Raw genomic sequence first — 114654 nt, 5'->3', positions numbered from 1 at the left:
ACCACCTATTGAGCGGATCTTTGGCGGGTATGACCGGATAGTAGCCAGCGGTCAGTGGTCGGTAAAGAGGCCCGTCCGCCGCCAGCTTAGATGAGAGACGGTGGCTCGAGTCTTAGCGGTCCATCACTGGTTACACGGTAAAGAGAAAGAGCGCTCCCGCCCCGCCTGGATAGGCAGGGATGGGAGCGCTCCTTTTTATTAAATAGCGACGACCAGAGACGTGTACTAGTGGCTGTAGGTAAGCACCTGGATGTCGTCGCCGACTCTTTTTTTAATGGCATAGATCATCTGTTCGGCGTTGGGGCATGGAAATGCCAGCGGCGAGCCTTTGGTGATACAGGAGGATAACACGATGGTATCACACCCACACTTGACCATATTTTCGGCCCGTGTTACCGCCTTTTTGCCGGGACAGCCGCCACAGGTGCTGATATTTACCAGCTCTACCTCATCTGCGCCCTGAAAGGCGCCGTGCTTATTCTTGATGGCCTTGAGGCAGACCGTAGCGCCGCAGATATCCTCGGTCTGCATACATCTGATCAGTCCAACTTTCATGGTGTTCCCCCCGTATTTGCTGTTTTTTATCTATACTATAACACGTGCGCAAAAAGGGGTAAAGAGCAGAAACTTAGGGATAACAGAAAAGATGCTACAGGCCGAACAAATTTTTAAGGGGTTATAGCAGGGACTGAAGCTTCCCTATAGAGTGCACCGGCGGCAAGACAGGGACGGGGCCGCTGTGCAAATAGCGAATACAAGTAAAATGAGCGGTGGGTAGCGAATAAAGGGGATCTGGTACGCCGGTGTATCGGAGAAGAGAACACGGGATGTGGACGGTCAAAAGACGGCTATTACCCGCGCTACGGCTTTACATAGGCCCAGCCCTCTTCTTGGCGGTCCACCAGCTCGGCGATGCCGGCGGGGACTGTGTGCACAAAACCCGGCAGCGCCTGGGTGCTGATCCCGTTTGCCCGCAGCGCGTTTTGGCAGGCGGTGAATACCACCCCGCGCACGGCCAGCGCTTGCATGCGGGCAATCTGGCTGTCGGGAGCGGTATAGGCCTACACCGCCGGGCCGTTGGCCACGATCTCTACCTGGTAGTGGCGGCCGCCCGGGGGCGGGGCCGCCTGCAGCAGATTTTCGATATTGCCCAGCGCCAGCGGCCATTTTGGGAGTTCGTCTATGTGGATGAGTACCTTTGACAGAGCGATCGCCTTCTTTTCTTGTTATCATATGTCCAGTGTACTGCGGCCGGAGCGGTCTGACAACTGCCGGCTGGTGGCCAAATTGTAAACATTTTGTGCCGGGTCTTGACCTGGAGCGGGCTCCAGGTGTTAGGCTTTGAGTAGATGAGCGATGGCCGCCAGGCGACACAGCATGTAAAAATTCGACAGGCTTTCATAGTAATAATGCGAATTGCCGCTAAAAAGGAGATAGAGTATACTGGTGAAAACGCGATCTCGGTGTGGAAATACGGGGGAAATGCAGATGAAAAGGCAGGAATTGAGCGGCGCCAGACAGGTGCTGCGGCAGGTGGAGACGGTCATTCAGGGCAAACGGGAAGTGGTGCGCAAGGTGTTTTTGGCCATGCTGGCCGGCGGCCATATTTTAATAGAGGATGTGCCCGGTACCGGCAAGACGACGTTGGCGCTGGCCTTTTCGCGGGCGCTGTCGCTGGAGTTTGGCCGTATCCAGTTCACCCCGGATGTGCTGCCCTCAGATGTGACCGGCTTTACCATGTACCAGCAGCAGACCGGGAAGTTCGTCTTTAAGCGGGGCGCGGCTTTTTGCAATCTGCTACTGGCCGACGAGATCAACCGCGCCAGCCCCAAGACCCAGTCGGCGCTGCTGGAGGTGATGGAAGAGGGGCAGATCACCGTTGATGGGGTGAGCCACCCGCTGCCACAGCCCCACATCGTTATCGCCACCCAAAACCCGGCCGGCTCGGGGGGGACCCACCCGCTGCCCGAGAGCCAGATGGACCGGTTTTTGATGCGCATCTCCATCGGTTACCCGGATATGGACAGCGAGATCGAGATGCTGCGCCAGCGCCGCACCGCCGCGCCGCTGGAGGTGGTGGAACCGGTGCTCGATGCCGGCGGACTGTTGGCGCTGCGCCAGGCGGTGACTCAGGTCGAGATCCACCCCAGCATTTACCGCTACACCGTAAAGCTGGCGGCAGCCACCCGCGATCACCCGGATATCGCCGTGGGGGTGAGCCCCCGCGGTACCTTGGCCCTGACCAGGGTGGCCCAGGCGGTGGCGATGGCCGCGGGGCGGAGCTTTGTGCTGCCCGACGACGTAGACCTGTGCTTTTTAGATGTGTGCGCCCACCGCGTGTCGCTGCAGCCGCGGGCGGCCGCCCAGGGCAAAACGGCAGAACAGGTGTTGCAGGGCGTACTGCAGGAGGTACCCACCCCGGCGGTGGCCGCCGCCCAATGAGGGGGCAAAAGCCGGGCAGTGGATTGGGCGCGCGGCTGTTTTACGCACTGCTCTTGGTGGCGGCACTGGGCTTTTTTGCCCTGTACCGGTGGTACTTCTCGTTTTGGTGCCTGCTGGTGCTGTTGGCGCTGCCGCCGGTTTTGCTATTGGGCCAGTTTCTAAGTGCCCGGCAGCTGCAGCTGCGGCTGCCGACCGAGCGGCAGCTGTTCACTGTGGGCGGCACCTATGCGCTGCCTGTCGTGGTGTCGTGCGGGCTTTTGGCGCCGGCCCAGTGCTTTTTGCAGCTGGCGTACGAGAGCGTACACACCGGTCACCGCCAGGTGTTTTGGGCGCGGCTGCCGGTACGGCGGGGCCGGCAGCAGATCGAGCTGCCGCTGGAAGCAGACCACGCCGGCCACTACCGGGTGTGGCTGCGGCGCTGCCGGGTGCGGGACGTGTTTGGCCTGACTGGCTGGCGGGTGGCCGTACAGGGCAGCTGCGACCTGTTGGTGCTGCCGCCGGACGACTTGGAGCCGCTGCTGCTCGACCTCGACATGCGGGGAGAAAACGGCGCGATAGACGGCGAGCGGGAGGGGGATGAGCTGCTCAACCCCCTGTATATCCGCGAGTACCGGCCGGGTGAGGACCTGCGCACGGTACACTGGAAGTTGACGGCTGCCCGGCAACAGCTGCTGGTGCGCCAGCCCGGCGACCAGATACAGCGCCGGACCCTGCTGTGCCCACTGCTGCCGGCGAAGGCGCTGACTTTTGCCCAGCAGGACTGGCTTTGCGCGACTACCTACCGGTTGGCCCGGGCGCTGGCCCTCGAGAGCTGCCCGGCGGCGCTGGCTTTTGCCGACGCCAGCGGCAGCTGGCACTACCGCGAGCTGGAACTGGGGGCGGTGGATGTGGCGATCGCGGACTGGCTACAGCTGATGGTGCAGCCCGAGTCGCTGCCGACGGCGCTGAGCCAGCTGCCAACTGCGCAGGCGGGGGCCCTGCTGCTGCCGTCGCTGCTGCCGGCCGAGGAGGTGCGGGCGGGGCTGCCGCTGCGCCTGCGCCGGTGGAGCACGCTGTACCGCCCCGACACCCAGTACGCGCAGGTGCTGCCCCAGCCGGTGGGCGAGCCATCGGCACCGGTGCGGCCGCCGCAGCAGTAGAGACGCAGACTTGAAACATCACCGAGAGGAGGCCCGACCGTGGCTGCAAAGACCACCCCTTTACGGGGAAAAGAGCCCCCGTTTATCAGGCAGGGGGCAGCAGTGGTACCGCCGCCCAACCGGCGCTGGATCGACCTGCTGCCGGCTGGCCTGTTGGGGCTGGCGGTGGCGGTGCTGGTGGCATTTTGTGCCGGCAACATGTACGACCAGCCTGCCAATACCTGCCTGGGCGCGGCACTGCTGGGCGGGCTGCTGGGGCTGGCGATATGCCTGCCCCGCGGGCGGCGTTGGCCGCGGGTACTGCTCTCGGTGTTGGGGTGGGGCGCGTATTTTTGGCTGCGCCGACAACAGCTGGCCCAAGGTGTGGCCCAGCTCACCGGACTGGCCCTGCAAGAGGTCAGCGGCGCTGCTGTGGCGGCCCCAGGGGCGGTACAGAGCGGCGAGCAGGTAGTGGCGCTGAGCATGCTGTTTGGCCTGGTCGGCTTTTGGCTGACGCTGTACACCTGCTGGCGGCCATCGGTTTGGCCGGCGGTGTTATATACTGCAGCGGTGCTGGGGCCGGGGCTGTTTTTTAGCTATGGGGCCCCGTCGGCGGCGCTGGCACTGCTGTTTTGTGCGCTGGGGGGCCTAGTGGCGCTGTCCGCCAGTCGCCGGCGCGCCAAAAAGTCGGGTGTGGGGGCCGGTCGGGCGCCACTGCTCGGCCTGCGGGCGCTGGCGCTTTTGCTGCTGTGTACCGGGCTGGTGGCGGCGCTGGCGCCGGAGCGGGTATACCAGTCGCCCCGGGTGCTCTCTCTGCGCGACGGGATGAAAGCCCGGCTAGAGTCGCTGCTGTTCGTAGAGGAAGAAGAGCGCGCGAGTAACCAGGCCGTGAGTCAGGGAAGGCTGGGGCGGCTGGACCAGCTCAAGGCCAGCGGTCGGGTAGATATGACGGTCCATCTGCCGGTGAGCAGGTACCCGCTGTATCTGCGCGCCTACACCGGCAGCGTGTACACTGGCGACAGCTGGGAGGCGCTGTCGTCCAGCCAGACCCGCGCCGCCCGCCGGCAGCTGGAGGAGGCATTTGGCAGCGACCACCCTCAGGACCTGCCGCAAAAGCTGGTGACACTGCGCTACCGGTTGGGCCAGCCGCTGCCGGGCAGCGCGCTGATGGGGGCCACGGTGACCAACCTGCGGGCCGACCCCGCCTACGCCTACCTGCCGTATTACACCCAGTTTCCCCAAAGGGACCCGGCGGGGAAAAAGACCGAGTTTGACCTGGACAGCTCGCTCGTCATCCGACAAGAAAACTGGGATACCCCCTATACGCTGTACTACGCGACGGCGCCGGACATCTTGTCGCAGGAGCAGCCGGAGGCACCGCTGGTGGCCGTGCAGGGCCAAAATAGCGAGGTGGACCGATTTTTAGAGCAGGAGCAGGCCTATCGCAGGTTTGTGTACCAGACCTATACCCAGCTGCCAAAAGAGGGCACCGAGCAGATACGCACAGACTTTACCCCCGCCTGGGCGCAGCAGTTTGAGACCCGGGACGAACTGGTCGAGGCGGTGTGCAGCTACCTGCGCATGAGCCACAGCTACACCCGTTCGCCCGGCCGCATGCCGGCCGGCAGCGATTTTGTCTCCTGGTTTTTGTACGAAAATCAGCGGGGCTACTGCGCCCATTTCGCCAGTGCAGCCGCGGTGATCTTTCGCGCCTGCGGGGTGCCGGCGCGCTATGTGAGCGGCTATGTGGTGCCCGCCAGCCGGCAGGAGACCGGCAGCGACCCCGACCACACCGAACAGGCCCAGGAGATCTTTGACTGCACCAGCGGGGAGATACAGAAGGTGCGCAGCACCCAGCAGCAGGTGCTGGACAGCAGTGCCCACGCCTGGTGCGAGATCTATGTAGACGGTTTTGGCTGGGTGCCGGTAGACGCTACGCCCGGCTACTCGACCTGGCGGCAGGGGGGATTTTCGCGCCTGCCGGAGACGCTGGCCGGAGAGGCGCTGATCCAGCGGCTGCCGCAGGAAATGATCCCCGAAAAGCTGCAGTTGCAACCGCCGTCTGAAAATAGCTCGGCGCCGTCGGACGATCGACCAGACCAGCAGCAGAGCCAACCGGACGGCGCTACCGCTGCTACCGGCAACAGCGGGCACAGCGGCTGGGTACTGCCGGGCTGGCTGCGCGCGGTGCTGACGGCGGTGGGTGGCCTGCTGGCACTGGCGGCGCTGTATGGCGCGTGCCGCTGGGCAGTGCTGTTTTGGCGGCTGGGGCCGACTTGCCGCGGGCCGGAAGCCGGGCGGGTGCGGGCGGTGTACGAGCTGTTGCTGCCGGCCCTGACTGCGGCCGGACTCTGCAGCGGCCCCCACTTTGACTACCAGCAGTACGGCCGGCAGCTGGGCGAGGTCTTTGGCGAGATCGAGCCCGATGTGTGGGATGCGTTTTGGCAGGTGGTGTTGGCGGCGGGCTTTTCACAGGCGGCGGTGAGCCGGGCAGATCGCGTGCAGGTTATGGCCACTGCCGACCGGCTGTTGGGGCTGTGTTTGGCGCGGATGGGCCGCGCACGCCGGTTTTGGTACCGCTTTGTGCAGTGCCGGCCGGCCAGATTGCGCCGCGACCACTGCCGGGTACGCGGGCGTTAGCGGCGGATGTTCGGCCCACACTCTGCTATATAGCTGGCCCTGATCCGCCGCCCAAAAGATGCAGGCGCTGGCGGCGCGGTGTGTTTTTTGGTGCATATCCGTTGGCCGCGACACAGCAGTTTTCCACCGTTAGCGGATGGATGGTGGAAAACTGGGCGGTCTGCCCGAAAATATCGGTGCGGCCAAAAAGAGCCGGTCCACGAGCGCTCGTGGACCGGCTCTTTTTATGAAATACTGCTCGGGGCCCAGCAGCCCTCAAAGCTGGCAGTGGCGGTAACGGTATCGATGAGCAGCGCGCGGCCGTTATAAAAGCGGACCCGAGCCCGACAGCAGGCCCCTTCGCGGATCGTGCGGGCCATTTTTCCACCCTGAGGCGCCAGCAGCGGCTGACTGTCGCCGCCCAGGTGCTCGATGGCCAGCCACCACCGCCCCTGGCTGAGCAGCAGGCCATCGTCGCCTACATAGAGCGGCCGGGCCCCCAGATAGCTGGCCAGCCGGTACTCGGCACCGCCGGTGCGGATGCTGGTGATACAGCCGGTAAACTGGCCGGGACCCAGCGGCACCGAGGCCACCGAGACCATGACGCTGGCCCCCGGCAACAGACACTGTGCCCAGACATAGCGCTGGGGAAAGGCGCCGCCGCGGTCGCCCTCGATATAGCCGACGCCGCGGTCAAAGCAGTAGCGCTGGCTGCCGATCTGCAGCCAGCCCTCTACCCGGTGAGCCAAACTGATGACCCGGTGGCGGCACTGCATGCCCGGCAGGTGGGTAAAGGGACCCATGATGTCGTACCCCGGCGGGGTGAGCGGACCGTAGCGCAACCGGCCCAACACCGGCACCCCCGCGGCCCGACAGTAGATGTTGGCCCCGCCCGGTCCCAGGCGATTTTGCCCCAGGTGGATCTGACCGTGCTGCTCGTCGACCGCAAAAGCGGTGGCCGGGTAGGGGATAAAGGCACTGTAGCCGGGGGCGATGACCTGCAGCGAGGCCCAGTCGCGTCCGCCGTCGCGGTGAAAGGCGGGGATGAGCGCCACCACCGCTCCGCCTTTTTGCTGTTTAAAATACCAGCCCTCAAAGTAATTTGGCCGCCGACCCGGCCCGTAGAATAGTTGCATGGCGTGCTCCTCTCGGTGTACTGTGTACTGTGTACCGCCTTTTATCACAGAGTATGGGCCGCCGCGGGCTTCAATAAGCGCCGCCGACCGAGTGACTGTGCCACCAGTAACAGGCAGTGGCGGCACGCGGGGCCTGACGGGGAAAAGATAAAGCGGGACGACGAGCCGACAGCGGCGCTTTTTTATGCCCTCGATGGGGCAAAATAGTGGCGACACAGCTGCACTGGGGCGCGGGAAAAAGTGCAAAAAGAGCAGTTTGCAGCTTGCAGGTCGGGCCTGCCCATCCTGCAGCGATAAAACAGCCCCAAAAGGGCTCTGAACAAAAAATAGCCCGCTATTTTGCAAGGCAGAAAAGTAAAATTTGCACAAATAAAATGAGTAAATTTTGTTGATTTTGCGGCATATTGTGCTATAATAGCCAATGGCAGAGATGGGTGGCCGACGGGCGGCCCAAACACGGTTTTGATGGAGACCGGGCGGTGGTCGTCCGGTACAGGGGGGCACAGACAGATGAATAAAAAGCTGCGGGACTTTTTGCTGCTGAACCTGGGTGTTTTGCTGGTTTCGGTAGGGGTGTACTTTTTCAAGTTCCCCAACCATTTTTCCACCGGCGGGGTGAGCGGCCTTTCGATCTTGCTGGCCAAGCTGCTGCCGGCGGTATCGCCGGGAACGCTGGTACTGGTATTCAACTGCCTGTTTCTGGTGCTGGGGTTCGTGCTTTTAAACCGCAGTTTTGGCCTGAAAACTGTGTATTGCAGCCTGCTGTTCTCGGGGCTGACCAAGGGGTTTGAGGTGCTGTTTCCGCTGGCGGCGCCGCTGACCGGCGAGCGCATGCTGGAGCTGGTGTTTGCCATGGCTCTGCCGGCGGTGGGCTCGGCCATTTTGTTTAACCTCGATGCCTCGACCGGCGGTACCGACATTTTGGCGATGATCCTCAAAAAATTTACCCGGCTGGATATCGGCAAGGCGCTGATGGCCAGCGACGCGCTGATCGCATGCAGCACGTTTTTCCTCTTTGACGTGCAGACCGGCCTGTTTTCGGTGCTGGGACTGCTGATGAAATCGCTGCTGGTGGACTCGGTCATCGAGAACATCAACTTGAAAAAACAGTTTCTCATCATCACTACCGCCCCCAGACAGGTGTGTGGCTATATCAATAAAAACATGCACCGGGGCGCTACCGTGTGGCAGGCCCACGGCGCCTATACCGACGGCGAGCGCTGGGTGATCTTGGCGGCCATGAACCGCACCCAGGCCAACATGGTGCGCAAATTCGTCAAGACAGTCGACAGCCATGCGTTCGTGCTGATCTCCAACACCAGCGACATCATCGGCAAAGGTTTTCGCGGGATGTAGAAAACTGCTGTTACAGATAAAAAAGAAGCGAGACGGCCCGCGGGCTGTCTCGCTTCTTTCTATTTAGTCTGTCGGTAGTAGGGAGGGCATCCCTTATTTTTATATAGGCTACATGTGCGGCGTACTGCTGTACCCAGCAGTGCCGGACTGTCCCTGCTGGTCTGCCCATTGCGATAAGGATAGCGGCAGCATCAATAAACAGGCCGAGTGACGGCGTCCCAAGAGCAGCTTTGGCACTTTTTGCGCCGCTTGGTGGGGAGTAGAGACGACCGGTATGTAGCCAGCTGGACTGACCTATTTGCGCAAAAAAGAGGAAATAAGCACCCCCAGACCGTAAGAAATGCGGTACCGCCAAAAGCGACCGAGGGGCAGTGCCCCGAAGAGCAGTTCTTACACTTTTTGCGCCGCTTGGTGGGGAGTAGAGACGACCGGCGTGTAGTAACTGGACTGACCTATTGCGCAAAAAAGAGGAAATGAGCGCCCCAAGACCGTAAGAAATGCGGTGCCGCCAAAAGCGGCCGAGGGGCAGTGCCCCGAGAGCAGTTCTTACACTTTTTGCGCCGCTTGGTGGGGTGTATGGATCTGTGTGCGCTGAGATGGGGAGGACCTATTGCGCAAAAAGCTCTATTTGCAGAAATTGTCCATCCACAGCTCCTGCAGCGGGGGGATATCGTCTTTCATGCCGGGTGCCAACATGCTCCACAGCACGCCACCGGTGGGTTTGGGGAACTCGTTGCGGGTGCGGATGACCTGGGTGGGGGTGACGATGTAGTCGATAGCGGTGTCGTAGGGGCGCACATCCACCTCTACATCCACTACCTGGCAGTCGTGGCCCACAGCAACTACCGGGGTATTTACGTCGACGACGCCTTTGGTATAGAACATGGCCCACTCCAGATCAAAGTAGCCGTGGCCCTTACCAAAGCGGATGCCGCTGGGGGTGATGGCCGAGGCACCGGTGACCAGCAGGTCGATATGGCCGATCTCCTCGGCGATCTGCTTGAGCGACCGGTACTGCCAGAAGCGCTGGATGCCGTCGAGGGTGGAGGCCAGTTCTTCTTTGCCCTCGGGCACCCACTCGGGCCGCAGCAGAAACACGCCGCGGCGGATGCCGTAGGTGGTGATGAGCATGATCTTTTTGTCGCGGATGACCTGTTCGCGCAGCACCTCCAGATTGTTGTCGGGGGTGATGAACACGACTTCGGCGTTTTTGTAGATATCCTCTTTACAGAGGTTCTCGGCGCATTTATCGCTGCCCTCGTAATCGGTGATGAACTCGGCAAAATCCCAGCTGAAACGGGAGTCGGGGCGGGCCACCTTGCGCAGTTGTTCCCAGATCATTACCCGGGCGGTCTTGGCATCCATTTTCGACATGTTCTCTGTCTCCTTTTTTAAACTTTTCCGGCGCATGAGCCGCCGGAGCGCAAAATAAGGGCGCTCTAACCAGATCAGTCGAGCACCCCGCTTTAGACCAAAGCAAATAGTGGCGGCAGCCCCACAACCTGGGACCGCCCCCGCAAAGGTGCCCATAGCGCAGGTGATTTGCGGTCACCGCGTAGAGACTTCTGCGCCCTATTCGCAGACTTATATGGGCCATATGAATCTTACACGCCCATCATAGCACAGCCCGCCGCAGCCGCACAATGGGACAGTATACTAAAAAAGCGACGCGGTACGACAAAAAATATGGCGCAGTTGTAAAAGTGGCCGCACAGTAAAAACCGCCGCCGGCCCGGTGGGGGCCAGCGGCGGCAAAGGCGCGGCAGTGCGGGCTCAGCTGTCGAGCCCGATGAACTGCGACTGCCACAGCCGGGCGTACAGACCGCCGGCGGCCACCAGCTGGCGGTGACTGCCGGTCTCGGCGATGCCCTGCGGGGTGAGCACCACGATGCTGTCGGCGTTTTTGATGGTGGAGAGCCGGTGGGCCACCACCAGCGTGGTGCGGCCGTGGGAGAGATCGTTTAGGGCCTCCTGGATCAGGCGCTCGGTCTCGTTATCCAAAGCCGAGGTAGCCTCGTCCAGAATGAGGATCGGCGGATCTTTTAAGAATACCCGGGCGATGGATATGCGCTGTTTTTGCCCGCCCGAGAGGCGCGCGCCCCGCTCGCCGATATAGGTGTCGTAGCCGTCGTCCAGCCCCATGATAAAGTCATGGATGTTGGCCCGGCGGGCCGCCTGGTAGATCTCCTCGTCGGTGGCGTCGGGTTTGGCATAGGCGATGTTGTCGCGGATGGTGCCGGTGAAGAGAAATACATCCTGCTGCACGATGCCGATATTTTGCCGCAACGAGTGCAGCGTGTAGCTGCGGATATCCTGACAGTCTATCTCGATGGTGCCTTCGGTGGGGTCGTAAAAGCGGGGCAGCAGGTGGCACAGAGTCGTTTTGCCACCGCCGGAGGGGCCCACCAGCGCCACTGTCTGGCCGGCGCCGATGTGCAGATCAAGGCCCGAGAGCACCTCGGTATCGTCGTCGTAGGTAAAGCCCACACCGCGAAAGTCGATCTGGCCTTGGGCGCTCTGCAGCGGCTTGGCGCCGGGGCTATCCTGCTCGATGGGCTCCTCCATGATCTCGACAAAGCGCTTAAAGCCGGTCGCCCCCTGCTGGAACTGCTCTACAAACGAGATCAGCCGCTTGATGGGGTTTAAAAACATCGAGACGTACAGCAGATAAGCCACAAAGTCGCCGGTGGTGATTTTGCCGGCAAAGAGGAAGCAGGCGGCGGCGATGAGCACTACCACGTTGAGCACGTCGGTGAAAAAGCCGGTGCTGGCTGAAAATTGGCCCATCACGCGAAATGCCTCTGAACGGGCGGTGACGAACTCGCGGTTGCGGCGCTCAAATTTGCGCCTTTCGTTCTTTTCGCCGGTAAAGGCCTTGGCTACCCGAATGCCGGAGATGCTGTTTTCCAGCTCGGCGTTCACCTCGCCGGTCTTGATGCGGGTCTCGCGGAAGGCGGCGTTCATCCGCCGCCGCAGCTTGGCCACGATGTACACCGCCACCGGCAGCAGGGCAAAGGCGATAACGGTGAGCGGCACGTTGATGGTGCAGAGGATGGCAAACGAGCCGATGAGCATGATCAGCGAGATGAACAGGTCTTCCGGCCCGTGGTGGGCGAGCTCGGTGACGTCCATCAGGTCGTTGACGATGCGCGACATGACCACGCCGGTCTTGTTCTGATCGAAGTAGGAAAAAGACAGCTTTTGCAGGTGGTCAAACACCTCGCGGCGCATATCGGCCTGCATGCGAACGCCCATCACGTGGCCGTAGTACTGGATGATGTAGTTGAGCAGCGCCTTGAGTATGTACAGGCCAAGCAGCACCAGCACCCACACGATCATCAGCCGCAGCTGGCGATTTGGCACGTAGTCCTGAATGATGTTGCGGGTGATCATGGGGTAAAACAGGTCGCACACCGCCACGATCAGGGCGCAAAACATATCAAAATAAAAAAGTTTGCGGTGGGGTTTGTAATAGCCGATAAATCTCTTGATCATTCATCCATCCTCCGGGTCTGCACGATTCGTCAAAATACAGTACACATATGACCACCATTATAGGCGCTCTGGCGGTAAAAAGCAACGCCTGCGACCGGCAGGGGAAAAAGAACATGCGCCCCACTTGCCGGCACTGATGGCAAACGGAGCGCATGCTCTTTGGAAGTATATGAAAAAGTGTGGCGATGAAAAGAGATACTCTTTATCGCTGTCTATATACTAAAGGGGCTGTGTGAAAGCTGGGTGAAGAAACCGTGAAAAATCCGTGTTTTTTTGTCGGCGCCGGCCCACGGGGCGTATTGGCGGGGCCGCTGGCCGGTTTTACCGCCACCGACATAAAAGGGCCCCGTCTGCCACACAGTGGCAGGCGGGGCACGGGGGTGCTGTTTTTAGCTGGCGATGGATGTGCCGGGCGGGTAGAGGGTGGCCCCAGACACGCCCATCGAGCGGTCGAGTGCGCGCTCAAAACCGGTGTGCTTTTTGACCGGGCGCAAAAGCAGCACCAGCTCGGTGCGGCCACCATAGACGACCCGGCTCTCGACGCGGTGCCAGCGGCTAAAGCGCCGCACCAGCTCCAGTACGGCACACTCGGCGTCGGGGGTGTCGAGCTCCAGCACCAGCGTGTGGGGGGCACGGGGATAAGAGAACATACGGGCAAGAGTCATGGTGAAAGCCTCCTTTAAAAAGTGCGCTGCCGCAGCTTTGGTGTTTGACTTGACTACAGATTATAGCGTACTGCCGGCAGGTGACAGTTTTTTGAACGGTGAGAGAAGACTTTGTGAGCGCGCTGTTTTTTATAGGTAGTGGGCTGTACAGCGCCGCCGCCACCTGCTATACTGGTAAAAACTGCGGCGGGGCTGCCTGCTGCCGCCGCACAGCGTGCCGGCACAGCACCGGCGGGCAGGAGGAGAGGCCAATGAAAGAACACAGTGGACGGATACTTTTGAGTGTGGCGGCACTGCTTTTTAGCGTGCTGTCGGCGGCGCTGGGCTTTGGGCTGCTAGGCAGCATGACCGGCAGCCGCTGGTTTGAGATACTGTGCGGCTTTTGCTTTATTGCCGCCCCACTGCTGGTCATCCAGCTGGTGCTGGAGCTGTTTAAAAAAGAGCGGTGAGAGCCCCGCGTTTTAAAGAGGAGGAGAGGATATGACCCATCTGGGCACCGTGACGATCTATACCGACCGGCTCTGTCTGCGCCGGTTTACCGCTGCCGACAGTGGCGCCATGTATAAAAATTGGGCCAGCGACGAGCGGGTGATCCGCTTTCTGACTTGGCCGGCCCATGCCAGCAGCCAGGTGACAGCGCAGGTGGTGGCCGGGTGGCTGCCCAGTTATGACCGGGCGGATTTTTACCAGTGGGCCATTTGTCTGCGGGATGGCGGCGAGCCCATCGGCAGCATTTCGGCGGTAGACCAGCAGCCGGTGGTGTGCGGGGTGGAGATCGGCTACTGCCTGGGACACCGCTGGTGGGGGCAGGGGCTGATGACCGAGGCGCTGGCGGCGATCATCGACTTCTTTTTTACCCGGGTGGGCTTTTTGCGCATTGCCGCCGGCCACGACCTGCAAAACCCGGCCTCGGGGCGGGTGATGGTAAAGTGCGGCATGCAGCGTGAGGGAACGCTGCGGCAGGCGGGGCGCAACAACACCGGTATCGTAGATATGGCGGTATACAGCATATTGGCAGCAGAGCACCAAAAACACAGCGGCCAAAGCGGCGCCGATACGGCAGAGTAAGCTGCTGCTGTGGCCGCCCGGGCAGAAATAAAATGAGAGACAGACAGCGCGCCCAGCAGATGCTGGGCGCGCTGTCTATCTTATAGAAGGAGGACGACAAAGACACCGACCGGCGCCTACAGCCGCTTGAGTGAAAACCAGAAGCAGCTGCCCAGCCCGGGCTCGCTCTTGACCCCGTACGGGGTGTGGTGCAGTTCGAGACAGCCCTTGACGATAGAGAGCCCCAGGCCGGTACCGGCGGTGGGCCGCTTGTGGGCGCTCTCCCCTTTGTAGTAGCGCTCCCAGATGTGGGGCAGCATCTGCGGCTCTATTCCCTCACCGGTGTCGAGCACCTCGATGGTGACCATGTCCCCCTGCACCCGCTGGCGCACCAGCACCTGCTTGTCCGCGCCGGTGTAGGTGACGGCGTTGCCCACCAGGTTATACACCACCTGGTAGATCTTGTTCTCGTCGGCCTCTACCCACTGGTCCTCATCGCTGCCGCCCCGATCAAACTGCAGCTGATAGCCCTGCTCTTTGAGCATGGCTCCGTAGCGGGTGACCACGTTTTGCACCAGCTGGGTGAGATCGAAAGGCGAGGTGCTCAGCGTCTGCACCCCGGCCTGCAGCTGCGAGAGGTCCAGTGTGTCGGTGACCAGACTGCTCAGGCGGCGGGCCTCGTCGATGATGACCTGCAGGTTCTCCGGCGTGTTCTCGCCGGGCAGGTCGCGCATCACCTCGCCGTAACCGGTGATCAGGGTCAGCGGGGTGCGCAGATCGTGGGAGATGTTGGCGATGAGCTCCCGTCGCAGCCGCTCGATCTTCTGCAGCTCGCTGGCGGTGTGCTCCAGCGTTTGGCTGAGCTCGGCGATCTCGCGGTAGCCGGTCTGGTAAAACGAGGCCGAGTAGTCGGCGGCGGCCAGCTTTTTGGCCGCACTGTTGAGCAAGACGATGGGGGAAGTGATCTTTTTCGAGAGCAGCCAGGCCAGCAGGATCGAGAGCGCCACCAGCACTAAGCTGATGTACACCAGTTCGGTCTGGATGGCCTCACGAGTGCTGCTGACCGGGGTGATGACCGCGCTGGCCAGCAGCATATAGCTTTTATTCTGCTGTTGTACGGTGCCGCCCCACAGCATGGTCTGTACCCCGCCTTTGCCCGAGAGGCTGTCTTGCTGGGTGGGACCGACGACGCGCTCCTGCAGCTGGGGCAGACCGCCGTCTTCGCCCAGCTGCTCCTCCAGCCTGGGGGTGAGGTCCTGTACCGGCTGGTGCTCTTTTTGCCAGCTCTTGCCCGCCGCCGACCACATGGCCCACTCGTCGGTGAGGTCTACCAGCGGGTCCTCTGCCGAGAGCACTTTATGCCGCAGTGCCTGGGCACTTTGGGCACTGAGCTTGCCCAGGCTGTTTTGGGGCCCGGTGCCGGCGCAGCTGATGAGCACCCCGTCGGCGTTATACAGCGCAAAGCTCACCCCTTCCTGGGCGGCGATCTTCTCGAGCGTGTCGTCGATGTCGCTGCTGTCCTGTATCTGGCTGATGGCGCTGAGCGCGCCCGCGCGCAGGTGTTTTTCTTTGATAGAGCGGTAAAAGCTCTCTAAAAACACCACCTGAAACAGCCACAGCAGCGCCAGCGATACCACCACGAACCCCAAAAGATACAGCGACAGCTTGGCCCGAATACTGATCTGGCGCCTGGGTCTACTGGTCTTCAAAGCGATACCCCACTCCCCGCAGTGTAGTGATGAGCCCGGCGTGCTCCCGCAGCCGCTTGCGCAGCAGCTTGATATGGGTGTCCAGCGTGCGCTCGTCGCCGTAGAAGTCGTATCCCCACACGGCGGTGATGAGCTTTTCGCGGGTCAGGGCGATACCGCGGTTGCGCACCATGTAAAACAGCAGGTCGTACTCCTTGGGGGACATGTCCACCACCTCGCCGTCCACCTTGACCATGCGGGCGGTGAAGTCGACCACCAGGCCGGTGGTGGTGTAGATCTCTTTGCCGTCCTCCATGCCGGGCACGGCGCCGGCGGCCCGCTTGATGATGGCCGCCACCCGCATCATCAGCTCTTTGGGCGAAAACGGCTTGGTGACGTAGTCGTCCACCCCCAGCTCAAAACCGTGGATGCGGTCGAACTCCTCGCCCCTGGCCGAGAGCATGAGCACCGGAGTGGCGCAGAATTTGCGCAGCTCGCGGCAGGTGGAGAACCCGTCGAGCTGGGGCATCATGATGTCTAAGATGATGAGATCGAAGTGCTGGTCGCGGCAGAGCTCGATTGCTTCCAGCCCGTCGCCGGCCTCGGCCACCTCGTACCCCTCGAAGACCGCGTATTTGGCGATCAGCTGGCGGATCTTGGCCTCGTCGTCTACGATCAACAGCCGCATGAAAAATGCGCCTCCTCACACTGCCCGCCGCCGACAACGTGGCCGGCGGCAGCGCTTTTTTTGCTTATTGTACCACAGCATACAGTGCCTTTGTGAACAGTGGATGAAAAACAGCCGCTCGCGCCCGTATTTTGCCCGCGGCAAAGCCCCCCGCGGGGAGCCGTGGCCGACCCGAGACCACAGAACTGCCGCATGCCCTTCACCGCGCCCAAAATTTTCTTTTTCCCCGCTGTGTTGACATTTGCCGCAGATGGGCATATACTAGCTACTAGAAAGTAGTGACGCGCAGCGGCACTTCAAATTTGGCCCGGTAAGGCCAACTTCGAGGAACTCCGAAGAGAAACACGACCAACACCTTGTTGGTCGTCTTTTTTTGTGAGGGGTCCGCTGCGCTGGCAAAGGAGGATTAAAATTTATGTCTGAAAACAAAAAGGTCTCGGCGCCCGCCGCCGAACAACAGCAGAAAAACAAGATGGGCCATGCGCCTATGATGAAGCTTATCGTCAGCATGAGTTTGCCGGCCATTTTTTCCATGCTCATCCAGGCGCTGTACAACATCGTCGACAGCATGTATGTGGCCCAGATCGGCGAGAAGGCGCTGACGGCGGTATCGCTGGCTTTCCCGGTGCAGCAGCTGCTCATCGCCGTGGGTGTAGGTACCGGCGTGGGCCTCAACTCGCTGATCTCGCGCCGGCTGGGCGAGAAGCGCTTTGACGAGGCCGACAAGGCCGCCAGCCACGGCATGTTTCTGGGGCTGGCCAGCGGTATCGTGTTCGCCATTTTGGGGGCGCTGTTCATAAAGCCCTTTTTTGGGGCTTTTACCGGCGACGCCGAGGTCATTAAGATGGGTTGCGACTACGGGTACGTGGTGACCATCCTGTCGTTTGGCTCTTTCGTGCAGATCAGCTGCGAGAAGATACTGCAGGCTACCGGCAACATGATCTGGCCCATGATGTTCCAGCTCACCGGCGCCATCACCAATATCATCCTAGACCCCATCTTCATCTTCGGCTGGTTCGGCATGCCCAAAATGGGCGTGCTGGGGGCGGCGATCGCCACCGTGGCCGGCCAGATACTGGGCATGCTGCTGGGCATCTTCGTGCTGTTTAAAAAGGAGCACGAAGTGAAGGTGCACTTTAAGGGCTTTCGACCCGACGGCAAGATCCTCAAAGACATCTACCGGGTGGGCTTTCCCTCCATCATCATGCAGTCTATCGGCTCGTTTATGACCATGGGCCTCAACGCCATCCTCATCGGCTTCTCGCAGGCGGCGGTGGCGGTGATGGGCGTGTACAACAAGCTGCAGTCGTTCGTATTCATGCCGGTGTTCGGTCTCACCCAGGGCCTCATGCCCATCATGGGGTACAACTTCGGCGCCAAGAACAAAAAGCGGCTCATCAGCGCCATCAAGATCGGCGAGTGTATCGCCGTGGGCATCATGGTGCTGGGCACGCTGCTGTTTAACCTCTTCCCCCGGCAGCTGCTGCAGATGTTCAACGCCTCGGCAGATATGATGTCTACCGGTATCCCGGCCATGCACATCCTCAGCGCCTGCTTTATCACCGCCGCGGTGAGCATCGTGTTCTCCACCTCGTTTCAGGCCACCGGCCACGGCACGGCCAGCCTGTTCACCTCCATCCTGCGGCAGCTGGTGGTGATCCTGCCGGTCGCCTTCCTGCTCAGCCGCACCGGTCTGGGCGCCACCGGCGTGTGGCTGGCATTCCCCATCGCCGAGCTGGTGTGTATCGTCTTCTCGGTAGGGCTGTTCCGCCGCATCTACGACCAGGAGATCCGCTACCTGGGGGATGTGGACTAGCCTGCCATCGGCGCGCTGTCTGTCAGCTGCGATCAACCGGTCATCTAGCCGTGTGATCGTGATATAGAGAAGAGAGCCGGCCGAACGCCTATAGCGTTCGGCCGGCTCTCTTTATATTTTGGCGGGGCGACAGGCGCATGACAGCGGTTAACGCGCACACCCGTCAATAATAAAAGCGGTATATCAGCGAGAAACAGCGCGCGGGCGCTCGGCCGGGGGCAGCACCAACAGCCCGCCCCGGTAGCACAACCGCCCCTCGGCCACCAGCTCTTTTATGGTGCGGTTGAGGCTGCGCAGGCTGGTGCCCAACTGTTCGGCCAGCAGCTGCTTTTCAAAGCGCAGCACCCCGTCGGCCCCGCACTGCTCCTGCACCAGGCAGTACAGCCGGTCCCGCAGCGGCAGGGTCACCTGGGTCACTGCATTCTCGGTGAAGTAGCCCAGTTTTTGCGCCAAGCTGCCCACCAGATATTTGGCGAACTCAAAGTCCAGCTGCATCCATGAAAAAAAGGTATCGCGGTCCATGACCAGCAGCTCGCAGTCGCCCAGCGCGGTGATATCGCACAGGGCCGGCGTGTCGTCCACCACCTCCGCCTCGCCGATCAGGTCCCAGGGGCGGTAGATGGTGACCGCCATCAGCGAGCCGGAGGGCCCCACTGCCGACACCTTGCACATGCCCTGCAGCAGCACGTATACCGGGCCGCCGGTCTGGCCCATGTGCACCAGCTTTTTGCCGTGGCGCAGCCGGATGCGGGTAAACTTCTCCTGTACGCTGGCCGGGGCGCCGGCGAGCAGCGCCTCCATCGATCTTCGCGCCAATTTGTCACCCCCTGATGTGTGCGGGCCGGACCGCTGCCCGGTCTTGTGCTGCGCCTGTCGCCGCTGCGCAGATGTACTCTACCGCTTTAAGAGCGGCGGCCGCATGCGGGCCCTGGTCTTCTAAAAAAATGGTAGCACAGCCCACCCAAAAAAGCAACCGGACGGCGCGCCGTAAAAGTTGGGGACATCCGTCCTACCGGCGCCGGCAAAAAGGCTGGTATGATAGAGACAACGACCGGCGCCGGGGCATCCCCGGCGCGCCCAGACATAAGGAGGCAGAAAAGTGGCAAAGTACATTATCGACACCGATACCGCCAGCGACGACGCCGTAGCGCTGGCCATGGCCCTGAAAGACCCCAGCTGCAAGGTGGCCGCCATCACCGTGGTGGCCGGCAACGTGCCGCTGCAAACGGCGGTGCGCAACGCGCTGATCACCCTGGATATGGTGGGCGGCGACGACCTGCCGCCGGTGTACGTGGGCGCCGAAAAACCGCTCATCGGCCAGCGGCTCGACGCCTCGCACATCCACGGCCAAGACGGCCTGGGCGATATCGGCTACCCCGACCCGGTGCACCAGCCCGAAAAAGAAGGTGCGGTACAGGCCATGTTGCGCATCATCGATACCTGCGACGAGGATATCGAGCTCATCACCCTGGGGCCGCTGACCAACGTGGCCATCGCCATCACCCTGGAGCCGGCCATCATGAAAAAGCTGCGCCGCATCACCGTGATGGGCGGCAGCCAGCTGGGTTACGGCAGCCCTCGTGGTGTGTCGGAGTTTAACATCCTCTCCGACCCGGAGGCGGCGCAGATCGTCTGCCGCTTTGGCGTGCCCATCACCATGGTGCCGCTGGAGGTGTGTAAGCGCGCCGCCAGCCCCGATGACGACTGCCGCCTGAGCGCCGCCGAAATGGCCGCCATCAAAGATATCGGCACCGACCTGGCGCGCTTTTGCATCGACTGCAACAAAACGCTTATCGACTACAACAAAAAAGCCTATAAAAACGAGGTCCTGGGTCTGGCCGACCCCACCGCCGTGGCTGCTGCCCTGCGCCCGGGCCTTATAAAAGAGAGCTTTGCCTGCAACATCCAGGTGGATACTTCCGGCAGCCGCACCCACGGCCAGACCAACGCGACCCGCTTAAAAAAGACCATTATGGAGGGCATGGCCGAGCACCTGACCCACATGGTGGTCAAGACCATGGATGGGCCGGGCTTTAAGACCTACCTCTACGACATGCTCAAACGGTAAGGCCGCGTAGCCGGCAGAGACTTTGCAGAAAGGCTGAGTGCAATGAGAAGATTTATCATCGATACCGATACAGCCAGCGACGACGCTGTCGCGCTGGTCATGGCGCTGCGCGCCCAGAATATCCACGTGGAGGCCATCACCTGCGTGCACGGCAACGTGCCGCTGCAGGTGGCCTCCCGCAACGCCCGCATCTCGGTGCAAAAGGCGGCTACCTACCAGCCGCCGGTCTATCAGGGCCTGGCGATACCGCTGCTGCGGGTGCTGGAGCACCGGGCGGAGAGCGCTCACGGCGCCGACGGTCTGGGCAACATGAACTACCCCGAGCCGAATGTGCCGCTGGCCGACGGCAATGCGGTGCAGAAGATCGTGGACATCGTGGCCGCCGACGACAGCGGCGAGCTGGAGCTGTGCGCCATCGGGCCCATGACCAACATCGCCGCCGCCATCCTGCTGGCGCCCCGGGTGATGAAAAAGGTGAAAAACCTCACGGTGATGGGCGGCCAGTGGCGGATGATCGACGCCTTTACCCCCAACGCCGAGTTCAATATCGCCCTCGACGCCGAGGCGGTGAAGATCGTGCTGGAGAGCGGCATGCACACCACCTTCGTGCCCATCGATGTGTGCTACGGCCACACCGAGATCGACGCCGCCGACCGGGCGGTGCTGCGCAGCTACCACACCGAGGTGGGGGACTTCTTTATCGACTCCAACCGCTGCCTGCTGGAGATGAACCGTAACGCCTACGGCAAAGATATCATCTCCATGCCCGACCCCACCGCTATCGCGGTGCTCATCGACCCCTCCATCGTCACCGGCTCTTTCGAGGCCCGGGCCGATATCGAGCTGCGCAGCCCCGACGGCTACGGCCAGCTGCTCTACGACCTGGAAGCCGATGACAAAAACTGCACCGTCATCACCGAGATCGACGCGGCGAAGTTCAAAGAGCTGGTATTCGCCACCGCCAAGTACTAGTGTTTCGCCCGGCGGCACCGACCGCCGTTTACATCCCTCGTCTTATGCGCCTGTGCGCAAAAAGGGACCGGCCCCCACTGTGGGGCCGGTCCCTTTTTTAGCTGTCGCCCGGGTCTTGCTGCTGTCAGCGGGTAAATTAGCGACGGCGGCGCTTGCCGGCGGTGACGCCGACAGCCACCAGCGATACGGTGGCCAGCGCCAGCAGCGGCAGCGTGTGCTCGCCGGTGTCAGCCGCCTCGTCTGTCGGCGTCTGCTCGGCCGGCGGCTGAGTATCGTCTTTGTCGGGCTGCTCAGGGGCCGGGTCTTTTTCGTCGGGCTTTTGGTCTGGCTGCTCGGGCTCGGTGGCCGGGGCGGTGACCACAACGGCACAGCTGGCCGAGAGCTCGCCCACGGTGGCGGTAATGGTGGTCTCACCGGTACCGGTGGTGGTGATCAGACCGTCTTTTACCGTGGCGACCTGCTCGTTCGAGCTCGACCAGCAGAGCGGCAGCGTGGTGTTCGCGGGCTCTACCACAGCGCCGAGCCGGGCGGTGGCGCCCATCTCTAGTTTCAGTTCGGTCAGGTCCAGCTTTATCTCCAGCGCCCGGATCTCTACGATCTGGGGCTCATCGCTGGTGGCGGTAAATTTGTAGGTGATGTTGTCCTCCACCACCGTGATGGCCGCCTCGTCGCCGGCGGCATAGGTGTTGTCCACTCCTTTTAGCACCACATCGTCAGCGGCTACCTGGGCGCCGCCCAGCGCGTACACGCCCACGCTGCCGTGCGACCACTCGTTGTCGGCCTCATAAACGAGCTCCGAGATGGCTGTATTTTGTATCTGGGCACTGCCTTGGCGCACCACGATGCCGTTTTGGGCGATGATGCCCTGCTTGCCGGCCCCGCGGATTTCGCAGCCGGATACCGTGAGATGACCGCTGGTGTTTACGTCGATAGCCTGTTTTTGGAAGTCGGTGATGGCGGTATCCAGCACCGTCACGTCGCCGCTGCCCGCGGCCAATATGGCTTTGCCGCACTGTACGCCGCAGATCTTTTGGCCGTCTCCCTCACAGCGGATATCGGTGATGGCCACATCCTCGATGTGCAGATCGCCGCGGCCATACACCCCGTCGATGCCGCCGTGTTGGGCTGCGGGTCCGGCCACCGTCAGGTGGCACAGGGTCAGGTCACCGGCGCCGTACACCACCGGGTTGACGGTGCTGCTGCCGTAATTCTGGGGGTTTCTGGCCTGCTCGTCAAAGAGCAGGATGGTCCCATTGCGGGAGGAGCCCACCACCGTCAGGTCGCCTGCCGCCGACAGGTTGGCGCAGTAGGTGCCGTCATCCAGTTCCAGGCGGGTGCCGTCGGGCAGGCGGCTGACTACCTGCTGCTGCAGGTCGGCCACGCTGTCATCTACCTTGACGGTAAGACCGCCCCGCACCGCGAAACAGCTGTTTTGTGAGATGGGGCCATAGCCGCTGGCGGCGTACTCGTCGAGGCCGGTAAAATCGACGGTGACCCCGTCGAGGGCGATCGTGCCGCCGGCTACCGTGTCGCTGCGGGCGCTGATCCAGGAATGCAGCGACACGTTCTGCAGCACGGCGCTGCCCACGCTCCGGGCGCCGTTTTGCGGGTTAAAGTAGATCGAGCCGCTGTTGCCATCGCTGGTAGGCAGCAGCTCCAGGTCGCGCAGCGACACGTCTTGCCCCAGTACCTCAATGGTCTTGTTTACCTCCTGCTTGCTGTGCAGGTCGAGCCCCTGCAGGGTGACTCCGTCACCTTCCACCGTAATAAAGTTTTGGGTGGCCCAGGCGCCGTTGGCAGTCTGGTAGCTGCTGGTGAGCACGGTATCGCCGCTGCCGGTCACGGTGAGATCGTCGGCGGTGATGGGGAAGTAAAAGCCCCCCTGCCCACCGATCTGAATATCGGCGTACTGCGCCATCAGCTCCTGGCTGAGGTCGTATTCGCCGCTGGCCAGTACCCAGTGCTGGCCGTCTTGCTGCTGGCTGATCGCCTGTGCCAGTTCCTCGGCGGTATCGATGTACTTGGTGCCGCTGTCGGCGGCGGCCGCGGTGGCGGCGGTACTGCACAGCAGTGCGCCGGCCAACAGCAGAGCCATCGTCTTTTTCATTTTTTCCTCTCCTTCTCTCTTGTGCTGTCTTGTGCTGCTTTGTGTTGTCCTGTGTTGTGGGGCCGGGCGACAGTCCCCCACAGCAGAACGGTCTCATCGGCCAAAAAAGACCGATAAGGTGTACTTTTTCGTTCTTTTAAAAAAAGGGAGAAAATAGAAAAAGCAGGCCAGTAAAAAACTGACCTGCCATAAAAACGGCGGTATATGCCTATTTTTTGCGGCGAACGCAAAATCACAGTATATGCTTGCAACCATTATAGGCCGCCTTTATGTATAAGTCAATATTTTCCATAAAACCTGTGGCTTTTTGGCCTTTTCGGGCGCTCCAAAAAGTGCTCGGTCGCCCGCTCGCTGCCGGTCGCCTTTTCGATTGACTTTTCCGGTAAAAAGAGAAATAATAGAACCAGAGTACACCGCCGCCGGTATCTGCCGGCAGCAGACAGATAGGGAGGGCTTACCGCCGTGCAAACACTGCTCTACATCACCGCCAGCCACCGCCCCGACGATGTGTCGGTCTCCCGGCGCATCGCCGGGGCTTTCGTACAGATGGTACAGGGTGCCTGCCCCGACCTGTGTGTGCAGCAGCTGCACCTCGACGGCGCCAAGCTGCCCTATACCAGCCCGGCCATCCTGCAAAACTGGGGCCGTATCGGCAGCGGCGATGCGCTCTCTGATCTGGCGCCGGCCGACCGCGAGAACATCCGCCAGATGGAGCGCTTAACGGCCCAGTTTGCCGCCGCCGACCGGTATGTTTTTGCCGTGCCCCACTACAACCAGCTGGTCCCCTACGAGCTGGTGCAGTACTTCACTGCCGTGGTGCGGGCCGAGACCACCATGCATTTTGATGAGACCGGCTGCCACGGGCTGCTGCGGGGCAAAAAGGCGCTGGCGGTGTATGCCAGCGGCGGCCCCATGGCGGTAGACGGCCAGGCGGTAACGCTGGGGGACCAGTGGCTGCGCATGGTGCTGGCGGCAAACGGCGTAACCGACACCCGGGTGGTGGTGGCCGAAAACGCCGACTTTGTCGGCTACGGTGCCGGGCAGGACCGGCTGGTTGCCCAAAAGATCGAGCAGTGCCGTGCCGAGCTGGAGGATTTTTGCCGCGACTGAGCGCGGGGCGGCGATACACAGCGTATACGCGGCGGGCGGCAGCGCCCGCATCACTATAAAACGACAACGCGGGAGGACAGATCATGACCAGACAACAGATCCTGGCAAAGGTAGACCACACCTTATTAAAACCCGAGGCCACCTGGGCGCAGATAAAGACGCTGTGCGATGAAGCCGTGCAGGAGCACACCGCCTCTATCTGCATTAACCCGGTATATGTAAAGCGGGCGGCCGACTACCTCTGCGGGCGGGTGCCGGTGTGCACCGTCATCGGCTTTCCTCTGGGGGCCACCAGCACCGCCGCCAAGGTGGCCGAGGCCGAACAGGCACTGGCCGACGGCGCCGGCGAGTTCGATATGGTCATCCACATCGGGGCCCTCAAGGCCGGTGAGTACGAGCAGGTAGAGAGTGATATCCGCGCGGTAAAACAGGCGGTAGGGGATAAGGTCCTCAAAGTCATCATCGAGACCTGCCTGCTCACCGATGCCGAGAAAGAGAAGATGTGCGACATCGTCTGTAGCGCCGGGGCCGACTTTATCAAGACCTCTACCGGCTTTTCCACCGGTGGCGCCACCTTCGACGATATCGCCCTGTTCGCCCGCTGTGTAAAGGGCCGCTGCAAGATCAAGGCGGCCGGCGGCATCCGCTCGGTAGCGGATATGGAGAAGTTTATCGAGCTGGGGGCCGACCGGTTGGGCACCAGCTCGGCCATCAAGATCTTTAACCAGCAAGAGAGCGGCGGGGCGTACTAGTGGCGGGCAAAAAGCGCATCGCTGTCCCGGCGCTGCCGCCGCCCGCTGCGGCACTGCGCCGCTCCGGTGCGCTGTGCCCGGTGCGGGCCGACGAGAGCTGTGCCGAACAGATAGCCTGGATGATCGGCGTGTCGTTTGCCGCCCAGGCCAAAGAGCTGGGCCTCGACCGCCAAAGCTGCCCCGACTATGTGGCCTTCGAGACCGCCGCCGATGTGCGGCGCGACCTGGCTGGCGGCACCCGCGCCTACCTGTTTTACCTGGATGGGGTGCCGGTGGCCACCGTGCGCCTGCACATAGGCCCCGACGGCCGCACCGGTTCCATCGACCGGCTGGCGGTGCTGCCCCAGTACCGCGGCCGCGATCTGGGCGCCCGGTGCGTGTATTTTGCCGAGGGGGCACTGCGGGCACTGGGGGCCAAAAAGGTGCGGCTGAGCATCGTGGCCAGCTTTGCCAAGCTAGAGAGCTTTTACCACCGGCTGGGCTACGCCACCAAAGAGGATAAGACCTACCCCGGCCTGCCCTTTACGGTGCGCTATCTGCAAAAAAAGCTGCCCCGTTAAAAAAGGAACACACCTACTGCGCCCCCGGGACCGGATACTGCCCGGCCCGGGGGCTGCTGTGTGCCTATTTACAGCGCAGTGGGCACAATAGCCGTAGTGGCATCAATATCACAACAGCACAACAGCAAACGAGAGAAAGAGGAGGGCTGCCCGATGAACGCCGAGGGCAAGATGCGGGTACTGGTGGCTGACGACAGCCCCGAGATCTGCGATATCGTCGAGATACTGCTGCTGGGCGAGGGCTGCGAGGTGCTCAAGGCCGCCGATGGCCTGCAGGCCCTGCAGCTGGCCGACGACACCGTAGATCTGTACATTTTAGATGTGGTCATGCCGGGGCTCACCGGCATCCAGGTGTGTACCCACCTGCGGCAAAAGACCACCGCCCCCATCCTGTTTTTGACCGCCAAGACCCAGGAACAGGACAAGACCATGGGCTTTTCGGCCGGCGGTGACGACTACCTGGCCAAACCCTTTTCGTACGGCGAACTCATCAGCAGGGTAAAGAGCCTGCTGCGCCGCTACTACGTGTATAAAGGCAAAGAGGAGAGCCGCCGCCACCTGTTTACCGCCGGCGACCTGACGGTGGATACCGACTGCCACCAGGTGACGGTGGATGGCCGCCGGGTAGAGCTCACCGAGATCGAGTTTAAAATGCTGCTGCTGATGGTGCAGAACCGGGGGCGGGTGTACTCGGCCCAAACGCTGTACGAGCAGATCTGGGGCGAACCCTATTTTTACACCGCCAACAACACGGTGATGGTGCACATCCGCAACCTGCGCAAAAAGCTGGAGCGCGACCCCCAGTCGCCCCAGTACATCCAGACGGCGTGGGGAAAAGGTTACTACGTTGGCTGAGCGCCGGCGGGCGCGCCGCCGCAACCGCACCAAGCTGGAAGTCACCGCCATCGGCGCGCTGGTGGTGTCGCTGCTGCTGGCCGCCGCCATCGGCTTTGCCGTCTACTTTGCGCTGCACCTCATCCCCGACAGCCCCCGCGGCGACAGCGCCGGCAAGCGCGAGGAACTGGTGTACCTGATGAAAGACCTGCAGGAGTACGTGACCGACGAGGGGCTGACCTCCCAGAGCAAGCAGGCCATCGTCCGCTGGAACCGGCAGAACTGGTACGTGTTCATGCGCATCTATAAGGGCGGCGAGGTGGTGTACGACAGTCTCAGCTTTCAAAACGATCTCACCGGCACCGAGCACGCCTCCCAGCCGCTGCTGCCCTATCAGCACGTGTACGACCTGCAGTTTGCCGACGGCAGCGCCAAGGTGGTGGTGACCGCCTTTTTCCGCACCCGGTACGAGGTGTTGCTGCGCTCGGGCTGCTATGCGCTGGTGTTCTTTTTGTTTTTGGTGTTCTTCACCAGCTGGTTCAAAAAGAAGATCCGCTACCTGGGGCGCATCGAGCAGGGTATCGGCATTATGGAGAGCGGCTCGCTGGAGTACCGCATTCCGGTACAGGGGCGCGACGAGCTGGCCTCGCTGGCCCACAGCATCAACGATATGGCGCAGGCGGTGCGCGAGCGCGGCGAGCAGCAGGCGGCGCTGGAGCGCGAGAACCGCGAGATCATCGCCTCGGTGTCCCACGATATCCGCACCCCGCTGACCTCGGTCATCTTCTATTTGGATTACATCGCCGACGGCCGCTGTAAAGATACCGCCGAGCTGCGGCAGTTTGCCAGCCGGGCCTCAGACCAGGCCCACCGCCTCAAAGATATGACCGACGACCTGTTCGAGCACACGCTGGTGCAAAACGAGAATATCCCGTTTCGCTTTCAGCTGCTGGACGGCCAGCTCATCGAGCAGTGTGTGCAGGAGTGTCTGTGCGCGCTGGGCGACCGGGGCTTTACGGTACAGCTGCAAGACGAGACCGACCGGGCCTATACGCTGTGGGCCGACCCGGGCCGGGTGCGGCGGGTGTTTGACAATCTGGCCCAGAACATCGTCAAGTACGCCGACGAGACCCAGCCCATCACCGTGCAGGTGCTGCTGGACCGGCGGCGGGTGGCGGTGCGCCAGCGCAACGCGATAAAGCCCGGCAGCGATACCGGCGGCACCGGCCTGGGCCTGCGCACCTGCCGCCGTATCCTGCAGCGCCACGGCGGCAAGCTGCTGTACAGCCAAGAAAACGGCTGCTTTTCGGCACTGGCCGTGCTGCCGGTAGACCGAAGCACCCCGCCTAAAGGGGCGGGCAGCGTATTTTTGCCAGAGCGCACATGATCGCCACCGCCCGCAGCGGCTAAAAGCACAGCGCCCCCTGACAGATGTCAGGGGGCGCTGTGCTTTTAGGAGAGGTAGAGAGCTCGGCGCCCCGCCGCCGGGGAACCGGGGCGAGCCGAGCGCAGGCGGTCAGCTACTGCGGGGCGGCGCGGTCTGCCAACCGGCAAAACAGCCACACCTGTTCCAGGTCTTTGGCGCGGTCGCCGTCGGGGCGGGGGCAGTTGGTCTTGGTCATCGAATCCACCCCCCAGGGGCGCACCTTGCGAATGGCCTGCTGCACGTTGTCGCAGCCCAGCCCGCCGGCCAATACCACCGGCACGCCGCAGGAGTCGACGATCTGCCGGCTGATGTTCCAGTCGTGGGTCCGGCCCGAGGCGCCAATTCCCTTATCAGAGCTGCTGCCGGTATCGAGGATGAGGTAGTCGACAAAGCGGCCAAATGTCTTGGCCTGCTCGATGGCGGTGGCGTCGACCACCTGCACGGCCTGCATGATCTTCATAAAGGGCAGCTCCCGCTTGCAGGTGGCCACCAGCTCGCGGTCGGCGCAAAATCTGTCGCCGCTGATGTGCAGGATATCCGGTCTTAAAAGGCGTGCCTTTTCCAAAATGACCTGCGGGTCGTTTTCCAGGGCGATGACGACTACTTTACAGCGGTCTTTGACGTCGGCGATGATCTGCTGTGCGCGCGCATAGCTGATCTCGCCTACCGAGCCCCGGGGGCGTGCGACCGGGTTGAGGCCCAGAACGGTGACCCCGGCTTCGATACAGGCGTTGGCCTCTGGCAGCGACACGATGGGGTAGATCTGTTTGATCATGATTGTCCTCCCTGAAATTCTAAGATCTTCTTGGCGCAGAGAGCCGGATTGATGGCGCTGTCACACTGTAGCGTCAGCGCGGCGGCACTCTGCGCATAGGCCACGGTATGCGTCAGCGAGAACTGGTTGAGCGCCCCGTAGATGATAGCGGCGCTAAAGGCGTCGCCGGCGCCGTCGGTGCTGGCGATATGTGCTACGCTGGGGGCGGGCATGCGCACCTTCTGCCCCTTTTGGTTCTGGGCGTAGGCGCCGCGCTCGCCCAGCGTGATGAACACCTGCTGTACCCCGTGCTCCAGCACCCAGCGGGCGCTCTTTTCCAGGTCTTTCTCGCCGCGCAGTTCAATGCCGGTCAGCGCCTGTATCTCAAACTCGTTGGCCTTTAGGGTGTGTAGCCGCCCCAGCAGCGGCTGCACCTTGGGCACGTACTCAGAGGACACCACGTCCACAAAACAGGGCACGCCCTCGATGTGCAGCAGGTAGTCGAGGCTCTCCTTTGGCAGACAAGGTGAGAGCACCAAAAAACGGGCTCCCTCGATCACCGGCCGCTTAGACTGAAAATACGCGCGGGTGAGCAGCTGCGACAGGTGCATATCGGTCACTCCCAGGGCCAGATCTCCGTTTGGCTGGTGCAGCGAGATGTAGGTGCAGCTGGCCGCGCCTTTTACCACCTGCACGTGGTCCATGTCGATGCCCGCCTGCCGGCTGGCCTTGATGAGAAAGCGGCCGTTGCCGTCGCTGCCCACGTTGGTGAGCATCTTGGTGTTGATCCCCTGCCGGGACAGGTTCTCGCAGATGTTGCGGGCCACGCCGCCGGCACTCATCTTGACCACTGCGTTGGGGTTTTTGTTGTGCATGGCCAGCGGCGCCGAGGCAAAGGCGGATACATCCACGTTAGAGGTGCCGGCGCAGACCACATAGTCGCGGTTAAAGATGTAGCCGCGGCCGGCGATATACCCCTTGCTCTGCAGGTTGCTGATATGCGCCGAGATGGTAGAGCGGGCCACGCAAAAAGCCTGGGCGATCTCGTCCTGGGTGGCCATAGGATGTGCTTTTAAATAGTTGAGGATCTCAAATTCTCGTTTGGTCATGGTGGTCCCTCCTTATAATAGGCCGGCGTCGGCGGCGATGCGGGCGGCGCGCTGCTGTACCTGCCGCGCCACTGCGGGGTAGTCAAAGGTGCGGACCTGTCGCTCGTACATCAGCCACTTGCCGGCGACCATAGTGCTCTGGACGTTTTTGCCCGACAGGCTGTACAGCAGATGAGCGGTCTCCTGTGCCGCGGTGGCGTGGTGGGGCACGGCGTTGGCAAAGGCGTCGTCAAACACCACCAGGTCGGCCTGGTAGCCGGGCATCAGGCGGCCTAGGCAGTGCGCCATACCAATAATGTCCGCCGCCTCGGCGGTGAGCATGGCAAGCCCCTGCTCGGCGGGCATCAGCGCGGCATCCCGGTGCATCGTCTTTTGCAGCAGCAGGCCGATCTTTGCGTCTTGCAGCAGGTCCAGTGCGTTGTTGCTCTCGGCCCCGTCGGTGCCGAAAGCGGTGGGGATACCGGCCTTTATAAAAGGGGCGATGTCGGGGATACCGCTGGCCAGCTTCAGGTTGCTCACCGGGCAAAATACAGCCCCCACCTGGTGCTTGGCAAAGATGTCGATATCCTGTGGGCTCAGGTAGATGTTGTGGGCGGCGATGACCCGGTTTTCAAACAGCCCGGTCTCTTCCAGCAGTTGGGTGCTGGTGGTGCCGTATTTTTCCCGTATGCAGTCGACTTCGCTGCGGGTCTCGCCGATGTGGGTGTGCACCATCACTCCCATCTCGGCGGCCAATGCGGCAATGCGGCGGTAGGTGCGGGGCGACTCGGTGTACGGGGCGTGAGGCCCAAAACAGGGGGTGATCCGCTCGTCGTGGCGGTATTTTTCAATAAAATCCACCGCCGTCTGCAGCGTGTCTTTGCTCTCGGGCGAGGGGTGGTCAAACACGGTGGCGCCGATCACCGCCCGCATGCCGCTGCGCTTTACCGCCCGGGCATTGCAGTCGGCGTAATAGTACTGGTCCACGGTGGTGGTGATGCCGTTTTGTATCTGCTCGGCACAGCTCAGCAGGGCAGCGCAGTAGGCGTCCTCCCCGGTCATATGGGCCTGGGCCGGCCACATCGCCTGCTGCAGCCAGTCCATCAGCGGCAGATCGCTGCCCAGATCGCGGTAGAGCACACTGGGCAGGTGGTGGTGGCAGTTGATGAGCCCCGGTGCCACCAGTTTCCCGCGCAGCGAGATCTGCTCGCCTTCTGCCGGACAGATCTCCGCCGGGCCGATCTTTTTGATGATGCCGTCCTTTATGACGATGTTGGCCGCCGGGTAGTAGGGGCACTGCTCGTCGCCGGTGATGACGCGGCAGCCGCTGAGCGTATAGGTCATGGGGAATACCTCCTTTTGAGTAAAGCATAAGGGAGGCGGCCAGAGATTACAATAAAAAGGCCTAAAAATAGTCATTTGACTATTTTTAGGCCTTTTTATTTGCTATGGGGGGATGTGATGTCGGCCAAAACCCAACAAAATGTCGGCCCCCAAAAGCGTCGCCGCCGGGTACCCGCCGCCCATATGGATGCGCTGCTTTATCTGTTTTGGCGGGCCATGTTTTCGTTCTGCGGCGCGCAAACAAAAGACGCCCCACGTCCATAAGATATGCGCTCCTCCAGTGAAGTGGAGTGCAAAGTATATAGAACAGACGACCCAGGCAAAAAAGCGGTGCTTTTGGCGACAGAGTCGGCAAAAGAGGCGGCCGGGCTTGGGCCGCCAGCATTTTTGCACTTTTGGCGCAACGCGGCGGGGAGCGGTATCCCGCTATACACACAAGCCCTATTTGACCTCTCGCGCCCCCTGAGCGTAGCAGACAGCAATAGTTGGTGGCAAAAAAGCGGTGCTTTTGGCGACAGAGTCGGCAAAAGAGGCGGCCGGGCTTGGGCCGCCAGCATTTTTGCGCTTTTGACGCAACCAGGCGGGGAGCGGTATCTCATTAAATGCACAAGCCCTATTTGACCTCTCGCGCCACCTGAGCGTAGCAGACAGCAATAGTTGGTGGCAAAAAAGCGGTGCTTTTGGCGACAGAGTCGGCAAAAGAGGCGGCCGAGCTTGGGCCGCCAGCATTTTTGCACTTTTGGCGCAACGCGGCGGGGAGCGGTATCCTGCCAGATACACAAGCCCTATTTGACCTCTCGCGCCAAAAGCCGTTCAAGAATTTTGCAGTGAAATAATTAAGAATTCTTCAGATTTGATTAAGCCGGATTTTAGATTTGGGGCCTATACTAAAGACAGTCAAAAAAGAGTGGGCGTCTGGCACGCGCCCCAGCGATAATTTGGAAGTTTTGAAAAAGAGGAGGCGGGCGCTGTGAATGTACTGGTACTCACTGGCCGGTTCGGCATGGGTCATTTTTCAGCGGCAAAAACACTGGCAGAGGAGATATGCGCGCAGTTTGACGACGTAAACGTCACCGTGCAGGATATCTTCGACTACACCATCGGCACAGCTGCCGACAAGCTGTACAGCGCCTATGCGCTGCTGGCCGACAAAGGCGCGCCCATCTATAACCTCTACTATAAATTGGGCGAAAATCAGCGCGGTGCGGTGCGGCCGCCGTTTTACCACTATTTCGCCGCCAAGCTGGTGCAGCTGATGGACGCCGCCCAGCCCGACCTGATCGTCTCCACGCTGCCGTTTTGCTCGCAGCTGGTCAGCCGCTACAAAGAGCGGGAGCACAGCGATATTCCCCTCATCACCTGCATCACCGACGTGAGCTCGCACCGGGAGTGGATCAACCCCCACACCAACGTGTACCTGGTGGCCTGTGACTCTATCCGCCAAAGCCTGATCGAAAAAGGGGTGTCGCCCGAGCGCATCCTCATCAGCGGCATTCCGGTCAAGGAGCAGTTCCACTCGGCGCTGCGGGCCCCCCGTACCGGTAAGCGGCTGCTCATCATGGGCGGTGGCCTGGGCCTGCTGCCCAAGTCGCGCAGCTTTTACCAGGGCCTAAACGACCTCAAGGGGGTCACCACCACCATCATCACCGGCAACAACCACGAGCTGTACCAAAAGCTGCACGGCAAGTACCCCCATATCGAGGTGGTGGGCTACACCGACCAGGTGTATCGCTACATGCAGCAGGCCGATGTGGTCATTTCCAAGCCCGGCGGGATCACCCTGTTCGAGACGGTATTCTCCGAGCTGCCCATTCTGGTGTTCGCCCCGTTTTTGCAGCAGGAGGTAAAAAATGCCGGCTTTATCCAAAAGCAGCAGATCGGGCTGGTACTGCCCAAAAAACCCCAGCGCTGCGTGGCCGAGATCGGCCGCATCATGAGCGATGAGCGGCAGCTGCGCACCCTGCGTCAAAATGTGCGGCGGCTCAAACAGTCGGTAGACCCGCAGGCCATCGTCAAAACGGTGTCCCAGTACCGCACCGGCACCTACCGCCCCGGCCAGCCGGCAGCTGTCAGCTACCCGGCAGCGGCCCAGTGGGTGGCCCAGTAAAACAGCAACAACAGCACCCCAACTTTTTACTTTTATAGATCGCGCCGCACCGGCGGCCCCGCCCGGGCACAGACAGGAGAGAGACGACGACTATGGCAAAACACAGCTTATTGCTCACCGCACTGGGTGTCACCGCGGCCTGCGCCGCCGGCTACACGGTAGTGCCCACCATTTATAACAAGCGCATCCGCCGCGACATGGTGCGCACCATCCCCCAGCAAAACGCCGTCATGCTCACCTTCGACGACGGGCCCGACCCCCGCTATACCCCGGCGCTCTTAGACCTGCTCAAAAAAGAGGAGGTCCACGCCACCTTTTTCGTGGTGGCCGACAACGCCCGCGAAAACCCCGCGATCATAAAGCGCATGCAGGCAGAGGGCCACACCGTGGCGCTGCATGCGCTCTCGCACCGCTGCGCCTGGCTGAGCAGCGGCCGCTACACCCAGTACGAGTTCGCGCAGAGCGTGCAGATACTGGCCTCTATGGGGGTAACGCCCCGCTACTACCGGCCGCCGTGGGGCTACACCAACCCCCACACGCTGCCCACGGCCCGGCGCTACGGCATGCGCCCCATCCTGTGGAGCGTGATGGCCGAGGACTGGAGCGCCCGCTCCACCGCCGACGTCATCACCGACAAGCTGCTGGCGCGGGTCAAAGGCGGCTCAATCATCTGCCTGCACGACGCGGGCGAAAATTCCGGCGGCGCTCCCGGCGCCCCAGCGCGCACCATTCAGGCGCTGGCGCGGGTGCTGCCCATCTTAAAGGGGCGGGGCTACCACTTTGTCACCCCGCAGCAGGTGCAGCTATGAGCGCTATCGTCGAGGACAAGAAAAAATATCTGGGCAGCCTTCTGTTTTTGGCCGCTCTGATCGGCGCTACCTTCTACGTGTTTTTAAAGGGCAACGACCTGGGCGCGCTGATGGCGACCGTGCGCGCGGTAAACCCGGTGTGGCTGTTGGCGGCAGTGGCCAGCATGTTCCTCTATATCGCCAGCGAGGCCACCAGCATCAAGATCGTGCTGGGGTCGCTGGGGCGCAAGCTGCCCTTTTTGCGCTGCTACAAATACAGCTTTATCGGCTTTTACTACAGCTCCATCACGCCGTCGGCTTCCGGCGGGCAGCCCATGCAGCTGTACCACATGAAAAAAGACGGCGTTAATCTCTCCCACTCCTCGCTGACCATCCTCATCCTCATCTCGGTGTACCAGGTGGTACAGCTGGGGTACGCGCTCGTCACCTTTTTGCTGCGCCCCCAATTCGTGGGGAAAAACGCCGGCGGCATCTGGGTGCTGCTGCTCTACGGGGTGGTCATCAACGTCATCCTGCTGGGGGTCATCCTCACCGCCGTGTTCTCGCAAAACCTGGCCCGCCGCATGGTGCGCTGGGGGGTGCGGGTACTGCACAAGCTGCACATCTTAAAAGACCCGCAAAAGCTGCTCGACAGTGTCGACGAGCAGATCAGCGAGTACCGCGACGGCGCCAAATATCTGCGCCAAAAACCCGGTATCCTGCTGGGGGTGTTGCTGGCTACCATCTTCCAGCTCAGCTTTACCTATCTGGTGCCCTACTTCGTGTACCGCGCCTTTGGCTTTACCCAGTTCGGCATGGTCGAAGTGTTGGCCATGCAGGCCATTTTGGCGCTGGCGGTGGGCTCGCTGCCGCTGCCCGGTGCGGTGGGCGCTTCCGAGGGCGGATTCATGACCCTGTTTAAGATCTTTTTCCCCACCGCCGCCCTGCTGCCGGCCATGATGCTCAGCCGCGGCATCAGCTTTTACCTCATGCTGCTCATCAGCGGCGGCGTGGCGATCTTTGCCCAGCTGGGCACCATACGCCGGGCAGTGGGCCCGGCGGCCAAACCTTCCTCCAGCCGTGACTGCTGCGGCCACTGACCGCAGTTTCACCTTTCACAATCACCTTATTATATCTCAAGATCCAAGCGCTGCGGGCCCGCACCTGTTCCCTCACAGGTGCGGGCCCGCAGCGTTTAGAGAAGATACCTAAAGTCACATATTGTAAAAATAAAATAGACATTTTGCAGGAAAGCTTGACATAATTATATAATTTGTTAAAATATAACTATACTTTTCCGTTCTAAAAAGTAAATATTATATAAATAGCAATTTATAGGGCGATCTGTGAAAAACAGATCGCCTTTTTTGTGCATATACTCCAATATTAAAAATGAATGAAAAAGTATGGTTATACCAGCAGCCCGATGTGCGCCGTCATAGACGGCGCCTCTTTGGGTATGGGCGGCTCTGCGGCTAAGCAGGCCCGCGAGCTCGCCCGGTACCCAATAAGAGGAGGAGATATACAGTGAAAAACAAGGTGCGGCGCCAAAAATTTATGGCGCTGATACTCAGTGCAGCCCTGATGGCCGCGGCTCTGCCGGCGGCCGTTTTTGCCGAGCCCCAGTCCGTTTCCATCGGCGGCTTTCTGGTGACCGGCGGCGTGCAGGGGAGCGACTACCGGCTCGAGGGCGGCCTGCTCAAGGTCATGACCGACACCCCGCTGACCATAAAGAACCAGGACCCCACTTCCCCCAACGGCACCGGCATCCAGGTGTTGGCCGGGGTGCACGCCGATGTCACCCTGTCCGGGGTCAACATCGCGGCCAAGCAGCCGTTTGACATCGTCACCAATTCCATGGATACCGCTGGCGGCACCTTTGCCACCAGCGGCGATCAGGTGCAAAACAAGACCTCCTGCCACATCACTCTGGCCGACGGCACCGACAATATTTTAGATGCCTCTGCCTATGCCAGCACCGGTGTGCAATTCCCCGGCCTGCGCTGCGGCGAGGGCTCCATCCTCACCATCGACGACGGGGTGCGCAACATGGATGTAAACGGTGTGCCGGTGGTGCCCGAGCAGGGCAAAATAGGCGCCGACGTCACCCTTGTCGGCGGCCGCCAGCTGCACGCCGGCGACCCCATTGCCAGCCTGGACAGCAACGACCCCGGCACCCTGACAGTCAAGGGCGGCTGGCGCTCTGCGGCCATCGGCAGCGGCCCCCGCGAGAGTTCCGGTCTCATGACCTTTAACGGCGGTGACGTCACCGCTATTGCCTATGGCCCGACCTCCAATTACGGTGGCGCCGGCTGCGGTATCGGCGGCGGCATCGGCGGCAGCGGTACCGAAATGTATTTTAATGCCGGCAAGATCGACGCCTACGGCTCTTATCATGGCGGCGGCATCGGCGGCGGCTGCACCATCTATGGCGGTATGCAAAATGGCTATACCGATTACAAACTGCCCGACGCCATCTATAACGGCGGGGTCAATGCCGCCCCGGTGCAGTCGAGCACGCTGGCCGGCGACATGACCATCAACGGCGGTCTCATCAAGGCCAAAAGTTATACCCACGGCAACGCCATCGGTAAGGGCTGCGGCGGCACCAACACCGGCAAGACCATCAAAATAACCGGCGGCACCGTGCTGCCCGATTCCACGGTCGGCGGCGCTGCCTTTATGGATATCGGCGGTACCGGCGGCTATGTGGTGGTCACCGGCGGCTCGGTGCGGCTGTCCGGTCCCGGCAAGTTCGACAGCATTCCCGGCAACGGCGGCGCCTACGGCGACGACGACCACAGCCAACAGGTGTTTATGACCACCATCGACCTTTCCGGCGACGAGATGAAAAACTACGATATCGCCGGTTTCGATGTGAAGATCGCCGGCGCGCCCAACGACTACGGCTCGCCCTATGTGCTCGACGAAAATTCTAAGCTGTACCTGTGGCTGCCCAAAGACACCGCCGGCAAAGAGGTGGCGGTGGAGCTGTCGGTGCGCAAAGACAGCGTCAGCGAGCCCCAAAAGCTCGATACCTTCTTTATCACCAACGTGGCCGATAACGGCACCTCTTTTTTAAAGCGCTATGTGGAGTTTGACCTGCCGGGCGCCGGCTACCAGGGCCAAAAGGATTACGACGGCGTCGCCACCACGCCGTTTGACTTTGCCGACCACCCCATCACCACCGACGAGAGCATACCCAAAGTGCTCGACCAACCGTCCTATGTGCTGTACAAGTACCAGCCCTACGGCGAGGACGGCCAGCTGGCGGGGGAGGAATCGGCTGAGTCGGCCACCAGCCTGCCGGTGGACAGCGGCACCTACCGCCTCACCATGACCTCCACCCAGTACTCTATGGTAGCTCCCTTTAACAACAGCTACTGGGGGCACCGCGGTTACGGCACGGTGACCATAAACCCGGTGGCATCACATACGTCGGTGTCCGTCAGCCGCGACGCGTCGGTCACCGACGCGTCCGACCAGACGCTGCACATCACCGCCGACTTTGTCAGCGGCGAGGATACCGCCAAGACCTGTGCGGCCCCCACCGGCGCCGCCCAGCTGTACATCGACGGCGAGCCGGTGGGCGACCCCATCCCCCTGGTGGACAGCAGCGAGCCCGACGGCAACGCCACTTTTGGTACCGCCGCCGGCGCCGGCGGCCGCTATCACACGGTGTTCAGCTACGACTTTGTGCCCAGCGAGCACGACGACTGGGTGCCCAAAGCCACCGCCGACGGCAAGCACCAGGTCTCGGTCAAATACCTGCCCGATAAAAACTACCTCGAGAGCATCGGCACCCCGGCGGTTGAGACGGTCATTACCCCCATCGAGCCCAGTTTAGACGTGTACGACGACACCGACAGCTCGGCCCCGGTGCTGGTGCCCGACGGCGGCACCCTGCAAAAAGACTACGCCGATTTTGCCGGCGACGACGACTGGTTCCCCCTAAAGGTGGACAGTAGCAACACCTCCGCCACCCAGTATGCCTCCAGCAACCCCAATGTGGCGGTGGTCGACGAGCAGGGCAAGGTACACATCAAGGGCAGCGGCACCACCACCATCACGGTGAAAAAGCCGGCCAACGGCGCCTTTACCGAGCGCGAGGAGACCTTTACCCTTGTGGTGGCACCCGACGGTACCTTAAAGCCCGATGCCGAGCTCTCTAAAGGCGCTGTCAACAGCGATCACCCCGATGGCCCCACCCGCCCGGACGATCTTTTGGAGTACACCATCACCGCCAAAAACAAGCTGCCCGGCTCGCTGTGGAAAGAGGTCGTCATCCGCGACCAGCTGCCGGCCGGCGTGGAGCTTTTGACCGATACGTTGCGCCTGCAGGGCCCGCGCGACGACCAGCCCCACCAGCTGACAGAGGCGGAGTACACCCTGCAAAACGGCCTGTTGTCTGTGCCGGTGGGCGATGTCCACGGCAGCGAGCAGTATATCCTCACTTTTAAAGTGCGGGTAAAGAGCGAGACCGGTGAACCCGGTGCCGACGAGCAGTTTAAAGACATTACCAACATCGCCACCGGCTCGGGCAGTTACGGTCCCGGCGGCCCCGACGGCTCTGGCAGCGCCGACAGCGAGCTCACTGTGTCCTCCGACCCGACAACACCTGCCGGCGGCGGCCAGGTGCTGCCCCACGACCCGCGGCCCGAGATCCACAAGACCGGGCAGAACCTGGACCGCAACGAGGGCCAGACCCACGTGGACGACCGCATCCGCTACGAGATAGAGGTGGAGAACCGCCGCCCCGGCTCGCTGTGGAAAGAGGTGGCCGTGCGGGATAAGCTGCCCGCCGGCCTGATACTGGTCCCCGGCAGCATGGTGCTGCAAAAACCCGACGGCACCCGCATCCTGGTATCCGACAGCGCCTACGACCCGGTGACCCGCATCATCTCTGTGTATGTGGGCGAGGTGTACGGCGGCCAAAAATACGTCTTCTCGTTCGAGGTGACCGTCGCCCCCGAGGCGGTGGGCAAAGATATCGGCAACACCGCCGAGGCCATCGGCTACAAGCCCGGTGGCGGCGGCTCGGGCGGCAGTGGCGGCTCGGGCTCCGGTGGTTCAGACGGCAGCGGCGGTTCCGGTGGCTCCGGTGGTTCGGGCGGCGGCTCCGGCGGCGGTATCGACTCCATCTCCTACAAGCCCGGCGACCCCTATTTCCCCGCCGGCGGCAGCTCCTGGCCCAACGGCGGTTCCGGTGGTTCTGATGGCAGCGGCGGTGGCGGCAGCGGTTCTGGCGGCGGCGATGGTACCGACCCCGACAGCGGCCTGATCTATATCGACACCCCCGACCCGGCCTACCCCATAGACGGCGATAAGCCCGACGGCAGCGACCCGGGCGGCAGTGGTATCCTGCCCACCGACCCCGAGCCCGAACTGGAAAAAGAAGTGCAGAACCTGACTGACAGGGGGGATAGCCACCTGGACGACCTGCTCAGCTACGAGGTGAAGCTCTCCAATCCCAAACCCGGCTCGCTGTGGAAAAATGTGTTTATTTTCGACTACCTGCCCAGCGAATTGGCACTGGATCTGGACAGCATCCAACTGATCTACCCCGACGGCTCGGCACATGCTGTGAGTGCCGCCCAGGTCTACGACCCGGCGGCCCACACCCTGACGGTGCCCATCGCCCGCCTGTACGGCGGCGAGACCTACACCCTGCGCTACCGGGTACAAATACAGATAGATGACCCGCCCCAAGAGCCGCCGAAAGAGATCGTCAACACGGCGGCCGCTGCCGGCGAGGACCCCGACGGCCAGGTCACCGAGGCCAAAAACGGCCCCCGGGCCCAGGCGGCAGTCTCCTGGCCGGTAGACGCGGTGTACAGCGAAACAGCCAACACCGGCGACAACCTGGCCGGTCTGTCGGCGCTGGCGGTGCTGGTACTTTCGTTGGGGGCAGCGGCAGTGCTCAAAAAGCGCCGCGGCCAGCACCACTAAGTTTACATTGGTAAAAACACCATAAAACATATCCATCCGTTTAAAAGCGCACACGGCCTGCGGGCTCGGGTGCGCTTTTTGGCGCCGTGTTTTCCACCATCCTCGTGTCGGCGGTGGAAAATAGAGCCTCTCTTTAAATGGGCCGGCAAAAATACCGCCGCCGGCTCCGGCCGGGCGCGGTCCGCCCTTTTTGTCTGCGCGGCAATTTGCCCGGCCATCCCGGCAAGGCGGGCAGGGGAGGTTTGAGGGGGATCGGGATGGCTGGGGATGGCCGGGGATGATTTGAGGAATTTTGAGGGTATTTTGAGAGTGGTCTGAGGAGAGCCTGAGGGTGGTATGAGGATAGTTTGAGGAGGGCAGAAGGAGCGGCCTGCCTTTTCCGGCCATATCTGTTTTTGCGCCCGCATTTTTTACTGCGTCTAACGTTTTCTCTTCACCACCCCACCACTCCACCGTCGGCCCGCAACACCGTCGGCCCGCGGTACCGAATACCGGCGCGCAGGCAGTTCGGCATGGTCGGCGCCTGTACTTCTGCCCCCACCTCTTTCAGCGGCGGGTAAGACCGACCTTGCTCGCCGGTAAAACGGGTGGTATCGGCAGCTTTTACTGCTGTGAAATACAGCTGTATCAGCTGCCGGAGTTAATAGAGCAGATAGCCTACCCGACCTATCCGACCTGTCCAATTTGATCGACCTGCCCAGCTCCGAATAACGCCCCCTAAAAATATAAAATGCACCGGTGCCGCCCGCTTGTCGTCCGTACCGCTCGTCCGCTGAAGATCTCTGCCCGGCCACCCGGCCATCAGATCACCAGGCTACCGCATTTTCCACCATCCAGCGCCCCGCGGTGGAAAATATGGCGGTATAGAGCTGCGCCCACCGCTCCGCGCTGGCAGCCGGGCTGGCAGCGTGCCTTTACCGCCGCCCCTGCTGCTATCGGTCAGGGCAGCTGAAAAGGTGCGGGATGCCGGGTAAATGCGTCTCTTGCGGCGTCTCCACCGCCCCCCGCGCTACCCGGCCATGCAGTCCCCTGTTCTGTACATAGTACATATAAAACGATCCGTAGTATCTGCATAAGATACTACGGATCGTTAAAAAGAGAAAAGAGGATGTAGATGTATGCAAACGGCCCGGGGCAAGGCGCCCGGCGGGCCGGGATAGCTGGTTTTGGGGTGCGGTGCCCCGCGCTACAGCTCGCCGCTGCTGTCGATACCGCCGCTGCCACTGCTGCCGGTGTTCTGCTCGGTGAGCTGGTAGCTGATCTCGGCCGTCTGGCCGCTGCGGTAGATCGTCAGCTTTACAGTGTCGCCCACTTTGCTGCCCGACAACACCTTGTTTACCTCGCTGGCGGTGGCGACGTCGGTGCCGTTGACCTGTAAGATCAGGTCGCCGGCCTGTATACCGGCCCGCTGGGCGTTGGCGCCGGTCACCTGCTGCACGTACACGCCGGTCTGGCTCACCCGGTACTGCATGGCTGTCTGCGCGTCAGAAATATCTAATAGGGCCAGCCCGGTATCGATGCGGCCGCTCACGTGTCCGCTGTTTATCAGCTCCTCGATCACCGGCCGGGCGGTGTCGATGGGGATAGCAAAGCCCAGCCCCTCAATGCCGGTGCCGCTGGATTTGGCGTTGACGATGCCGATGAGCGAGCCGCTGCTGTCAAACAGGCCCCCGCCGGAGTTGCCGGGGTTGATGGCGGCGTTGGTCTGCAGCAGGGTCATGGTCTGGCCGTCTATCTCCACCTCGCGGTCTAAGGCGCTGATGATGCCGTCGGTCACAGTGCCGCCCAACTCGCCCAGCGGGTTGCCGATCGCCAGAGCAAATTGGCCCACCTGCAGGTCGCCGGAGCTGCCCATCACCGCCGGTTTCAGATCTTTGGCGTCGATCTTGAGCACGGCCAGGTCGGTCTCGGCGTCGGTGCCCACCAGCGTGGCGGCGTACTCGGTGCCGTCTTTTAAGGTGACGGTGATCTTCTGCGCCCCGTCGATCACGTGGTTGTTGGTGACGATATAGCCGTCAGCCGAGATGATGACCCCGCTGCCGGCCCCCTGCGACACGTACTGCTGCAGCCGCTGTCCCATCTGCACCGACTCGGTGGTGATGCCCACCACCGAGTCCGATACCGTGGCGGCGATATCGGCGGTAGACCTCCCGCCGCTGTCGGCGCCGGTCTGCTTTCCCGACTGGTACAAACCGCTCTTGCCGCCGCTGTTGCCGCTGCCAAAGTGGTCCACCACCAGCGCCCCGCCGGCGCCGCAGCCAAACGACAAAAGCATCATGCCGGCCACCAGCAGGGCGGTCTTGCCGCCTTTGCGGCGGGCCTTTCTGGCCGGCGGTACCGGGCTGGGCCCACCTGCCTGCTGCGGCCCGATAAACAGCGGCTGGCCGGTCAGCGGGTCGTATCGCCGCTGGCTGCCAAATTGCTCGCCGCCCTGTGGCTGGCCGGCACCGCCGCTAAAGTCGTATCCGTGATATCCGTCATAAGGTCCCTGCATCTGTAAGTCCTCCCTGCCTTGTTTCTGTAGTCTCTATTTTGCCGGGTGGGTGTGACCGGGGCGTGAATAAAATTTGGCTATTCGGCAAAAAAAGACGGCAGCTTTTGTAAACACGGCCTTTACAGATCTTCAGGTCTCCCTCTACACCGCCTAAAAACGGTGCCCGTCCGTCCCCAAAAGATAGGCGTGGCGTACTGGGCGGGCCCGCCCGTCTCTCTGTCCGCACCCATTTCAGGGCGCAAAAAAGCCGCCGGTAGCGCCCCGTCGGGCGCCGCCAGCGGCTTTTGTTACCGCTTTATCGCCCGCTCACTGCCTGCTTACTGCCCGCTCTCGCCCGAGACCGACAGCCGGTCGACGAGCACGGTGGGCGAGCCAAATTGCCCCGCCCCGCCGGGCAGTGAAAAGGTCAGGTCGTCGGCCAGCGCGGCGATATCTAAAAGCAGCCGGTAGTAGTTTCCGGCCATCGTGATCTGGCTCACCGGCCGCACCCGCCGGCCATTTTGATACAGAAAGCCTTTGCTCTCCAGCGAAAAATCGCCGGTGGTGGGGTTGGCGCCGGCGTGCAGCCCCTTTACGTTGGTGATATACAGGAGCTCCTCACGGCTGGCCAGCAGCTCTTTTTGGGTGCAGTGGCCGGGGGCCAGGTACAGGTTGGTGGGGGCCACTGTCAGCGGCGACATGTACGAGCCCTTGTAGGCGTTGCCGGTGTTCTGGGCCCCCATCAGGGCGGCCGTCTTTTGGTTGTGCAGTAAAGTCGCCAGCACTCCGCCGGCGATCACCGCCGTCTTTTGGGTGGCAAAGCCCTGGTCGTCAAAAGCCCGGCGGCAGATGGCGCCGGGGTACAGCGGGTCGTCGATCAGGTCCACGCAGGCCGCCGCCACCGCGGTGCCCACCTTGTCCCCCAGCAGCGACAGCCCTTTGTAGGCCGCCAGCCCCGAGAACAGTCCGCAAAAGGTCTCCAGCAGGTCGTAAGATACCTTGGGCGACAGCGCCACCGCATAGCTGCCCGCCGCCACCGGCTGGCTGCCGATGAACGACAGCGTCGACTCCACCGCCCGGCGGGCGGTCGCCGCAGTATCCAGCGCCGCCGAGCTGTCGGCGTAGTCGATCTCGTATTCGTTATAGGTGTCGCCGCCCTGCCGCACCACCGGCCCCATCACCGCATAGGCGTAGTGGCTCTCGTCGCTCACATCCAGGCCCTGGCTGTTATATATGGCCCGCCGCGACCAGGCGGCAGCGGTGCCGGCGTCGGCCACGGCGCTCACCCGGCCGTCGCCCTCCAGGCAGGCCGCCTCGCCGGCCAGTACCGCCTCTTTTAAAGCGGGGTAGGGGTCGCGCTCGGCCTGGCTGTCTGCTGCCGGGCGGCTCTCGCCGGGCAGTATCTCGTCGATATCGGCGTTTTCGGCCACCTTGGCCGAGTCGATGGCGTCCCCCACCAGCCGCTGGGCCTCCTGTTCGCTCAGCACCTGGGTACCGGCATAGCCCATGCGGCCGCCGCACAGCACCCGCAGGCACACCCCCAGCGTCTGGCTGCTCGAAAACTTTTCCACTGCGCCCCGGTAGGCCTCCAGCTCCATCGAGCCCGACTGGCGGCTGTATAGTTCAAAGCAGTCCACCCCGGCGGCTCTGGCCGCCCGGTCCACCGCCTGTTTAAATGCAGTCATATCCATGGCTTGTCGCTCCTTTTGCTCTTTACTGCTTGCCGCCTACGGTGATCTTTTGCAGCCGTATCAGCGGCTGTCCCACATTGGTGGGCACCGAGCCGCTGGCCGCGCCGCACATGCCTTGCCCGTGGTCCAGGTTCCTGCCCACCATGTCGATGTCAAACAGCACCTGCGAGCCCTTACCGATCAGGCTGGCCCCCCGCACCGGGTAGCGGATCTTGCCGTTTTCCACCAGGTAGCCCTCGCTCACGGCAAAGTTGAACTCGCCGGTGACCGGATTGACCGAGCCGCCGCCCATCTTTTTGCAGTAGAGCCCTCTCTCCATCGAGGCGATGATGTCCTCGTCCCGGTCTTTGCCCGGGGCGATGTAGGTGTTGCGCATGCGGGAGGTGGGCGCGTAGAGATACGACTCCCGCCGGCCGCTGCCGGTGGGGGCCAGCCCCATCTCCAGGCTGCCCAGGTAGTCGACCATGTAGCTCTTTAAAATGCCGTTTTCGATCAGCACCGTGCGCTGGGTGGGGCGGCCCTCGTCGTCGATGGCGGTAGAGCCCCAGGCCCCGGGAATGGTCCCGTCGTCGATGGCCGTCACCTTGCTGGAGGCGATCTTCTGCCCCAGCTTGCCGGCAAATTCCGAGTTTCCCTTACCGACCGCGGCCGATTCCAGCGAGTGGCCGCAGGCCTCGTGAAAGATCACGCCGCCAAAGCCGTTTTCAATGGCCACCGGCATCACCCCCGCCGGGCACTCGGTCGCGTGCAGCATGGTCACCGCCTGGCGGGCGGCGCTGCGGGCGGTATCGCACACGTCCAGCCGCTCAAACAGCTCATAGCCGCAGCTGGCGCCCGGCCCCTCGCTGCCGGTCTGGTTCTGGGTGCCGTCGGCGGCGATGGCGCTGATATAAAAGCGGGTGCGCACCCGCCGGTCCTCCACGTACAGTCCCTGGGTGTTGGCGATGAGCACGTCCTGGGTCTTGTCCATCAGCATGGCGCTCACCTGGGCGATCTCGGCCGAGTAGTCTCTCGCCGCCGCGTCGGCCCGGCGCAGCAGGTGGGCCTTTTTGGCGCTCTCCACGCCGGCCGGCTCTATTTTGGGCCACTGGCCGTCGGCCTTGAGCGCCGTCAGGGCGGCAAACTTCGCCGGCTGGCCGCTGCAGCAGGCCACAGCGGCCTGTTTGGCGGCGGTGATGAGCGCCGCCGGCGACATGTCGCAGCTGCTCACGTACACGCTGTGCAGCCCCTTGATGGCGCGTATGCCCACCCCGCGGATGTGCCCGCGCACCGCGCTCTCCACTTTTCGGTCGATGAGGTTCAGCGAATGGCTCAGGCTGTCCTCGTAAAACAGCTCGGCAAAGTCCGCCCCGGTGGACATGGCGGCCTCCAGTATCTGTCGGGCGAGCTGCGGCCCGGGTCTTGCGTTCTCCAAAAGGTACGCCCCCTTTATTTAATAGGTCTATCTCTGCGGTCGCGGCAGCCGCCGTCCCGGCCGGCTGCCTGATTACTATTATAACCAGTTTTGTGGTAAAATACCAATATGCCGCCCATTTGTGCCCCGGCCCGCGCGCACTGGGCGCCGCTTCTGCCCCCGGCCGGTTTGTAACCAAACTTTAACTGCGCGCCGGGTTATTTTGTGTTAAAATAACGGTGACCGCGGCTTTCGGCCCACCCGGCCGGCGCCGCCCATCCCGTGCACGACCGATCTTATCTTATCCAGAGAGGGGGGACCGATATGGCCCACACACCGCACGCCGTGCGCCTGCTGGCGCTGGCGCTCTGCTGCCTGCTGTCGCTCACCGGCTGCGGCAGCTTTGGCGCCTCGGTCGAGGACCTGCTCACCGCGCCCGCCCTGGACGACCAGCAGGCAGCCATCCTCGACACGGTGCGCAGCTACGCCGACACCGGCATCACCCTGGTCTATCCCAAGGGCGGCGCCTACCGCAACCCCATCACCCTGCAGGATATCGACGGCGACGATGAGCCCGAGGCCATCACCTTCTACACCAAAAAAGACGAGGTCAAGATCCACATCAACGTCGCCAAAAAGATGGAGGACTACCAAAACGGCGAGCGCTGGCAGGTGATCTACGACATCGAGGGCCTGGGCAACCAGGTGAACTTTATCGATTTTGCCCACGTGGGGCTGCTGTTTTACCAGAACATCATCGTCGGCTACAGCGCCTTCAGCGAGGGGGGCAACACGCTGGTGGTCTACGGCTTTCAGAGCGGCGAGCTCTGCGAGACCATGATCCAAAACTACACCGAGGTGGCCTATGGCGACCTCGACGGCGACATGTTCGACGAGTTGGTGCTGTTTAACACCCCCGGCGACGGTGCCGCCGGCATCACCGCCGACCTGTACGAGCGGGTCGGCACCCCCGAGGCGCCCTACCTGGGCAAAACGGCACAGGCCACCCTCGATCCGTCGCTGGTGCGGCTGCGGCGGCTCTCGGTCGACAGCGAGGGCCAGTACCGGCTGGTGTATGCCGACGGCCTGAGCGGCGACAACCAGATGACCACCGAGGCGCTGTGCTACGACGGGGAGAAGCTCTATACGCTGTCCCAGTACGAGCGCCAGCGCGGCAGTGAGACCGACTATCTCACCGCCCTCACCCGCCAGAACACCGAGCTCTACAGTCAGGACGTAGACGGCGACGGCCATATCGAGGTGCCCCGCCTGCAAAAACAGCAGAACGACAGCCTCTACCAGCAGGGCGGCTATTTTGTCGACTGGTACAGCGGCTCCAGCGGCGGCTACACCTACAAGCGCACCACCTACGAGGACGACTCGTTCCACCTGCGGGTCACGCTGCTCTCGGGTTGGGTGGGCAGCGTCACCTTCCAGTCCGAAAACGACGGCAGCGCCCGCACCTGTCTCGATGCCGGCGGCGCCACCGTCTTCTCGGTGCTGCGCATCTCCCGCAGCGAGGATGCCGTCGCCTACACCTCCAGCGGCTTTAAAGAGCTGGGCACCTACGGCAGCTTTACCTATCTGTATAAGGCCGGCGACAGCACGCTGGTCCACGCGGCCAGCGAGACCGAGATGGCCGCCGCCATAGAGATCAAACAGTGACGCCCCGCGCGCACGATCAGCAAAAAGCAAGCTAGAAAGGCAGGACGCTTTTATGAAGAGGATACTGGTGGTAGAAGATGAGGAGAGCATCCGCGAGCTCATCTGTCTCAATTTAGAAAAGACCGGCTTTACCGTGCTGGGCGCCGGTACCGGCGAGGAGGCGGTGGAGATCTTCACCCGCGAGGGCTCCTCCATCGACGTCATCCTGCTCGATATCATGCTGCCGGGCATCTCCGGGCTGCAGGTGTGCAAGCAGGTGCGCCAGCTCTCGAGCACGGTGGGCATCATCATGCTCACCGCCAAGACCCAGGAGATGGACAAGATAAGCGGCCTCATGCTGGGGGCCGACGACTACGTCACCAAGCCCTTCAGCGTCTCCGAGCTGATGGCCCGGGTCGACGCCATCTACCGCCGGGTGGCCATGTCCGGCGGCGGCCAGACCAGCACCCTGCACTACGGCCCCTTCGAGATGAACTTAAAGAGCCGGGTGCTGCGGAAAAACGGCGACCCGGTCGAACTCACCCAGGTCGAGTACCAGATCATGGAGCTGTTTTTAAAAAATCCCGATACGGTGCTCGACCGCATGGAGATCTTAAAGAGCATCTGGGGCGAGAACTACTACGGCGACGACAAGATCATCGACGTCAATATCCGCCGCCTGCGCATGAAGATCGAGGAGGAGCCCTCCCGCCCCCGGCACATCACCACCGTCTGGGGCGTGGGCTACCGCTTCAAGGCATAGCAGACGAGATCAGACTTTTATAAAACAAGGGGGGAGCAGGGCTTATGCAGAGCGTGACCAAACGCTGGATGCTCAACTTTTTGACCATCATCGTGGTCATCCTCTCGGCCATCATGCTCATCGTGGTGGTGGGGGTGCGCAGCTTTTACTATTCCAGCGCCGAGCAGACCATCACCAGCCGCTTAGAGGTGATGGCCAACGCCATCAAGAGCAGCCAGCAGTCGGCCACCGAACAGATGGTGGAGTCGATGGTCACCGGCTTTGAGGAAAAAGACAAGTACGAGGTGATGCTGCTCAACAAGTCTGGGGCGGTCACCCTCACTTCCAGCGGCTTTTCCCCCTCCGACGAGCTGGGCGACGGCGACTTCGAAAAGGCCAAGGCCTCCTCCGACGGTTTCGGCATGAAGGTGGGTTACACCCGCAGCGCCGGCAAAGTCATGTCGGTGTGCTACATCTCCAGCAGCCTGGGCGGCGAGGTGCAGGGCATCCGCATGGTCTGCTCGCTCAAGGCCGTCGACGGCGAGATCGTCAAGATCGCGGTGCTGTTTTTGCTGTTCTCGGCGGTGGTCATCCTGTTCGTGGTGCTCTCCAGCACCTACTTTATCAAGAGCATCGTCAACCCCATCGGCCAGGTGGGGGTCATCGCCACCAAAATAGCCTCCGGCGACTTCTCGGTGCGCATCAAGAGCCAGCACAACGACGAGATCGGCCAGCTGTGCAACATCATCAACTACATGGCCGACGAGCTGCAAAAGGCCGAGCAGGTCAAAAACGAGTTCATCTCCCAGGTCTCCCACGAGCTGCGCACCCCCCTGACAGCCATCAAGGGCTGGGGCGAGACGGTGCTCCAGTCCGACCCGGTCACCGACGGCGACACGGTGCGTATGGGCATGAACATCATGATCAGCGAGACCGAGCGCCTGTCGGATATGGTGGAGGAGCTGCTGGACTTCTCGCGCATGCAGAGCGGCAAGCTCACGCTGGTGCTCTCCAAGATCGACGTGCTCGCCGAGCTGGGCGAGGTGGTCATCATGTTCGGCGAGCGCGCCCGCCGTGAGGGCATCGAGCTCATCTACAACGACCCCGACATCGTCTCGCCGGTGTTCGGCGACAAAAACCGCATCCGCCAGGTGTTTATCAACATTTTAGACAACGCCCTCAAATACTGCGATAAGGGCGGTACCATCCGCGTCACCGCCAAAGAGGAAGACGGCTTCGTCATCGCCGAGATCGCCGATACCGGCGCCGGTATCAAAGCCGCCGACCTGCCCCGGGTCAAAGAGAAGTTCGTCAAGGGGCAAAACGCCCGCCGCGGCACCGGCATCGGCCTGGCGGTGGCCGACGAGATCATCACCCTGCACAAGGGCCGGCTGCAGATCGAGAGCGAAGAAGGGGTGGGCACCACGGTGCGCATCGCCGTGCCGGTCATGGATAAAAAGGTCGATTCCACCACCATGCAGATCGCCAAGATAGACGAAGAGGAGATACGCAGATACCATGAGTCAAAACAGCAGTCAGACAACTAAGCCCCACAAGACCCGCATCGGCGGGCAGGCCCTCATCGAGGGCATCATGATGCGGGGCGTCGACAAATACGCCTTAGCCGTGCGCAAAAAAGACGGCGCCATCCACCTGGAGGAGCGGCCGGATAAGGCCCTCACCAGCTGGTACAACAAGGTCCCCCTCATTCGCGGGGTGTGCAATTTCATCGCCACCCTGGTGCTGGGCTACCGCTGCATGATGGAGTCGGCCGAGATATCCGGCGCCTTCGACGACGAGGACGAAAAGCCCATGTCCGGGGCTGCCACCACCGCCTTTTCGGCGCTGGCGGGGGTGCTGGCGGTGTTTTTGTGCCTCATTTTGTTCATGGTCATCCCCACCGCCGCCACCGGCCTTATCGACAGGTTCCTGCCGCTGGGCGGCTGGCGGGTGGTGGTCGAGAGCGCCATCAAGATCGCCGTCTTTCTGGCCTATATGGCGCTGGTGTCGCTGATGAGCGACATCAAGCGGGTGTTTCGCTACCACGGGGCCGAGCACAAGACCATCGCCTGCTACGAGCACCGCCAGCCGCTCACGGTCGAGAACGTCCGCCGCCACAGCCCCTACCACCCCCGCTGCGGCACCAGCTTTCTGCTCATCGTCATTTTGGTCAGCATTTTGGTCAACGCCTTCGTCTCCTGGCGCAGCGTGTGGCTGCGGGCGCTCATCAAGGTGCTGCTCCTGCCGCTGGTCATGGGCATCAGCTACGAGATCATCCGCTACGCCGGCGGCCACGACAACCCCGTCTCCCGGGCCATCTCGAAACCCGGCCTGTGGCTGCAGCGGCTCACCGTCAAAGACCCCGACGACAGCATGATCGAGGTGGCCATCGCCGCCATGCAGGCGGTGCTGCCCAAAGAGGGGCAGGACGACCGTTGGTAGTCGCCGAGCTGCAGCGCCGCGGCGCCGAGCTGCTGCGCCGGGCCGGGCTGGAAGACGCGGCTTTTGACGCCCGGCAGCTGTTGGCGCACGTCTTACATACCGGCAGCGCCCAGCTGCCGCTTTGGGGCGACCAGCCGGTCACAGAGGGGCAACAGGCCCGCTACCTGCAGCTCATAGGCCGCAGAGCCCGGCGCTACCCGCTGCAGTACCTGCTGGGCAGCTGGCCGTTTTACGACGGCGAGTACCTGGTGGGGGAGGGGGTGCTCATCCCCCGCCCAGATACCGAGCGGCTCTGCGAGATAGCCATCGAGCTGGCCCCCGTCCTGCCCGGCTACAGCGCCGGCCCGGCGATCTGCGACCTGTGCAGCGGCAGCGGCTGCATCGCCGTCACCCTGCAAAAGCACATCCCCGGCAGCCATGTCACGGCGGTGGAAAAATCGCCCGCCGCCTTTCGCTACCTGCAAAAAAACATCGCCCTAAACGGCGCCGACGTGCAGCCGGTGCTGGCCGATGTGCTGGGCTACGAGCACCGCTGCCCGCCCTGCTCGCTCATCACCGCCAACCCCCCCTACATCACCGCCGCCGAGATGGCCGCCCTGCAGCCGGAGGTCTGCTACGAGCCGGCCATGGCGCTGGCGGCCGGGGCCGATGGGCTGGGCTTTTACCGGGCCATCGCCCGGCGCTATCTGCCCTGCCTGCTGCCCGGCGGCGCGCTGATTCTGGAAATTGGCGCCAGCCAGGGCCCGGCGGTGACCGAGATACTTAAAAACTGCGGCTACAGCGGCGTTTTTATTGCCAGGGACTACGCTCAAAACGACCGGGTGGCGGTGGCTCGCCGCCCGGCTGCCGGTTGATTTTTGACCGCCGATACAGTATACTATCACTTAGAAATGAAAACGTTTGTTTTGGAGGAAGACGAATATGGCGGAGAAACAGCAAAAGGCCCCCGATAAACAGCAGGCGCTCGAGACGGCGCTGGCCCAGATCGAGAAACAGTTCGGCAAAGGCGCGGTCATGCGCCTGGGCCAGCACTCCACCCTCAATGTAGAGGCCATCTCCACCGGCAGCCTGTCGCTGGATCTGGCGCTGGGCATCGGCGGCGTGCCCCGCGGTCGCGTGGTCGAGATCTACGGCCCCGAGAGCTCGGGCAAGACCACGGTGGCGCTGCACATCGCCGCCCAGGCCCAAAAAGAGGGGGGCACCGCCGCCTTTATCGACGTCGAGCACGCCCTCGACCCGGTGTACGCCGCCGCCCTGGGGGTGGATATCGACGCGCTGCTGGTCTCTCAGCCCGATACCGGCGAGCAGGCGCTCGAGATCTGCGAGGCGCTGGTGCGCTCCGGCGCCATCGACGTCATCGTCATCGACTCGGTGGCCGCCATGGTCCCCCGCGCCGAGATTGAGGGCCTCATGGGCGACAGCCACGTGGGCCTGCAGGCCCGCCTCATGAGCCAGGCGCTGCGCAAACTCACCGGCATCATCGGCAAAACAAAATGTGTGGCGGTGTTCATCAACCAGCTGCGCGAAAAGGTGGGCATCGTCTACGGCAACCCCGAGGTCACCCCCGGCGGCCGCGCCCTCAAATACTACTCCTCGGTGCGCATCGACGTGCGCCGGTCCGAGGCACTCAAGTCCGGCGGCGACTTCATCGGCAACCGCACCAAGGCCAAAGTGGTCAAAAACAAGGTGGCCCCGCCGTTTAAGGTGGCCGAGTTCGATATCATGTACGGCGAAGGCATCTCCAAAGAGGGCGAGATCCTGGATATCGGCGTCGATCTCGACATCGTCAAAAAGTCGGGCGCCTGGTTCAGCTACAACGGCGAGCGGCTGGGTCAGGGCCGCGACAACGTCAAAAAGTTCTTCCGCGAGCACCCCGAGGTCACCCGGGAGATCGAGGACGCCATCCGCGCCCAGAGTGACAAGGTGGGCATAAAACCCATCGCCGCCGCCGGCAAAGACGACACCCCGCTGGCCGCCCCCGCCGCCGCGCCCGCTCCCGCGGCCAAAGCCACCGGCAAAGCATCGGCCAAAGCGCCGGCCAAGGCCGAGGTGGAGATCGATATCGAAGTAGAGGACGAATAACATGCGCGAGACCGGCGCCGGCGTGGTCACCGGCTTAGAAAAGACCAAGCGGGGCCGCTACAGCGTGTTTGTCGACGGCGAGTTTTTGTGGTCCATCGACGGCGAAACACTGGTCAAAAATCCCGATATCCGCCCGGGAAAGACCGTCTCCTACGCCTATTTGGAAGAGGTCAAGTACCAGTCCGATATCCAAAAGTGTAAGGACAAGGCGCTGGACTATCTGGGCCGCCGCCCCTACGCCCAAAAAGAGCTCACCGACAAGCTCAGCCGCACCTACCCCCGCGACATCGCGCGCCAGGTGGCCGAGCTCGTCGGCTCCGCCGGTCTGCTCGACGATCTCGACTACGGCTACAAGCTGGCCGCCGAGCTGTTTTCCCAAAAGCACTACTCGGTGCGCTTTATCGGCATGGAGCTGCAAAAGCGCGGTCTTACCCGCGAGCAGGTCGAGCAGATACTGGCCGACAGCGGCTTTGACGACGGCGAGAGCATCCGCTACCTGCTGGCGCGCAGCTATAGCTGCGACCTGTCTAGCCCCAAGGGGCGCGACCGCGCGCTGGCCGCTCTGGCCCGCCGCGGCTTTTCTTACAGCGACTGCCGGCAGATGATCGCCGCACAACAGAGCGGAGAAGACGACTACGAGGAATACTAGGAGAGTTTACATATGCCAATACAAGTTGGAATGGTGTCTTTAGGGTGCCCCAAAAATCAGGTCGACGGCGAGATTTTGCTGGGCCTTGTCCAGCAGGACCCCGAGTTCGAGCTGCAGGCCGACCCGTCGCTGTGCGACGTGGTGCTCATCAACACCTGTGGCTTTATCGACGACGCCAAGCAGGAGTCTATCGACACCATCTTGGAGTTCTGCCAGCTAAAAGAAGAGGGGCAGCTCAAGTGCGTGCTGGTCACCGGCTGTCTGGCCCAGCGCTATAAGGACGAGATCCGCGCCGAGATACCGGAGGTCGACGGCGTGGTGGGCATAGGTTCCAACAGCCAGATTGCCCAGATCATCAAAGATGCGCTGGCCGGCAGCCACCCCCAGCTGTTTGCCAGCGCCTACGACCTGCCGCTGGCCGGCAGCCGCATCCTCACCACCCCGTCGCACTACGCCTACTTAAAAATATCCGAGGGCTGCTCCAACCGCTGCACCTTCTGCGCCATCCCCTACATCCGGGGCGATTTTCGCTCCCGCACCATCGAGGATATCGTGGCCGAGGCCAAAGAGCTGGCCGCGGCGGGTATCAAAGAGCTCATCGTGGTGGCGCAGGATACCACCCGTTACGGCGAGGACCTGTACGGCGAGCCCCGCCTGGCCGACCTGCTCGAGGAGCTGTGCAAAATAGACGGCTTTGTCTGGATACGGCTGATGTACTGCTATCCCGATCGCATCACCGACCGGCTGCTGGATATCATCGCCCGCGAGGAAAAGATCGTCAAGTACATCGATATCCCGCTGCAGCACACCAGTAAAGAGGTGCTGCGCCGCATGGGCCGCAAAGGCGACGACGCCTGGGTGCGCCAGGTCATCGCCCTCATCCGCGACCGGGTGCCCGACGTGTTCATCCGCACCACCGTCATCGCCGGCTTCCCCGGCGAGAGCGAGCAGCAGTACGAGCAGCTGTGCCGGTTCGTCGACGACATGCGCTTTCAGCGCCTGGGCTGCTTTGCCTACTCGCAGGAGGAAGGCACCCCCGCCGCGAAACTCGACGGCCAGCTCGACGAGGAGACAAAGCGCCACCGCGCCCAGCACATCATGGACAAGCAGGCCCTCATCATGGGCGACTACAACCGCCAGATGATCGGCAAAACGGTGCAGGTGATGGTGGACTACTTCGACAGCGAAGACATGGCCTACGTGGGCCGCACCCAGCACGACGCCCCCGAGATAGACGGTACCGTGCGCTTTGCCGCCGAATGCGACCTGCAAAACGGCGACCTGGTAGCCATCACCGTCGACGAGGCCGACGATTTTGACCTGTACGGCCATCTGGCCGCAGACGACGCATAGGGGAGGAACCGACATGAACACACCCAACAAACTCACCGTGCTGCGCATGGTACTGGTGCCGTTTTTTGTGGCGGCGCTGCTCATCAGCGATATACCGGCCAGCTATCTCATCGCCCTGGTCATCTTCACCGTCGCCTCGCTGACCGACATGCTCGACGGCCAGCTGGCCCGCAAGCATAACCAGGTCACCACCTTTGGCAAGTTTTTAGACCCGCTGGCCGATAAGATGCTGGTCACCTCGGCCATGATCTGCTTTATCGAGATGGGCCTCTCCTCCAGCGTGGCGGTTCTCATCGTCATCGGCCGCGAATTTATGGTCAGCGCCATCCGCCTGGTGGCGGTGGGCGAGGGCAACGTCATCGCCGCCAATATTTGGGGCAAGGTAAAAACGGTCATCCAGCTCATCGTCATCATCGGCGTGCTGCTGCTGCTGGCGCTGCAGGATTTTGGCATCGCCCAGTCGCTGGATGTGCCGCTCATCTCGAACGTCGGCATGTGGGTCATCGCCGCGGTCACCGCCATCTCCGGCGGCAAGTACCTGGTCGACAACCTGCAGTACATAAACACCACCAAATAGTGAAAAAGGCGCTGCTCTGCGGCGCCTTTTTGCCGTGTCGGGGCCAAGATGCCGCCCGCTTTTACCGGCGCTGGGCGCGCGGGCGATCAAGTGCCCAGCGGCTGCCGGCCCCCTTATAAAAAGGAGCAGATGCCCGATGAGAGAGTTCCTGTACCCCGCCGTGCAGCCGCCGGCTCGCAGCGGCGCCGAGCCGCTCAGAGACAGCAGGGGCGGGGAGGTGGCGCGCCTGGCCGACTTTTGGCGCTGGGCCCACTCTGACCTGCTGACCAATACCGAGCGGGGCATACTGGCAGAGTATATCGTCGCCTGTGCACTGGGCGTACACGGCGGCACGCGCATCGCGTGGGACCGGTACGACCTGGTCACCAAAGAGGGCTTTTTACCATAAAGGTAAAAACTTCGGGCTATCTGCAGTCTTGGGGGCAAAAGGCGGCCTCCAAACTGGTGTTTGGCATCCGCCCCACTCTGGGGTGGGACAGCACTACCAACGTGTACGGTACGACCAGAGCGCGGCAGGCGGATATCTACGTATTTTGTGTCTACAAGCACCGGGAACAAGAGACAGCCGACCCACTGGATCTGCGGCAGTGGGACTTTTATCTGCTGCCGACCCGCATCCTAAACGAAAAGGCGGGTATGCAAAAGAGTATATCGCTTTCCTCATTGCTAAAAATAGGAGCGACCTACAGTACGTATACAGAGATGCATGGGAAACTTCTGGCCTGCATGCACGGGCTGTAAGGATCATAGAACACGACAGAAAAGTGGAAGAGGTGGTTTCATGACCCGCAAAAAGAGAGTGGTATTCATCGCCGCGGCGGCGCTGTTGCTGGCGGCGGTGGCGCTGTTTTTGCTGCTGGCGGCCAAAAAGCCGGTGTTTACCTACGGGGGGCACACCGGCACCAGCGTCAGCGAGACCGTATCCTGGCAGCAGCGCGGCAGCTTTGTACCCAAAAAGATCACCGCCAAAGACGGCCTGGGCCGCGACCTGACCGGCGCCATCACCGGCGACGAGAGCGCCGCCCCCAGCGCGCCCGGCGACCACAAGATCGTCTACCGGGTAAAAAATCTGCTGGGGATAAGTGGCCGCTTTACCCTCACTGTACACTATGTCGACGATCTGGCGCCCCAGTTTTCTGGCCCCGACACGATAGCCTACACCGGCCCCGAGATGGATCTGTCCGCCGCGGCCATCGGCCTCACCGCCAGCGATGACGTAGACGGCGACCTCAGCGCCGGCATCACCTACAGCGGTCAGGTCGATGCCGCCACCCCTGGCGACTACCCGGTGGTCTACACCGCCACCGACTCCGCCGGCAACCGTGCCACCCACACCGTCACCTTCACAGTCGCGGCCGCACCCGCCGTCCCCACCGGCGGCAGCGACGCTGGCAGCGGCGGCGGTACCGCCGGCCCCATCACCTACGAAAACGGCATCGTCGAGCCCACCAGCATCACCCCCACCGTCATCTCCGACCCCGATTCGGTCACCGCGGTGGTCAACAAATACCGCGCGCTGCCCGACGGGTGGGAGCCGAATGACCTGGTGTCTATTACCACCAACGGCGCCGGTGCCGGCTATCTGCGCGCCCCGGCAGCCGCCGCCTGGGAACAGATGCAGCAGGCCGCCAAAGAGCAGGGCCTTACGCTTATCGGCTTTTCGGCCTACCGCTCCCAGGCCACCCAAAACAGGCTCTACTTTAACTACCGCGCCAGCGACGTGCAAAACGCCGCCATGTACAGCGCCTACCCCCGCCGCTCCGAACACGAGCTGGGCCTGGCTATCGACATCGGCTACAACATGACCTGTGCCGACGACTTTGCCGAGAGCGCCCAGGGCCGGTGGCTGGCGCAAAACGCCCACCGCTACGGCTTCGTGTTGCGCTACCTGCCCGATAAGGTGCTCGTCACCCAGTACGCCTACGAGCCCTGGCACTACCGCTATGTGGGCCCCGATCTGGCTGCCGCCCTGTGGCAGAGCGGCCAAACGCTCGAGGAGTATTTCGGCCTGCAGTGACCGCTTTTGACGGTTGCCTTTTTGCGCGCTTTGTGCTATCCTAAAATACACACTAAATAGCTCTGCTTTTAGAGCGACGAACTGCCAAAACACGGGAAGAGTAACCCGACCGCCGCACAGTACAGAGAGGGGCCGCCACCGGCTGCGAGCGCCCCCTGTGCGGCCCGGGCCAAGTGCCCCCGCCAGCAGGCCCGCCCAACGCCGCCTTCCGGTGGTCAGTATGCGGGTCCGGCCCCGGCCCGTTACCGCCGATTTTATAGAGAGATAAACCGAAGTGGAACCGCGGTAGTACCCTGTCGCCTTCGTGCAGCCAGCCAGAGCTGCATGGGGGCGTTTTTTATCCTGTCCGCGTAAAGTTACAGCGCTCCGGGCCGCCCGCCCGGTATGCGAAAGGAGTTTTTTCTGTGAAGATATTCAACACGCTCACCCGCCAAAAAGAGGAACTGGTGCCCATCGAGCCCGGCAAAGTCAAGATCTACGCCTGCGGCCCCACCGTCTACAACTACATCCACATCGGCAACGCCCGGCCCATCTGCGTGTTCGATACGCTGCGCCGCTACCTGGAGTACGCCGGCTACCAGGTCACCTTTGTGCAAAACTTCACCGATATCGACGACAAGATCATCAAAAAAGCAGGCGAAGAGGGCAAGACCTTCGCCGAGATATCCGAGCGGTACATCGCCGAGTACAAGACCGATGCCACCGGCCTCAATGTGCGCGAGGCGACCTATCATCCCAAAGCTACCGAGAATATCCAGAACATCATCGATCTGGTCTCGGCGCTCATCGAAAAGGGCTACGCCTACGTGGCCTCTAACGGCGACGTCTACTTCCGGGCGCAGAAATTTGCCGAGTACGGCAAGCTCTCCCACCAGCCGCTGGAGGACCTGGAGGCCGGCGCCCGCATCTCGGTGGGCGAGATCAAAGAGGACCCCGTGGACTTTGCCCTGTGGAAAGCCGCCAAAGAAGGGGAGCCCTACTGGGAGTCCCCCTTTAGCAACGGCCGCCCCGGCTGGCATATCGAGTGCTCGGCCATGGCTAAAAACTACCTGGGCGACACCATCGACATCCACTGCGGCGGGCAGGACCTCATTTTCCCCCACCACGAAAACGAGATCGCCCAGTCCGAGTGCGCCAACGGCTGCGATTTCGCCCACTACTGGATGCACAACGGCTACATCAACATCGACAACCGCAAAATGTCCAAGTCGCTGGGCAACTTTTTTACCGTGCGCGAGATCGCCGAGGTCTACGGCTACGAGCCCATCCGCTTTATGATGATCGCCGCCCACTACCGCAGCCCCATCAACTACTCGCAGGAGGTCATCCAGCAGTCGGTGAGCGCCCTGCAGCGGCTTTATAACTGCCGTGACGAGCTGGATTTCGCCCTGCAGACAGCCGCCGACAGCGGCGACGAGAGCCTCACCCACTCGGCTGCCGCCACCAAAGAAAAATTCGATGCCGCCATGGCCGACGACCTCAACACCGCCGACGCCATCGGCGCCATCTTCGAACTGGTCAAAGATATCAACATGGCTGTAAACGGCGCGCAAAAACCCAGCCGGCCGTCGCTCGAGCGGGCGGCTGAAACCTTCGATGCGCTCACCGACGTGCTGGGCCTGTGCTATAACCGCCAAAAAAACGAGGTGGATGACGACATCGAGGCGCTGGTCGAAAAGCGGCAGCAGGCCCGCAAAGACCGCGACTTCGCCACCGCCGACGCCATACGCGATCAGCTGGCGGCCATGGGCATCACTTTAAAAGATACCGCCGACGGGGTACAGATCATCCGAAAATAGCCCGTTTTTACAATTTGTTCACAATTTAAAAGCAGCTGCCGCCGCCCGATCCGGTGGTGCGCAGCCGTGCGCCGATGAGCCGCAGGGGCCAGTTTGCCCCTGCGGCTCGCGCCGTCAAAAACCCAAAAAAGGAGGATGACGATGGGCTTTCTACGCACCACCCCGCGCCTGATTTTGCGCCCCCTGACCCAGAACGACTGGGAGGACCTGGCCCAAATACTGCAGGATGACCAGGTGATGTACGCCTACGGTCACCACTTTCAAGATGCCGATGTGCAGCAGTGGCTCGACCGGCAGCAGCAGCGCTACCGCCAGCACGGCTTTGGCCTGTGGGCCGCGGTAGAAAAACAGAGCGGCCACATGGTGGGCCAGGTAGGCCTCACCCTACAGCCCTGTCTGGGCCGGCAGGTGCTGGAGGTGGGTTATCTGCTCAAAAAGCGGTACTGGCACCGGGGCTATGCCCGCGAGGCGGCCGCCAGCTGCGTGCAGTACGCCTTTTGTCAGCTGGGGGCCACACGGGTGCACGCCATCATCAAGTGCGACAACCAGCCCTCGCTGCGGGTGGCCCAGGCGCTGGGCATGACCTGCCGTCAGACCTTTACCACCCGCTACTATGCCGGCGATATGCGCCACTACCTGTACGCCATCGACGCGCCGCCAAAAGCGCCCACGAGCTTGTGAACGGCACCCCGTCTCTTGCCATTTTTCGCCGCCGTGCTATACTGGTACAAACGTCCGGCACAGCGCACAGCGCGCCGGCTCAACACCAGAGGAGGGATCACTGTGCTGAAACCTGTCCCTGTCGACCACCCGCTGTTCTCCACCGCCGCCTACCAAAAAGACAAAGTTTCTTTTAGCCTGATGGAGGTCATCCGCCAGCAGCCGCTGTATCTGGCGAGCGATGGCCGCTGGGCGGTGGTGGGCATGTCCAGTCCCCACTACCCGGCCTGGGTGTGGACCGACGACGCCATCCCCCAGAGTGCCGTCCCGGCCGTCATCGACTGTTGCAGCGGTTTATTTGACGGGCAAAACAGGGCTCAATTCGTGGCCAAGCCAGCAATTGCCGCCGCGCTCTCCGCGCGCTTTGGCGGTCAAAAAGGGGCGGTGGCCAGCACAGTGCAGATGCAGAGCTTTCACTGCCCGCAGCCGGTGCCGCCCAAAAACCGCGACCTGCCCATCACCCAGCCGGTCCCCGGCGACGAGTCCCAGCTGGCCGACTACCTGCGCAACTTCGATATCGACTGTTTCGGCGAGCTGCGCCACACCGGCGACCTCAAACAGGACGCCGCCCGCTGCATCCAGAGCGGCCGCTTTTACATCATCCGCCGCCCCAGCGGGCTCATCGCTGCCGTGGCCGAGCGCAAGCGCGACACCGACCAATTCGTGGCTATCGGCGGGGTGTATACCATGCCCGCCTATCGGGGCGGGGGCTTTGCCGCGGCGCTGGTGTACCACATCGCCCAAAATATCTTGGCCGATGGCAAGATCCCCTGCCTGTATACCGATCTGGCCAATCCGTCCTCCAACAGGGCCTACCAAAATGTGGGGTTTGCCCCCTGCGGCCGGGTGGACGAGCTCACCCTCACCTGGTGAGCGGGCCGCCCCGGCAGCACCGTTTCTATACAGTACAGAAAAAGGGCCGCGGCGCACACTGTGCGCGCTGCGGCTCCTCCTTTAAAAGCTATTTTTCGGCTCGCTGTCGCCACAGGGCTGTCTGGGTCCCAGCCGCGCGTACACGGTGTGGATAAACGCCGCTTTGCCCGCCGTGTACTGCACCCGGTCGTCTGGCCAGCGCTGCGCCAATTCCCGCTTCAGTTTCTCGTACTGCACCGCCGTGTCGGGGTGGGCCTTGAGATAGTCCCGAAATCCCACCAGCTGAAAAAACTCCTCTTCCCGCCGGTCGTAACAGTGGATGTGCCGCAGCGAGCGGCCGTCGCCGCCCCGCAAAACGAACAGGTGGTAGCTGTCGCGGCCAAACTGGGGGCCGCAATGCTCGTATCCGCGCACCGTCAAAGCCGCGATATCCATGGCCTCTATGTCGGCCAGTCTTACGGCTATATCCAGTATGGGCTTGGCGCAGATACTGCTGATCGCCGTGCTGCCCACATGCTGGATATCCAGTACCGTCGGTCCCCAAGCCGCCTCGATCTCCGCCTTTACCTGCGCAAACTCTTCGTCCCAGGCAGTGCTGTGCGCCAGCAACCGCACCTTACCTCTCCCAACACCTTCCACTTATTGCCCTCCCTCTGCCGCGGTGGCGACCACATATTTTTTTCAGTTTACTACAGACGGCGGCAAAATGAAATACCTGCCTCGGCTACTGGTACCGGGCTGTATTGCGCTCCATACAGGTCTTATTGGGGCAAAAATCCCCAAAAAAGAGCCGCCCAGCAGCGCTTTAGCACTGCTGGGCGGCTGGCCAGACGTTGGCAGGAGGCCCTTTTAGACGCTTTCCGGCTCGTCGCCCCCCATCAGGGCGGTCATCTCGTCCACCTTTTCCAGCGGAAAAGGCGGCAGCACCACCGGCCGCATGGCAATAGACATCAGCTTGGCCGGGTTATCGTCGGCGGCGATGCGGTTCGAGTGCAGCGCGCCACAGCGGCGGCAGCGGTGGATGATGGCCCACTCGCCGCTCCTGCGCACCCATACCGCCACCGGCTCCATAATACCGCCGCAGTCGGCGGCCCGGTCGCCGGGCTGGTCGTCCAGGTGCAAACTGCTCAGGCAGTTGGGGCAGTGGTTGCGGTGCTCGCTGCCGGCGCCGGCCGGCACCACCAGCCGCCCGCACACCTTACAGGTAAACGTCTCGCAGCAGCGGTGTGTCTTATAATATCCTCTGTCAAATGATTTTCTTTTATTTTCCCGATTCATGGGATGCGCCTCCTAAAGGTGAAATATCAATCCTTTGGGGGAGGCCTTGCCCGCTGTCAGGGCGCTGACCTCCCGGTCAGCGCACAATATCCAGCATATCGTAATACTGCAAAAGCACAGCTCCTTTTTATCTTTATAAGTATATTTAGTCGATCAGCGCGTCGCAAAAAGCTGCCACGTCGTCTCCGGTCACTTCCAAAACCGTGCGGCCTGCCGCCGCCCCCTCCCAAAACAGTTGGACGATCTCTGCCAGCAGGTCTATACTGGCGTTCGGTTCGGCCGGGCCCGCTTTGAAAATGTATTTTTGTATCTCGCGATACACCAGCTGGTAGTCCTCTGGCAGCGCTTTTACCCGGGCCATGTGCGCCCGCCAGGCTCTCTTTTCCTCTATGATCTGTTTTAGGTGCATACGGCCCTCCTTATCGGCCCAATTTTTTGGCCACGTTGCGGCTAAGTTGCCTCCGCCACTTGTCGCGGGCGGTGTGGGCGCCTTCTTCACCGGCCAGTGCCGTACAAAAGCCCTCTATGTCGCCGCCCAACACCTCCTGGGCGCTCTGTCCGTCGGCTGCCGCCTCTTCCAACAGGCCCAGGGCACCGTTAAAGAGTGGCATCAGGTTGCGGCCAGTCAGGTCGGCGTGGTGCCACAGCTGCAGGCGTATCTCCTCCCACGCCGCGCGCAGGTCAGCCGGCAATGCCTGGGCACGCCCCTCAAACAGCGCCATCTCCCGAGTCATATCGGCGCCGGTTATCTTATCCCAAAAATTCATACATCTCTCTTTCTGAGCTGGTCGAGCCGTGCGGCGACGAACGCCCACTTTTGCCAAAACCGCTCCAGCTCCCTGTGTCCGGCATCGTTGAGGGTAAAAAACTTGCGTGGCGGTCCCTTGGCCGACGGCTTTTTCACCACCTCGACAAGCGCGTTTTTTTCCAGACGTAGCAGAATGGTGTACACCGTCCCCGCCACGACTTCGGTAAAGCCCAGCTGGACGAGTTCCTGGGTGATCGCATAGCCGTAAGTCTGTCCGTGGCTGATGATCTCGAGCACACAGCCCTCCAGTACACCTTTGAGCATTTCGGTCAGGTTTTCCAATCGGCACAGTCCCTCTCTATTCTGTATAACAAGTATGCAGTAGTACTTACTACTGCTCCACTGTAACACGTGCCCGCCCAGCCGTCAAGAGTAAAAAAATGTAAGGATACCCGTCTATGGCAGTGTACAGCGCCGCGCTGCACAGCCGCACAGAAATATTTGTGCAGATCGCGGCCGGGCGTGTCACTGTGAATGGCGGCATGAGGTATCTGGTAAAAGAATAGGGGAGATCCGCCCGCGGCATCCCCTGTTTGTGCCGCCCGTGTAGTGCAAAACAAAAAACGGAGCATGGCTGCGACCACGCTCCGTTATTTCGGCACAAAAAATGCCGCCCCCGCTATTGCAGGAACAGCACCCCTGGTGGACAATAAGGGACTTGAACCCCTGACTTCCTGCACGTCAAGCAGACACTCTACCAGCTGAGTTAATTGTCCATATCAAATAAAAAAGAACAAATCTGTTTTTGTGACAAACCACACTTGCTCTGTGACTAAGATTATAGTACAGGCCCATTTAAAATGCAAGTCCTTTTTTCGGTTTTTTTCAATTTTTTTGACCGACGGCGGCCGGCCCGACAATAAGAGCTCCGCCACCGCGGTAAGACAGTATATCGATGGCGGTGGACAGGACGGGGGTGCAGCAGCGCTTTGCCGCCGGCCGCCAGCCGCGCCGGCACCGGTCCGCACATACGCCGCCTACCTGCCCCGGCCCGGTAAACGACCGCTATAAAGCAGCGGTAGACACCCGCGTTTGGCACGTATACCGGCGGCTGCAACTACCGCGACCGGCTGCGGCAAACGGTTGTTTGCAGGGGCCAGTTGTGGTATAATAACTTCGCTTACGTCTTAAGATATGTGACTCGGTGGCGGCAGTTGGCCGCCGGAAGAGTGGCTGCGGCAAAGAAGGGGGAGGTCGGCGCGTGAAAATACTGGGTATCGACCCGGGCTACGCCATCGTGGGCTACGGCGTGATCGACTTTACCGCCAACCGTTTTACCACGCTGGACTACGGCGCCATCACCACTCCCGCCCACACCGAGTTCTGCTCGCGCCTGGGGCAGATCTACACAGATATGCAGCAGCTCCTCGACCTGCACCACCCCCAAGCTATGGCGGTGGAAAAACTGTTTTTTACCAATAATAAGACCACCGGTATCGCTGTGGCCCAGGCCAGGGGCGTCATTTTGCTGGCCGCCACCCAGGCGGGGGTACCGGTGTACGAGTATAACCCCATGCAGGTAAAACAGGCGGTGGTGGGCTACGGCAAAGCCGTCAAGAGCCAGGTGCAAGAGATGACCCGCTCGCTTTTAAATCTGCGCGCCGTCCCCAAGCCGGACGACACCGCCGACGCGCTGGCTATTGCCATCTGCCACGCCCACACCGCCGGTTCGCTGCTGGCCGACCGCTATTTCAGCCAGCGCCTATGACCTTTATCAAATAGAAACGAGGCCGCCATCATGTTATACAGCCTTAACGGCATTTTGCAGTACAAAGACCAGAAGATCGCCGTCATCGACTGCGGCGGGGTGGGCTTTCGCTGCCTGTGTACCCTAAATACCATCGCCGGCCTGCCGGCTACCGGGCAAAAGGTGCTGCTCTACACCTTTTTAGATGTAAAAGAAGACGCCCTGGACCTCTACGGCTTCTCTACGCTGCAGGAGCTGGAGTGCTTTAAGCTGCTCACCTCGGTATCGGGGGTGGGGCCCAAGTTTGGGCTCTCTATGCTCTCCTCTTACACCCCCGACCGCATTGCGCTGTGCATTGCCAGCGGCGACACCAAGACCCTCACCACCTGCCCCCATATCGGCCCCAAGATCGCCGGCCGTATCGTCAACGAGCTCAAAGACAAGGTGCAAAAGCTGGATCTGGGCCAAGCCGGCGGGGCCGAGCTTTCGGCGGTGGGGCAGGCGGCTGCTGCCAGCACCGGGGCTATGGGCGACGCGATCGACGCACTGCTGGCCCTGGGCTACACCCAGTCAGAGGCGGCGGTGGCGCTGGCTAAGCTCGACCCGGAAGCCGACGTGGAGGAGCTCATCAAGGGGGCGCTAAAAGCCCTGGCGGGGAGGTAGACCGATGCTCGAGCGCTTTGATATGGATATGGACTTTGAAAACCGCATGGTCACCCCCGACTACACCGCCGAGGACGCCGAGGTGGAGACCGGTTTGCGCCCCCGCACACTGGAGGAGTATATCGGTCAGTCCAAAGCCAAGGAGAACCTCTCCATCTTTATAGAGGCCGCCAAAAAGCGGGGCGAACCGCTGGATCACCTGCTGCTCTACGGCCCGCCGGGTCTGGGAAAGACTACGCTGGCCTGTATCGTCGCCAACGAGATGCACGTCAACATCCGCATCACCTCCGGCCCGGCTATCGAAAAGCCCGGCGATCTGGCGGCGCTGCTGACCAACCTCACCGCGCAGGATATCCTCTTTATCGACGAGATCCACCGCCTCAACCGCAGTGTGGAGGAGGTGCTCTACCCGGCCATGGAGGACTACGCGCTGGATATCATCGTCGGCAAGGGGCCCTCGGCCCGCTCCATCCGCATCGACTTGCCCCCCTTTACGCTCATCGGCGCCACCACCCGGGCCGGGCAGCTGTCGGCCCCGCTGCGCGACCGTTTTGGCGTGGTGTCGCGGCTGGAGATGTACACCGATAAAGAGCTGGCCAAGATCGTCAGCCGCTCGGCCGGCATCATGGAGATCCCCTGCGACCCCGAAGGCGCCCTGGAGCTGGCCCGCCGCTCCCGCGGCACTCCCCGTATCGCCAACCGGCTGCTCAAGCGGGTGCGCGATTTTGCCCAGGTAATGGGCGATGGGGTCATCACCCTCGACATCGCCCGCGAGGCGCTGGACCGGCTGGAGATCGACGAGCTGGGCCTCGATCAAAACGACAAAAAGGTGCTCGAGGTCATCATCCAAAATTACGGCGGCGGCCCGGTGGGGCTCGAGACCATCGCCGCCGCCATGGGCGAGGAGTCGGTCACCATCGAGGATGTCTGCGAGCCGTTTCTCATCCAGCTGGGCTTTTTGAACCGCACTCCCCGCGGCCGCTGCGCCACCCCCAAGGCCTATGCCCACATGGGCTATCCGCTGCCGCAGGAGATGGCCGCCCCGCCGCCGGGCCAGCAGTCGTTTGACCTCTAAGTAAAATTCGGCGTCCACCGCTAAAGCGCCTGGGCGTGCCATATACTGTACCAGATGTGCCGGCCCTGTGCTCGGCGCTCGGCCACACCGCGGGCAAGGTACCGGCCGCTGCCGGTCCTCGCCGCACAAATCTGCATTTTGGAAGGATCTGAAACAAATGGGTAAATACTTTGGGACCGACGGCGCCCGCGGCGTCGCCAACGAGGACCTGGGCTGCGAGCTGGCCATGGCCATTGGCCGCGCCGCCGCCACTGTGCTCACCGAGCACACCCACAAAAAGGCCAAGATCATCATCGGCAAAGACACCCGCATCTCCGGCGACATGCTGGAGGGAGCTCTCTGCGCCGGGCTCTGCTCGGTGGGGGCCGACGTGCACCTGCTGGGTGTGGTGCCCACCCCGGCGGTGGCCTATCTGGTCAGCCTCTACGGGGCCGATGCCGGCATCATGATCTCGGCCTCCCACAACCCGGTACAGTTTAACGGCATCAAGATTTTCGACAGCCACGGTTTTAAACTTCCCGACGCCATCGAGGAGGAGATCGAGCACCACATCGACCACCCCGAGGAAATCGCCCTCAAGACCGGCACCCAGCTGGGACAGGTCCACCGGGCCGAGACGGCGGCAGAAGATTACATCGCCCACATCCTCGACACGGTGAACTGCGACGCCTCGGGCCTAAAGGTGGCCTTCGACTGCGCCAACGGCAGCGCCAGCGCCACCGCCCGCCAGCTGTTTGGCCGGCTGGGGGCGACCTGTCTGTTTATGGCCGACAGCCCCGACGGCACCAACATCAACGACCAGTGCGGCTCCACCCACATTCAGGGGCTGTGCGACTTTGTGATCGAAAACGGCTGTGACCTGGGCCTGGCTTTCGACGGCGACGCCGACCGCTGCCTGGCGGTAGATGAAAACGGCCAGCTCATCGACGGCGACAAGATGATCGCCATCTTTGCCGCCCACTTAAAAGAGTGCGGTGCGCTCAAGCGGGATACCGCCGTCATCACCGTCATGACCAATATGGGCTTTTTCGAGTTTGCCAAAAACAGCGGTATCGCCACCGCCGTCACCACCGTGGGCGACCGCTACGTGTTGGAGGAGATGCGCGACAAGGGTTATAACATCGGCGGTGAGCAGTCGGGTCACATCATCTTTTTAGACCACGCCACCACCGGTGACGGCCAGCTCTCCGGCGCTCAACTCATCCAGGTGCTGGCGAGCTCGGGCAAAAAAGCCTCGCAGTTGGCGTCGATCATGAATGTATACCCCCAGGTGCTCAAAAATCTCACAGTTCCCAACGACAAAAAAACAGTGCTGCAAGACAGCGCCGTGCTGGCCGAGATCGCCCGCCACGAGGCGGCACTGGGCGACAGCGGCCGTATCCTGGTGCGCGCTTCGGGCACCGAACCGCTGGTGCGGGTGATGCTCGAGGGCAGGGATCAGGCACAGATCGAGGGCATCGCCCAGCAGATCGCCGACAAGATAGAGGAGCGTTTATAGACCCATGAGATTGGCACAGCACTGGCAGGACTACCAGATACTCGACACCTCGGCCGGCGAAAAGCTGGAGCGCTGGGGCGACCGTATCCTGGTGCGGCCCGACCCGCAGATCATCTGGAATACCAAAAAAGACGCCTCGCTCTGGGGCCGGGCCGAGGCCAGGTATCACCGCTCAAAGTCGGGGGGCGGCAGCTGGGAGAAGTTTAAAAAGTTCCCTGACAGCTGGCAGATACGCTATCGCGACCTGACCTTTAAAATATCTCCCACCGGCTTTAAACACACCGGCTTATTTCCCGAGCAGGCGGTCAACTGGGACCTGTACGCCCAGCTCATCGAGCGGGCCGGCCGCCCCATCCGGGTGCTCAACTTGTTTGCCTATACCGGCGGAGCCACGCTGGCCTGCGCCGCTGCCGGCGCCAGCGTCTGCCACGTAGACGCCTCCAAAGGAATGGTGGCCTGGTCGCGGGAGAACGCGGACCTATCTGGCCTGCAGGAGCGGCCCATCCGCTGGATCGTCGACGACTGCGAGAAGTTTGTCGCCCGCGAGATCCGGCGCCAGAGCTTTTACGACGCCGTCATCATGGACCCGCCCTCCTATGGGCGCGGCCCCGGCGGCGAGGTGTGGAAGCTGGAGGACTCGATCTACGATCTAGTGTCGCTGTGTGCCGGGGTGCTGTCTAAAGAGCCGCTGTTTTTCGCCATCAATTCCTACACCACCGGGCTGTCCCCCTCGGTGATGGCGCATATTTTGGGGGTCACTGTAAAGCCGCGCTTCGGCGGACAGATAAGCGCCGACGAGATCGGCCTGCCGGTGCAGCACACCGGGCTGGCCCTGCCCTGCGGCAACACCGCGATCTGGCTGGGAGGTGAGTAGCCGCGTGAAAGAGCCGATCATACAGGTAAAAGACCTGGTGTTTTCCTACCAGTCCAGCGACGAGTCGCTGCCACCCCACCGGGCGCTGCGCGGGGTCAGCTTAGAGGTGCCCGAGGGCCAATTTTTGGCTGTGCTGGGGCACAACGGCTGCGGCAAATCCACGCTGGCCAAGCACCTCAACGGCATTCTGGTGCCCGAGTCGGGGCAGGTGCTCATCGACGGCATCGACACCCGCGACGACGACCGCATCTTCGATATCCGCCAGATCGTAGGGATGGTGTTTCAAAACCCAGACAACCAGATCGTGGCCACCATCGTCGAGGAGGACGTGGCTTTCGCCCCCGAGAACATGGGCGTTCCCCCCGCCGAGATACGCCGCCGGGTCGACTGGGCGCTCGAGACCGTCAATATGCAAAAATATCGCCAGCAGGCTACCTATCAGCTGTCGGGCGGGCAAAAACAGCGGGTGGCCATCGCCGGTATTTTGGCCATGCAGCCGCGCTGCATCGTGCTCGACGAGCCCACCGCCATGCTCGACCCCCACGGCCGCCGGCGCATACTGGCCACCATCCGCACCCTCAACCGCGAGCTGGGCATGACGGTGGTGCTCATCACCCACTACATGGACGAGGCCGCCCAGGCCGACCGGGTGCTGGTGATGGACGACGGGGCCGTGGTCATGGACGATATCCCCCAGCGGGTGTTCTCCCGCGTCACCGAACTGCAGGCGATCGGGCTGGATGTGCCCCAGCCGTCCGAGCTGGCTTTTCAGCTGCGGCGGCAGGGGGTAGAGCTGCCCTACGATATCCTTACGGTAGACGACTGCGTCACCGCACTGGCCCACCTGTTGGAGGCATAGAATTTGGCTATCATCAAAACAACAGATCTCACCTATATCTACAACGCCGGCCTGCCCACCCAGACCACCGCCATCAAAGATATCAATATCGAGATCGAGGAGGGCGCGTTCGTCGGGGTCATCGGCCATACCGGCAGCGGCAAATCCACCCTTATCCAGCACTTAAACGGCCTGCTGCGCCCCACCTCGGGCAAGGTGTATATCGACGGCCGCGATATCTGGGCGCACAAAGAGCAGATACGCCAGGTGCGCTTTGACGTGGGCCTGGTGTTCCAGTACCCCGAATACCAGCTCTTCGAGGAGACGGTATACAAGGATATCGCCTTTGGCCCGGGCAACATGGACCTTTCAGACAGCGAGATCGACAGTCGCGTCAAGCAGGCCGCCGAGGCGGTGGAGCTCTCGCCGGCCGACCTGCAAAAGTCCCCCTTCGAGCTGTCGGGTGGGCAAAAGCGGCGGGCGGCCATTGCCGGCGTGCTGGCCATGGAGCCCAAGATCCTCATTTTGGACGAGCCCACCGCCGGGCTCGATCCCCGGGGCCGCGACACCATCTTAAAGCTCATCACCCGCTACCACCAAGAGAAGAAAAACACCATCCTGCTGGTCTCACACAGCATGGAAGACGTGGCCAAATTCGCCTCTAAAGTGCTGGTGATGAGCGATACCGGCGTGCTCATGTACGACACGGTACAGGCGGTGTTCTCCCACGCCCAGCAGATACGGCAGATCGGCCTGTCCATCCCGCAGATCACCCAGATCTTTATCCAGCTGGCCGACCGGGGCTATCCGGTGCCCCGCAATGTCTACAGTGTAGAGCAGGGCGTGCACGAGATCCAAAAACTGCTGCAGGGCAGAGAGGGGGGGAAGCCGTGATCCGCGATATCACCATCGGCCAGTACTTTACCGGCCACTCGGCGCTGCACCGCATGGACCCCCGCACCAAACTGGTGCTCACCATCGCCTACATCGTGGTCCTCTTTTTGACCGACAGCCTGCCCGGCTATCTGCTGGCCATCGGGCTGCTGGTGCTCTGCTACAAACTGGCGCACATCGGGCTCAAGGTCATTTTGCGCAGCCTAAAACCAGTCATTCCGCTGGTACTGTTCACCGGTATACTCAACATGTTTTTCATCAGCGGCGACGTGCTGTGGCACTGGTGGATCTTCCGCATCACCCAGCAGGGGCTGTACTTTGCCGCCATCATGAGCGTGCGCATCATCTGCCTCATCGCCGGCACCTCGCTGCTGACCTATACCACCTCGCCCATAGCCCTTACCGACGGGCTGGAGCGGCTGCTGGCGCCGCTGGCCAAGCTGCACTTTCCGGTACACGAGCTGGCCATGATGATGACCATCACCCTGCGCTTTATCCCCACCCTGGTAGAGGAGACCGACAAGATCATGTCGGCCCAAAAGTCCCGCGGCGCCGATATGGAGACCGGCGGGCTCATCAAGCGGGTCAAGGCGCTGGTGCCCATCCTCATCCCGCTTTTCGTCTCCTCTTTCCGCCGCGCCGACGAGCTGGCTCTGGCTATGGAGTGCCGCTGCTACCGGGGCGGTGAGGGACGCACCCGCATGCGACAGCTGCATATGGGCGGGGTAGACCTGGCGGCCACAGCGGTCATGGCACTCATCTGTGCCGGCATCATCCTGTGCAATTATCTGCCGCTGTAAAAGTGAAACATCAAAAAACATGTTTTTTCGGCAAAAAGGAGTCGTGTTCGACCCACTTTGTGTATATTTTTAAATAAATATACCTTTTGTATAGTCAGATCCGGCAAAGGAGCATCCATGCGCAATATCCTGCTCACGCTCAGCTATAAAGGCACCCGCTACCACGGTTCCCAGGTGCAAAAAAATGCGCTCTCGGTCATCCAGGTGGTACAGGATGCCATTCAGGCTGTCTACCACCAGCGGTACGACATCAAGGGCTGCTCCCGCACCGATGCGGGGGTACATGCCAACATGTACTGTCTCAACTTCCGCACCGAGTCGCCCATGCCTGTCCGCAAGATCCCGCTGGCGCTCAACGCCCACCTGCCGGGCGATATCTCGGTCTATCGGGCACAGCAGGTGCCCGACGACTTTCACGCCCGCTACAGCTGCAGCGAAAAAGAGTATGTCTACAAATTGCTCGACACCCGCTTTGGCAGCCCGTTTTATGAGGAGCTCAGCTATGTGCGCGGGTTTGGCCTAAATGCCGACGACCTGCACCGGCAGGCCCAACAGCTGGTGGGCACCCACGACTTTCGCGCCTTCTGCTCGCAGAAGACCGACCAGCAAAACACCACCCGCACCGTCAGCCATTTTTCGGTACAGCGCTGTGGCGACCTGGTCACCTTCACGGTGCGGGCCGACGGCTTTTTGTACAACATGGTGCGCATCATGGTGGGTACGCTCATCGGTCTGGACACCGGTACCGTCCATCACCGTATCGACACCATTTTAAATAGTGGCGACCGGTCGCTGGCCGGCCATACCGCTCCCGCCCGGGGCCTCTACCTCAATCGGGTGTTTTATCCCGATATCCGGCCCTAGCACCGCACCCGACAACACTCTGACCCATAAAGGGGGACCAGCATGGCAACGCTCTCTGATATCGAGGTGGCCCGCCGCCGCAAACACCGCAAAAAACAGCTGCGCAAAATGGGCGCTCTGGCCCTGCTGCTGATCCTGGTGGCGGTGCTCTATTTTAATCGCCAGCATCTCACCGTCGAAAATATCTCCACCACCTGGCAAAATTTCACCGCCAGCTGGCAATCGGGCCCCGGTTTTCCGCTGGAGCTCGACGGCGGTGTGCCGCGCGATATCGCCGCCGGCAGCGGCTCGCTCAACCTGATCACCGACACCGATATCATCACCTATAACCGCTCGGGCAAACAGGTGAAAAACACGCCCCACAACCTGGATGACTGCGCTATCCAGACCAGCGGCAGCAACTCGCTGCTATTTGGCCGTGGCGGCAAGACCTTTGCCCTCTACTCCAAGACCGCCCAGATCTATCAAAAAACGCTGGAACAGACCATTATCGACGGCGATGTAGATAGTAATGGCAACGTGGCGCTGGCCACCAGTTCCGGGCGCTACCTGGGCGAAGTGGTGGTATATGACCGCAGTAAACAGCAAATATACAAATGGTCATCGTCTGATTCTTATATACTATCTGTAGATTTTGGGGCGAGCGGCTACCTGGCAGTGAACACGGTCAACGCCCAAAACGGGCAGATGAACACTACCGTCTACGTGCTCAACATCAAAAAAGATAAAGAGATCTCCAAGACCACTTTTGAAAATACAATGGCTCTGCGGGTACAGTTTTACGGCAGCAAAGTCGTAGTGGTAGGCGACCGCCAGATCACCACCCTGCGCCGTGACGGCAAAAAGCTGGGCAGCTACGAGTACGAAGGCAGTGTTCTCAGTCTGCCCGACCTGAGCCAGAGCGATTTTTGCGTGGCTTTTGGCGACAACAGCCAGACCCATATCAATCAGGTGCTGCTGTTTGACGATACCTGCAAAGTGACCGGTAAGATCGACTATCAGGAGGACATCTTGGGGGTATACGCCCATTCTGGCCGGGTGGCGATACTCAGCAAGCAGGCGCTGCGCGTGTTTGATAAAGAGGGCAAAATGGTCAAGGAGGAGCAGATCAAAAAGCTCTGTCTGGATATGAGCGCCGAGGGGAACACCGTATTTGTACAGACCAGCGACGGCCTGGAAAAATTCTCTCTATAATCTTTTCGCGCGAAAGGTCAGATAAAACAGATGAATGCAGAGAAAGATCTCCCCGCCCAGCAGCGCGAAAAGTGTGAGAAACGCTCTTCGGAGCACAGCTCTTCACCACCGCATAGCAGCGGCGGTGCGTTTCTCACAGTCACAGGGCTGCTTGAGCTGTCTCGGCCGCGAAAGGTCAGATAAAACAGATGAATGCGGGGAAAGATCTCCCCGCCCAGCAGCGGAAAAAGTGTGAGAAACGTTCTTCAGAGCGCAGTTCCTCACCGCCGCATAGCAGCGGCGGCGCGTTTCTCACAGTCACAGGGCTGCTTGAGCTGTCTCGGCCGCGAAGGGTCAGATAAAACAGATGAATGCGGGGAAAGCTTTCCCCGCCCAGCAGTGCAAAAAGTGTGAGAAACGTTCTTCGGAGCACAGCTCCTCACCGCCGCATAGCAGCGGTGGCGCGTTTCTCACAGTCACAGGACTGCTTGAGCTGTCTCGGCCGCGAAGGGTCAGCTAGATTTGGTGGATGCGGAGAAAGATCTCCCCGCCCAGCAGCGCGAAAAGTTTGAGAAACGATCTTCGGAGCACAGCTCCTCACCGCCGCATAGCAGCGGCGGCGCATTTCTCATACCCCGGGATCGCTTGATCTATTTACGGCCGCAAACGACCAAATGCGTATGGTATAAACTGCGCTCTTGGCGATTGTACGGCGGAACACCGGGCAGCACCGCCCTGCCCGGTGCTGCCATATCGGCATAACTTCAGCTCTTACCGCGGCGGTCGGGGACCGGTGAGGTAGACCACGAGGGCATACCTGCTCAACAGCAGATGAGACATGGGCTGTATGGCCAGGGGCATGTTTGTCCTCTATCGCCGCCATATCCATGTCTTTCGGGCGGCAATGACCGCTACCGGGGTTTTGGCATACCAGCTGCACAGCCGTTGGGTTCAGCCGGCGCGCGTTGCCCGCCGCGCCTGTGTTCGCGTTTCGGCCCAAAGTTGCGGCAATATTTTCACCCTATATCTGCTACCATCATCCCATAAAAAGGGGGCATCTCATGGGCTTTGTTTTTGATATCATCACCGTTACGATCGTCATCGTTCTGGCGGTCATCTGTGCCAAACAGGGTTTTGTGCGCAGTCTCATCACCCTGTGCGGCTGTGTGCTGGCGCTGCTCTTTACCTATATCGTCAGCGTACCGGTTGCCAATTTTCTCTATAAAAATGTGGCGCAAAAGCCGGTACAGTCGGCTATATCTAAAAATATGGAGGGCTTTGCCGCCGACACGGCCGACACCGCCGCCGCGATCGAGCGCGGGCTAGACGGCCTTATCGGCCCCATCAAGGCTCTGCTGCCCGAGCAGGGGCAAGACACGGTAGACAAATTGGCGGCAGACCTGCAGGGGGGCACCCAGCAGTTTGCCAGCGCACTGGAAGAGAACGTGGTGGCGCCGGTAGTCACCTCGCTTTTGCACGTGCTCTGTTTCGTCGTCATTTTTGCTTTGGCCCTTATCCTGGTGCGGCTGGTGGCCCGTGTGGGGCAGGTGGTCAATTACATCCCGGTGGTGGGCGGCCTCAACCGGGTATTAGGTGCCGCGCTGGGGGTGCTGCAGGGGGCCTTTTGGGTGTATCTGCTGGCTATTTTGGTGTGGGTGCTGCTGGCTCTCTCTCAAAATGCCTGGCCGGTGCTCAACGGGCAGACTGTCGAGAGCAGCTGGCTGTTCAGCTGGTTTTACCACCACCAGCCATTTTATCTGTGATCTGGCGGGCAGTATTCGGGTTCAGCTACCCATGTGCGGCCAGTGTTGTCCCCATAAAAAGATGGCCGGCCGGCAGTTCATTGCCGGTCGGCCATCCTCTCTGTTTTGCCTACTTGGGGCAGGTGTAGCGCGGCAGCCCCACGCTGTGTTTTCCGTACTCGATGGCGGCGCTCGGGCAGCGGCAGATACAGGCCATACAGTGGGTGCAGTCTCCGCCCCACACCGGTCGGCCCCTCTTCAGGCGGATGTTGCACAGCGGGCACACCTGGGCGCATTTTCCGCAAGAGATACAGCTGTCCTTTACATAAAACTTTTTCGCATGGACGCACATCGGGTAAAACAGGTCGTTTACGATCCCGCTATTGAGCCGGTCGGTCACGGTGACGGGTCGCAGCGGGAATGTCCCGCCGGCTGCTATCAGGGCGGCCGCCTGATCGATAGCGGTCTCCGCCCGGTCAATGACCGCCAGCGCCTCCTCTCTGTCAGGGGTGGTGAACATGGCGATATAGTTTTCCGGCATAACGATGGGAAAGCACCCGCAGTACGCCATCTTTTTAGACGCACACAATCTCTGCAGGTATTTTCCGGCGTTGCCGGCGCTGCCCCCACAGGTCATTACAAAGTACAGCTTGCGGCTGCCGCTCAGGTCCGTCTCTTTCAGCCACTCCTGTAAAATGCGGGGGATCCTCCAGGCATAGGTGGGCGCCACCACCACCCAATGGTCATCGGCGTGTATCGGCGTAAAGTCGCGGTCCCTGATCTTCTCGAACAGGTCTACCACCGGTTCCCCGGTCACCCGGCCGATCCGCTCTGCCACATAGGCGCTGTTTCCCGTCCCCGAAAAATATAAGATCATACTTCTCCTCCTCTGCTGGATGTGTGCGGCTGTGTGCTGATATGCCGAACGCTCTCGTAGATTAGCTCTACCAAAGTGGCGAGATCTCTCCACCGCGTTTGGTCTGCACTCAAGTAATAGTAATTTTTAGTCCCCTCCCGGCGCATAGACACGATGCCTGCCCCCTTTAAGATCTGCAGGTGGTGCGACACAGACGGCCGGGTCAGATGTATTTTCTGGGCGATCTCTCCCACGCGAACGCCCGATAGATCGCTCTCGAGCAGCACCAGCAAGATCAGTTGTCTGGTCTCGTCGCCCAAGGCGGTAAACGCATTTCGGCATTTTTGAAAGCCGCCTGCGATCGCTCTCTGTCTCTCTGCACAGTCCATACATGTTCCACTCCTACCCTATAGCTTGCCCGCTGCCTTTTCGCGAGACACCGAGCGCAAAAGTTTTATCTGTGCGGGTAGCCCGGTATCAGGTCTACGCGTTTTACAGGGAGATGTGCAGCGCTCGCCGCCCGTCTGGTCTTGGGGGAGGTATTGGCAGCTGCAGTGAAAAATGCTGAATAAGATCGCCGATCCGACCGGGCATGGGCCGCTTTGTCTCCATACGATCCGCGACCGATGCGCAGTTCGGCGCAGAAAAGATCCGATATCTGCCCATACCTGCACAGTGCCTTTCGTTAACTTTCTTTATCCATCATACAAAATCTGCGCGGCGGTTACAACATCGGTAAAGAGATTTGTTACCAATCAAACCTTTCTTCCTAATAAGTTTGAGGGCCACCGCTGCATCACCGGCATGCTGTGATCTTTCAACCTTTATGTACTGTAAAACGCCAATAAAAATAGAAAAATAGTTTTTATTTCAAATTTGACTGAAAAAGTAAACAAAAAATTCATACACACACTGGTGACACGGTGTTATAATAGGGATTACCGAGCCGGTACGTCAAGTGCCGGCCGGGCACACCGCAATAAAGCTGTGCGGCTGTCCACCGTGGTAGCCGGCAGATAGTACTGATAAATTGGGAGATATGTAAATGCTTTGTTCACGCTGTAAAAAGAGGATGGCTGTCGTCTTCATGACCCGCATGGAGGGGGATAAGACCATCAACGAGGGGCTGTGTCTCACCTGCGCCAAAGAACTAGGGGTCAAACCGGTCAACGATCTGCTCGACAAAATGGGCATCGGCGACGACGATATCGAGGCCATGAGCGAGCAGCTCATGGAGCTCTCGGGCATGCAGGAGGGGGAGGACGGCGATTTTGAGCCCGGCGGCAGCGCCACTTTCCCATTTTTAAATATGTTCCAGCAGGGGCAAAAAGAGGACGGCGAGATCGCCGAGCAGGCCCCCGCGAAAAAGGAGGGCGGAGCCCGCGCGGCAAAGCGCGACAAGCAGGAGGCCCCCAAGCACAAATACCTCGACGCCTACTGCGAAAACCTCACCGAAAAGGCTCGCGGCGGCAAGCTCGATAACATCATCGGCCGCAGCCGCGAGATCTACCGGGTGGTGCAGATCCTCTCCCGCCGTCAAAAAAATAATCCCTGTCTCATCGGCGAGCCCGGTGTGGGCAAAACGGCCATTGCCGAGGGGATCGCCCAGCGCATCGTGTCCGGGCAGGTGCCCGCCCGCCTGGCCGATAAAGAGGTCTATCTGCTCGATCTCACCGCCCTGGTGGCCGGCACCCAGTTCCGCGGCCAGTTCGAGAGCCGCATCAAGGGCCTGGTCAGCGAGGTCAAAAAGCTGGGCAACGTCATCCTGTTTATCGACGAGGTGCACAACCTGGTGGGTACCGGCGACGCCGAGGGCTCAATGAGCGCCGCCAATATCCTAAAGCCCGCCCTCTCCCGGGGGGAGATCCAGGTCATCGGCGCCACCACCTTTGCCGAGTACCGCAAGTATATCGAGAAAGATTCCGCCCTGGAGCGGCGCTTCCAGCCGGTCAAGGTGGAGGAGCCCTCTATCGACGACACCATCGAGGTGCTCAAAGGCGTTAAAAAGTACTACGAGGCCTACCACAAGGTCAAGGTCAGCGACAACATCGTGGTCGCCGCCACCGAGATGAGCGAGCGCTACATCACCGACCGCTTTTTGCCCGACAAGGCCATCGATCTCATCGACGAGGGCTGTGCCTGTGCCGCCCTCGAGAGCCCTGAGCTGGCCCAGTACGAGCTCAAGAGTAAGGAATACGATCAGTTGCGCCAGGAACAAAACGAGCTCGAGAGCGCCGAGACCATCGATTACGAGCGGCTGGCGGTTGTCAAATCACACGTGCTGCAGCTCAAAGAGGAGCTGCTGGCTCTGGAGCCGGCAGCCACCAGCGTGGCGGTGACCGAGGACAATCTGGCTACCGTCATCCAGCTGTGGACCGGTATCCCCGCCGCCAAGATCAAGGAGAGCGAGCTGCAAAAAGTCGCCCACCTCAAAGAGAAGATCGAGGCCCGCATCATCGGCCAGGACGAGGCGGTCGACCAGCTCTGCAAAGCTATCCAGCGCCACCGGGTGCAGCTCTCGGGCAAGCGCCGCCCCGCATCGTTTATCTTTGTGGGCCCCACCGGCGTGGGCAAGACCGAGCTGGTCAAGGTCATGAGCGAGACGCTGTTCGACTCGGTCGACCCGCTCATTCGGCTGGATATGTCCGAATACATGGAGAAGCACTCGGTGTCCAAGATCATCGGCTCGCCTCCGGGCTATGTGGGCTACGACGAGGCCGGCCAGCTCACCGAAAAGGTGCGCCAAAAGCCCTACTCGGTCATTTTGCTCGACGAGATCGAGAAGGCCCACCCCGACGTGCTCAACATCCTGCTGCAGATCCTCGACGAGGGCCACATCACCGATGCCCACGGCCGCAAGGTCAGCTTTGAGCGCACCACCATCGTCATGACCTCCAATGCCGGCAGCGACCGCAACCAAAACCCGCTGGGCTTTGGCCGCACCGTGGCCGATGTGTCCCGCGAGAACGCCCACAAGGCGCTGGCCGAATTTTTGCGGCCCGAATTTTTGGGCCGTATCGACGAGATCATCGTCTTTAAAAACCTCACTGAGGAGCAGTATCAAAAGATCGCCGCCCTGCAGATGCAGCAGCTGATCGAGGGGATCGCCAAGCGGGGCATCACGCTCACCTATGGCGACGACACGCTGGCTTACATCGCCAAAGAGGCGTACGCCGAGCACGCCGGTGCCCGCACTATCGCCAAAGTCATTCGCCGCCAGATCGAGGACCCGGTCAGCGAGATCGTGGTGCAGCACTACGCCGATCCGCCCAAGATCATCACCGTCACTGCCGGCGAGAGCGGCCTGCAGGTGACCCCCGTCTAAATGATCAGCTTGTTGGCGACACAGCGATAAACTCCCCCCAATTTGGGCAAAATATATTGACATGCGGCGGATAGTATGGTAACATATTAAACGTCGCAAACGTGCGGGTGTAGTTCAATGGTAGAATCCCAGCCTTCCAAGCTGGTTGTGTGGGTTCGATTCCCATCACCCGCTCCAGGACGTGCCTGGCCCTGTTTTGCAGGCAGTCGTTTGCCGCGTATGCGCCTGTAGCTCAGCCGGATAGAGCAACTGCCTTCTAAGCAGTGGGTCAGGAGTTCGAGTCTCTTCAGGCGCGCCATATGGTGGGTATAGCTCAGTAGGCTAGAGCGCCAGATTGTGGCTCTGGAGGCCGTGGGTTCGAGACCCACTATCCACCCCACCTAAGGCTGTGTAATCATTACGCAGCCTTTTCTATTGGGCCGTCGCCAAGGGGTAAGGCAACGGACTTTGACTCCGTCATTCCGCTGGTTCGAATCCAGCCGGCCCAGCCAAAAGCCGCTCGACAGGTATTGTCGAGCGGCTTTTTACATGCTTATATAGCCGCATATGCAAATACGCAAGAGGGCAGCGTTTATGTGTGTCATCTTGGCTCATCTTTGGGCCCCGAATAAGTAAAAAGAGGCGATGCGCCAGAACCTCTCGCTTTTGTCAATAGGCATCTGGACCAAACTCAGTCATATCAAATAGAGGGTGCAGCCGACCCGGGTCAGCGGGCCTTTTGACAGCGTTATGGTCGGTCGTAGTGCTTGATAAGGTATCCACTGCCGCCCAGCACGGCGATCAGCAGAACAAGCAGCCCCAAAAAGTCCCATTGACAGCTGGACAGGATAAAAAGAACGACGCCTAAGGCGAGAATGAGCGTATAGACAATAAAATCAGATAATCTCATCGAGCTGTTCCTCCTGTTTCTCCATCTGTCGAACGCGCATGAACGTATAGAGTAGGGCGGTCAGGGCCAAGCCGAGAAGGAGCCAATGAATGAGACAGCGGGAGGGGCTGCCGTGTCGCCAACCGCTGGATGTGCTGTCGCCGGTATTTGGATGCCCACTTCCATCAGAGATATTGCCGCTGTCCTGTAGATCTGACTCTACTTCTCTCAACACCAATTTGTACTGTAAAAATAGTGTTGTGCGGTTGCCGGCCGAATCCTCCAGGGTATAGGTAATGAGATAATCGCCGGGTCGTGTGGTGTCAATAGCTTCGACCGCCTTGCCATCTTGCGTGATTACAAATCGAATTTCTTTAAGGGCCCCATCCGGTTGGGCGGAAGTGAACTGATACCGGTTTTGAAGGAAGGCGCGCAATTCACCGCCATCCAGCGAGCCATCAGACAGGGGAGGATCGAAGATAGCCTGTATCAGTTTATCCTTTACAGTGGCGTACTTGGTGCCGTTTTGCCAGTCCTCTATGATCTCGGGGCTGGCCAGTACACTGCCCGGTTCCACAGTCTCATCGCCGGGGTTGTAATCGATGGCTGGCGGCGTGTTCTTACCTATCAGATTATAGGTGAGGTAGACGGTGGTCTGGTTCCCCTGACTGTCGGTCACCGTTTGGCTGATGATACAACTGCCGGGCACAGTGGTGTTCAGGCTGCTCTCTCCGCCGTCCACCGTAATGGTGACAGGTCCGTAGTTGAGCACCCCATCTCCCTGAGCAGTGCCAAACTGGTAGCGGCCAGCGAGGATCTGTTTGGCCACCGCTGCAGTAAGTTTGCCACTGTAAGCGCCCGGTTCTTTTACTTGCTCTGTTACAGTGTCATAGATGTAAGCGTGCTTTTTGCCAGTTTCCGCGTCCTCTTTGACAACAGGTCTGGGGGTAGGCTTGAGGGGGTCAAAAGAAGGTCCTACTGGCGGGTTGGGGTCCGCCCCCCAGTCCACTACCGGTGGTGCTGAGCGGTCGATGAGCATGTCGGTTAGAATGACGGTGGTGGTGTTGCCGTCCGCGTCAGTGACCACACAGGTGACGGTGAAAGAACCGGCCTGGGTGGTGTTTACCCCTTCACCAGTGACATCTTTGCCGTTTTGGGCGATCGTGTAGAGATAGACCAGTCCATCATCTCTGGCCACATTGGAGGAAAAACCATAGCGGGCGTCAAACAGGTCTTTGGCATCCTCCAGCGTGAAACAGCCACCATAGAGAGGAGACTGTCTGTCGAGGTACTCTTGCATGCTATCCGTAATCACTGCATGGGTGAGTCCGTTCTCGTCGGTGTTCTGCTCGGGGTCCGGCAGAGAGGCATTGGGGTCGGAGGGGGTAACGGCAGGCGGGTCGTTGACCGTCACCGCTTGGGCGATGGAGGCGTTCCCCGCCGCGTCTACCACCCGATATTTGCCGTTCTGGGTGGCCGTATGGTTCTGGCTGGCCGCTCCGTTTCCCTCAGTCAAAGCGTATTCCTGCGCAGTGACCCAGCTCTTGCTGGCCGCGTCGTAGCGCTCCAGCTTCCAAACGCCGGCCAAACCGTCCGTTAAGGTCAGCGCCCCACTCGCCCCGGCAGTGAGGGCAGGGGCGGTCTTGTCTATCTTGACGGTATCATCTTTTAGAGTAGACATCTCTCCGGTGGTGGGGTTGTGGGCCTGCAGGCCCAGCTCTTTACCAGCCTGTTCGTCGGTAAAGGCCTTGTGCGTGTTGTCCGGTGTCAGGTAATGTACATCCGTTACATTCTTGTTGTCCACAATGTGAAACTCGCTGAAATCACCCGGGAAAAAGACGATGGACACGTCGGCGTTGTTCCAGCCGTTTTCATTGGCCGGGGTGCGGGTGTAGTGGTAGTCCTTGCCGGCCTCGCCCTGCTCCTCTATCGGCTTGTCGGGGTCCAGAGGCACCAGTTCGATGGGGGGGATCAACGTATCGCCAGAATGGCGCTTGGACTGGAAGAAGTCGTCCAGCATCATCTGCCCCACGGTGACGGCAGCGCCATCGGGATTGTCCACCACCGCCCTGTAGGTAATGACCGTCTCGGTGGGGGAGCAGTCAAAAGGAATACCTTCACCGGTGATGTTCACGTCTGAAACGGTCACCCCGTCGATGGTCACTGTCTGCTCGGCCGTAGCTGGGAATGAGAGACCGGCAGTGGGGTAATCCTTGTTGTCGGAGAGCTGTAGGTGGCACTGGACGGTGCCGCCATTTTCATAGCCGTTTTTCACCTTGGCCTGAATGGTGACCGCGGTGCCGTCTTGGATGACCGTCCCCTCAGGAAAGGCATCGCCGTTTTCATCCAATAGGGTGGTCTCCACAAAGACAGGTATGTAGTCGGTATAGGCCGCACGGCTAAATACCGCCGAGATTTGACCTTTGGTGGGCGCAGTTGTAGAGCCACTATTATCCATTGAGCCCGATAACCTTACGTACAGCTTTTCATCTGTATATGGATTTCGGTAGATGAGAGACTTATCGCTATATTGCAGAGTAAAGGTATTGGTCGTTTTATCGTAAGAGAGATTGTAGAGTTTATCTTTTCCAAAATCAGTATCGGCCAAGTCTTTTTCGGTTTTATAATCATCACCAGGAGTGGTAAGTACGGTCAAGCGTTTGGTTCCGCCAACTTTACCTGCGGCAAAGCACAAAAAACTCGTTTGATTGTTTGACAGTTCTATATTGCCGTAGTTACAGTGACTGCCGTCAGCATCCTCAATGGTAAAGGAAACATCAAATGACCAACTGGCTTTCATGGATATTTGGCCCTTACCCGCAAAAGATGTTCCACAACTACCCCTGCCCGACGAACTCCAGTGTGCGTAGTCAGCTAAATAGATACTGTTGCCGTCAATCACACCTACTTTGTTGGTAGTGGAAATCATTTCAAATATTTCATTTAGATCCTCGCACTGCACCACCTCGTTATCAGCCGGTTTTTCCTCTCCTCCCTCCTCAGCCAGAACGGGAAAGGCAGAAAAAGTCAAGACCCCCGCCAAAAGCAGTGCCGCTGTCCTTCGCCAAACTTGCCTTCGTACATGATGTCGCATCTAAAAACACATCCTTTTTTCATTTTCAACTCGCGAAATAATTTTCCCCTTCATTTACAAATGTACGAAGAACGATATATGGCCGACAAAAGATGAAAGTTTCTATAAAAATTTTTCCATTGGCTCTCTTTCCTTGTTTTTGGTTATAAAATAGTGTACACTCATCGCTAAAATACGACAATATTTTGCGAGGTGGAAAATGCAGGAAGATCTGACATACCAGCAATTGGGCGCCCTTCTGAAAAGGACGCGTGAAGGGGATAAAGAGGCATTCACCAAACTGTATCGCTCCACCGTATATGCGCAATTGGTACAGGCGGAGATACTGCTCAAGAACCAGACTCTGGCTGAGGAGGCCGTGCAGGAGAGCTACCTGACGCTCTACCGCAGGATAGATGAGATACATAACCCCCAGACGCTGGTAGCTTTTCTGAACCGCGCTACCTTTTTGTGCTGTCAAAACCTGCGCCGTGTAGAGAGTAGACGTGCCGGTCGGGGAGCGGAGGACTTGGAAGGACTGCCCGACAGTGATCTGTTGGTACAGCCGGAAGAGACTGCCCTGAAACGCGAGCGGGAAGCCGCCCTTCGTCAAGCAGTATCAGACCTGCCGGAAAGACAGCGTCAGGCGGTGGTGCTGAAGTACTATCAGGGTCTGCCTCTGCAGCAAGTGGCGCGGCAGATGGGGTGCTCTTTGAGTACGGCCAAACGGCAGTTGCAGCTGGCGAGAAAACAGTTAAAGCGGAAAATGAGAGACTTCCTGCCGGTATTTTTCCCCGTGGGATGGGTGCTTTCCCGATCGGCAAAACAGTTGGGGTCTCTCTCGCCAAAACCATTTCAGCAAATTCCGCTGCCTGTTGCCGCATTGGCGGGGACCGGTATCATCGGGATAGCTGCAGCTGTGGCATTCTTTCCCCATCCAGAGATCATAAAAGCAGACAGTACCCCGATTGGAGGCGGCGCACAGATCACTGTTCAGGCTCGTGGAGCCGAGCAATTGGCATTGCAGACTGCTCAGGGAGAGACACTTTTTTTACAGGAGGAAAAAGGCCGGTTTGTACTTTCACCGGCGGCGCCCGGCCCGGGGACCATTATAGCCCGAGGAATGAACGGTCGGATGAGCACCAAAGAAATATTAGTTGGCGACGGCGATCTGCAGGCGCCCCAGATCATGAAGAGCTGGGACGAGACCGGCGTAGCGGCGGTGCAGATCTCCGACTGCAGCGGTGTGGATTGGGCGACCCTATCCCTCATATCGGCAGAGGGACAGCATTATGGGGCAGATACCATCGATGAAAGCGCGGGGATCGCGTACTTCCAGATCCCAGACGGTCAGTATCATTTTTCAGTATGCGATATGCTCGGAAATCGCGCAGAAGGCCCTTTTCGGGTGTATACACCACTGGAATAAATGATAACTGGATGTGGGGGGCAGAGTATGACCGTCAAAAATGATAGCCAACATTTTACGAAGAGCGCTGCATTTTGCTGTGAGAGAGCAACCTTGTATATATTTCGCCACACCCGATGCTGCGGGATCGTATCTCAAATTACACCGTCACTTTCCCAAGCGAAGCGATCATATCAGACAGCCATACGGTGATACCATACAAGCGAACGCCTGATAGAGGTAGTCTGTACGGCCGCTTATTTGGCCTTCTCGCCAAACCCTGCATAGCGCAGTCTGGCAAAGCGATCTCATATAGTGCTCACTTTTTCACACAGAAAAACGAGGTATACCCAGCGGGTATACCTCGTTTTATAAACAGAAAACGAAATCTGCCTACATCGTCTCTTTCATGCTGGTCACTGTCACTTCCAATACGCGGCTCAGCCAGCTGAATTTTTCGTGCATCATATCGTAGTCGGCGCCTTCACTCAAAAATTTGGCGGTGCCCTCGATGCAGAACCCGGCGCCCAGCGAGCCCGAGAGCCCCTCTACCTGGCTGCTGCCCAGCGCCAGCACGATCTTGTTGTTGGCCGCGATGTTGCGCTCGGTCTCAGCCATACCGCCGGCGGGGATGAGCAGACGGCCGTCCTCGGTCACGTTTACGTAGTTGTGCCAGGTGTTTACCACATGGGGGACGTTATCGCAGCAGGTGGCGATGGCCACGATACCGTCATGGGCCAAGATATCAAACAGTTTTTTATCCAGCATATTTTTTCCTCCTTGATCACTGTAGACCGGTTGTTTTACAAGCTCAGTATACGGTATAATTGGCTATATCAAAAGAGCCAGTTTCTAGAAATTTATAGGACCCAGTTGAAAGGAGAGCACCGTGCTCATCTTGCTAAAAGAGGAAGATAAACAACCGCTTTATATGCAGATATACCGCCAGATACGCGACCAGATCACCGCCGGCCAGCTGCCGCCGGGGCAGCGGTTGCCCTCTACCCGGTCACTGTCCGCCGAGCTGGCGGTGGGCCGCAACACCGTCGAGAGCGCTTACGCCCAGTTGGCAGTCGAGGGGTATGTGGCCAGCCGTCCCGGCAGCGGCCACATCGTACAAAAGATCCCGCAGCTCGCGCTTGCGCCCCGGCCCGGCACTGCCCCCAAAGCACGCCCGGTACCGCCGCCGCCACCCGCCGCCGGCGGCCTGCTCTGCGACTTCCAGTACGGCCATCTCGACGCCCGCGATTTTCCTTTAAATCTGTGGCGGCGGCTCACTGCGCAGGCGCTGGCCGAACTGTCACCAGAGGATTTTTCTGTCTACGGCAGCGGAAAAGGCGACTACAGCCTGCGGTGGGAGATCTGCCAGTATTTGCGCCGCGCCCGCGGGGTGCAGTGTGCCCCCGATCAGGTCATGCTCTGCGCCGGCACCACCTGTGCGCTGGGCTTCTTGGGCCAGCTGCTGCTGCCGCTGCACCGGCACGTCGCGGTAGAAGACCCCGGCTACCCCAACGCCCGCGACACCTTTTCAAAATGTGGCTTTGCCGTTTTGCCCGTCCCGGTAGAAAAAGACGGGCTGGATGTAGCGGCACTGTACAGCAGCGGGGCACGGGTAGTATACACCACCCCGTCCCACCAGTTCCCCACCGGGGCGGTCATGTCTATCCAAAAAAGGCGGTGCCTGCTGCACTGGGCCCGGCAAACGGGTGGCCTTATCATCGAGGACGACTACGACAGCGAGTTCCGCTATCACACCCGGCCGGTCCCCTCCATCGCCAGCATCCAGCCCGACGCCCAGGTCATCTACATGGGTACCTTATCCAAGATCCTCTCGCCCGGTCTGCGGGCCAGCTATCTGGTACTGCCGCCGGCGCTGGTGGCGCGGTACGAGCAGCAGTTCGACGATCACCCCGCCTCGGTGCCGATCATCGAGCAAAAAGTGCTGCAGTTGTTTTTGGGCTCCGAGCAGTGGGAGGCCCACCTGCGCCGCGCCTGTACCGCCAACCGCAAAAAGCACGACCTGCTCATCCAGTGCCTTAAAGAAGCGCTGCCCAACTTTACCATCCACGGCGAAAATGCCGGCCTGCACATCCTGCTGCAGGCCCCGCCGCCACTGGGCGAAAATGCGCTGATCAGCCGCGCGCGGGAACAAGGCGTGCGGGTGTACCCGGTCTCCCGCTACTGGATGAATAGGCAGCGCTACAGCGGCGATATGGTCCTGTTGGGCTTTGGCAGTCTCACCGAGCAGCAGATACGCCAAGGCGTTGCCCGGCTGGCCCAGGCGTGGGGCGGGCAGTAGCTCTGGCAGCATGCCCGCCCGGGGGCCGGCACGCACCGCCTATGCCCCCTGCGCATACAATGTAAGGACGACTCTGTTTCTATCGCCACTATACCGTAAAGGAGAGACCGTCCACTATGAACAATCTTATCATGAATTCCTGCTGGTGCCCCGGCCCCGGCGGCGGTCCGGCTTATTTCTCCGGCGCTGTAGCCACCTTCGACGATTTCTGTATCGACGATAACCGCACCTGCAGCATCACCCAAACGGCAGATATGCAGGGCTATGACCAGTACGACCCGCTGCTGCCGATCACCGGCGGCCGCCGCATTCGCTGGGGCTACATCCTGCGCAAGATAGAGGGTCCGCACATCTTGCTGCAGGCTCGGTTCTACAGCGCCTCCGGCGCCGTGCTCGACACCCAGCAAGAAGATATCGGCTGCAAAGTCACCGCCAAATTCCAGCGCCAAATGGCCACCTTCACCGCTCCCCGCGGCGCGGCCAAGGTCCAGCTGTCGCTGCACTTTGCCGGCAAGGTGACCGCCTGCACCTTCTATGCCCCCATGGCCTACTACTGCTGACCTGTGCTGCCCCCGGTCTTGCATGTAGAAGATATATTGCCAGTATAATAGAGCGCCCGCTCATGGGCGCTCTATTTATCATACCAAAATTGCCGTCATTTTTATGGTCATTGATCTAAAATAAACGACCGTATCTCGCCCACAGTGCCAAAGCAGCGCGCCGAAATTCCGCGATTTTTGTAACTTTTTGGCCTGACCCCATTGTATTTGTCACCGCAAAACAGTATCATAAATTTGTACGCGTGTGTAAAATTTGGGTAAAAGATCTGTAAAGTGCAGACATTGGGTGAACACAATGGGTTTAGACGATCTACTTCTTCTCCTGGGGGGCCTGGGCTCCTTTTTGTTCGGCATGAAATACATGGGCGATGGGCTCGAGGCCTCGGCCGGCCCCAAGATGAGCGCGCTGATGGAAAAGCTCACCCGCACCCCCATCCGCGGCTTTTTGCTGGGTATGCTGGTCACGGTGGCCATCCAGTCCTCGTCGGCCACCACCGTCATGGTCATGGGCTTTATCAACGCCGGCATCCTCACGCTGGCTCAGGGCACCGGCGTCATCATCGGCGCCAACATCGGCACCACCATCACCAGCGTGCTCATCGCACTGGATATCTCGGCCATCGCCCCGTTTTGCATCTTTGCCGGCGCCGTAGCCATGCTCTACTGCAAAAAAAATCTCCACAAGCATATCGGCCAGGTGGTGTTGGGCTTCGGCCTTTTGTTCCAGGGCCTGCACACCATGAGCGGAGCCATGGGCGGCCTCAAAGATGTGCCCGCCTTTCAGTCGTTCATCACCACCGCTAAAAATCCGGTGGTGGGCCTCCTGGTGGGCGTGGTGCTCTGTGCGGTCATCCAGTCCTCTTCGGCGGCAGTCGGCGTGCTGCAGGCATTGGCCTCACAGGGGCTCATGCCGCTGCACTTTGCTTCTTTTCTCATCTGCGGCATCAATATCGGCTCATCGGTACCGCCGTTTTTGTCGGCCATCAACGCCAAAAACAACGCCAAGCGCGCCGCCTGCGTCTACTTTATCTACAATGTAGTGGGCGCCATCATCTTCGTGCCCATCACCATTTTTACCCCCTTTACCCAAACGATCGAGTCCATCACCTCGGTGCCCATGGTGCAGGTCTCGCTCTGTCACATCATCTTTAAAGTGGTCACTGCGGTGGTGCTGCTGCCCTTTACCAACACCATCGTCAAGCTCTCCTACATCTTCGTGCCCAAAAAGGTGCACGAGGACGAGCGCCGCCTGCTGTATATCGACAAAAACCTCGCCACCTCGCCCAACGTCATGGCTGCCCAGGTGCAAAAAGAAGTGGAGCGCATGGGCCAGATCGCCCGTGCCAACTTCGTCCGCGCCGCCGAGGGGCTTCTCAAAAACGATGTCAGTCAGGCCAGCTTTATCCGCGACCAGGAGGATCTGATCGACTACCTCAAACACAGCATTACCGAGTTTTTGGTGCAGGCTACCCGGCAGGAGCTGCCGGCGCCGGTCTCGCTGTATGTCAGCCGTATCTTTCACGTAGTCAGCGACATCGAGCGCATCGGCGACCACTCGCTCAACCTGCTCGAGCGCACCGAGATGTTCGTCGACCGGGGGTTGCTCTACTCGGCCAAAGCCATCGACGAGATTGAGGCCATCTACGAGACCGACCTCTACCTCTTCGACCGCTCTATCGGCGCCTTCCGCCGCCAGAGCCTTACCGACAGTGAGGAGGGCCAGCTGCACGATCTCGAGGAGACGGTGGACATGCTGGTGCTGCAGTCGCAGGATAACCACGTGGTGCGCCTGCGCCAGCACCAGTGCAGCACCGAGTCGGGGCTGGTATTCGACGAGGTGTTAAACGACCTCGAGCGCATCGGCGACCACTCCTTCAACATCGCTCAGGCCGCCAAGAGCGGCAAACCGGTGCGGGCCATCTAGCTTTGCTTGTCACCGGCAGTTGACAAACTCTGGAAAATCGTGTACCATCAGCCTATAAACTGGTCTATTTGGGCCGGTATTTACAAAAATTTAACAAAGTGGGGTCTGCTTGCGCCGCTGTGGCGAGAGCAGATAATAGGGAAACGGGTGTAAATCCCGTGCGGTCCCGCCGCTGTGAGAACCGAGCTGTCCGGAACATGCCACTGCCCCTGTCGGGGCGGGAAGGCCCGCCCAGCGCCCGAGGTTCGAGCCAGAAGACCTGCCCCATTTTTGTGCAGCACGCAGGATCTACGGTCGATAGGTCAGGTGTCACACGGCAGAGAGGGCCGCGCCTTGTCCCTCTCTCCGTCTTGATATGCCTGTCTTTTGCACCCGCAGAAGACAGGCTTTTTTGTCGGTCCCCCACCCGGGGCGCACCGGCTGTCGGGCTGCACCCACCTTGGCCGCACACCAGTGTCGCGGCCATCGGCAGGGGCAGCTTTTTTATCTGTGTGCCGCCACCGGCGGCCACCAACTAAAAAGCAGGAGGAAACTGTTATGACCAAACACGAGCGCCGCTTTCTCGGCGCCACCATCGCCATCAGTCTGGTGCTGAGCTTCTCGCTCCCCGCCAGCGCCATGCACATCATGGAGGGCTTTCTCTCCAAGGGCTACTGCATCTTCTGGGGTGCTGTCTGCCTGCCGTTTTTGGCCTGGGGGCTCATATCCATCCGCCGCACCGCCCGCGACCACCGCAAAACGCTCTTGGTGCTGGTCATGTCCGGCGCCTATGCTTTCGTGCTCAGCGCACTCAAGATCCCCAGCGTCACCGGTTCCAGTTCCCACGCCACCGGCACCGGCCTGGGGGCCATCCTCTTTGGGCCGGCAGCCATGGCGGTCATCGGCTTTATCGTGCTCCTATTTCAGGCATTACTGCTGGCCCACGGCGGGCTGTCCACGCTGGGCGCCAACACCTTTTCCATGGCTATCGCCGGCCCCTTTTTGGCCTTTGGTGTGTACAAGCTGTGCTTAAAGTGTAAAGTCAACCGCAAGGTAGCTATCTTTTTGGCGGCCTTTCTGGGCGATCTGTTCACCTATGTCATCACCAGCATCCAGCTCGGTCTCGACCACCCGGCCCAGTCTGGCGGCAGTGCCGCCTCTATCGGCACCTTCCTCGGCATCTTTGCCATCACCCAGATCCCGCTGGCCGTTATCGAGGGCATCCTGACGGTGATCGCCATCATCGGTCTCGAGAGTTACGCCAAGCCCGAGCTGCGCGAGCTGGGCTATCTGTCGGAGGTGTAGAACATGAAAAAAACAGGATTACTGGTCGTTGGACTGCTGCTGGCCGCGGTGCTCATCGCCGCGGTGCCGCTGCTGACTATACACAACAGCGAGTTCGGCGGGGCGGACGGCGCCGCCGAAGACGCGATCACCCAGATCGACCCAGATTACACCCCCTGGATGGAGAGCGTCATCGCCCCTCCCGGCGGCGAGACCGAGAGCCTGCTGTTCTGTCTGCAGGCCGGCCTGGGCTCGGCGGTACTGGGCTTTGGCTTCGGCTACCTCATCGCCCGCAAAAAATACCAAAAGCAAACCGGTCAGGCAGGTACTGCGGCGCAGATACAAGCTTAACCGGGGCGTACTGTGCGGCGGGGCAGCTGTTTGCCCCGCCGCCTGTCCTTGACGCAAAAGGATGGTGAGAAAAATGCTCTCGATCGACTATTACGCCCAGCAGACCGGCCTCGGCCGCTGGTGCGGCGGCTATAAGCTGGCCATCACCGTGGGCACGCTGGCCCTGTGCATCGCCACCGACTCGGCCGCCTTCTCGCTCGCGGTGCTGCTATGTATGGCTGTGCTGGCCCTCGGCCCCGGCCGCGCCCCGGTCAAGCAGTGGGCCAAACTCATGGCTGCCCCGCTGGTATTCGTCACCATCAGCTGTGCAGTGGTGGCCCTTAGCTTTCCCACCACCCGGCGGGGGCTGATCTCACTGCCTTTTTTCTCCCGCTACATAGCCGTCACCGCCTCCAGTCTGCACACGGCCGGCCTGCTCTTTTGTCGGGCTATGGGCGCGGTGTGCTGCCTGTATGCGCTCACCCTGACTACCCCTTCCCATCAGGTCATCGGGGTGCTGCGGCGGCTGCATGTACCGGCCCTGCTCACCGAGCTCATGAGCCTCACCTACCACTTTATCTTCGTGCTGCTCGACACCCAGTCCCGCATGCACACCGCTGCTGTATCGCGGATGGGGCAAAATGGCTTTTACATCCATCTGCGCAGTACGGCCGCCATCTTCGCCAATCTGTTTCTGGCGGCCATGGCCAAGTCCTCCTCGGTGTATAGCGCTATGGAATCACGTCTCTATACCGGCTCTATCCAGTTTTTAGAAGAGCGCCCGCCGCTGCGCCCGGTGCAGGTCGCCGGCGCTGTCGCCTATTTTGTGGTGCTGCTGGTGCTGCGCCGAATATTTTTACTGGGGGGGTATTAGCCGTGCAGCCCATTTTACAGACAAGAGAACTCACCTTTACTTACGAGGGGCAGCCCACGCCGGCCCTCGACGGCGTCACCGTCGATATCTATCCGGGCCAGAAAGTGGCGCTGCTGGGGCAAAATGGGGCTGGTAAATCCACCTTCTTTTTGCAGCTCAACGGCGTGCTCAAACCCGATCGGGGGCAGCTGCTGCTCGATGGACAACTGGTCACTTACGGCCAAAAATCACTCTCTAATCTGCGCCAGCAGGTAGGGGTGGTGTTTCAGGACCCCGACGATATGCTCATCGCCCCCACCGTGCTGGGCGAGGTCTCGTTTGGTCCCATGAACTTAAAGCTGCCCAAAGAGGAGGTGTCTCGGCGGGCCCACCAGGCGCTCTCTTTTATGCAGCTGGAGCACTATGCCAGTCGCTGCCCCCACTATTTGAGCGGGGGGGAGAAGAAGCGGGTCAGCGTGGCTGACGTGCTGGCAATGGATGCCCGTGTCCTGCTGTTAGACGAGCCCACCGCCAGCCTGGACCCGCAAAACACTGTGCTTTTGCGCACCGCGCTCGATGCGCTGCACGCCGCTGGCAAAACACTGCTGCTCTCCACCCACGATATCGATTTTGCCTATCAGTGGGCCGACCGGGTACTGGTGTTTTCTTCCGGCCGCCTGATCGCCGATGCACCGCCGCGCGCGGTCTTCGGCGACAGCGAGCTGCTGCGGCTATCCGGTCTGGTCCCGCCGATCTGGTATGCTGCCGCCCACACGCTGCAAAAAGCCGGCCTGCTGCCGCCCGGCTGCTGGCCCACCAGCCCTACCGAGCTTCAGGCATCTCTGCTGGTGCCCCATCCCCCCACAGTCAAAAAAGCGCGCGCAGACAGGTCCACCCCGTCTGCGCGCTCTTTTTTTTGTCCCGCCTATAAAAATGGCGGTTGCCCGGTACCGGCCCCGCCAACAGCCAACCGTCAGGCGTTTTTCACCCACATCACCTGTATGGCTGGCGACAGCAGATCCACACAAAAATGTGCCGATACAGATTTTGCGCCTATGTGCTCGTATCGCCTGTCCTGTCAATTGGCAAATTGCAGCCACCTCCTTCACCTTAAGCAGGACTATAAGGGCAGCCAGGCTGTCAAAAGCCGGTGCAAAGGTATCGGCGGATCTGCAGGTGTTCCCAGTGTACACCAACTGACCATGTGCTTTTCAGCCCTGCTGAAATATAGCCTTATGCAGCCAAACATCACCCCATAAATTTCTGTATCCCTCTTGCTTTTCCCCGGTATACCCGCTATGTTATAGGTGCAAGTAAATATGCGGGGCGCTGCAGTACAGGTGCGGCCCTGTCCGGCCCCGCCCAATATATGGAGGGGGATACCTATGGCGGCAGATAAATATCAGCAGAACATCACCGAAGGCGTCATCTGGAAACAGCTGCTCGCTTTTTTCTTTCCCATTTTGCTGGGTACTTTTTTCCAGCAGCTGTACAACACGGCCGATGCCATCGTGGTGGGGAATTTTGTGGGCAAACAGGCGCTGGCGGCGGTGGGCGGCTCCACCGGCGTGCTCATCAATTTATTCGTCAACCTGTTCGTGGGTATCTCGTCGGGGGCCACGGTAGTCATTGCCCAGTACTATGGTGCCGCCCGGCACGACGATGTGCACAAGGTAGTCCACTCATCCACGGCGCTGGCGATAGTCGCCGGCGGCGTCATGACAGTGGTAGGCGTGCTCATCGCCCCATTTGTTTTGCGTGCCATGGGCACCCCGGCCGATATCATGGACCACGCGCTCACCTACCTGCGGGTGTACTTTTTTGGCATGATCGCCTCGTTCATCTACAACATGGGCTCCGGCGTGTTGCGCGCGGTGGGCGATACCAGGCGCCCGCTGTACTTCCTCATCGCCGCCTGCCTCACCAACATTGCGCTCGATTTGCTGTTCGTGGCCCTGCTGGGCATGGGGGTGCTGGGGGTGGCACTGGCCACCGTACTGTCGCAGATCCTCAGCGCCGTGCTGGTGGTGCTCACGCTCTCCCGCAGCGAGGGCCAGCCCTATCAGCTCACGCTGTCCCAGGTGCGCTTTTCCAAAGGCGTGCTGGGCAGTGTTTTTAGGGTGGGCATTCCCGCCGGGCTGCAGTCCAACATGTACACCGTGTCCAATATCATCCTGCAGTCCTGCATCAACTCTTTTGGCACCAATACCGTCGCTGCCTGGACGGCTTTTGGCAAAATCGACGGCTTTTTCTGGATGATCATGGGCGCGTTCGGCGTGTCGATCACCACCTTTGTGGGGCAAAACTTCGGCGCACAGAAATACCACCGGGTGCGGCAGAGCGTCCGGGTCTGCCTGGGGCTCTCTTTTGGGGTGGCGCTGGTGGCCAGCAGTCTGCTCTACTTTTTCTGCCAGCCGGTGTACCGTCTCTTTACCGCCGACGGGCAGGTCATCGACCTGGGGGTGCAGATCCTGCGCTCTATGGTACCGTTTTATTTTACCTATATCTGTGTCGAGATACTGGCCGGCGCCATCCGCGGTACCGGCGACTCTATCGTCCCCATGCTCATCACCTGCGGCGGCGTCTGTGTGCTGCGGGTGTTGTGGGTGCTGATCGCACTGCCATTTAAAAACGAACTGAGCACGGTGCTGGCCAGCTATCCCATCACCTGGACGGTCACCTCACTGCTCTTTATCATCTACTATCTGCGGGGCGGCTGGCTGCGTCGCCGCATCGCCGCCATGGGCTTTGCCCCCGAACAGCGCCGGCTACATTAGCCATTAGCAGCACACAGATACAAGATACACCAACTATAAAAAAGTCCTGCCGCTTTTCAGAGGAGGCTACTGGTCTTGCAGATCATGATTTCCCCGGCCAAAAATATGTGCCGCCAGCCGCCGACAGCGCTGCCGCCTGGCTGGCAGTGCACGGTTCCCCACTTCTCCCGCCAGCCGCTCCAGCTGGCCCGGGCGCTAAAAAAATTAGATCCCTGGCAGCTCGAGCAGCTCATGCACATCAATCCGCAACTGGCCCTGCGGGCCTACGATGATTTTCAGCACTTTAGCGATGGCTGTCCACCGGTGCCGGCGCTGCTGTGCTATCAGGGCCTGCAGTACAAAAATATCGATCCCGCCACCCTCGATACTGCCGACATCCATTTTTTGCAGCAGCGCCTCTACATCGTCAGTGCGCTCTACGGCCTGCTGCGCCCCTGTGACGGGGTGCGCCCCTACCGCCTCGAGATGGGCCTCAGGTGGCACCCCACCGGCGGTAAAGACCTCTATGCCTACTGGGGCGGCGCGCTGTGCCGCCAGCTGTTTTCACACCGGCAGCCGGTGCTCGACCTGGCCTCTAAAGAGTACAGCCGTGCGATAGTCCCATACCTTGCGGCCCGCCACCAGCTCATCAGCTGCGACTTTTTGGTCTCTCGGCCCGGCGGTCTCAAAACGGTGGCGACGATAGCCAAACAGGCGCGGGGACAGATGGTGCGCTTTATCGCCCAAAATCAGATAGACGACCCGCTGGCCCTCAGGACTTTCAGCTGGCAGGGGTTTGCCTTCGCCCCGGCACTCTCTACCCCCGACCGGCTCGTATTCGTCAGGCAGACGCCGTAATACACGGTCTGTACAGGTCCAGCCACAGGTGCCTTATTCAAAGTGTGGCGTTTTACCACGCTAAATTATAGAAACTGACGAAAATATATAAAACACTTGCAAATGTTGAATGATTACTATATACTAAAGACAAAGAAAGAGGTGATTCCAATGGGTCAAGAAGTAGAGGCGCACTGCCACACAGAAAGACCCGGCGACCTGTAAAATAAGTGTGTATCTGGATTGGGTGCTACAAAGCCCCACCATACAGACCCCATTCATCAGGATCAAGACTTTACAGGGACCAAGTCCTTTCTGTATAGACCAACTAACAACTGAATAGCTTTTATACACAGAGGGTAAACAGTACAAATCGTATCTGTAAATGCCAGCCTAAAAGGCATTTCTTTCCACGCAGTGTTTTAAAAGATCGTCAGATCTGAAAGATCTGTTGTAAAGACGGCAAACAGAACAAAAACTGTAAGACTCAAAGAAAAACTTGAAAGGTAGTTATTCCCATGCAGTCGTAAAAGGCCAAGTGCCAACTGTAAGCGGAGCATACGGGTTACGCGGTACAAACTGTACTGGTAAGCCAAAAATACCTTGAAAGGTGATTCATCCCATGCAGTAGTAAAAAGCCACCGGGCTTTCTGTAATTGGTCAGAGAACGTGCAGACTCGATATCTGTATCTGTCCGAAGGGGTACGATTCCCATGCAGAGTAAAAGGAGTACCGGGTATTTCTAAACTGTGATCGGTAAATGTGTATAAAGCAAACATGTAAAGTGTTTCGGTCATCGGCGCAAAAGTTTCCCTGCTATTCTTTCTAGCAGTTAGAAGATCAGTAGAGCAGATGACAAGATCTCTATTACCAACAGATTAAATATCTGATGATATAGAGCGCAACAACACACAGTTTACAGATGATTAGCCAGCCGTGACCGATTTCCGGCTGGCTTTTTATGTGTGGTCTTTTCTCTCGGCCCGGCCACTGTGCGGTGGCTGCCGCAGATAGGTCCCCGCCTTAGGGGGAGTATTCGGGTTTACAAAACTGCCCGGTAACGGTAAGATAGGTATATATCATGTGAGGAGGCTATCTGGATGGAAAAGACCCCTGTACTGTTTGACTGTGATCCCGGTGTCGACGACGCCTTTGCGCTCTCGCTGCTGGGCAGCTGTCCCCAGTTCGATCTCAGAGCGATAACGGCGGTGTTTGGAAACATGCCGCTTGCAAAAACGGCGGTCAACGCCCTGGGTCTGGCCCAGGCGCTGGATCTCTCCTGCCCGGTGGCTAAAGGCGCCGACAGACCGCTGTTTAAAGCTTACGATCGGGGCGATGACTATGTCAGCCCAGTCCATGGCTCCACCGGTATCGGCGATATCGTGCTGCCCACCGGCGGCCGCGCCTTCGACGAGCGCGAGGCCTGTGATGTGATCTACGACGAGGCGGTCAAAGCAGGCGGCAAACTGGTGGTATTCGCCATCGGCCCGCTCACCAACATTGCCCGCGCCGTCATGCGCTATCCAGATCTGCCGCAGCTCATCGCCGGCTTTTACATCATGGGCGGCGGTATCGGCATGGGCAATCAGAGCAAATACGCCGAGGCCAACATTTTTAAAGACCCCACTGCGGCCCGCATCTGCTTTGAAAAGCTGCACACCTACATGGTGGGCCTCAACGCCACCCATGCCGCCGCCCTCACCGCCGAGGACTTCGACGAGATGCTCGCTATCTGTGGCGATCGGCCCCGGGCGCAGCTGTTGCGCCAGCTGCTGCTCTTCTCCCGCCACAACGCCTTCGACTGCGGCAGCGACTCCAATATCATCCACGATGCGCTCACCATCGCCTGGGCCATAGACCCGGCCGTGTGTCAGGGCCACGAGTGGTATGTGTACACCGAGGACGGCGCCTACAGCGAAAACGACGGCGAAACGGTGGCCGACCCCGAGGGCAAGCTCGGTCGCGCCCCCAACACCACCGTGGCGATGGATACCGACAACCGCCGCTTTAAAGACATGATGGTACAGATGTGCCGCTATTACGCAGACCTGTAATAAATTTTACTATTGACAAAAAGCCCAAAAAGAGTCCGCCGGCATCAGAGAACCGGCGGGCTCTTTTTCTAAGTTTTTTGCCTGTATGCATCCGTTTACCGGTTACATGTCGGGCGCTGCCTGTTGGGGCGCAGTACAGCCGTCATATATGGTCTTTCCAAAAGTACGGGCGGCCTGCAAATGATCAGTGCGCTCTATCTGCGGCCTGCCGTTGGTGCTCCCGCAGCCGCCGGCCAGCAGCACGCCCCGGTCGTGAAGACCAATATAGCGCACGATGGCAAAGCGGTAGTAAGAGACAGCCTGCTCAAAAGCCCAAAAATTGTTGTCGGCGGCGGTCATCAGCAGCGCACAATCCTTAGCCGGATACTTTTCATAGCGCCCCAGCGGCGGGTCGGGGTCCTGCTGGGCCAAACAGTAAAAGCGCTCGATAAAGGCTTTCAGCTTGGCCGAGATGGTCCAAAAATACAGGGGAGAGGCAAATGCGATCAGGTCGGCGGCCAGTATTTGGGGTACCAGCAGGTTAAAATCGTCTTTCTGTACGCAGGGGCGGCCAAACCGGCAGGCGTTGCAGCCGGTACAGCCCTGCACCAACACCGACTGCAGCGATATTTTTTCTGCCCGGTGGCCGGCCTCTTTGGCCCCCTCGATAAAGGCATCGGTCAGCTGGGCGGTGTTGCCCCTGGCACGGCCGCCCCCAACCACTACCAATATGTTTTTACTCTCCACAGCGGTACCTCCTGTCAGTGTCATCTTGGCGGAATAAACATCGCGATCTACCACATACCCCCCTTTTTATTCTACCGTTTTTGGCCGGGTTTGGCCACCTTTTTAACGGGTCGGGCGCTCACTGGCGCAGCGCCGCCACATCCAGCACCCTGTCTGCCCAGGGGCGGTAAAATCGGGGTTCGTGGCACACCAGCAGCACTGCACCGTCAAAATTTTGCAGCGCGCGGCTCAAAGCCTGTGTCGCGTCTGCGTCCAGGTGGTTGGTAGGCTCGTCGAGCACCAGCAGGTTACAGGGCTTTAAGGTCAGCAGGCACAGTTTTACCTTGGCCTGCTCGCCGCCGCTGAGCGTGTTCACCGGCTGGCTGATATGGTTGTTGGTTATGCCGCAGCGGGCCAGCTGGCGCCGCGCCTCTTTCTCTTTTAGGCAGGCAAAGCCGTCCTGCACCACCTGCAGCGGGGTCCTGTTCCCGTCGTCCCAGCCGACATCCTGGGCGTAATAGCCCCAAACGGCGGTGTCTGATAACCGGCAGCGGCCGTGCAGCGGCGGCAGCTGGCCGATCAGTGTTTTTAGCAGAGTCGACTTGCCGGCGCCATTAAAGCCGGTCACCACCACTTTCTGCCCTGCCGCCACCGCCAGTCTCAGGTGAGAAAATAGGGGAAATTGATATCCCACCGCCAAGTCGTTTGCCTGCAATAGCTGGGCGGCAGCGGGCAGCGGGCAAAAGTCAAATGCCGGCGGCGTCAAGCTGCCACTGGGAGGCGCCAGGCGCTCGAGGTGCTCCAGCTGGCGCCGGCGCCCCTTGGCGATCTTGCTGTTGTTGCCGGCAATATTTTTGCGGATAAAGGCCTCGGTCTTTTGAATGTGCTGCTGTTGGGCCTGGTAGCGGCGCACGTAGTCCTGGTGCAGGTGTTGTTTCTGGTCTAAAAAGGCGTGGTAACTGCCCACATATTTGCGCAGCGTGCCGCCGTCCACATCGCAGATACAACTGGTCACCCGCTGCAAAAAGGCGCTGTCGTGCGACACCACCATAAAAGCCGCCTCTAGCCCCTGCAGGTAACCGGCTAACCAGTCGATGTGCTGCTCGTCTAAAAAGTTGGTGGGCTCATCCAGCAGCAGTACGTCCGGCCGCGTCAACAGCAGTTTGCAAAGCAGCACCTTGGCCCGCTGACCACCGCTCAGCTGCGAAATAGGGGTGTTTAAGCCGATGGCCGTCAGTCCCAACCCGGTGGCGGCTTTCTCCACCGCGGTATCGATGCCGTAAAAATCCGCTGCCTCTAGCTGCTGCTGACAGCGCTCGGCCTGCTCCCAGATGTCTTCGCCGGCGGCAAAACGCGCGTAGAGCTGTTGTAGCTTTTCTTCCAGCGCATAGAGCTCGGCAAAAGCGGCGTGTAAAAAAGCGTCGATGGTGGGGTCGCCGCCGATCTGGGCGTACTGGTCTAAGTAGCCCACTGCCGTGCCGCGGCGCCATACCACGCGCCCCTCGTCGGGGATGACCTGCCCCGTGCAGATCTTGATCAGGGTGGATTTGCCGGCCCCGTTGGGGCCCACCACCCCCATGTGTTCGCCCCGGTGCAGCGACAGCTCGGCGTCTTTATACAGTACCCGGTCCCCGTAGGTGTGGGACAGGTGATAGATGTCCAGTAAACTCATGGGTCTTTCCTCTCTGAAATAAAAAAGGAGCAAAAGATAGATGAGAGATGCTCATCTGCCTTTTGCTCCGGTAGTCAAAACGTGTTCGGGCGCTGGTCCCGCACAAAAACAAAAGGCTGTGGGCAATACCTGCCCACAGCCAAAATACATGCGATATACCGCGCGCCCAGAAGAGAGGTACACGCAAACAGACGTACGCGTTTCGTACGCCGGGGCGGACCTGTCTTCTGGCGAGTAAAAAAGCGGGGTACGCTCTATAAATTAGGCTCTGTACAGTGTCTCGCCAAATGCAGTTGTACAGAGCACAGCTTTCTTCTAAGCTGGTCGATCAGTAGTGTAGATGTCATGATCTCGGCCTCCTGCCTGGTATTATCTTAACAGCCGGCCCGCTCTGCTGTCAAGCCGGGGGCTATTTCAACTGGGGGGATACCGGTAAAAAAACAGCAGTGCGGTGTCTAAAGGCGCTGTGGAGTGTCAGGAGCGGCAGGATTGCAGGCGACGGCTCGTATCGGCAGGGGAGCGGGGAAGAAAATAGGGCGGATGAAGAAAGCCAAGAGAAACTTAAAGGTGCGTGGACCTTACCTGCGAGCGTTTTTCAGGGCTTTTTTAAAATGTGAACAAATTGTAAAAACGAGCCTTTGCAGCTGATTTTTGCCGCCGAAAACGGCGCAAAAGCCAAAATAGAGGTACAGCCGCCGCTGATGGTATATCATGCCCCAAGCGGACATACATTGTGAGCAAGAGGACGGACAAGCGGTGCCTGTCCGCCGGCAGATAGCGGCGAGATCATCCGCTTATCGCAAAAGGGGATGCCGCATCATCCGTCCCGCAGAATTGTGGCGCTAAAGTTGGCGAACGACCTGCTAAAAGACTATTTTGGCGCGTTTGTACCCCAGTCAGCGCGCTGAGCAGGCGATACCTGCCCGGCGGCTATTGCGCTCTGTGCTGCTGAGTGATATGTTGCCGCCAGATAGCGAAAGCGGGGCCGCTCCACGACCATTTGCAGCAGATGGCGGAATATCCGGTGCCTGTCCACGCCCGCAAATGCTCCCCCCTACCATCAAAAAGATCATCGCGCTGCCCCACCGGGTGCTCCACCGGGGCGCTGCCGAAACTGCCCGAGATCGGTCGGGACCATCGTGTCCCAGCCGCGTCCCAAAAGGCGGCGGAGCAAAAAGATGCTGCGAGAGCGGATGGGGGGCACGCCAGCGGTGCCCGGTGGGCAGGTTGGTGTGATTAGATGTACTGCTCGGCGGCTGCCTGCAGAGCGGGACCGAATGGTCCGCCGCAGGGACCGCCGGGCGATAAGAGATTGGAGATGCACCGAGTTACACCGGCGGCACGGCAGCGGGTCTCTATCAGTTCTGTCAATAAAGAGGAGAACGGCAGCTGATATGTATTTTGAGGGTACACGTACATATTCGGGGCTGGCAGCTGTCCAGCGCCGGTACCGGTATATGAGAGAGTCAGGACGCCTGCCGCCTGTGCAGAAAAAGCACTGCGACCTGCGCTGAGTACGGGTGCGCCAGTCGGCTGCTGCCGACCCCGAGACATGCCGGTGAGGTCGGCGGTATGGCTGCTGTTTGGAGCAGATCGGGGCGGCGTATCCCCTGACGGCCCGCGGCGGTGCTCGGTGCATGATCGGGGGTCTGCCGGTGGAGAGAGCAGCTGTGCGGGCCGGTCAAGACCGCTTGCGGTTTTACAAAGACCAGGTACCGCACCGGCGGGGCGGTGACCGCGCCGCGCAAAACAGATCGGCAGCGGGGCGGACGAGCACCGGCCCGCCGCGACCGGCAAGAAGAGAAAGGGACGTGTTTGCCATGAGAGCCAAGGAATTGCCCGCCCGCACGCTGCGGGACCTGAGACCGGGGCAGAGCGGCCGGGTGGGAGAGGTGGGCGGCAGCGGGCCGCTGCGCACCCGCCTGCTGGAGCTGGGCCTTACCCCCGGGGTGCGGGTGCTGGTAAAAAAAGTGGCCCCGTTCGGCGACCCCATCGAGATCAGCCTGCGGGGGTACGCGCTGTCGTTGCGCAAGAGCCAGGCCCAAGAGATCACGCTGGCCGGCAGGTAAGGAGGTGCAAAATGGCTGTACAGGTACACACGGTAAAGAGGCCGGCCCCGCCGGCGGCGGGAAAAATGCGGTCGCCGCGCATCGCCCTGATCGGCAACCCCAATTGCGGCAAGACCACCCTGTTTAACGCCCTGACCGGCTCGAACCAATACGTGGGCAACTGGCCGGGGGTGACGGTTGAGAAAAAGGAGGGGCGGGCCAGTTTACAGGGGCAGCCCTACACACTGGTCGACCTGCCGGGCATCTACTCGCTGTCGCCGTACACCATGGAGGAGATCGTGGCCAGCGACTTTCTTATAAAAGAGCGGCCCGACGCGGTGCTCGACATCGTCGATGGCACCAACCTCAGCCGCAACCTGTACCTGACCATGCAGCTGCTGGAGCTGGATATCCCGGTGGTGGTGGCCGTGAACATGATCGACGACGTGCAGGCCGCCGGTGGCAGCATCGATACGGCGGCCATGTCGCAGCTGTTGGGGGTGCCGGTGCTGCCCATCGCCGCCCGCCGCGGGCAGGGGGTAGAGGCGCTGATGGCTGCGGTGCTGCGCGCCGGCCGCCGCACCGGGCCGCCGATAGACCACGATAAGCGGGTGCAGCGGGCCCGCAGCGCGGTGGCGCAGCTGCTGCCGCCGAAGCTGCCCCACCGCGCCTATGTGATAAGCCAGCTGCTGGCCGGCCGCCGGGAGGTGCTGCACGCCCACCACATCGCGCCCCGGCAGATAGCCGAGATCGGTGCCCAACTGGAGCGGGCCTACGGGAAAAAGAGCGATATCGAGAGCATTTTGGCCACCGACCGGTACGACCAGATCGATCTTGTGGTCGCCGCCGCCTTTACCCCCGGCCCCAGAGCGGGCAAAGAGACAGTTACCGATCGCATCGACCGGGTGGTGACCCACCGCTATCTGGCGATCCCCATCTTTTTTGCGGTGATGGCGCTGATGTTCGCGGTCACCTTTGGCCCGGTGGGCGCCACCTTGTCGGGGCTGGTGGAGCGCTTTATCACCGATGTTTTGACGCCGGCGGTCACCGCGCTGCTGGCCGGGGCGGGCACCCCCGCCTGGGTGCAGGGGCTGCTGGTGGACGGGGTGATCACCGGGGTGGGGGGGATCCTCACCTTTTTGCCCCAGATCATGCTGCTGTTTTTGTTTCTCTCGGTGCTCGAGAGCAGCGGCTACATGGCCCGCGCCTCATTCGTGATGGACGGGCTGCTGCGCAAGATGGGCCTTACCGGCAAGAGCTTTATCCCCATGCTGATGGGCTTTGGCTGCACCACCCCGGCGGTGATGGCCACCAAGACGCTGGAGAACGAGGACGACCGCCGGCTGACCATCATGGTCACGCCGTTCATGTCCTGCGGGGCCAAGCTGCCCATTTACGGCCTGTTTGCCGGGGCGCTGTTTCCCGCCCATGCCGGGCTCATCGTGTTCTCGATGTACCTGTTGGGGCTGGCGGTGGCCATCTGTTCGGGCATCCTGCTCAAAAAAACAGTGTTTCACCAAAACGCCTCCCCCTTTATTATGGAGCTGCCCCCCTACCGCCTGCCCAGTTTGCGCAATACCGGCCTGCTGATGTGGGAGAAGTGCCGCGGCTTTCTCGTCAAGGCGGGCACCATTATTCTGTCGATGAGCGTGCTCATCTGGTTTTTGCAGCATTTTGACCTGTCGCTGCGGCTGGTGGGCGATACCTCGGCCAGCATGTTGGCCGGGTTGGGCCGGTGCATCGCCCCGGTGCTGGCCCCGCTCGGTTTTGGCACCTGGCAGGCGGCGGTGGCGCTGCTGGCCGGGCTGGTGGCCAAAGAGGCGGTGGTCTCTACGCTGGCGGTGCTCTACGGGGTACAGGTGGGCTCGACGGCGCTGCTGCAGATCATCGGCGCCTCGTTCACCCCCGCCTCGGCCTACGCCTTTATGGTGTTTTGCCTGCTCTACGTGCCCTGCATGGCGGCTTTTGCCACCATCATCAAGGAGATGGGCAGCTTAAAATGGGCGCTGAAGGCGGCGCTGTTTCAGGTGGGCACCGCCTACCTGGTCTCGTATATGGCCTACCAGTTTGCCCGGCTGGCCATGATCCTGTGCTGACCGCCGGCCCCGCCCGGCGCAGCTGTAAGGAGGTGTTTTTGTGCTGTACTGGCTGATCATGGCTGCAGTGGCGGCGCTGACCGGTTACGCCGTCTACACGGTGGCGGTGCACATCGCCCACCTTGTCACCGGTCGCGGCTGCCGCGACTGCGGCCACTGCACCGGCGGCTGTGCCGGCTGCGACCGAGGGCGCCGCTAAAGGCGCATACGGCCCTCGCTGCCCGAGCGGCAAAATACCTGCGAAAAAACACCGCCGGCCCGCCCCGGCCCGACTTTAGCCTGTCCCCAGCTACCGCCCCCCAGCAGGTGTTTTTTGAGTGCTTTCGGCGGCTGGCGGTTGCCCTCGGCGGGCAAAGTGGTATACTGGGTACAGTGTGTGCGCGCCCGGCCGGTACCGGCGCGCACCGGGAGGGGAGAGAGTGCTTTGAGCCGCGAGAAGACGCGCTTGTTTTGGCGCAAGCTGGCCTGTTTACTGCCGGCGGTACCGCTGATGGCGCTGGGTATCAGCTGCAACATCACCGCCGACCTGGGCAGCGACCCATACACCAGCTTTCAGCAGGGCCTGGCCGGCCTGACTGGGCTGCGGGTGGGCACCGTGTCGGTGCTGGTGAATGTGGCCATCGTGCTGCTGTTTTTGCTGCTCGACCGCGCGCTCATCAACGTGGGGGCGGTGGTCTTTTCGCTGGGGTGCGGCCCGTTCGTCAACCTGTTTTTGCCGCTGCTGCAGGCGCTGCGGGGCGCGCACCCGGCCCTGTGGGTGCGCGCGCTCTTTTTGGCCGCCGGCATCGGCTGTATCGTGCTGGCCCTGAGCTACTACATCCCGGTGGGGCTGGGGGCCGAGCCCATCGATATGCTGGCCATCTACATCGGGCGGCTGGTGCGGCGCACCTACGGCATGGGTCTCAACATCTTGAACGCGCTGCTGTTCGTGGCGGCGGTGCTGATGGGCGCCCCGTTTGGGGTGGGCACCGTGGCCAACGTGCTGTGTATCGGCAAGTTTACCGACCTGCTCATGGCCCGGCTGGGCCCGCTGGTGCGCCGTCTCACCGGCGAGTCGGGGTCTACCGACCGCCAAAATGCGGCCAAAAAAATTGTAGAAAAGGCGAAATAGTAAAGGCGCAGGCCTTGACAGGACGGCCGGCGCCCGATATAATACATGTAAAGGCGGCCCCTTTACAGGCCTGCCCGTATGGGGGCGGGCCTGTTTTTAGGCCGCTGTGCAGGGAGGGGGCGCCGGGCGTATGGCCAAAGATTTAAAGATGTCGCTGCTGTGCGATTTTTACGGCGACCTGCTCACCGACAAGCAGCGCGACTGCCTGGAGCTCTATTACGATCAGGACCTCTCGCTGGGGGAGATCGCCGAGAATACCGGCATCACCCGGCAGGGGGTGCGCGACTCCATCAAGCGCGGCGAAGCCACGCTGCTGGAGATGGAGGGGGCGCTGGGCCTGTGCGCCAAGGAGCGCCAGAACTACGGCTATCTGGCCCGCATCACCGAGCAGGCCAAAAACATTTTGCCCTACGGCGACGGCACCCCCTACGCGGCGGAGATCCGCCGCTGCGTGCAGGAGATACTGGATGCCGTAGAGGAGATGAGCCGCTGAACCGGGCGGCAAAGCGAGTAGTTAGGTAGGAGGGCTGCCACATGGCGTTTGAGGGCCTGTCGGAAAAACTGTCGGCCGCGTTCAAGCGGCTCAAGCAAAAGGGCAAGCTTGACGAAAAAGACGTAAAGACCGCCATGCGGGAGGTGCGCCTGGCCCTGCTGGAAGCCGACGTCAACTACAAGGTGACCAAGCAGTTCGTCAGCGCCGTCACCGAGCGGGCGGTGGGCGCCGCCGTGTTCGAGAGCCTCACCCCCGCCCAGCAGGTCATCAAGATCGTGCACGAGGAGCTCATAAACCTCATGGGCAGCGAGGTCAGTCGGCTGCAGATCCCCTCCAAAGGGCAGTGCGTCATCATGATGTGCGGCCTGCAGGGCTCCGGCAAGACCACCCACTCGGGCAAGCTGGCCAAGCTGCTCAAGGGCCAGGGGCACCGGCCGCTGCTGGTGGCCTGCGACGTGTACCGCCCGGCAGCCATCAAGCAGCTGCAGGTGGTGGGCGAGCAGGCCGGGGTGCCGGTATTCGAGATGGGCCAGATCGACCCGGTGGAGATCGCCAAAAAGGCGCTGGCCCACGCCCGGGACTACGGCAACGATATCGTCATCCTCGATACCGCCGGCCGCCTGCACATCGACGAGCAGCTGATGGGCGAGCTCGAGAACATCAAGTCCGCCGTCGATCCCAGCGAGATCTTGCTGGTCATCGACGCCATGACCGGACAGGACGCCGTCAACGTGGCCCAGAGCTTTAACGACCTGCTCGAGATCACCGGCGTGGTGCTCACCAAGCTCGACGGCGACACCCGCGGCGGCGCGGCGCTCTCGGTCAAGGCGGTCACCGGCAAGCCCATCAAGTTTTCCGGTACCGGCGAAAAGCTCGACGACCTGGAGCCGTTTTACCCCGACCGCATGGCCTCGCGCATTTTGGGTATGGGCGACGTGCTCACCTTCATCGAAAAGGCGCAGGAGCAGTTCGACGAAAAGCAGCAGCAGAAGATGGAAGAAAAGCTGCGCCAGAACAAGTTCGACCTGCAGGACATGCTCGAGCAGCTGGAACAGATAAACAAGATGGGCTCGATGCAGCAGATCATGGGCATGATGCCCGGCGGTATGGGCGCCCAGATGAAAGACGCCGACATCGACGAGCGGCAGATCGACCGCACCCGGGCCATCATCCTCTCGATGACCCCGCAGGAGAGAGCCAAGCCCAAGCTGATAAACCCCGCCCGCAAGCGGCGCATCGCCGCCGGCAGCGGCACCAAGGTGGAGGACGTCAACCGGCTGCTCAAGCAGTTCGAGCAGATGAGCAAGCTCATCCGCCAGTTTACAAGGCCCGGCAAGCGCCGGCGCAGATTCATGCCTTTTTAGCGGGCAGTTTTAACGAGGTACGGACCGGCCGCCTGCGGCCGGTGGTATAGATACTAAATGTACAGGAGGTGACAGTGATGGCTGTTAAGATAAGACTTCGCCGCATGGGCGCCAAAAAGGCCCCCTTCTACCGCGTGGTAGTGGCGGATTCCAGATACCCCAGAGACGGCAGATTCATCGAGGAGCTGGGCTACTACGATCCCACCAAAGATCCCAAAGTGGTGAAGATCGACGTGGAGAAAGCGCAGAAATGGATCGCCAACGGCGCCCAGCCGACCGATACCGTGAAGGCGCTGCTGCAAAAGGCAAGCGAGGCCGAGTAATCTCGTCAGACCGCGCTGCCGCATTGGGCAGTGAGATGTTTTATGTCTGAGACATAAGGAGGTTTGGCCAGATGGAGGAACTCTTAGTTGCCATCGTCTCCGGCCTGGTGGAGGATCCCTCCGCCATCGAGGTGACCTGCGACGCCCCCAGCGAGGAAGGCGTGATCGTCTACCACGTGCACGTGGCGCAGCAGGACATGGGCCGCATCATCGGCAAACAGGGCAAGATCGCCAAGGCGATCCGCACTGTGATGCGCTCGGCGGCCAGCCGCCGGGGCGAAAAAGTTCTCGTCGAGATCGACTGACGACAGATATGGGGAAAGCCCGCGGGCTTTCCCTGTTTTTGTGTGGCGCCGCCTTTGGGGGCCGGTGCGCCGCGCCGCGTCAAAACACCCCATCCCGGGGCTGCGGCGGCCCGATATGCCGCCCGCCCCGGCGCCAGCTACAGGAGGAAAAAGAGCGTGAAGAAGTTTTTAGAGGTGGGCAAGATCGTGGCCACACAGGGCATCCGCGGCGAGGTGCGGGTGCAGCCCTGGTGCGACAGCCCGGCATTTTTACTGGACTTTGATACCCTGTACCGGCAGGACGGCACCGCCATGGAGGTGCAGCGCGCCCGGGTGCAGAAGAACATCGTCATCGTCAAATTCGCCGGTATCGAGCGCATCGAGGACAGCCAGCCCTACATCGGCACCGTGCTGTATATCGACCGCGACGACGCCCAGCTGCCCGAGGGCAGCTACTTTGTGCAGGACCTTTTGGGCCTGGAGGTGTACGACGCCGACACCGGCGCCCGCTACGGCGAGGTGGTGGAGGTGAGCCAGACCGGCGCCAACGACGTGTACCACGTAAAAGACGGCGACAAGTTGCGGCTGGTGCCGGCCATCAAAGAGGTGGTGCTGGACATCGACTTTGCCGGGGGCAGTATGCGCATCCGGCCGCTGGAGGGGCTGTTTGACGATGCGCATTGATATCGCTACCCTGTTTCCCGATATGGTGATGGCGGTGCTGGGCGAGAGCATCATCGGCCGCGCCGCGCAGGAGGGAAAAGTCGAGATACACGCCCACAACATCCGCGACTACACCGCCGACCGCCACCGCCGGGTGGACGACTACCCCTACGGCGGCGGTATGGGCATGGTGATGCAGCCCCAGCCCATCTACGACTGCCACCGCGCGGTGTGCGAAGAGCTGGGCGGCGGGCAGCGCCCCTGGACGGTGTACCTGTCGCCCCAGGGGCGGGTGATGGATCAGGCGCTGGTGCGCAGCTACCAGCGGCACCAAAATCTGTTTTTGCTCTGCGGCCACTACGAGGGGGTAGACCAGCGGGTGCTCGATGAGATCGTCGACGAGGAGGTGTCGCTGGGCGACTTTGTGCTCACCGGAGGCGAGATCGCGGCCATGGCCCTGGTCGACGCGGTGGTGCGGCTGCAGCCGGGAGTGCTGGCCGACGACAGCTGCTTTGAGGAGGAGAGCCACTGGAACGGCCTGCTGGAGTACCCCCAGTACACCCGCCCGCCGGTGTGGAACGGACGCGAGGTGCCGGCGGTGCTGCTCTCGGGCCACCACCAGAACATCGTCGACTTCAGGCGGCGGGGCGCGCTGCAAAACACCCTGAAAAAGCGGCCGGACATGCTGGACAGCGCCCCGCTGACCGACAGTGACCGGGCCCATTTGCGGCAGCTGGCAGAAGATGCGGGGGGAAAAGAGCGATGACCGGCACACTGATCAATGTGGGGGCTATCCTGCTGGGGACCGGCCTGGGCCTGCTGTTTAAAAAGGGGCTGCCCGCGCGGCTGCAGAACAGCCTGATGAAGACCATGGGCCTGGCCATCCTCTGCATCGGCCTCTCGGGCATGTTGGGCGCTATGGCCACTGTAAAAGACGGCGCCGTCAGCTTTGACGGCGGCCTGCTGCTGCTCGTCAGCCTGGTGGTGGGCGTCGTGGCCGGCGAGCTGCTGGATATCGACCGCCGCCTGGGCGGACTGGGCCAGCTCATCGAGAACAAGCTGAAGATCCAGGGATTTGCCCGCGGGTTTGTGGCGGCGGCAGTCATCTTCTGCGTGGGGGCCATGTCCATCGTGGGGGCGCTGAATGAGGGCCTCACCGGCGACTACAGCCTGCTCATCATCAAGAGCACCCTCGACCTGGTCACCGGCATGGTGCTCACCACCACCCTGGGGGTGGGGGTCGGTTTTGCCGCGGCGGCGGTGCTCGTCTACCAGGGGGGCATCACGCTGGCGGCCGGGCTGGTGGCCCCCTACATGACCGACGCGCTGATGGGCCAGATCACGGTGGTGGGCAACGCCATCATCCTGTGTATAGGTATCAACTTTTTATTTGGCGAAAAGGTAAAGACCGCCAACTTGTTGCCGGCCCTGTTGGTACCAATCCTGTATAATCTGCTAACAGCGCTGGTGTAAATGTAGAAGTTTTACACAAATGCGGCCGAGCATGTTCCCGGCAAACTTATGGCAATAGCAGAAAATAGAGTGGCCCTGCTGACAAAGCTCGAAACTGTGGTATAATGGGTCTCGGTATAAGGTAGGACCCCGTCCTGCCACCTTAAAATTACGTGATCGAATATCTTTTATCTATATAAGGAGTATGGCAAGATGTTTGTGAAAGATGTAGTTGTGGAAAACCAGGTCGGTCTGCACGCGAGACCCGCGACTTTCTTTATCCAGAAAGCAAACGAATACAAATCCTCTATCTGGGTGGAGAAAGAGGAGCGCCGGGTAAACGCCAAGAGTCTGCTGGGCGTGCTCTCGCTGGGCATCATCGGCGGCACCCAGATCCGCATCATGGCCGACGGCGGCGACGAGGAGCAGGCAGTTGAGGGACTGGTCGCTCTGGTGGAGTCTGGCTTTAAAGAGTAACTGCTCTGTACCTGGCGTTGTCGCTTTTGCGCGGCAGCGCCTTTTTGCATTTTTGGGCCCTGCTCCTGTCGGGGCGGGGCCCCTCGGTGCAAGCGGTCGACCAAAGTGGCGGCCGCAGCGCTGCACATACCTTTATAAAGGGGGCGACTGCCATGACCATACCCATGCTGGCCGAAAAGGCGGGCAAGCTGCCGCTGGAGCCGGGCGTGTACCTGATGAAGGACAAGACCGGCCAGATCATCTATATCGGCAAGGCAAAAAAGCTCAAGAACCGGGTGTCCAGCTATTTCCACTCGGTGGACAAGCACCTGCCCAAGGTGTACCAGATGGTGATGCACGTCAGCGATTTCGACTTTATCGTGGCCGGCAGCGAGTTCGAGGCGCTGGTGCTGGAGTGCAGTCTCATCAAGCAGTACAGCCCCAAATACAACATCCTGCTCAAAGACGACAAGGGCTACCACTACGTGAAGATCACCCCCGGCCCCTGGCCGGACCTGCAGGCGGCCAAGCAGAAGATCGACGACGGCAGCACCTACATCGGCCCCTACACCAGCTCGTTCGTGGTCACCCAGAGCGTGGAGCTGGCCAAAAAGGTATTCATGCTGCCCGGCTGTAAAAAGAAGTTCCCCCAGGATATCGGCAAGGAGCGGCCCTGCCTCAACTACCACATCAAGCAGTGCTGCGGGGTGTGCACCGGCAAGATCTCCTGCCAGGAGTATAACGACCGGGTGCAGCGGGCGGTGGACTACATCACCGTCGGCGCCGACAAGATCGTAAAGGACCTGGAGCGGGAGATGACCCGTCTGGCCGAGTCGATGGAATTCGAGAAGGCGGCCGCCATCCGCGACCAGCTGCAGTCGCTCAGGCGGCTGAACGAGCGGCAGAAGGTGGTGTTCGAGAGCAAGGTGGACATGGACGCCATCTCGGTGGCCAAGGGGGGCACCGCCGTGTGCGCGGTGGTGCTCAAGTTCCGCCGCGGCCGGCTCAGCGACAAGGACGAGTTTTTGCTCAAGGACGACGGCACCCCGGTGGAGATCCTCAACGAGTTCGTGGCCCGCTACTACACTACCCGCCAGGATATGCCCAAAGAGGTGCTGCTGGAGCTCGAGATCCCCGACGCCGCGCTGCTGGCGCAGCTGATGGGGGAGAAGCGGGGCAGCAAGGTGTCGGTGCTGGTGCCGCAGCGGGGTGAAAAGCGCCAGCTGGTGCAGATGGCCTACGACAACGCGGTCACCGGCATCTCCTACCGCAGCCGCCGCTCCTCCCGCGAGGTGGCCGGCTTAGACGAACTGGCCAAGCTGCTGGGGCTGGGGGAGCCGCCGGCCTATATCGAGTCCTACGATATCTCCAACCTGGGCGAGAGCTACAAGGTCTGTGGCATGGTGGTGTTTCGCGACGGTAAGCCCTACCGCCGGGCCTACAAGCGCTTTAAGATCCAGACCGTCGACGGCCAGGACGACTACGCCTCCATGCGCGAGGTGCTCACCCGCCGCCTCACCCGCCTGAAAAACGGCGACAGCGACGACGGTTTTGCCACCACCCCCGACCTGATCCTGCTCGACGGCGGCGAGGGCCACGTGGCGGCCATCCGCCCCATCGTGCAGCAGCTGGGGCTCTCTATCCCGGTGTTCGGCATGGTCAAAGACTCCAAGCACCGCACCCGGGCCATCGCCCTGGGCGGGCAGGAGGTGGCGCTGTCGTCGTACAAGGCGGCCTTTAAGCTGGTCACCACCATCCAGGACGAGGTCCACCGCTATGCCATCAGCTACCAGCGCAAGCTGCACAAGAACTCGGCCCTCAAGTCCGAGCTGACAAACATCCCCGGCGTGGGCGAAAAGCGGGCCAAGGCGCTGCTGACCGCCTTTCGCTCGCTGGAGGAGATATCGCTGGCCGACGTGCAGCAGCTCATGGACAGAGGAAAGCTGCCCAAAAAGGCGGCACTGGCGGTGTACGACTACTTTAACGGCAAATAGAGAGCGCCCCGGTATTTTTTGCCGCGACTTGACAGCGCCGGGCGCAGTATACGATAATAGACAAAACAGGTGTCGCATCCTGTCGAGCGCGGGGCGCCGCCCCCGCCCGGCACCGGCGGCACCGCTCAAAGAGAGGTTTTTTACATGCGGGTCATCACAGGCAGTGCCAGAGGCACCAGACTGCAGACGCTGGAGGGGCTGTCGGTGCGCCCCACCACCGACCGGGTAAAGGAGGGGCTCTTCAGCTCCATCCACTTTTTACTGCCCGGCGCCCGGGTGCTCGACCTGTTCGCCGGCTCGGGCCAGCTGGGCATCGAGGCGCTCAGCCGTGGCGCCGCCAGCTGTGTGTTCGTCGATCAGGACCGCACCGCCCACCAGGTGGTGCGCGACAACCTGCGCGCGGCCAAGCTGGAAAAACAGGCTCGGGTCATCCAGAGCGAGGCGCTCACCTACCTGCACCGCTGCCGCGACAGCTACGACCTGGTATTCGTCGACCCACCCTATGCCTGTGGGCTCTACGGCGAGATACTGGCCACGCTGGAGCCCTGCGTGGCCGCGGGCGGGCTGGTCACCGTCGAGAGCGACCGCGATGAGCCGCTGCCGCCCCAGGTGGGGCAGCTACAGCAGCAAAAGCGCCGCCGCTACGGCAAGATCACCATCACCACCTACCAGAAAGGGGAGCGGCTATGAGCACCGTCATCTGCCCCGGCAGTTTCGACCCCATCACCAAGGGCCATCTCGACATCATCGTCAGGGCCAGCAAGCTGTTTAGCCGGGTGATCGTGCTGGTGTCTAAAAACCCGCAGAAGACCACCTCGTTTTCCGAGCAGGAGCGGGTGGAGATGATCCGGGCGGTGACCGGCGACCTGCCCGGGGTAGAGGTCGACTGCTATCACGGCCTGCTGGCCGACTACGCCCGCCAGGTGGGGGCCATCGCGGTGGTGAAGGGGCTGCGCGCCGTCAGCGACTTCGAGTACGAGTTTCAGCAGTCGCTGGCCAACAAAAAATTAAACCCCGAGCTCGAGACCATCTTTTTAAACACCAATTCCAAATACATGTACCTGAGCTCCAGCATCGTAAAACAGATCGCTGCCTTCGGGGGCGACATCGCCGACTTCGTGCCCCCGGCCATCGTACAGCCCATCAAGACCCGGTTGAGTAAAGGAGAATAACTATGAATATCGATGAGATACTGGACCTGCTCGACGACGCGCTCGAAGACGCCTGGACGCTGCCCCTGTCCGGCGGGCGCCGGGTGGTGGACATCGAGAAGATCCGCGAGCTGACCGACGATATCCGCCTCAACCTGCCCACCGAGATCCGGCAGGCCAAAGCCATCGTCTCCGACCGGGCCGACATCGTGGCCACCGCCAAAAAAGAGGCGGCCGCCATCATCAAGCGGGCCGAGGACAAGGCGCGCAGCATCGTCGCCCAGGACGACCTGGTCAAGGCCGCCCAGAAAAAGGCCGGGGAGATCCTCAGCCAGGCGCAGATGCAGGCCCGAGAGATGAAACAGGCCTCCACCGAGTTTGCCGACAACGTGATGAAGAGCACCGAGCAGTTTTTGATCGCCCAGATGGACGAGGTGAAATCGGCCCGGGCCCGGCTGCACGGCCGCGAGGTCAAAAAGCGGTAGCCGGTGTGCGCTTTTCCCCAAAAAGAGCAATAAATGTGGAAAACGAGCGGTGGCTGCCGGTGGCAGCCGCCGCTTTTTGTGTGGAAAAAGTGGGCCGCGGTGGCATTTTGGTGGAAAATATTACCGGCAAAAAGAGGGGCAAAAACGGCCTTTTTGTGGGCGCTGCCGCCCGAAAGCGGTCAAATTTGGAAAAAATCAGAAAAGTGTGGTGAAAAGTGGGGCGAAAGCTCCGTTTTTTTGTGAAAAAACCTGCAAAAAACAATGTGGAATAAATGTGAACAATCGCCGCGCAGCGAATTTTTCACTTGATTTTTGATAGGGCTGCCCCTATAATGAAATAAAGTGGTGAAAAGTGGTTGAAAGTGCAACGAAGTACCACAAAGGTGGTGAGAAGATGTTAATGGGTGAATACAGCCACAATATCGACCCCAAGGGCCGCATGATCTTTCCCGCCAAGCTGCGGGAGGGCCTGGGGATGCGTTTTGTGGTCACCAAGGGGCTGGGCGAGCGCTGCCTGGCCGTCTATTCCTACGAGGAATGGGATCTTCTCGCCGCCAAGATCAAAAACTTGCCCATGTCTAAAGCCAGAGCGCTACAGCGGGTCTTGTTTGCCGGTGCCGTCGATGTGGAACCGGACAAGCAGGGCCGTATTTTGCTCCCCGCCGCGCTGCGGGAGTATGCCGGGCTGCAAAAAGACGTGGTGGTGGCCGGCGCTGCCAACCACGCCGAGATATGGGATAAAGACCAGTGGCTCGCCGAGTGCTCGAAGCTCGACGAGCAGGAGATCGCCGGCATCATGGAGGAGCTGGGGCTGTAGTCCCGCCGCCTTGGGCCGGGCAGAGAGGGGCGATGGGCGCTTTGGAATTTTCACATGTATCGGTACTTTTAAACGAGTGTATCCAGTCGCTCTGCATCCGCCCCGGCGGCACCTATCTCGACGGTACTGCCGGCGGTGCCGGCCACTCGCGGCAGATCGCCGCCCGTCTGGGGGGCGGCCACCTCTACGCCCTCGACAAAGACCCCACCGCCGTCGAGATCGCCGCCCAGCGCCTTGCCGGGCTGCCGGCCAGCGTGCTGCAGGCCGACTTTAAAAATGCCCGCGCGGCGCTGGCGGCGGTGGGGGTCACCCAGCTGGATGGGGCGCTGCTCGACCTGGGGGTATCCTCCTACCAGCTCGACACCAAGGAGCGGGGCTTTTCCTACCGCTTCGACGCGCCGCTGGACATGCGCATGAGCCAGACGGGCCTCTCGGCCTACGACGTGGTCAACACCTACTCCCCGCAGGAACTGGCGCGCATCTTATACACCTACGGCGAAGAGAAATTTTCCCGACAGATCGCCGCCAAGATCGCCGCCGCCCGCGAAAAGGCGCC

Annotated in this window: 103 protein-coding genes, 5 tRNA genes and 2 riboswitches (2 of these 110 running past the window's edge); of the genes, 79 read left to right on the top strand and 29 right to left on the bottom strand. The window is 60.9% G+C overall.

The window, feature by feature from the left end:
- A protein-coding gene (locus tag C6Y32_RS11220) for a nuclear transport factor 2 family protein (RefSeq protein WP_105205348.1) crosses the window boundary here: on the top strand, positions 1-12 show its 3' end. 348 nt of this gene lie to the left of the window's left edge; the window shows 12 of its 360 coding nt (coding positions 349-360); its start codon lies beyond the left edge, outside the window; its stop codon occupies positions 10-12.
- A 213-nt stretch (positions 13-225) separates the two neighbouring features.
- Here C6Y32_RS11220 and C6Y32_RS11215 read toward each other — a convergent pair whose 3' ends face one another.
- Positions 226-555 carry a CGGC domain-containing protein gene (locus C6Y32_RS11215; protein WP_105205347.1) on the bottom strand — a complete coding sequence of 110 codons (330 nt, stop codon included), beginning with the start codon at positions 553-555 and terminating at the stop codon, positions 226-228.
- Between the two features lie 305 nt (positions 556-860).
- Entirely contained in the window at positions 861-1028 is a 168-nt protein-coding gene (locus C6Y32_RS15530; protein WP_207204831.1) for a DsrE family protein, read from the bottom strand.
- A gap of 460 nt (positions 1029-1488) precedes the next feature.
- Between C6Y32_RS15530 and C6Y32_RS11205 the strand changes: the two genes are divergently transcribed.
- The 3 genes from C6Y32_RS11205 to C6Y32_RS11195 are packed head-to-tail and all read left to right on the top strand — an operon-like array spanning position 1489 to position 6200.
- Positions 1489-2442 (top strand): AAA family ATPase, encoded by a 954-nt coding sequence (locus tag C6Y32_RS11205; protein WP_105205346.1) that lies wholly within the window; start codon positions 1489-1491, stop codon positions 2440-2442.
- Entirely contained in the window at positions 2439-3581 is a 1143-nt protein-coding gene (locus tag C6Y32_RS11200; RefSeq protein WP_105205345.1) for a DUF58 domain-containing protein, read from the top strand. The genes C6Y32_RS11205 and C6Y32_RS11200 overlap by 4 nt, the downstream gene beginning before the upstream one ends.
- 39 nt (positions 3582-3620) lie before the next feature.
- On the top strand, positions 3621-6200 hold the full coding sequence (locus tag C6Y32_RS11195) for a transglutaminase-like domain-containing protein (protein ID WP_105205344.1): 2580 nt from the start codon (positions 3621-3623) through the stop codon (positions 6198-6200).
- Positions 6201-6424: 224 nt separating this feature from the next.
- Here C6Y32_RS11195 and C6Y32_RS15420 read toward each other — a convergent pair whose 3' ends face one another.
- Positions 6425-7315, bottom strand: a complete 891-nt coding sequence (locus C6Y32_RS15420; protein WP_105205343.1) for a tocopherol cyclase family protein — start codon at positions 7313-7315, stop codon at positions 6425-6427.
- Positions 7316-7825: 510 nt separating this feature from the next.
- Here C6Y32_RS15420 and C6Y32_RS11185 point away from each other — a divergent pair.
- Positions 7826-8671 carry a YitT family protein gene (locus tag C6Y32_RS11185; protein ID WP_105205342.1) on the top strand — a complete coding sequence of 282 codons (846 nt, stop codon included), beginning with the start codon at positions 7826-7828 and terminating at the stop codon, positions 8669-8671.
- Between the two features lie 624 nt (positions 8672-9295).
- Here C6Y32_RS11185 and C6Y32_RS11180 read toward each other — a convergent pair.
- From C6Y32_RS11180 to C6Y32_RS11170, 3 genes are all read right to left on the bottom strand, one after another.
- Positions 9296-10045, bottom strand: a complete 750-nt coding sequence (locus tag C6Y32_RS11180) for a 5-formyltetrahydrofolate cyclo-ligase (protein ID WP_105205341.1) — start codon at positions 10043-10045, stop codon at positions 9296-9298.
- A 135-nt stretch (positions 10046-10180) separates the two neighbouring features.
- Positions 10181-10283, bottom strand: a riboswitch (purine riboswitch).
- A 161-nt stretch (positions 10284-10444) separates the two neighbouring features.
- A complete protein-coding gene (locus tag C6Y32_RS11175; RefSeq protein WP_105205340.1) occupies positions 10445-12166 on the bottom strand; it encodes an ABC transporter ATP-binding protein in 1722 nt (573 codons plus the stop codon).
- A gap of 389 nt (positions 12167-12555) precedes the next feature.
- Positions 12556-12831 carry a hypothetical protein gene (locus C6Y32_RS11170; RefSeq protein WP_105205339.1) on the bottom strand — a complete coding sequence of 92 codons (276 nt, stop codon included), beginning with the start codon at positions 12829-12831 and terminating at the stop codon, positions 12556-12558.
- Positions 12832-13082: 251 nt separating this feature from the next.
- Here C6Y32_RS11170 and C6Y32_RS15140 point away from each other — a divergent pair, with 251 nt between their 5' ends.
- Together C6Y32_RS15140 and C6Y32_RS11160 are read left to right on the top strand one after the other, a co-directional pair.
- On the top strand, positions 13083-13280 hold the full coding sequence (locus C6Y32_RS15140) for a hypothetical protein (RefSeq protein WP_129589436.1): 198 nt from the start codon (positions 13083-13085) through the stop codon (positions 13278-13280).
- Between the two features lie 31 nt (positions 13281-13311).
- A complete protein-coding gene (locus tag C6Y32_RS11160; protein ID WP_105205337.1) occupies positions 13312-13899 on the top strand; it encodes a GNAT family N-acetyltransferase in 588 nt (195 codons plus the stop codon).
- A gap of 116 nt (positions 13900-14015) precedes the next feature.
- On the opposite strand, the gene C6Y32_RS11155 is transcribed toward C6Y32_RS11160, so the two are convergent.
- Together C6Y32_RS11155 and C6Y32_RS11150 are read right to left on the bottom strand one after the other, a co-directional pair.
- Positions 14016-15587: a HAMP domain-containing sensor histidine kinase gene (locus C6Y32_RS11155; RefSeq protein WP_105205336.1), complete on the bottom strand. Its 1572-nt coding sequence runs from the start codon at positions 15585-15587 to the stop codon at positions 14016-14018.
- The gene (locus tag C6Y32_RS11150; RefSeq protein WP_105205335.1) at positions 15574-16254 is read right to left on the bottom strand and encodes a response regulator transcription factor; all 681 of its coding nucleotides are present in this window, start codon (positions 16252-16254) and stop codon (positions 15574-15576) included. The genes C6Y32_RS11155 and C6Y32_RS11150 overlap by 14 nt, the downstream gene beginning before the upstream one ends.
- Before the next feature lie 415 nt (positions 16255-16669).
- Between C6Y32_RS11150 and C6Y32_RS11145 the strand changes: the two genes are divergently transcribed.
- Positions 16670-18070 carry an MATE family efflux transporter gene (locus tag C6Y32_RS11145; RefSeq protein ID WP_105205334.1) on the top strand — a complete coding sequence of 467 codons (1401 nt, stop codon included), beginning with the start codon at positions 16670-16672 and terminating at the stop codon, positions 18068-18070.
- Between the two features lie 183 nt (positions 18071-18253).
- On the opposite strand, the gene C6Y32_RS11140 is transcribed toward C6Y32_RS11145, so the two are convergent.
- Positions 18254-18886, bottom strand: a complete 633-nt coding sequence (locus C6Y32_RS11140; RefSeq protein ID WP_129589435.1) for a Crp/Fnr family transcriptional regulator — start codon at positions 18884-18886, stop codon at positions 18254-18256.
- A 283-nt stretch (positions 18887-19169) separates the two neighbouring features.
- Between C6Y32_RS11140 and C6Y32_RS11135 the strand changes: the two genes are divergently transcribed.
- Positions 19170-20138, top strand: a complete 969-nt coding sequence (locus C6Y32_RS11135) for a nucleoside hydrolase (RefSeq protein WP_105205332.1) — start codon at positions 19170-19172, stop codon at positions 20136-20138.
- A 42-nt stretch (positions 20139-20180) separates the two neighbouring features.
- Positions 20181-21110: a nucleoside hydrolase gene (locus C6Y32_RS11130; RefSeq protein WP_105205331.1), complete on the top strand. Its 930-nt coding sequence runs from the start codon at positions 20181-20183 to the stop codon at positions 21108-21110.
- Between the two features lie 136 nt (positions 21111-21246).
- On the opposite strand, the gene C6Y32_RS11125 is transcribed toward C6Y32_RS11130, so the two are convergent.
- Positions 21247-23217, bottom strand: coding sequence for a right-handed parallel beta-helix repeat-containing protein (locus tag C6Y32_RS11125; protein ID WP_105205330.1), 1971 nt, complete (start codon positions 23215-23217; stop codon positions 21247-21249).
- A 462-nt stretch (positions 23218-23679) separates the two neighbouring features.
- On the opposite strand from C6Y32_RS11125, the gene C6Y32_RS11120 reads away from it, so the two are divergent.
- The 5 genes from C6Y32_RS11120 to C6Y32_RS11100 all read left to right on the top strand — a co-directional run bounded on the left by C6Y32_RS11120 (position 23680) and on the right by C6Y32_RS11100 (position 27860).
- Positions 23680-24327 (top strand): FMN-dependent NADH-azoreductase, encoded by a 648-nt coding sequence (locus tag C6Y32_RS11120; protein WP_105205329.1) that lies wholly within the window; start codon positions 23680-23682, stop codon positions 24325-24327.
- A gap of 83 nt (positions 24328-24410) precedes the next feature.
- Entirely contained in the window at positions 24411-25079 is a 669-nt protein-coding gene (deoC, locus tag C6Y32_RS11115; protein ID WP_105205328.1) for a deoxyribose-phosphate aldolase, read from the top strand.
- The gene (locus C6Y32_RS11110; protein ID WP_105205327.1) at positions 25079-25639 is read left to right on the top strand and encodes a GNAT family N-acetyltransferase; all 561 of its coding nucleotides are present in this window, start codon (positions 25079-25081) and stop codon (positions 25637-25639) included. Before deoC ends, C6Y32_RS11110 begins: the two co-directional genes overlap by 1 nt.
- A 153-nt stretch (positions 25640-25792) precedes the next feature.
- The gene (locus C6Y32_RS11105) at positions 25793-26494 is read left to right on the top strand and encodes a response regulator transcription factor (protein WP_105205326.1); all 702 of its coding nucleotides are present in this window, start codon (positions 25793-25795) and stop codon (positions 26492-26494) included.
- Positions 26487-27860 carry a sensor histidine kinase gene (locus tag C6Y32_RS11100; RefSeq protein WP_105205325.1) on the top strand — a complete coding sequence of 458 codons (1374 nt, stop codon included), beginning with the start codon at positions 26487-26489 and terminating at the stop codon, positions 27858-27860. Before C6Y32_RS11105 ends, C6Y32_RS11100 begins: the two co-directional genes overlap by 8 nt.
- 133 nt (positions 27861-27993) lie before the next feature.
- On the opposite strand, the gene C6Y32_RS11095 is transcribed toward C6Y32_RS11100, so the two are convergent.
- From C6Y32_RS11095 to C6Y32_RS11085, 3 genes are read right to left on the bottom strand one after another with little or no spacing between them, the layout of a single operon-like run.
- A complete protein-coding gene (locus tag C6Y32_RS11095) occupies positions 27994-28674 on the bottom strand; it encodes a phosphoribosylanthranilate isomerase (protein WP_105205324.1) in 681 nt (226 codons plus the stop codon).
- Positions 28671-29762 (bottom strand): carbohydrate kinase, encoded by a 1092-nt coding sequence (locus tag C6Y32_RS11090; protein WP_105205323.1) that lies wholly within the window; start codon positions 29760-29762, stop codon positions 28671-28673. Before C6Y32_RS11090 ends, C6Y32_RS11095 begins: the two co-directional genes overlap by 4 nt.
- Before the next feature lie 12 nt (positions 29763-29774).
- Entirely contained in the window at positions 29775-31085 is a 1311-nt protein-coding gene (locus C6Y32_RS11085) for an amidohydrolase family protein (protein WP_164998240.1), read from the bottom strand.
- 970 nt (positions 31086-32055) lie between these two features.
- On the opposite strand from C6Y32_RS11085, the gene C6Y32_RS11080 reads away from it, so the two are divergent.
- The 4 genes from C6Y32_RS11080 (at position 32056) to C6Y32_RS11065 (ending at position 39929) form a co-directional block, all read left to right on the top strand.
- Positions 32056-33192 carry an MGDG synthase family glycosyltransferase gene (locus tag C6Y32_RS11080; RefSeq protein WP_105205321.1) on the top strand — a complete coding sequence of 379 codons (1137 nt, stop codon included), beginning with the start codon at positions 32056-32058 and terminating at the stop codon, positions 33190-33192.
- Between the two features lie 92 nt (positions 33193-33284).
- The gene (locus C6Y32_RS11075; RefSeq protein WP_105205320.1) at positions 33285-34001 is read left to right on the top strand and encodes a polysaccharide deacetylase family protein; all 717 of its coding nucleotides are present in this window, start codon (positions 33285-33287) and stop codon (positions 33999-34001) included.
- Positions 33998-35080, top strand: coding sequence for a lysylphosphatidylglycerol synthase transmembrane domain-containing protein (locus C6Y32_RS11070; protein WP_105205319.1), 1083 nt, complete (start codon positions 33998-34000; stop codon positions 35078-35080). The genes C6Y32_RS11075 and C6Y32_RS11070 overlap by 4 nt, the downstream gene beginning before the upstream one ends.
- A 427-nt stretch (positions 35081-35507) precedes the next feature.
- Positions 35508-39929: an isopeptide-forming domain-containing fimbrial protein gene (locus tag C6Y32_RS11065; RefSeq protein WP_105205318.1), complete on the top strand. Its 4422-nt coding sequence runs from the start codon at positions 35508-35510 to the stop codon at positions 39927-39929.
- A 1186-nt stretch (positions 39930-41115) separates the two neighbouring features.
- On the opposite strand, the gene C6Y32_RS11060 is transcribed toward C6Y32_RS11065, so the two are convergent.
- The 3 genes from C6Y32_RS11060 to C6Y32_RS11050 form a co-directional block, all read right to left on the bottom strand.
- Positions 41116-42423, bottom strand: coding sequence for a S1C family serine protease (locus C6Y32_RS11060; RefSeq protein ID WP_243562711.1), 1308 nt, complete (start codon positions 42421-42423; stop codon positions 41116-41118).
- A gap of 317 nt (positions 42424-42740) precedes the next feature.
- Complete coding sequence (locus tag C6Y32_RS11055) at positions 42741-44093, bottom strand: TldD/PmbA family protein (protein ID WP_105205317.1); 1353 nt, start codon at positions 44091-44093, stop codon at positions 42741-42743.
- Between the two features lie 22 nt (positions 44094-44115).
- On the bottom strand, positions 44116-45453 hold the full coding sequence (locus tag C6Y32_RS11050; protein ID WP_105205454.1) for a TldD/PmbA family protein: 1338 nt from the start codon (positions 45451-45453) through the stop codon (positions 44116-44118).
- A gap of 357 nt (positions 45454-45810) precedes the next feature.
- Here C6Y32_RS11050 and C6Y32_RS11045 point away from each other — a divergent pair, with 357 nt between their 5' ends.
- The 14 genes from C6Y32_RS11045 (at position 45811) to C6Y32_RS10975 (ending at position 60384) form a co-directional block, all read left to right on the top strand.
- Entirely contained in the window at positions 45811-47151 is a 1341-nt protein-coding gene (locus C6Y32_RS11045; RefSeq protein WP_105205316.1) for a hypothetical protein, read from the top strand.
- 52 nt (positions 47152-47203) lie between these two features.
- Positions 47204-47893 carry a response regulator transcription factor gene (locus tag C6Y32_RS11040; protein WP_105205315.1) on the top strand — a complete coding sequence of 230 codons (690 nt, stop codon included), beginning with the start codon at positions 47204-47206 and terminating at the stop codon, positions 47891-47893.
- A 44-nt stretch (positions 47894-47937) separates the two neighbouring features.
- A complete protein-coding gene (locus C6Y32_RS11035) occupies positions 47938-49419 on the top strand; it encodes a HAMP domain-containing sensor histidine kinase (protein ID WP_105205314.1) in 1482 nt (493 codons plus the stop codon).
- Positions 49391-50314 (top strand): DUF1385 domain-containing protein, encoded by a 924-nt coding sequence (locus tag C6Y32_RS11030; protein ID WP_105205313.1) that lies wholly within the window; start codon positions 49391-49393, stop codon positions 50312-50314. Before C6Y32_RS11035 ends, C6Y32_RS11030 begins: the two co-directional genes overlap by 29 nt.
- On the top strand, positions 50308-51168 hold the full coding sequence (prmC, locus tag C6Y32_RS11025) for a peptide chain release factor N(5)-glutamine methyltransferase (RefSeq protein ID WP_105205312.1): 861 nt from the start codon (positions 50308-50310) through the stop codon (positions 51166-51168). The genes C6Y32_RS11030 and prmC overlap by 7 nt, the downstream gene beginning before the upstream one ends.
- A gap of 67 nt (positions 51169-51235) precedes the next feature.
- Complete coding sequence (gene recA / locus C6Y32_RS11020) at positions 51236-52396, top strand: recombinase RecA (protein WP_105205311.1); 1161 nt, start codon at positions 51236-51238, stop codon at positions 52394-52396.
- Position 52397: 1 nt separating this feature from the next.
- Positions 52398-53045: a regulatory protein RecX gene (locus C6Y32_RS11015; protein ID WP_105205310.1), complete on the top strand. Its 648-nt coding sequence runs from the start codon at positions 52398-52400 to the stop codon at positions 53043-53045.
- Between the two features lie 12 nt (positions 53046-53057).
- The gene (rimO, locus tag C6Y32_RS11010) at positions 53058-54398 is read left to right on the top strand and encodes a 30S ribosomal protein S12 methylthiotransferase RimO (RefSeq protein WP_105205309.1); all 1341 of its coding nucleotides are present in this window, start codon (positions 53058-53060) and stop codon (positions 54396-54398) included.
- 13 nt (positions 54399-54411) lie between these two features.
- Complete coding sequence (pgsA, locus tag C6Y32_RS11005; RefSeq protein ID WP_105205308.1) at positions 54412-54975, top strand: CDP-diacylglycerol--glycerol-3-phosphate 3-phosphatidyltransferase; 564 nt, start codon at positions 54412-54414, stop codon at positions 54973-54975.
- 136 nt (positions 54976-55111) lie between these two features.
- Positions 55112-55363, top strand: coding sequence for a hypothetical protein (locus tag C6Y32_RS11000; RefSeq protein ID WP_186488481.1), 252 nt, complete (start codon positions 55112-55114; stop codon positions 55361-55363).
- A gap of 393 nt (positions 55364-55756) precedes the next feature.
- The gene (locus C6Y32_RS10990; protein ID WP_164998239.1) at positions 55757-56992 is read left to right on the top strand and encodes a D-alanyl-D-alanine carboxypeptidase family protein; all 1236 of its coding nucleotides are present in this window, start codon (positions 55757-55759) and stop codon (positions 56990-56992) included.
- A gap of 404 nt (positions 56993-57396) precedes the next feature.
- Positions 57397-58791, top strand: coding sequence for a cysteine--tRNA ligase (gene cysS, locus C6Y32_RS10985; protein ID WP_105205305.1), 1395 nt, complete (start codon positions 57397-57399; stop codon positions 58789-58791).
- 141 nt (positions 58792-58932) lie between these two features.
- Positions 58933-59472, top strand: coding sequence for a GNAT family N-acetyltransferase (locus tag C6Y32_RS10980; protein ID WP_105205304.1), 540 nt, complete (start codon positions 58933-58935; stop codon positions 59470-59472).
- A 102-nt stretch (positions 59473-59574) separates the two neighbouring features.
- Positions 59575-60384, top strand: coding sequence for a GNAT family N-acetyltransferase (locus tag C6Y32_RS10975; protein ID WP_105205303.1), 810 nt, complete (start codon positions 59575-59577; stop codon positions 60382-60384).
- Positions 60385-60465: 81 nt separating this feature from the next.
- On the opposite strand, the gene C6Y32_RS10970 is transcribed toward C6Y32_RS10975, so the two are convergent.
- The 6 genes from C6Y32_RS10970 to C6Y32_RS10945 form a co-directional block, all read right to left on the bottom strand.
- Entirely contained in the window at positions 60466-61023 is a 558-nt protein-coding gene (locus C6Y32_RS10970) for a GrpB family protein (protein WP_105205302.1), read from the bottom strand.
- Between the two features lie 210 nt (positions 61024-61233).
- On the bottom strand, positions 61234-61662 hold the full coding sequence (locus tag C6Y32_RS10965; RefSeq protein ID WP_105205301.1) for an RNHCP domain-containing protein: 429 nt from the start codon (positions 61660-61662) through the stop codon (positions 61234-61236).
- 145 nt (positions 61663-61807) lie between these two features.
- Positions 61808-62071: a DUF1048 domain-containing protein gene (locus tag C6Y32_RS10960; protein WP_105205300.1), complete on the bottom strand. Its 264-nt coding sequence runs from the start codon at positions 62069-62071 to the stop codon at positions 61808-61810.
- A 10-nt stretch (positions 62072-62081) separates the two neighbouring features.
- Positions 62082-62429 (bottom strand): DUF1048 domain-containing protein, encoded by a 348-nt coding sequence (locus tag C6Y32_RS10955; protein ID WP_105205299.1) that lies wholly within the window; start codon positions 62427-62429, stop codon positions 62082-62084.
- Positions 62426-62752, bottom strand: a complete 327-nt coding sequence (locus C6Y32_RS10950; protein WP_105205298.1) for a PadR family transcriptional regulator — start codon at positions 62750-62752, stop codon at positions 62426-62428. The genes C6Y32_RS10955 and C6Y32_RS10950 overlap by 4 nt, the downstream gene beginning before the upstream one ends.
- Before the next feature lie 358 nt (positions 62753-63110).
- A tRNA-Val gene (locus C6Y32_RS10945) sits at positions 63111-63186 on the bottom strand.
- A 485-nt stretch (positions 63187-63671) separates the two neighbouring features.
- On the opposite strand from C6Y32_RS10945, the gene ruvC reads away from it, so the two are divergent.
- The 11 genes from ruvC (at position 63672) to C6Y32_RS10890 (ending at position 74599) form a co-directional block, all read left to right on the top strand.
- Positions 63672-64178, top strand: a complete 507-nt coding sequence (gene ruvC / locus C6Y32_RS10940; protein WP_105205297.1) for a crossover junction endodeoxyribonuclease RuvC — start codon at positions 63672-63674, stop codon at positions 64176-64178.
- Between the two features lie 30 nt (positions 64179-64208).
- Entirely contained in the window at positions 64209-64820 is a 612-nt protein-coding gene (gene ruvA / locus C6Y32_RS10935) for a Holliday junction branch migration protein RuvA (protein ID WP_105205296.1), read from the top strand.
- Positions 64821-64824: 4 nt separating this feature from the next.
- Positions 64825-65895 (top strand): Holliday junction branch migration DNA helicase RuvB, encoded by a 1071-nt coding sequence (ruvB, locus tag C6Y32_RS10930; protein WP_105205295.1) that lies wholly within the window; start codon positions 64825-64827, stop codon positions 65893-65895.
- A gap of 157 nt (positions 65896-66052) precedes the next feature.
- Entirely contained in the window at positions 66053-67393 is a 1341-nt protein-coding gene (glmM, locus tag C6Y32_RS10925; RefSeq protein ID WP_105205294.1) for a phosphoglucosamine mutase, read from the top strand.
- Between the two features lie 4 nt (positions 67394-67397).
- Entirely contained in the window at positions 67398-68267 is an 870-nt protein-coding gene (locus C6Y32_RS10920) for a class I SAM-dependent methyltransferase (RefSeq protein WP_105205293.1), read from the top strand.
- 4 nt (positions 68268-68271) lie between these two features.
- Complete coding sequence (locus C6Y32_RS10915) at positions 68272-69126, top strand: energy-coupling factor transporter ATPase (RefSeq protein WP_105205292.1); 855 nt, start codon at positions 68272-68274, stop codon at positions 69124-69126.
- A gap of 3 nt (positions 69127-69129) precedes the next feature.
- Entirely contained in the window at positions 69130-69999 is an 870-nt protein-coding gene (locus C6Y32_RS10910; RefSeq protein WP_105205291.1) for an energy-coupling factor transporter ATPase, read from the top strand.
- Positions 69996-70799 carry an energy-coupling factor transporter transmembrane component T family protein gene (locus C6Y32_RS10905; protein ID WP_105205290.1) on the top strand — a complete coding sequence of 268 codons (804 nt, stop codon included), beginning with the start codon at positions 69996-69998 and terminating at the stop codon, positions 70797-70799. Before C6Y32_RS10910 ends, C6Y32_RS10905 begins: the two co-directional genes overlap by 4 nt.
- 117 nt (positions 70800-70916) lie before the next feature.
- Complete coding sequence (gene truA / locus C6Y32_RS10900; RefSeq protein WP_105205289.1) at positions 70917-71663, top strand: tRNA pseudouridine(38-40) synthase TruA; 747 nt, start codon at positions 70917-70919, stop codon at positions 71661-71663.
- A gap of 42 nt (positions 71664-71705) precedes the next feature.
- Positions 71706-72857: a DUF5711 family protein gene (locus C6Y32_RS10895; RefSeq protein WP_105205288.1), complete on the top strand. Its 1152-nt coding sequence runs from the start codon at positions 71706-71708 to the stop codon at positions 72855-72857.
- Between the two features lie 1040 nt (positions 72858-73897).
- Positions 73898-74599 (top strand): CvpA family protein, encoded by a 702-nt coding sequence (locus C6Y32_RS10890; protein WP_105205287.1) that lies wholly within the window; start codon positions 73898-73900, stop codon positions 74597-74599.
- Positions 74600-74708: 109 nt separating this feature from the next.
- On the opposite strand, the gene C6Y32_RS10885 is transcribed toward C6Y32_RS10890, so the two are convergent.
- Both C6Y32_RS10885 and C6Y32_RS10880 read right to left on the bottom strand, forming a co-directional pair.
- Positions 74709-75455 (bottom strand): EFR1 family ferrodoxin, encoded by a 747-nt coding sequence (locus C6Y32_RS10885; RefSeq protein ID WP_105205286.1) that lies wholly within the window; start codon positions 75453-75455, stop codon positions 74709-74711.
- Positions 75452-75823, bottom strand: coding sequence for an ArsR/SmtB family transcription factor (locus tag C6Y32_RS10880; RefSeq protein ID WP_105205285.1), 372 nt, complete (start codon positions 75821-75823; stop codon positions 75452-75454). The genes C6Y32_RS10885 and C6Y32_RS10880 overlap by 4 nt, the downstream gene beginning before the upstream one ends.
- Positions 75824-76479: 656 nt before the next feature.
- On the opposite strand from C6Y32_RS10880, the gene C6Y32_RS10875 reads away from it, so the two are divergent.
- The 5 genes from C6Y32_RS10875 (at position 76480) to C6Y32_RS10855 (ending at position 79250) form a co-directional block, all read left to right on the top strand.
- Complete coding sequence (locus C6Y32_RS10875) at positions 76480-78759, top strand: ATP-dependent Clp protease ATP-binding subunit (protein WP_105205284.1); 2280 nt, start codon at positions 76480-76482, stop codon at positions 78757-78759.
- Between the two features lie 103 nt (positions 78760-78862).
- Positions 78863-78936, top strand: a tRNA-Gly gene (locus tag C6Y32_RS10870).
- A gap of 44 nt (positions 78937-78980) precedes the next feature.
- A tRNA-Arg gene (locus C6Y32_RS10865) sits at positions 78981-79057 on the top strand.
- 4 nt (positions 79058-79061) lie between these two features.
- Positions 79062-79138 (top strand) — tRNA-His (locus tag C6Y32_RS10860).
- A gap of 36 nt (positions 79139-79174) precedes the next feature.
- Positions 79175-79250, top strand: a tRNA-Gln gene (locus C6Y32_RS10855).
- 236 nt (positions 79251-79486) lie between these two features.
- On the opposite strand, the gene C6Y32_RS15415 is transcribed toward C6Y32_RS10855, so the two are convergent.
- Both C6Y32_RS15415 and C6Y32_RS10850 read right to left on the bottom strand, forming a co-directional pair.
- A complete protein-coding gene (locus C6Y32_RS15415; protein ID WP_164998238.1) occupies positions 79487-79648 on the bottom strand; it encodes a hypothetical protein in 162 nt (53 codons plus the stop codon).
- Complete coding sequence (locus C6Y32_RS10850; protein WP_129589434.1) at positions 79635-82427, bottom strand: DUF5011/hyalin repeat domain-containing protein; 2793 nt, start codon at positions 82425-82427, stop codon at positions 79635-79637. The genes C6Y32_RS15415 and C6Y32_RS10850 overlap by 14 nt, the downstream gene beginning before the upstream one ends.
- A 493-nt stretch (positions 82428-82920) precedes the next feature.
- Here C6Y32_RS10850 and C6Y32_RS10845 point away from each other — a divergent pair, with 493 nt between their 5' ends.
- Complete coding sequence (locus C6Y32_RS10845) at positions 82921-84129, top strand: RNA polymerase sigma factor (protein ID WP_105205282.1); 1209 nt, start codon at positions 82921-82923, stop codon at positions 84127-84129.
- Positions 84130-84501: 372 nt separating this feature from the next.
- Here the strand turns inward: C6Y32_RS10845 and C6Y32_RS10840 are convergent, their stop codons facing one another.
- Positions 84502-84876: a pyridoxamine 5'-phosphate oxidase family protein gene (locus tag C6Y32_RS10840; RefSeq protein WP_105205281.1), complete on the bottom strand. Its 375-nt coding sequence runs from the start codon at positions 84874-84876 to the stop codon at positions 84502-84504.
- Positions 84877-84997: 121 nt separating this feature from the next.
- Here C6Y32_RS10840 and pdxR point away from each other — a divergent pair, with 121 nt between their 5' ends.
- The 10 genes from pdxR (at position 84998) to C6Y32_RS10790 (ending at position 96984) form a co-directional block, all read left to right on the top strand.
- Complete coding sequence (pdxR, locus tag C6Y32_RS10835) at positions 84998-86407, top strand: MocR-like pyridoxine biosynthesis transcription factor PdxR (RefSeq protein WP_243562708.1); 1410 nt, start codon at positions 84998-85000, stop codon at positions 86405-86407.
- 116 nt (positions 86408-86523) lie between these two features.
- A complete protein-coding gene (locus C6Y32_RS10830; RefSeq protein WP_105205280.1) occupies positions 86524-86967 on the top strand; it encodes a hypothetical protein in 444 nt (147 codons plus the stop codon).
- Between the two features lie 295 nt (positions 86968-87262).
- Positions 87263-88891 carry a Na/Pi cotransporter family protein gene (locus tag C6Y32_RS10825; protein ID WP_105205279.1) on the top strand — a complete coding sequence of 543 codons (1629 nt, stop codon included), beginning with the start codon at positions 87263-87265 and terminating at the stop codon, positions 88889-88891.
- An 84-nt stretch (positions 88892-88975) separates the two neighbouring features.
- Positions 88976-89172, top strand: a riboswitch (cobalamin riboswitch).
- 256 nt (positions 89173-89428) lie between these two features.
- The gene (locus C6Y32_RS10820) at positions 89429-90175 is read left to right on the top strand and encodes an energy-coupling factor ABC transporter permease (protein ID WP_105205278.1); all 747 of its coding nucleotides are present in this window, start codon (positions 89429-89431) and stop codon (positions 90173-90175) included.
- Positions 90176-90178: 3 nt separating this feature from the next.
- Positions 90179-90505, top strand: a complete 327-nt coding sequence (locus C6Y32_RS10815; RefSeq protein ID WP_105205277.1) for an energy-coupling factor ABC transporter substrate-binding protein — start codon at positions 90179-90181, stop codon at positions 90503-90505.
- A gap of 73 nt (positions 90506-90578) precedes the next feature.
- A complete protein-coding gene (cbiQ, locus tag C6Y32_RS10810) occupies positions 90579-91358 on the top strand; it encodes a cobalt ECF transporter T component CbiQ (protein WP_164998237.1) in 780 nt (259 codons plus the stop codon).
- Between the two features lie 2 nt (positions 91359-91360).
- Positions 91361-92596, top strand: coding sequence for an energy-coupling factor ABC transporter ATP-binding protein (locus C6Y32_RS10805; protein WP_243562706.1), 1236 nt, complete (start codon positions 91361-91363; stop codon positions 92594-92596).
- A gap of 126 nt (positions 92597-92722) precedes the next feature.
- On the top strand, positions 92723-94114 hold the full coding sequence (locus C6Y32_RS10800; protein WP_105205274.1) for an MATE family efflux transporter: 1392 nt from the start codon (positions 92723-92725) through the stop codon (positions 94112-94114).
- Between the two features lie 84 nt (positions 94115-94198).
- On the top strand, positions 94199-94951 hold the full coding sequence (gene yaaA / locus C6Y32_RS10795) for a peroxide stress protein YaaA (RefSeq protein WP_243562718.1): 753 nt from the start codon (positions 94199-94201) through the stop codon (positions 94949-94951).
- Between the two features lie 1079 nt (positions 94952-96030).
- Positions 96031-96984 (top strand): nucleoside hydrolase, encoded by a 954-nt coding sequence (locus C6Y32_RS10790; RefSeq protein WP_105205272.1) that lies wholly within the window; start codon positions 96031-96033, stop codon positions 96982-96984.
- A 102-nt stretch (positions 96985-97086) separates the two neighbouring features.
- Here C6Y32_RS10790 and C6Y32_RS10785 read toward each other — a convergent pair whose 3' ends face one another.
- The gene (locus C6Y32_RS10785; RefSeq protein ID WP_243562704.1) at positions 97087-97710 is read right to left on the bottom strand and encodes a flavodoxin family protein; all 624 of its coding nucleotides are present in this window, start codon (positions 97708-97710) and stop codon (positions 97087-97089) included.
- Positions 97711-97828: 118 nt separating this feature from the next.
- Positions 97829-99361, bottom strand: a complete 1533-nt coding sequence (locus C6Y32_RS10780) for an ABC-F family ATP-binding cassette domain-containing protein (protein WP_105205271.1) — start codon at positions 99359-99361, stop codon at positions 97829-97831.
- 1820 nt (positions 99362-101181) lie between these two features.
- On the opposite strand from C6Y32_RS10780, the gene C6Y32_RS15410 reads away from it, so the two are divergent.
- The 19 genes from C6Y32_RS15410 to rsmH form a co-directional block, all read left to right on the top strand.
- A complete protein-coding gene (locus C6Y32_RS15410) occupies positions 101182-101430 on the top strand; it encodes a FeoA family protein (RefSeq protein WP_164998255.1) in 249 nt (82 codons plus the stop codon).
- Between the two features lie 11 nt (positions 101431-101441).
- Positions 101442-103505, top strand: coding sequence for a ferrous iron transport protein B (feoB, locus tag C6Y32_RS10775; RefSeq protein ID WP_243562702.1), 2064 nt, complete (start codon positions 101442-101444; stop codon positions 103503-103505).
- A gap of 40 nt (positions 103506-103545) precedes the next feature.
- Positions 103546-103704: a hypothetical protein gene (locus C6Y32_RS15405; RefSeq protein WP_164998236.1), complete on the top strand. Its 159-nt coding sequence runs from the start codon at positions 103546-103548 to the stop codon at positions 103702-103704.
- A gap of 225 nt (positions 103705-103929) precedes the next feature.
- On the top strand, positions 103930-104616 hold the full coding sequence (locus C6Y32_RS10765; RefSeq protein ID WP_105205269.1) for a YczE/YyaS/YitT family protein: 687 nt from the start codon (positions 103930-103932) through the stop codon (positions 104614-104616).
- A 130-nt stretch (positions 104617-104746) separates the two neighbouring features.
- Entirely contained in the window at positions 104747-105109 is a 363-nt protein-coding gene (ylxM, locus tag C6Y32_RS10760) for a YlxM family DNA-binding protein (RefSeq protein WP_105205268.1), read from the top strand.
- A gap of 41 nt (positions 105110-105150) precedes the next feature.
- Positions 105151-106473 carry a signal recognition particle protein gene (ffh, locus tag C6Y32_RS10755; protein ID WP_105205267.1) on the top strand — a complete coding sequence of 441 codons (1323 nt, stop codon included), beginning with the start codon at positions 105151-105153 and terminating at the stop codon, positions 106471-106473.
- A gap of 77 nt (positions 106474-106550) precedes the next feature.
- A complete protein-coding gene (gene rpsP / locus C6Y32_RS10750) occupies positions 106551-106796 on the top strand; it encodes a 30S ribosomal protein S16 (RefSeq protein ID WP_105205266.1) in 246 nt (81 codons plus the stop codon).
- Positions 106797-106867: 71 nt separating this feature from the next.
- Positions 106868-107101 carry a KH domain-containing protein gene (locus C6Y32_RS10745; protein WP_105205265.1) on the top strand — a complete coding sequence of 78 codons (234 nt, stop codon included), beginning with the start codon at positions 106868-106870 and terminating at the stop codon, positions 107099-107101.
- 156 nt (positions 107102-107257) lie between these two features.
- A complete protein-coding gene (gene rimM, locus C6Y32_RS10740) occupies positions 107258-107764 on the top strand; it encodes a ribosome maturation factor RimM (RefSeq protein WP_105205264.1) in 507 nt (168 codons plus the stop codon).
- Positions 107754-108509, top strand: coding sequence for a tRNA (guanosine(37)-N1)-methyltransferase TrmD (gene trmD, locus C6Y32_RS10735; RefSeq protein WP_105205263.1), 756 nt, complete (start codon positions 107754-107756; stop codon positions 108507-108509). The genes rimM and trmD overlap by 11 nt, the downstream gene beginning before the upstream one ends.
- Entirely contained in the window at positions 108506-109216 is a 711-nt protein-coding gene (locus C6Y32_RS10730; protein WP_105205262.1) for a DUF554 domain-containing protein, read from the top strand. The genes trmD and C6Y32_RS10730 overlap by 4 nt, the downstream gene beginning before the upstream one ends.
- A 192-nt stretch (positions 109217-109408) precedes the next feature.
- Positions 109409-109672, top strand: a complete 264-nt coding sequence (locus tag C6Y32_RS10725; RefSeq protein WP_105205261.1) for an HPr family phosphocarrier protein — start codon at positions 109409-109411, stop codon at positions 109670-109672.
- A gap of 152 nt (positions 109673-109824) precedes the next feature.
- Positions 109825-111645, top strand: coding sequence for an excinuclease ABC subunit UvrC (gene uvrC / locus C6Y32_RS10720; protein ID WP_105205451.1), 1821 nt, complete (start codon positions 109825-109827; stop codon positions 111643-111645).
- 69 nt (positions 111646-111714) lie between these two features.
- Positions 111715-112335 carry a 16S rRNA (guanine(966)-N(2))-methyltransferase RsmD gene (gene rsmD, locus C6Y32_RS10715; protein ID WP_306418981.1) on the top strand — a complete coding sequence of 207 codons (621 nt, stop codon included), beginning with the start codon at positions 111715-111717 and terminating at the stop codon, positions 112333-112335.
- The gene (coaD, locus tag C6Y32_RS10710) at positions 112332-112817 is read left to right on the top strand and encodes a pantetheine-phosphate adenylyltransferase (protein ID WP_105205259.1); all 486 of its coding nucleotides are present in this window, start codon (positions 112332-112334) and stop codon (positions 112815-112817) included. Before rsmD ends, coaD begins: the two co-directional genes overlap by 4 nt.
- A 2-nt stretch (positions 112818-112819) precedes the next feature.
- A complete protein-coding gene (locus C6Y32_RS10705; protein WP_105205258.1) occupies positions 112820-113281 on the top strand; it encodes an ATP synthase subunit B family protein in 462 nt (153 codons plus the stop codon).
- Positions 113282-113330: 49 nt separating this feature from the next.
- Positions 113331-113597, top strand: coding sequence for a hypothetical protein (locus C6Y32_RS15135; protein WP_129589433.1), 267 nt, complete (start codon positions 113331-113333; stop codon positions 113595-113597).
- A gap of 78 nt (positions 113598-113675) precedes the next feature.
- Positions 113676-114098, top strand: coding sequence for a division/cell wall cluster transcriptional repressor MraZ (gene mraZ / locus C6Y32_RS10700; RefSeq protein WP_105205257.1), 423 nt, complete (start codon positions 113676-113678; stop codon positions 114096-114098).
- 32 nt (positions 114099-114130) lie between these two features.
- Positions 114131-114654, top strand: partial view of a 16S rRNA (cytosine(1402)-N(4))-methyltransferase RsmH gene (gene rsmH, locus C6Y32_RS10695; RefSeq protein ID WP_105205256.1) — the 5' portion only. Its footprint extends 409 nt past the window's final position; 524 of the gene's 933 nt are visible here — the first part of the coding sequence; the start codon lies at positions 114131-114133; its stop codon lies beyond the right edge, outside the window.

The organism is Neobittarella massiliensis (ex Bilen et al. 2018), from assembly GCF_900289145.1.
In the GTDB taxonomy this organism is placed as follows: Bacteria; Bacillota; Clostridia; order Oscillospirales; family Ruminococcaceae; genus Neobittarella; species Neobittarella massiliensis.
The sequence above is the reverse complement of the archived record's forward strand: the minus strand, read 5'-3'. Positions and strand labels throughout refer to the sequence as shown.

What these genes read in the sequence shown, in the direction of transcription:
- C6Y32_RS11035 (WP_105205314.1), top strand. Translation starts at nt 47,938, where the DNA reads ATGCAGAGCGTGACCAAACGCTGGATGCTCAACTTTTTGACCATCATC.
- C6Y32_RS11215 (WP_105205347.1), bottom strand. Translation starts at nt 555, where the DNA reads ATGAAAGTTGGACTGATCAGATGTATGCAGACCGAGGATATCTGCGGC.
- C6Y32_RS10830 (WP_105205280.1), top strand. Translation starts at nt 86,524, where the DNA reads ATGAACAATCTTATCATGAATTCCTGCTGGTGCCCCGGCCCCGGCGGC.
- C6Y32_RS11095 (WP_105205324.1), bottom strand. Translation starts at nt 28,674, where the DNA reads ATGATCAAACAGATCTACCCCATCGTGTCGCTGCCAGAGGCCAACGCC.
- C6Y32_RS15415 (WP_164998238.1), bottom strand. Translation starts at nt 79,648, where the DNA reads ATGAGATTATCTGATTTTATTGTCTATACGCTCATTCTCGCCTTAGGC.
- C6Y32_RS10780 (WP_105205271.1), bottom strand. Translation starts at nt 99,361, where the DNA reads ATGAGTTTACTGGACATCTATCACCTGTCCCACACCTACGGGGACCGG.
- C6Y32_RS10875 (WP_105205284.1), top strand. Translation starts at nt 76,480, where the DNA reads ATGCTTTGTTCACGCTGTAAAAAGAGGATGGCTGTCGTCTTCATGACC.
- C6Y32_RS11015 (WP_105205310.1), top strand. Translation starts at nt 52,398, where the DNA reads ATGCGCGAGACCGGCGCCGGCGTGGTCACCGGCTTAGAAAAGACCAAG.
- C6Y32_RS11090 (WP_105205323.1), bottom strand. Translation starts at nt 29,762, where the DNA reads ATGACCAAACGAGAATTTGAGATCCTCAACTATTTAAAAGCACATCCT.
- C6Y32_RS10705 (WP_105205258.1), top strand. Translation starts at nt 112,820, where the DNA reads ATGAATATCGATGAGATACTGGACCTGCTCGACGACGCGCTCGAAGAC.
- C6Y32_RS11180 (WP_105205341.1), bottom strand. Translation starts at nt 10,045, where the DNA reads ATGTCGAAAATGGATGCCAAGACCGCCCGGGTAATGATCTGGGAACAA.
- ruvA (WP_105205296.1), top strand. Translation starts at nt 64,209, where the DNA reads ATGTTATACAGCCTTAACGGCATTTTGCAGTACAAAGACCAGAAGATC.
- C6Y32_RS11205 (WP_105205346.1), top strand. Translation starts at nt 1,489, where the DNA reads ATGAAAAGGCAGGAATTGAGCGGCGCCAGACAGGTGCTGCGGCAGGTG.
- C6Y32_RS11045 (WP_105205316.1), top strand. Translation starts at nt 45,811, where the DNA reads ATGGCCCACACACCGCACGCCGTGCGCCTGCTGGCGCTGGCGCTCTGC.
- C6Y32_RS11145 (WP_105205334.1), top strand. Translation starts at nt 16,670, where the DNA reads ATGTCTGAAAACAAAAAGGTCTCGGCGCCCGCCGCCGAACAACAGCAG.
- glmM (WP_105205294.1), top strand. Translation starts at nt 66,053, where the DNA reads ATGGGTAAATACTTTGGGACCGACGGCGCCCGCGGCGTCGCCAACGAG.
- uvrC (WP_105205451.1), top strand. Translation starts at nt 109,825, where the DNA reads ATGACCATACCCATGCTGGCCGAAAAGGCGGGCAAGCTGCCGCTGGAG.
- C6Y32_RS10890 (WP_105205287.1), top strand. Translation starts at nt 73,898, where the DNA reads ATGGGCTTTGTTTTTGATATCATCACCGTTACGATCGTCATCGTTCTG.
- C6Y32_RS10965 (WP_105205301.1), bottom strand. Translation starts at nt 61,662, where the DNA reads ATGAATCGGGAAAATAAAAGAAAATCATTTGACAGAGGATATTATAAG.
- mraZ (WP_105205257.1), top strand. Translation starts at nt 113,676, where the DNA reads ATGTTAATGGGTGAATACAGCCACAATATCGACCCCAAGGGCCGCATG.
- C6Y32_RS10990 (WP_164998239.1), top strand. Translation starts at nt 55,757, where the DNA reads ATGACCCGCAAAAAGAGAGTGGTATTCATCGCCGCGGCGGCGCTGTTG.
- C6Y32_RS15140 (WP_129589436.1), top strand. Translation starts at nt 13,083, where the DNA reads ATGAAAGAACACAGTGGACGGATACTTTTGAGTGTGGCGGCACTGCTT.
- C6Y32_RS11130 (WP_105205331.1), top strand. Translation starts at nt 20,181, where the DNA reads ATGAGAAGATTTATCATCGATACCGATACAGCCAGCGACGACGCTGTC.
- C6Y32_RS10790 (WP_105205272.1), top strand. Translation starts at nt 96,031, where the DNA reads ATGGAAAAGACCCCTGTACTGTTTGACTGTGATCCCGGTGTCGACGAC.
- C6Y32_RS11160 (WP_105205337.1), top strand. Translation starts at nt 13,312, where the DNA reads ATGACCCATCTGGGCACCGTGACGATCTATACCGACCGGCTCTGTCTG.
- rimO (WP_105205309.1), top strand. Translation starts at nt 53,058, where the DNA reads ATGCCAATACAAGTTGGAATGGTGTCTTTAGGGTGCCCCAAAAATCAG.
- C6Y32_RS11070 (WP_105205319.1), top strand. Translation starts at nt 33,998, where the DNA reads ATGAGCGCTATCGTCGAGGACAAGAAAAAATATCTGGGCAGCCTTCTG.
- C6Y32_RS10955 (WP_105205299.1), bottom strand. Translation starts at nt 62,429, where the DNA reads ATGAATTTTTGGGATAAGATAACCGGCGCCGATATGACTCGGGAGATG.
- C6Y32_RS10725 (WP_105205261.1), top strand. Translation starts at nt 109,409, where the DNA reads ATGTTTGTGAAAGATGTAGTTGTGGAAAACCAGGTCGGTCTGCACGCG.
- C6Y32_RS10850 (WP_129589434.1), bottom strand. Translation starts at nt 82,427, where the DNA reads ATGAAAGCCAGTTGGTCATTTGATGTTTCCTTTACCATTGAGGATGCT.
- C6Y32_RS11085 (WP_164998240.1), bottom strand. Translation starts at nt 31,085, where the DNA reads ATGACCTATACGCTCAGCGGCTGCCGCGTCATCACCGGCGACGAGCAG.
- recA (WP_105205311.1), top strand. Translation starts at nt 51,236, where the DNA reads ATGGCGGAGAAACAGCAAAAGGCCCCCGATAAACAGCAGGCGCTCGAG.
- C6Y32_RS11050 (WP_105205454.1), bottom strand. Translation starts at nt 45,453, where the DNA reads ATGTCCACCGGGGCGGACTTTGCCGAGCTGTTTTACGAGGACAGCCTG.
- ylxM (WP_105205268.1), top strand. Translation starts at nt 104,747, where the DNA reads ATGGCCAAAGATTTAAAGATGTCGCTGCTGTGCGATTTTTACGGCGAC.
- C6Y32_RS11105 (WP_105205326.1), top strand. Translation starts at nt 25,793, where the DNA reads ATGAACGCCGAGGGCAAGATGCGGGTACTGGTGGCTGACGACAGCCCC.
- C6Y32_RS15530 (WP_207204831.1), bottom strand. Translation starts at nt 1,028, where the DNA reads ATGCAAGCGCTGGCCGTGCGCGGGGTGGTATTCACCGCCTGCCAAAAC.
- coaD (WP_105205259.1), top strand. Translation starts at nt 112,332, where the DNA reads ATGAGCACCGTCATCTGCCCCGGCAGTTTCGACCCCATCACCAAGGGC.
- C6Y32_RS11030 (WP_105205313.1), top strand. Translation starts at nt 49,391, where the DNA reads ATGAGTCAAAACAGCAGTCAGACAACTAAGCCCCACAAGACCCGCATC.
- C6Y32_RS10885 (WP_105205286.1), bottom strand. Translation starts at nt 75,455, where the DNA reads ATGATCTTATATTTTTCGGGGACGGGAAACAGCGCCTATGTGGCAGAG.
- C6Y32_RS11000 (WP_186488481.1), top strand. Translation starts at nt 55,112, where the DNA reads ATGAGAGAGTTCCTGTACCCCGCCGTGCAGCCGCCGGCTCGCAGCGGC.
- C6Y32_RS10920 (WP_105205293.1), top strand. Translation starts at nt 67,398, where the DNA reads ATGAGATTGGCACAGCACTGGCAGGACTACCAGATACTCGACACCTCG.
- C6Y32_RS10980 (WP_105205304.1), top strand. Translation starts at nt 58,933, where the DNA reads ATGGGCTTTCTACGCACCACCCCGCGCCTGATTTTGCGCCCCCTGACC.
- C6Y32_RS10845 (WP_105205282.1), top strand. Translation starts at nt 82,921, where the DNA reads ATGCAGGAAGATCTGACATACCAGCAATTGGGCGCCCTTCTGAAAAGG.
- C6Y32_RS10820 (WP_105205278.1), top strand. Translation starts at nt 89,429, where the DNA reads ATGACCAAACACGAGCGCCGCTTTCTCGGCGCCACCATCGCCATCAGT.
- C6Y32_RS11060 (WP_243562711.1), bottom strand. Translation starts at nt 42,423, where the DNA reads ATGCAGGGACCTTATGACGGATATCACGGATACGACTTTAGCGGCGGT.
- cbiQ (WP_164998237.1), top strand. Translation starts at nt 90,579, where the DNA reads ATGCTCTCGATCGACTATTACGCCCAGCAGACCGGCCTCGGCCGCTGG.
- C6Y32_RS15410 (WP_164998255.1), top strand. Translation starts at nt 101,182, where the DNA reads ATGAGAGCCAAGGAATTGCCCGCCCGCACGCTGCGGGACCTGAGACCG.
- C6Y32_RS10815 (WP_105205277.1), top strand. Translation starts at nt 90,179, where the DNA reads ATGAAAAAAACAGGATTACTGGTCGTTGGACTGCTGCTGGCCGCGGTG.
- truA (WP_105205289.1), top strand. Translation starts at nt 70,917, where the DNA reads ATGCGCAATATCCTGCTCACGCTCAGCTATAAAGGCACCCGCTACCAC.
- C6Y32_RS10880 (WP_105205285.1), bottom strand. Translation starts at nt 75,823, where the DNA reads ATGGACTGTGCAGAGAGACAGAGAGCGATCGCAGGCGGCTTTCAAAAA.
- C6Y32_RS10895 (WP_105205288.1), top strand. Translation starts at nt 71,706, where the DNA reads ATGGCAACGCTCTCTGATATCGAGGTGGCCCGCCGCCGCAAACACCGC.
- trmD (WP_105205263.1), top strand. Translation starts at nt 107,754, where the DNA reads ATGCGCATTGATATCGCTACCCTGTTTCCCGATATGGTGATGGCGGTG.
- C6Y32_RS10825 (WP_105205279.1), top strand. Translation starts at nt 87,263, where the DNA reads ATGGGTTTAGACGATCTACTTCTTCTCCTGGGGGGCCTGGGCTCCTTT.
- feoB (WP_243562702.1), top strand. Translation starts at nt 101,442, where the DNA reads ATGGCTGTACAGGTACACACGGTAAAGAGGCCGGCCCCGCCGGCGGCG.
- C6Y32_RS15420 (WP_105205343.1), bottom strand. Translation starts at nt 7,315, where the DNA reads ATGCAACTATTCTACGGGCCGGGTCGGCGGCCAAATTACTTTGAGGGC.
- deoC (WP_105205328.1), top strand. Translation starts at nt 24,411, where the DNA reads ATGACCAGACAACAGATCCTGGCAAAGGTAGACCACACCTTATTAAAA.
- C6Y32_RS11125 (WP_105205330.1), bottom strand. Translation starts at nt 23,217, where the DNA reads ATGAAAAAGACGATGGCTCTGCTGTTGGCCGGCGCACTGCTGTGCAGT.
- C6Y32_RS11055 (WP_105205317.1), bottom strand. Translation starts at nt 44,093, where the DNA reads ATGGATATGACTGCATTTAAACAGGCGGTGGACCGGGCGGCCAGAGCC.
- pgsA (WP_105205308.1), top strand. Translation starts at nt 54,412, where the DNA reads ATGAACACACCCAACAAACTCACCGTGCTGCGCATGGTACTGGTGCCG.
- C6Y32_RS10960 (WP_105205300.1), bottom strand. Translation starts at nt 62,071, where the DNA reads ATGCACCTAAAACAGATCATAGAGGAAAAGAGAGCCTGGCGGGCGCAC.
- ffh (WP_105205267.1), top strand. Translation starts at nt 105,151, where the DNA reads ATGGCGTTTGAGGGCCTGTCGGAAAAACTGTCGGCCGCGTTCAAGCGG.
- C6Y32_RS10730 (WP_105205262.1), top strand. Translation starts at nt 108,506, where the DNA reads ATGACCGGCACACTGATCAATGTGGGGGCTATCCTGCTGGGGACCGGC.
- C6Y32_RS11150 (WP_105205335.1), bottom strand. Translation starts at nt 16,254, where the DNA reads ATGCGGCTGTTGATCGTAGACGACGAGGCCAAGATCCGCCAGCTGATC.
- C6Y32_RS11200 (WP_105205345.1), top strand. Translation starts at nt 2,439, where the DNA reads ATGAGGGGGCAAAAGCCGGGCAGTGGATTGGGCGCGCGGCTGTTTTAC.
- ruvB (WP_105205295.1), top strand. Translation starts at nt 64,825, where the DNA reads ATGCTCGAGCGCTTTGATATGGATATGGACTTTGAAAACCGCATGGTC.
- rpsP (WP_105205266.1), top strand. Translation starts at nt 106,551, where the DNA reads ATGGCTGTTAAGATAAGACTTCGCCGCATGGGCGCCAAAAAGGCCCCC.
- C6Y32_RS11075 (WP_105205320.1), top strand. Translation starts at nt 33,285, where the DNA reads ATGGCAAAACACAGCTTATTGCTCACCGCACTGGGTGTCACCGCGGCC.
- C6Y32_RS10840 (WP_105205281.1), bottom strand. Translation starts at nt 84,876, where the DNA reads ATGCTGGATAAAAAACTGTTTGATATCTTGGCCCATGACGGTATCGTG.
- C6Y32_RS11175 (WP_105205340.1), bottom strand. Translation starts at nt 12,166, where the DNA reads ATGATCAAGAGATTTATCGGCTATTACAAACCCCACCGCAAACTTTTT.
- C6Y32_RS11040 (WP_105205315.1), top strand. Translation starts at nt 47,204, where the DNA reads ATGAAGAGGATACTGGTGGTAGAAGATGAGGAGAGCATCCGCGAGCTC.
- C6Y32_RS11185 (WP_105205342.1), top strand. Translation starts at nt 7,826, where the DNA reads ATGAATAAAAAGCTGCGGGACTTTTTGCTGCTGAACCTGGGTGTTTTG.
- yaaA (WP_243562718.1), top strand. Translation starts at nt 94,199, where the DNA reads ATGATTTCCCCGGCCAAAAATATGTGCCGCCAGCCGCCGACAGCGCTG.
- C6Y32_RS11170 (WP_105205339.1), bottom strand. Translation starts at nt 12,831, where the DNA reads ATGACTCTTGCCCGTATGTTCTCTTATCCCCGTGCCCCCCACACGCTG.
- C6Y32_RS10800 (WP_105205274.1), top strand. Translation starts at nt 92,723, where the DNA reads ATGGCGGCAGATAAATATCAGCAGAACATCACCGAAGGCGTCATCTGG.
- C6Y32_RS10745 (WP_105205265.1), top strand. Translation starts at nt 106,868, where the DNA reads ATGGAGGAACTCTTAGTTGCCATCGTCTCCGGCCTGGTGGAGGATCCC.